The organism is Caballeronia sp. dw_19 (genome assembly GCF_018449515.1).
Classification (GTDB): domain Bacteria; phylum Pseudomonadota; class Gammaproteobacteria; order Burkholderiales; family Burkholderiaceae; genus Caballeronia.
The window spans coordinates 115344-230686 of the sequence record NZ_JAAVUQ010000004.1 but is presented as its reverse complement, the minus strand read 5'-3'; the positions used below and the strand labels follow the sequence as shown (position 1 = coordinate 230686).

General features: G+C 59.0%; 91 protein-coding genes and 6 pseudogenes (2 of these 97 cut by a window edge). 54 read left to right on the top strand and 43 right to left on the bottom strand.

Translation table 11 applies throughout. From position 1 onward, the window contains the following. The 3 genes from HB376_RS07775 to HB376_RS07765 all read left to right on the top strand — a co-directional run. A protein-coding gene (locus HB376_RS07775) for a hypothetical protein (protein WP_213763052.1) crosses the window boundary here: on the top strand, nt 1-372 show its 3' portion. 30 nt of this gene lie to the left of the window's left edge; the window shows 372 of its 402 coding nt (coding positions 31-402); its start codon lies off the left edge, out of view; it ends in the stop codon at nt 370-372. Between the two features lie 195 nt (nt 373-567). Next, complete coding sequence (locus tag HB376_RS07770) at nt 568-1059, top strand: hypothetical protein (protein ID WP_213762838.1); 492 nt, start codon at nt 568-570, stop codon at nt 1057-1059. After that, nucleotides 1046-1624, top strand: a complete 579-nt coding sequence (locus HB376_RS07765) for a hypothetical protein (RefSeq protein WP_213762837.1) — start codon at nt 1046-1048, stop codon at nt 1622-1624. The genes HB376_RS07770 and HB376_RS07765 overlap by 14 nt, the downstream gene beginning before the upstream one ends. 127 nt (nt 1625-1751) lie before the next feature. Here the strand turns inward: HB376_RS07765 and HB376_RS07760 are convergent, their stop codons facing one another. Further along, a complete protein-coding gene (locus HB376_RS07760; protein ID WP_213762836.1) occupies nt 1752-3653 on the bottom strand; it encodes an EAL domain-containing protein in 1902 nt (633 codons plus the stop codon). 439 nt (nt 3654-4092) lie between these two features. Here HB376_RS07760 and HB376_RS07755 point away from each other — a divergent pair, with 439 nt between their 5' ends. Beyond that, complete coding sequence (locus HB376_RS07755) at nt 4093-4392, top strand: VF_A0006 family four-cysteine protein (protein WP_213762835.1); 300 nt, start codon at nt 4093-4095, stop codon at nt 4390-4392. A gap of 202 nt (nt 4393-4594) precedes the next feature. Here HB376_RS07755 and HB376_RS07750 read toward each other — a convergent pair whose 3' ends face one another. From HB376_RS07750 to HB376_RS07720, 7 genes are all read right to left on the bottom strand, one after another. Beyond that, nucleotides 4595-5386 carry a phytanoyl-CoA dioxygenase family protein gene (locus tag HB376_RS07750; RefSeq protein ID WP_213762834.1) on the bottom strand — a complete coding sequence of 264 codons (792 nt, stop codon included), beginning with the start codon at nt 5384-5386 and terminating at the stop codon, nt 4595-4597. A 116-nt stretch (nt 5387-5502) separates the two neighbouring features. Next, nucleotides 5503-6330 (bottom strand): ABC transporter permease, encoded by an 828-nt coding sequence (locus HB376_RS07745; RefSeq protein ID WP_213762833.1) that lies wholly within the window; start codon nt 6328-6330, stop codon nt 5503-5505. A gap of 12 nt (nt 6331-6342) precedes the next feature. Next, nucleotides 6343-7494, bottom strand: a complete 1152-nt coding sequence (locus tag HB376_RS07740; protein ID WP_255631237.1) for an ABC transporter permease — start codon at nt 7492-7494, stop codon at nt 6343-6345. 125 nt (nt 7495-7619) lie between these two features. After that, nucleotides 7620-8684: an ABC transporter substrate-binding protein gene (locus HB376_RS07735; RefSeq protein WP_213762832.1), complete on the bottom strand. Its 1065-nt coding sequence runs from the start codon at nt 8682-8684 to the stop codon at nt 7620-7622. A 1-nt stretch (nt 8685) separates the two neighbouring features. Next, the gene (locus HB376_RS07730; protein WP_213762831.1) at nt 8686-9843 is read right to left on the bottom strand and encodes an ABC transporter ATP-binding protein; all 1158 of its coding nucleotides are present in this window, start codon (nt 9841-9843) and stop codon (nt 8686-8688) included. A gap of 71 nt (nt 9844-9914) precedes the next feature. After that, the gene (locus HB376_RS07725; protein ID WP_213762830.1) at nt 9915-11057 is read right to left on the bottom strand and encodes an SRPBCC family protein; all 1143 of its coding nucleotides are present in this window, start codon (nt 11055-11057) and stop codon (nt 9915-9917) included. A gap of 222 nt (nt 11058-11279) precedes the next feature. After that, nucleotides 11280-12203: a LysR family transcriptional regulator gene (locus tag HB376_RS07720; protein ID WP_213762829.1), complete on the bottom strand. Its 924-nt coding sequence runs from the start codon at nt 12201-12203 to the stop codon at nt 11280-11282. A gap of 157 nt (nt 12204-12360) precedes the next feature. Here HB376_RS07720 and HB376_RS07715 point away from each other — a divergent pair, with 157 nt between their 5' ends. From HB376_RS07715 to HB376_RS07690, 6 genes are all read left to right on the top strand, one after another. After that, nucleotides 12361-12903 carry a flavin reductase family protein gene (locus HB376_RS07715; RefSeq protein ID WP_213762828.1) on the top strand — a complete coding sequence of 181 codons (543 nt, stop codon included), beginning with the start codon at nt 12361-12363 and terminating at the stop codon, nt 12901-12903. Between the two features lie 81 nt (nt 12904-12984). Beyond that, nucleotides 12985-14469: a 4-hydroxyphenylacetate 3-hydroxylase family protein gene (locus HB376_RS07710; RefSeq protein ID WP_213762827.1), complete on the top strand. Its 1485-nt coding sequence runs from the start codon at nt 12985-12987 to the stop codon at nt 14467-14469. Nucleotides 14470-14476: 7 nt separating this feature from the next. After that, nucleotides 14477-14890 (top strand): RidA family protein, encoded by a 414-nt coding sequence (locus HB376_RS07705; protein WP_213762826.1) that lies wholly within the window; start codon nt 14477-14479, stop codon nt 14888-14890. Between the two features lie 13 nt (nt 14891-14903). Continuing rightward, nucleotides 14904-15575: a DUF1028 domain-containing protein gene (locus HB376_RS07700; protein ID WP_213762825.1), complete on the top strand. Its 672-nt coding sequence runs from the start codon at nt 14904-14906 to the stop codon at nt 15573-15575. 3 nt (nt 15576-15578) lie between these two features. Beyond that, nucleotides 15579-16769 (top strand): acetylornithine deacetylase, encoded by a 1191-nt coding sequence (gene argE / locus HB376_RS07695; RefSeq protein WP_213762824.1) that lies wholly within the window; start codon nt 15579-15581, stop codon nt 16767-16769. Between the two features lie 1135 nt (nt 16770-17904). Beyond that, nucleotides 17905-19032, top strand: coding sequence for a VIT1/CCC1 transporter family protein (locus HB376_RS07690; protein ID WP_213762823.1), 1128 nt, complete (start codon nt 17905-17907; stop codon nt 19030-19032). A gap of 131 nt (nt 19033-19163) precedes the next feature. Here the strand turns inward: HB376_RS07690 and HB376_RS07685 are convergent, their stop codons facing one another. The 6 genes and pseudogenes from HB376_RS07685 to HB376_RS07665 all read right to left on the bottom strand — a co-directional run bounded on the left by HB376_RS07685 (nt 19164) and on the right by HB376_RS07665 (nt 23060). Further along, nucleotides 19164-19361, bottom strand: a complete 198-nt coding sequence (locus tag HB376_RS07685; protein WP_213762822.1) for a hypothetical protein — start codon at nt 19359-19361, stop codon at nt 19164-19166. 600 nt (nt 19362-19961) lie between these two features. Beyond that, entirely contained in the window at nt 19962-20189 is a 228-nt protein-coding gene (locus HB376_RS07680) for a DUF2934 domain-containing protein (protein WP_213762821.1), read from the bottom strand. A 262-nt stretch (nt 20190-20451) separates the two neighbouring features. Beyond that, a pseudogene (locus HB376_RS41685) lies at nt 20452-20696 on the bottom strand (hypothetical protein); the annotation flags it as partial. Between the two features lie 15 nt (nt 20697-20711). Beyond that, nucleotides 20712-21701 carry a succinylglutamate desuccinylase/aspartoacylase family protein gene (locus tag HB376_RS07675; RefSeq protein ID WP_213762820.1) on the bottom strand — a complete coding sequence of 330 codons (990 nt, stop codon included), beginning with the start codon at nt 21699-21701 and terminating at the stop codon, nt 20712-20714. Further along, a pseudogene (locus HB376_RS07670) lies at nt 21698-21823 on the bottom strand (aldehyde dehydrogenase family protein); the annotation flags it as partial. The gene HB376_RS07675 and the pseudogene HB376_RS07670, both read right to left, overlap by 4 nt. Nucleotides 21824-21971: 148 nt before the next feature. Next, nucleotides 21972-23060: a tartrate dehydrogenase gene (locus HB376_RS07665; RefSeq protein ID WP_213762819.1), complete on the bottom strand. Its 1089-nt coding sequence runs from the start codon at nt 23058-23060 to the stop codon at nt 21972-21974. 550 nt (nt 23061-23610) lie between these two features. Between HB376_RS07665 and HB376_RS07660 the strand changes: the two genes are divergently transcribed. Continuing rightward, the gene (locus tag HB376_RS07660) at nt 23611-24522 is read left to right on the top strand and encodes a LysR substrate-binding domain-containing protein (RefSeq protein ID WP_213763049.1); all 912 of its coding nucleotides are present in this window, start codon (nt 23611-23613) and stop codon (nt 24520-24522) included. Between the two features lie 146 nt (nt 24523-24668). Here the strand turns inward: HB376_RS07660 and HB376_RS07655 are convergent, their stop codons facing one another. From HB376_RS07655 to HB376_RS07625, 7 genes are all read right to left on the bottom strand, one after another. Further along, nucleotides 24669-25556, bottom strand: coding sequence for a class I SAM-dependent methyltransferase (locus tag HB376_RS07655; protein ID WP_255631214.1), 888 nt, complete (start codon nt 25554-25556; stop codon nt 24669-24671). After that, on the bottom strand, nt 25553-26044 hold the full coding sequence (locus HB376_RS07650; protein ID WP_255631213.1) for a polyhydroxyalkanoate granule-associated phasin: 492 nt from the start codon (nt 26042-26044) through the stop codon (nt 25553-25555). Before HB376_RS07650 ends, HB376_RS07655 begins: the two co-directional genes overlap by 4 nt. A gap of 768 nt (nt 26045-26812) precedes the next feature. Further along, on the bottom strand, nt 26813-27856 hold the full coding sequence (locus tag HB376_RS07645; RefSeq protein WP_089164788.1) for a rod shape-determining protein: 1044 nt from the start codon (nt 27854-27856) through the stop codon (nt 26813-26815). 332 nt (nt 27857-28188) lie between these two features. Continuing rightward, nucleotides 28189-28992 (bottom strand): hypothetical protein, encoded by an 804-nt coding sequence (locus HB376_RS07640; RefSeq protein WP_213762818.1) that lies wholly within the window; start codon nt 28990-28992, stop codon nt 28189-28191. A 316-nt stretch (nt 28993-29308) separates the two neighbouring features. Beyond that, nucleotides 29309-29818 (bottom strand): DUF1697 domain-containing protein, encoded by a 510-nt coding sequence (locus HB376_RS07635; RefSeq protein ID WP_213762817.1) that lies wholly within the window; start codon nt 29816-29818, stop codon nt 29309-29311. Nucleotides 29819-29911: 93 nt separating this feature from the next. Beyond that, nucleotides 29912-31108, bottom strand: a complete 1197-nt coding sequence (locus tag HB376_RS07630; RefSeq protein ID WP_213762816.1) for a YbfB/YjiJ family MFS transporter — start codon at nt 31106-31108, stop codon at nt 29912-29914. After that, entirely contained in the window at nt 31105-32013 is a 909-nt protein-coding gene (locus tag HB376_RS07625; RefSeq protein ID WP_213762815.1) for a LysR family transcriptional regulator, read from the bottom strand. The genes HB376_RS07630 and HB376_RS07625 overlap by 4 nt, the downstream gene beginning before the upstream one ends. Before the next feature lie 147 nt (nt 32014-32160). Here HB376_RS07625 and HB376_RS07620 point away from each other — a divergent pair, with 147 nt between their 5' ends. The 3 genes from HB376_RS07620 to HB376_RS07610 all read left to right on the top strand — a co-directional run bounded on the left by HB376_RS07620 (nt 32161) and on the right by HB376_RS07610 (nt 37144). Beyond that, nucleotides 32161-33426, top strand: a complete 1266-nt coding sequence (locus HB376_RS07620) for an MFS transporter (RefSeq protein WP_213762814.1) — start codon at nt 32161-32163, stop codon at nt 33424-33426. 440 nt (nt 33427-33866) lie between these two features. Continuing rightward, nucleotides 33867-36014, top strand: a complete 2148-nt coding sequence (locus HB376_RS07615; protein ID WP_213762813.1) for a TonB-dependent siderophore receptor — start codon at nt 33867-33869, stop codon at nt 36012-36014. Between the two features lie 11 nt (nt 36015-36025). Then, a complete protein-coding gene (locus HB376_RS07610) occupies nt 36026-37144 on the top strand; it encodes a PepSY-associated TM helix domain-containing protein (protein WP_346730456.1) in 1119 nt (372 codons plus the stop codon). 121 nt (nt 37145-37265) lie between these two features. Here HB376_RS07610 and HB376_RS40825 read toward each other — a convergent pair. After that, nucleotides 37266-37568 (bottom strand): annotated as a pseudogene (locus HB376_RS40825) (LysE family transporter); the annotation flags it as partial. A 344-nt stretch (nt 37569-37912) separates the two neighbouring features. Between HB376_RS40825 and HB376_RS07600 the strand changes: the two are divergent. Then, the gene (locus HB376_RS07600) at nt 37913-38506 is read left to right on the top strand and encodes a hypothetical protein (protein ID WP_213762811.1); all 594 of its coding nucleotides are present in this window, start codon (nt 37913-37915) and stop codon (nt 38504-38506) included. Between the two features lie 245 nt (nt 38507-38751). Here HB376_RS07600 and HB376_RS07595 read toward each other — a convergent pair. Continuing rightward, a pseudogene (locus HB376_RS07595) lies at nt 38752-39009 on the bottom strand (transposase); the annotation flags it as partial. A 695-nt stretch (nt 39010-39704) separates the two neighbouring features. On the opposite strand from HB376_RS07595, the gene HB376_RS07590 reads away from it, so the two are divergent. From HB376_RS07590 to HB376_RS07540, 10 genes are all read left to right on the top strand, one after another. Continuing rightward, complete coding sequence (locus HB376_RS07590; RefSeq protein WP_213762810.1) at nt 39705-40475, top strand: hypothetical protein; 771 nt, start codon at nt 39705-39707, stop codon at nt 40473-40475. A gap of 130 nt (nt 40476-40605) precedes the next feature. Further along, nucleotides 40606-40947, top strand: a complete 342-nt coding sequence (locus HB376_RS07585) for an SUMF1/EgtB/PvdO family nonheme iron enzyme (RefSeq protein WP_213762809.1) — start codon at nt 40606-40608, stop codon at nt 40945-40947. Between the two features lie 604 nt (nt 40948-41551). Further along, nucleotides 41552-46351, top strand: a complete 4800-nt coding sequence (locus tag HB376_RS07575; protein ID WP_346730461.1) for a matrixin family metalloprotease — start codon at nt 41552-41554, stop codon at nt 46349-46351. A gap of 129 nt (nt 46352-46480) precedes the next feature. Next, on the top strand, nt 46481-47296 hold the full coding sequence (locus tag HB376_RS07570) for a sulfotransferase (protein WP_213762807.1): 816 nt from the start codon (nt 46481-46483) through the stop codon (nt 47294-47296). Between the two features lie 3 nt (nt 47297-47299). Next, nucleotides 47300-47854: an adenylyl-sulfate kinase gene (gene cysC / locus HB376_RS07565; RefSeq protein ID WP_213762806.1), complete on the top strand. Its 555-nt coding sequence runs from the start codon at nt 47300-47302 to the stop codon at nt 47852-47854. Then, on the top strand, nt 47844-49970 hold the full coding sequence (locus HB376_RS07560) for a type I secretion system permease/ATPase (protein WP_213762805.1): 2127 nt from the start codon (nt 47844-47846) through the stop codon (nt 49968-49970). Before cysC ends, HB376_RS07560 begins: the two co-directional genes overlap by 11 nt. 2 nt (nt 49971-49972) lie before the next feature. Beyond that, entirely contained in the window at nt 49973-51394 is a 1422-nt protein-coding gene (locus HB376_RS07555; protein ID WP_213762804.1) for an HlyD family type I secretion periplasmic adaptor subunit, read from the top strand. After that, complete coding sequence (locus tag HB376_RS07550; protein WP_346730455.1) at nt 51384-52817, top strand: TolC family protein; 1434 nt, start codon at nt 51384-51386, stop codon at nt 52815-52817. Before HB376_RS07555 ends, HB376_RS07550 begins: the two co-directional genes overlap by 11 nt. Before the next feature lie 198 nt (nt 52818-53015). Further along, nucleotides 53016-53285: a BrnT family toxin gene (locus HB376_RS07545; RefSeq protein ID WP_213762803.1), complete on the top strand. Its 270-nt coding sequence runs from the start codon at nt 53016-53018 to the stop codon at nt 53283-53285. Next, nucleotides 53272-53538, top strand: a complete 267-nt coding sequence (locus tag HB376_RS07540) for a BrnA antitoxin family protein (protein WP_213762802.1) — start codon at nt 53272-53274, stop codon at nt 53536-53538. Before HB376_RS07545 ends, HB376_RS07540 begins: the two co-directional genes overlap by 14 nt. Nucleotides 53539-53799: 261 nt before the next feature. On the opposite strand, the gene HB376_RS07535 is transcribed toward HB376_RS07540, so the two are convergent. After that, nucleotides 53800-54648: an IclR family transcriptional regulator gene (locus HB376_RS07535; RefSeq protein WP_255631212.1), complete on the bottom strand. Its 849-nt coding sequence runs from the start codon at nt 54646-54648 to the stop codon at nt 53800-53802. Between the two features lie 139 nt (nt 54649-54787). On the opposite strand from HB376_RS07535, the gene HB376_RS07530 reads away from it, so the two are divergent. The 3 genes from HB376_RS07530 (at nt 54788) to HB376_RS07520 (ending at nt 59705) form a co-directional block, all read left to right on the top strand. After that, entirely contained in the window at nt 54788-56023 is a 1236-nt protein-coding gene (locus HB376_RS07530) for an acyl-CoA dehydrogenase family protein (protein ID WP_213762801.1), read from the top strand. 8 nt (nt 56024-56031) lie between these two features. Then, the gene (locus HB376_RS07525) at nt 56032-58224 is read left to right on the top strand and encodes an acetate--CoA ligase family protein (RefSeq protein WP_255631211.1); all 2193 of its coding nucleotides are present in this window, start codon (nt 56032-56034) and stop codon (nt 58222-58224) included. Nucleotides 58225-58313: 89 nt separating this feature from the next. Next, complete coding sequence (locus HB376_RS07520) at nt 58314-59705, top strand: MFS transporter (protein ID WP_213762799.1); 1392 nt, start codon at nt 58314-58316, stop codon at nt 59703-59705. 41 nt (nt 59706-59746) lie between these two features. On the opposite strand, the gene HB376_RS07515 is transcribed toward HB376_RS07520, so the two are convergent. The 5 genes from HB376_RS07515 to HB376_RS07495 all read right to left on the bottom strand — a co-directional run bounded on the left by HB376_RS07515 (nt 59747) and on the right by HB376_RS07495 (nt 70732). Next, nucleotides 59747-61249 carry an efflux transporter outer membrane subunit gene (locus HB376_RS07515; protein ID WP_213763037.1) on the bottom strand — a complete coding sequence of 501 codons (1503 nt, stop codon included), beginning with the start codon at nt 61247-61249 and terminating at the stop codon, nt 59747-59749. A 2-nt stretch (nt 61250-61251) separates the two neighbouring features. Continuing rightward, a complete protein-coding gene (locus tag HB376_RS07510; protein WP_213762798.1) occupies nt 61252-64599 on the bottom strand; it encodes an efflux RND transporter permease subunit in 3348 nt (1115 codons plus the stop codon). Beyond that, nucleotides 64596-67733, bottom strand: a complete 3138-nt coding sequence (locus HB376_RS07505; RefSeq protein ID WP_213762797.1) for an efflux RND transporter permease subunit — start codon at nt 67731-67733, stop codon at nt 64596-64598. Before HB376_RS07505 ends, HB376_RS07510 begins: the two co-directional genes overlap by 4 nt. 19 nt (nt 67734-67752) lie before the next feature. Continuing rightward, nucleotides 67753-69024, bottom strand: a complete 1272-nt coding sequence (locus HB376_RS07500; protein ID WP_213763036.1) for an efflux RND transporter periplasmic adaptor subunit — start codon at nt 69022-69024, stop codon at nt 67753-67755. A 685-nt stretch (nt 69025-69709) separates the two neighbouring features. Further along, the gene (locus HB376_RS07495; protein ID WP_213762796.1) at nt 69710-70732 is read right to left on the bottom strand and encodes a LacI family DNA-binding transcriptional regulator; all 1023 of its coding nucleotides are present in this window, start codon (nt 70730-70732) and stop codon (nt 69710-69712) included. Nucleotides 70733-70942: 210 nt separating this feature from the next. Between HB376_RS07495 and ugpC the strand changes: the two genes are divergently transcribed. From ugpC to HB376_RS07470, 5 genes are all read left to right on the top strand, one after another. Next, a complete protein-coding gene (gene ugpC, locus HB376_RS07490; RefSeq protein ID WP_213762795.1) occupies nt 70943-72088 on the top strand; it encodes a sn-glycerol-3-phosphate ABC transporter ATP-binding protein UgpC in 1146 nt (381 codons plus the stop codon). 116 nt (nt 72089-72204) lie between these two features. Beyond that, nucleotides 72205-73458, top strand: coding sequence for an ABC transporter substrate-binding protein (locus HB376_RS07485; RefSeq protein ID WP_213762794.1), 1254 nt, complete (start codon nt 72205-72207; stop codon nt 73456-73458). A gap of 73 nt (nt 73459-73531) precedes the next feature. Next, nucleotides 73532-74437 carry a sugar ABC transporter permease gene (locus HB376_RS07480; RefSeq protein WP_213762793.1) on the top strand — a complete coding sequence of 302 codons (906 nt, stop codon included), beginning with the start codon at nt 73532-73534 and terminating at the stop codon, nt 74435-74437. Nucleotides 74438-74455: 18 nt separating this feature from the next. Then, entirely contained in the window at nt 74456-75307 is an 852-nt protein-coding gene (locus HB376_RS07475; protein WP_213762792.1) for a carbohydrate ABC transporter permease, read from the top strand. Between the two features lie 1208 nt (nt 75308-76515). Further along, nucleotides 76516-78489, top strand: coding sequence for a beta-galactosidase (locus HB376_RS07470; protein WP_213762791.1), 1974 nt, complete (start codon nt 76516-76518; stop codon nt 78487-78489). Between the two features lie 169 nt (nt 78490-78658). Here HB376_RS07470 and HB376_RS40820 read toward each other — a convergent pair. From HB376_RS40820 to HB376_RS07460, 3 genes and pseudogenes are all read right to left on the bottom strand, one after another. After that, nucleotides 78659-78814, bottom strand: a pseudogene (locus HB376_RS40820) (aldo/keto reductase); the annotation flags it as partial. A gap of 74 nt (nt 78815-78888) precedes the next feature. Continuing rightward, the gene (locus tag HB376_RS07465; RefSeq protein WP_255631210.1) at nt 78889-79179 is read right to left on the bottom strand and encodes a hypothetical protein; all 291 of its coding nucleotides are present in this window, start codon (nt 79177-79179) and stop codon (nt 78889-78891) included. Between the two features lie 58 nt (nt 79180-79237). After that, nucleotides 79238-79489, bottom strand: a complete 252-nt coding sequence (locus HB376_RS07460) for a hypothetical protein (protein ID WP_213762790.1) — start codon at nt 79487-79489, stop codon at nt 79238-79240. A gap of 337 nt (nt 79490-79826) precedes the next feature. Between HB376_RS07460 and HB376_RS07455 the strand changes: the two genes are divergently transcribed. Further along, nucleotides 79827-80252 carry a GFA family protein gene (locus tag HB376_RS07455; RefSeq protein WP_213762789.1) on the top strand — a complete coding sequence of 142 codons (426 nt, stop codon included), beginning with the start codon at nt 79827-79829 and terminating at the stop codon, nt 80250-80252. A 177-nt stretch (nt 80253-80429) separates the two neighbouring features. Here HB376_RS07455 and HB376_RS07450 read toward each other — a convergent pair whose 3' ends face one another. Then, nucleotides 80430-81329 (bottom strand): sulfonate ABC transporter substrate-binding protein, encoded by a 900-nt coding sequence (locus HB376_RS07450; RefSeq protein WP_255631234.1) that lies wholly within the window; start codon nt 81327-81329, stop codon nt 80430-80432. Nucleotides 81330-81874: 545 nt separating this feature from the next. Here HB376_RS07450 and HB376_RS07445 point away from each other — a divergent pair. The 4 genes from HB376_RS07445 (at nt 81875) to HB376_RS07430 (ending at nt 86093) form a co-directional block, all read left to right on the top strand. Beyond that, a complete protein-coding gene (locus HB376_RS07445) occupies nt 81875-82255 on the top strand; it encodes a hypothetical protein (protein WP_213762787.1) in 381 nt (126 codons plus the stop codon). Nucleotides 82256-82396: 141 nt separating this feature from the next. Continuing rightward, nucleotides 82397-83470 (top strand): sulfate ABC transporter substrate-binding protein, encoded by a 1074-nt coding sequence (locus tag HB376_RS07440; RefSeq protein ID WP_213762786.1) that lies wholly within the window; start codon nt 82397-82399, stop codon nt 83468-83470. An 8-nt stretch (nt 83471-83478) separates the two neighbouring features. Then, entirely contained in the window at nt 83479-85272 is a 1794-nt protein-coding gene (locus HB376_RS07435; protein ID WP_213762785.1) for a SulP family inorganic anion transporter, read from the top strand. A gap of 251 nt (nt 85273-85523) precedes the next feature. Further along, a complete protein-coding gene (locus HB376_RS07430) occupies nt 85524-86093 on the top strand; it encodes a phasin family protein (protein WP_213762784.1) in 570 nt (189 codons plus the stop codon). Between the two features lie 665 nt (nt 86094-86758). Here the strand turns inward: HB376_RS07430 and HB376_RS07425 are convergent. From HB376_RS07425 to HB376_RS07400, 6 genes are all read right to left on the bottom strand, one after another. Then, nucleotides 86759-87508, bottom strand: a complete 750-nt coding sequence (locus HB376_RS07425) for an amino acid ABC transporter ATP-binding protein (protein ID WP_213763032.1) — start codon at nt 87506-87508, stop codon at nt 86759-86761. Continuing rightward, a complete protein-coding gene (locus HB376_RS07420; protein WP_213762783.1) occupies nt 87508-88185 on the bottom strand; it encodes an amino acid ABC transporter permease in 678 nt (225 codons plus the stop codon). Before HB376_RS07420 ends, HB376_RS07425 begins: the two co-directional genes overlap by 1 nt. Nucleotides 88186-88230: 45 nt before the next feature. Continuing rightward, a complete protein-coding gene (locus HB376_RS07415) occupies nt 88231-89010 on the bottom strand; it encodes an amino acid ABC transporter substrate-binding protein (protein WP_213762782.1) in 780 nt (259 codons plus the stop codon). Nucleotides 89011-89170: 160 nt separating this feature from the next. After that, nucleotides 89171-90118, bottom strand: coding sequence for a D-isomer specific 2-hydroxyacid dehydrogenase family protein (locus tag HB376_RS07410; RefSeq protein WP_213762781.1), 948 nt, complete (start codon nt 90116-90118; stop codon nt 89171-89173). A 203-nt stretch (nt 90119-90321) separates the two neighbouring features. Further along, nucleotides 90322-91962, bottom strand: coding sequence for a chaperonin GroEL (groL, locus tag HB376_RS07405; RefSeq protein WP_213762780.1), 1641 nt, complete (start codon nt 91960-91962; stop codon nt 90322-90324). A 13-nt stretch (nt 91963-91975) separates the two neighbouring features. After that, nucleotides 91976-92269 (bottom strand): co-chaperone GroES, encoded by a 294-nt coding sequence (locus tag HB376_RS07400; protein WP_213762779.1) that lies wholly within the window; start codon nt 92267-92269, stop codon nt 91976-91978. A 351-nt stretch (nt 92270-92620) separates the two neighbouring features. On the opposite strand from HB376_RS07400, the gene HB376_RS07395 reads away from it, so the two are divergent. From HB376_RS07395 to HB376_RS40815, 9 genes and pseudogenes are all read left to right on the top strand, one after another. Continuing rightward, complete coding sequence (locus HB376_RS07395; protein WP_213762778.1) at nt 92621-93439, top strand: ABC transporter substrate-binding protein; 819 nt, start codon at nt 92621-92623, stop codon at nt 93437-93439. Between the two features lie 94 nt (nt 93440-93533). Next, on the top strand, nt 93534-94259 hold the full coding sequence (locus tag HB376_RS07390) for an amino acid ABC transporter permease (protein ID WP_213762777.1): 726 nt from the start codon (nt 93534-93536) through the stop codon (nt 94257-94259). Further along, nucleotides 94256-94993: an amino acid ABC transporter permease gene (locus HB376_RS07385; protein WP_213762776.1), complete on the top strand. Its 738-nt coding sequence runs from the start codon at nt 94256-94258 to the stop codon at nt 94991-94993. The genes HB376_RS07390 and HB376_RS07385 overlap by 4 nt, the downstream gene beginning before the upstream one ends. 251 nt (nt 94994-95244) lie before the next feature. Then, the gene (locus HB376_RS07380; protein ID WP_213762775.1) at nt 95245-95721 is read left to right on the top strand and encodes a rhodanese-like domain-containing protein; all 477 of its coding nucleotides are present in this window, start codon (nt 95245-95247) and stop codon (nt 95719-95721) included. A 38-nt stretch (nt 95722-95759) separates the two neighbouring features. After that, complete coding sequence (gene epsC / locus HB376_RS07375) at nt 95760-96689, top strand: serine O-acetyltransferase EpsC (RefSeq protein ID WP_213762774.1); 930 nt, start codon at nt 95760-95762, stop codon at nt 96687-96689. After that, complete coding sequence (locus HB376_RS07370) at nt 96686-96916, top strand: helix-turn-helix transcriptional regulator (protein WP_213762773.1); 231 nt, start codon at nt 96686-96688, stop codon at nt 96914-96916. The genes epsC and HB376_RS07370 overlap by 4 nt, the downstream gene beginning before the upstream one ends. A gap of 114 nt (nt 96917-97030) precedes the next feature. Next, complete coding sequence (locus tag HB376_RS07365; protein WP_089165150.1) at nt 97031-97963, top strand: family 2A encapsulin nanocompartment shell protein; 933 nt, start codon at nt 97031-97033, stop codon at nt 97961-97963. After that, nucleotides 97938-99944: a family 2A encapsulin nanocompartment cargo protein cysteine desulfurase gene (locus HB376_RS07360; RefSeq protein ID WP_213762772.1), complete on the top strand. Its 2007-nt coding sequence runs from the start codon at nt 97938-97940 to the stop codon at nt 99942-99944. Before HB376_RS07365 ends, HB376_RS07360 begins: the two co-directional genes overlap by 26 nt. Nucleotides 99945-100675: 731 nt before the next feature. Further along, nucleotides 100676-100891, top strand: a pseudogene (locus tag HB376_RS40815) (3-hydroxyacyl-CoA dehydrogenase); the annotation flags it as partial. A gap of 25 nt (nt 100892-100916) precedes the next feature. Here the strand turns inward: HB376_RS40815 and HB376_RS07355 are convergent. Further along, a complete protein-coding gene (locus HB376_RS07355; protein WP_213762771.1) occupies nt 100917-101177 on the bottom strand; it encodes a hypothetical protein in 261 nt (86 codons plus the stop codon). Between the two features lie 1379 nt (nt 101178-102556). On the opposite strand from HB376_RS07355, the gene HB376_RS07350 reads away from it, so the two are divergent. Next, entirely contained in the window at nt 102557-103387 is an 831-nt protein-coding gene (locus HB376_RS07350) for a hypothetical protein (protein WP_213762770.1), read from the top strand. Between the two features lie 318 nt (nt 103388-103705). On the opposite strand, the gene HB376_RS07345 is transcribed toward HB376_RS07350, so the two are convergent. Next, the gene (locus HB376_RS07345; protein ID WP_213762769.1) at nt 103706-104734 is read right to left on the bottom strand and encodes a LacI family DNA-binding transcriptional regulator; all 1029 of its coding nucleotides are present in this window, start codon (nt 104732-104734) and stop codon (nt 103706-103708) included. Between the two features lie 159 nt (nt 104735-104893). Here HB376_RS07345 and HB376_RS07340 point away from each other — a divergent pair, with 159 nt between their 5' ends. The 4 genes from HB376_RS07340 to HB376_RS07325 all read left to right on the top strand — a co-directional run bounded on the left by HB376_RS07340 (nt 104894) and on the right by HB376_RS07325 (nt 110500). Further along, the gene (locus HB376_RS07340; RefSeq protein WP_213762768.1) at nt 104894-105454 is read left to right on the top strand and encodes a gluconokinase; all 561 of its coding nucleotides are present in this window, start codon (nt 104894-104896) and stop codon (nt 105452-105454) included. 166 nt (nt 105455-105620) lie between these two features. Beyond that, nucleotides 105621-106703, top strand: coding sequence for a Gfo/Idh/MocA family oxidoreductase (locus HB376_RS07335; RefSeq protein ID WP_213762767.1), 1083 nt, complete (start codon nt 105621-105623; stop codon nt 106701-106703). A gap of 60 nt (nt 106704-106763) precedes the next feature. Then, nucleotides 106764-108110, top strand: a complete 1347-nt coding sequence (locus HB376_RS07330; RefSeq protein WP_213762766.1) for an MFS transporter — start codon at nt 106764-106766, stop codon at nt 108108-108110. A 398-nt stretch (nt 108111-108508) separates the two neighbouring features. Next, nucleotides 108509-110500, top strand: coding sequence for a gamma-glutamyltransferase family protein (locus tag HB376_RS07325; RefSeq protein ID WP_213762765.1), 1992 nt, complete (start codon nt 108509-108511; stop codon nt 110498-110500). Nucleotides 110501-111235: 735 nt separating this feature from the next. Here the strand turns inward: HB376_RS07325 and HB376_RS07320 are convergent. Continuing rightward, nucleotides 111236-112789 (bottom strand): methyl-accepting chemotaxis protein, encoded by a 1554-nt coding sequence (locus HB376_RS07320; RefSeq protein ID WP_213762764.1) that lies wholly within the window; start codon nt 112787-112789, stop codon nt 111236-111238. Between the two features lie 144 nt (nt 112790-112933). After that, nucleotides 112934-114238, bottom strand: a complete 1305-nt coding sequence (locus tag HB376_RS07315; RefSeq protein ID WP_213762763.1) for an MFS family transporter — start codon at nt 114236-114238, stop codon at nt 112934-112936. Nucleotides 114239-114518: 280 nt separating this feature from the next. On the opposite strand from HB376_RS07315, the gene HB376_RS07310 reads away from it, so the two are divergent. Both HB376_RS07310 and fliF read left to right on the top strand, forming a co-directional pair. Continuing rightward, complete coding sequence (locus tag HB376_RS07310) at nt 114519-114824, top strand: flagellar hook-basal body complex protein FliE (RefSeq protein ID WP_213762762.1); 306 nt, start codon at nt 114519-114521, stop codon at nt 114822-114824. A gap of 13 nt (nt 114825-114837) precedes the next feature. After that, nucleotides 114838-115343: the 5' portion of a flagellar basal-body MS-ring/collar protein FliF gene (gene fliF, locus HB376_RS07305; protein ID WP_346730454.1), read on the top strand. The gene runs 1135 nt beyond the window's last position; only the first 506 of its 1641 coding nucleotides appear in the window; the start codon lies at nt 114838-114840; the stop codon falls past the right edge of the window.

The window sequence follows — 115343 nt, the reverse complement described above, 5'->3', positions numbered from 1 at the left end:
GCGGTCGTCGCGACCGCAAGCATGGCCGCGAACGCCCAAACATCCGAGGGCAGCGACACACCCAAACAGCAATGCGCCATTGGGTATGTCACCGGCGTGGGGGGATCGGCACAGAGCATTCACGAATATCTTGCGATGCCCGACAGAGACAGATATCGCTTCCTTGCAGACAACCCGATCCAATGCCAGGTTTCCGACGAGGGTCGCGCGTCCGGGTGTACGGGCATCACAAGCCTTCAGCATGAAAAAGTCAGCGTGTACGACGACATCGACAGCGCGACAATGGCCGTGGTCGCGCGCGTGGAACTCGACCACGGGACGTACCCGGTGATTATCGTGGTGCCAAGGGAGGATGTGCAATGCGAGGAGTGAATGCCCTCACTCTGGAACCGGCCGGCGCCGTGCCTGATTGGCGAATTTTGCGACAGGTTGAGTGGTACGCTGATGCCTGGAATGCGAGCGTGAAGAACGCGCGTCCCTATCTCGCCGTAGGGGCAATATAGGAATCACAGTGGCGTGTGCAGGCGTGCCACCGTGCGCGGATTGTGACGATACAAAGGACACGCAGTGACTGAACCAAAATCTGAGCACGTGCTTCTTTCTTCGGAAGAGTATGTGCAACGCGTTGCAACCTTCTTGAGGGAAGCGAGTGGCTGGTGCAAAGACCGTGGTCTGTCTGTCGAATACGACGTTGTGACGCTCCGAGAAGAGCGAATGGCCGAATATGAGGCGCCGAGCCTTTACATATCAAAGGAAGGTGTTTCACTGGCCAAGATCGTGCCTGTCGGGTCGAGAATCATCGGCGCGCAAGGGAGAGTTGACCTGATCGGTCGAGTGACAAGACATGCGTTCCTGTTCTACGTTGGGAAGGGCCCGCAGTTTTCGACGCAAACCGTCGTCGGGGGCAAATCCACAAGCTCGTCGTCAACACCCATGCTCTCCAGAGTCGACAGAGAGGGTTGGTACTGGATTGAGGCCCGCGTTCGTCGCGCAAAGCGCGTTGAAGAAAACTTGTTCATTGACCTGTTCACGGACGTTTCCGATTATGAATTCGAATAATCCGCTCGATCCAGTCTACAAGGCCTTCTCTGTGGCGAGCGATTGCTTCAAGGTTGCCACGCTTACCATTCAAATCCAGCACGAGGAACTCATCCGTCGCACCCAGTTCATTGGGGCAACTCCAGAGGAAGCCAATACGGCCCTTGAAGACGCAGCAAAACAAGCTGCTGATCTCGCCATTTTGGCGCTGTTTGCCACATTCGAGCGATTCGTCATCGAGCATCTCCAGACGGCGAACCGACTGCTCGCCGCAGGATATCCGCAGCAGTACTCGACCAAGCTGGCAGAGAAGTTTGAAAGCGAGGTCGAGTACTGGAGGTTCGTTGAGATTCTCAACCTCTTCAAAGGCGAAGTTGACTCCGAGCTCATCGGACAGGTAAAGCAAATCAAGCAATACCGTGATTGGATCGCTCATCAAAACCCGAACAAACCAACCCCGCCGCAGGCCACGCCCGAGACGGCCTTCGACGTCTTAACCAGGATGATCGAGCAAATCCGCCTGACCCATACGCATCCCATGGAAGAGGACGTGGTCGAGGCCGCTGCCCCGGTGCCAATTCAATAGAAGCAGCGGTCCGTTACCAAGCAGCTCGAACATAAGCATCCACGAGAGCTGTGGAAGCAAACCTTAGGGGCAAACCGCCGGCGGCAATCAACCGACAACCAACCCTCCACCCCCATCCAGCCGACTTTCAGAGTTGCGAAATACTCTCGATTCGCTCCGAGCGGCCAAGAAAAAATCCCTGCGCGCTGGTACATCCACAAGCCCGCACAAAGCTCAGTTGCTCATACGTTTCGATACCTTCCGCCGTGGTGGGAATCCCCAGTTCGTGGGCGAGCGCCACGATCCCGCGAACCACCGCCGCCGACTCCGGTCGATGCACGGATTCGCGCACAAACGAGCTGTCGATCTTCAGTGTATCGAACGAAAAGCGGCATAGATTCGAGAGCGTGGAAAAGCCTGTTCCAAAGTCATCGAGCGCGAGTCCGATACCCATGGCGCGAAGTTTTTGCACGTTGCGCCGGGTCGGGACATCGTCGCTCATGAGCACGGTTTCGGTGACCTCGATGTTCAGGCGCGACGGCGGCAACCCCGACTCCTCCATGACGGACGCAACCAGATCCGCGAACGAATCTTCCCGCAGCTGCACAGGCGATACGTTCACCGCCACGACCACCGGCTCGCGCCAGCGCGCCGCTTCCGCGCAGGAGCGCCGGAGCACCCATTCCCCCAGCGGCAGGATCAGGCCCGTTCGCTCTGCAATGGGAACGAAGGTCGTGGGCGGCAACTCGCCTCTAGTGGGATGCGTCCAGCGAACCAGTGCTTCCCGTCCCGTGACCACTCCGCTTGCCAGATTGACGATCGGTTGATACTCCATCCGCAAGCCGCTGCCAAATGATTGAAGCGCGCCTTCCAGGTCGCTTCGCAGGAGGCTCAAGCTGTCGTCGGAGGCGTGCGCCTTGGCATCGAATACGGCAAAGGCACTTTTACCGCTGCGCTTGACCGCGTACAACGCACGGTCGGCGCATATGAGGAGTTGCGGTCCCGTTTCCCCGTGCTCGGGATATTGCGAGATCCCGACGCTAGCGCCAATTCGCACCAGCACCTCGTTAAGTAAGAATGGACGTCCAAGGGTTTTCACAATCTGATCCGCCAGCAGCCGGACCTCTTCGCTGACGGAGGCGTTACCGGAAATGGCGACGAATTCATCGCCCGCCAGACGGCCGACGACGTCCCCCTGGCGCAAGACCGCTCGCAAGCGCTTGGCGGATTCTTGAAGCACCAGATCGCCGGCCGCGTGCCCGAGGCTGTCGTTGATGGCCTTGAAACCGTCAAGATCGATCAGCAGCACTGCGAATGATCCGGGCCTGAGCGCCGGCTCCGCATCGGTACGGTTCAGCAAGAGTTCGCTGATGCGGGCGCGGTTCGGCAGGCCCGTGAGGCTATCGTGCCGGGCGAGGCGGTTACTGGTTTCCTGCGCGAGCAGCAGCGCGACGGTGTCCTTGTTGCTGCGGATAGCAACGGTAAAAAAGCCGGCAGCGCAAAACGGCGCCTGGAACAACAAGACGATTTTTCCAGAAGCCGGAGACAGTGCAGCACCGATTCCGAGCAGCGTAAAGATGACGGAGATCTGGATCAGGACAAGCCGGGGTATGCCTGCGTTACGGCCGGCCAGCCCGCCTACCACGCCCACTGCGCAAACGTTGCCCAACAGGAAAAGTGTCTGATCTCCGCTGATATTGCATAAGAGGGCGCCGAGTCCGAGAAGCGCACTCCACAAGACGCTGGCAAGCAGGAACAGCGATGTCGGCGTGGGCTCGTTGCGGGCGCTGCGCTTGCAACAGATGGCGATCAGGTACAAGCGCACGATCAGGAGCGCGATTACGGCGAGCGTCCATAACGCGTAGCCGACGCCCGGATGAAGATAATAGGCGGTGACGCAAACGCTGATCTCGCAAACTGACGCCATTGCGATCGACGTCGTCCTGGTGAACAGGTTTGACAGCAATATCTGTCTATTATCAGCGCTCAGGTCTTGAGCGGATCCTGCTAGCCATTTGAAAAACGGCAACCTCGGTTCACTGAACGCCATGGCATGCGCAATATAGTTAGGTACTTGGTTATCGGCGCGATTGGCTTTTTTCTGCCCCTAATTATCCCGGTAAATGTGTCCGTTGTTCGAATAATATGATGTTACGCCCGCGTGACTTGCTGGTACCAGGAGTATCAGAGGGCGGAACAATGGCGTTTTTTTGACCAAGGCTCTTGCCAGGCCGATGCCGGGGAGTGGAGGATGACCCGTTTCGCGGGCTTACGGAAAATGATACGGGTTAACGTCTGGTTTGCGCTGCAGCATGGCTAGCCGGGACGTCATGAGTAGAGCCCCTGACGTTAAGCCGTGAGGTCCGCTTTGCGACCGAAGGTAAAATGCAGGGAATGACGCGGCGGATTCATTCTTGTCTCGAAGCGAGTGCATTAGCGAACTCAGATCGAGCATCATGCCGTGCGGTCTTTTACTTGGAGGACAAAAAATGAAGCGCGGTATTTGCTCATTCGTTGCGTTGATGGTTGCGGCTCCGGGTATCGCGATGGCATTTAACGAAGACGCGTCATACAACCAGTGCGTGATGCAATCGCTGAAAGGGGTAAGGAGCAGACAGGCGACCGATCTGATTACAACGTCGTGTCGAAAACTCTATAAGGAAAGCGCGTTCCTGAATAATAACGAGAAAAACTATCGCGTTTGTCTGGTGCAGAATCTGCAAGGAATAGAGAACGACTACGCTGCGCAACAAGTGGCAACAGCCTGTCGCCGGGCGAATAGCGGCTGAGTTGAGATCGGCCTTGGCACTTGCTGCCCTTGGCCATTTATTGCGCTTCACCGCCTTCTGCCGCATCGTCAAACTTCAGCATCCGGGCTGAGCCAGGGCCTAAATGCAGCAGGCAAATCCCGCGCCAATGACAGGACGTCAACGGGTCTCCCGAAAAGTTAACAGCGAGACCAACGCCGGATATGCCTACCGTCAACACGCCTTAGACGATGAACGGAAACTCCGCTTCGGGCAATGGATCGCCGGAAGCAAGCCGGCCAGCCAGTTCGGGATAGGGCGGTGAGGTCTCGCCACCGCGGTCCACGTAGTGCGCGCCATCGCCGAGCCATCGGAACGAAACGACACGCCGCGATTGCTGGCCCCCTACGTTACCCGGCGCTCCGTGTACCGTATGAAAGTTAAACGCTATGGCATCGCCCGGCTCCAGATCCCAACCGAGGATTTGATACGCATCCCGGTTCGCATCGATGTCCGGCAACTCTTCCAGCCGGTCCGACTTGTGGTCATACGCCACGCCGCTGAACTTGCGCGGACGGAACAGCTTTCCCCACTTGTGGGACCCGGCCACGAACTCGACGCACGTCTCGCGAGGCACCGGATCGAGTGGAATCCATAGGCTGACGGCCTGCTCGGCGCTGACGCAGTAGTAGGGCTCATCGTGATGCCATGGCGTGAGCTTCGCCGCACCCGCTTCTTTCACCAGCACATGTTCGTGAAAGATGCGTGCACGCTGCGAGCCCATCAAAGCCTGAGCCACCGATGCAGCCGGACTGTGCTCGACAAAATCCCTGAACGGTTCAATGCGCTGCCAGTTGCAGTAGTCGCCGAAAAAGCGCCCAGTTGTTTTTTCGGGCGTGTAGTTCCTGAACGAAGGTCCCGGATGAGTGGCGTTGTATTCCACGCCTTCGCGCAAGGGCTCGACCCAGTCTTTGAACACCCCACGCAAGACGGCGGCGCCGTCACGATCGAACGCTTCCCGTTCTGTTGCCAGCATGCTGTTCTCCTTTAACGATTGATCAATCGGCACCGCGCGTCCGGTCTCGTATAAACGCGATTGCCGCTAGCGAAGGAACCGAGCCGGCAAAGCGAACACCGGCTCCCTTAAAGCCTTTAGCTTCCCGGTAACGCCGCTGCCGCGCTGCGTCCGCGTAGCCAGTTGATGCTGGTGAACAGCGCCACCGCGAACAGGATCAGCATGGTGGCCACCGCGAGTATCGATGGATCGATCGAATCGCGAATGCCGCTCCACATCTGGCGCGGTACGGTCCGCTGATCCGGACCGCCGATAAAAAGAATCACGATGACTTCATCGAACGAGGTGGCGAACGCAAACACGCTGCCCGTCGCCACGGCCGGTGCGATCAACGGCAACGTGACGCGGCGAAAGGCGATCCATGGCGTTGCCCCGAGTCCCGACGCCGCGCGAATGAGGCTCTGGTCAAACGAGAGCAGGGACGCCGTCACGGTGATCACCACGAACGGCGTGCCGAGCGCCGCATGCGCGAGCACGACGCCAACGTAGGAATTGACGAGACCGAGCGGCGCGAAGACCAGATAGACCCCGGCAGCAACGACCACGATGGGGATGATCATCGGCGAGATGAGCAGCGGCATGATGACCGCGCGAAATGGAAAGTTCGCGCGGCTCAGGCCCAGCGCCGCGAGCGTGCCGAGGCAGGTGGCAAGCACCGTGGATGCTGTGCCAATGCCGATGCTGTTGAGGAACGCACGTTGCCAGTCGCTGCTGCCGAGCGCCTTTGCATACCAATGCAGCGAGAAGCCTTGCATCGGATAAGAAAAGTACGAGCCGGTGTTGAACGACAGCGGCACGATGGCCAGGATGGGCGCGATCAGGAAGAACAGGATGAGCGCCGAATGCACGCGCAACCACTTCGACGCAATGCGTTCGGAGAGTACGAGATGGCGCTGGCTTTGCATGAGTCCCGCCCCTTAGCCGAAGCGCAGCCGGTCGATGCCGACGAGCCGGTTGAACACGAAATAGAACACGGCGGTGAAGATCACGAGATACGCCGACAATGCACCGGCCAGCCCCCAGTTGAGTTGTTCGTTAGTCTGCGCCGCAATCAACTGGCTGATCATTTCGTCACCGGCGCCGCCCAGCAATGCAGGCGTGATGTAGTAACCGAGCGCAAGCACGAATACGAGGAAGCAGCCTGCGCCGACACCCGGCAAAGTCTGCGGCACATAGATGCGGATGAACGCGGTGACCGGATGCGCGCCGAGCGATTGCGCCGCGCGCATATACACCGGCGACACGCTTTTCATGACCGAATAGATCGCGAGGATCATGTAGGGCAGGAGGATATGCGTCATGCCGATCAACACGCCGGTCCGATTGAACAAGAGCGGTAGTGGATGGCTGACGAGACCCATCCCCATGAGCAAGCTGTTGATGACCCCGCCCGGTTGCAGGAGCACGTACCACGCGGTCGTGCGCACGAGCAGCGACGTCCAGAACGGCACGATCACCAGCAGCATCAGGCGGTTGCTTTTGGCCGCCGGCAGGGTGGCGAGCAAATACGCAACCGGATAACCCAGCACGAGGCACAGCAGCGTGACCGACGCACTGATCCATACGGTGCGCGCAAACGCATTGACGAACACGGAACTGTCAGCGGGCAGGGAGGCGATCGAACCGTCAGGCGTGACGGTGGCGTCGACGGCGGCTAACAGATAGTCGGGCGTAGGCGACACAGCGGAGCGCTTCAGGATGCGCCAGATGTCATGCGTGCCCCAGCGCGGATCGAGTTCGATCAACGCAGGTTTCCAGGCGGGTGGCGCAGTCTCGGGCAACTGGCGCGCGGTGCGCATCAGCAAGCTGCGAAACTCCGGCAGGTAGAAATTCAGCCGCCGCGCGACGGTTCCCAATTGCCCTTCGTCGGACGCACGGCGCATATCGGCTGCGAGGATGGCAAACGTGTGCTCGTCGGGCACACCTTCGCCGTTCCATGCCTTGAGCGCTTGCGACAATGCCGGCAGGTTCACCGGCACCTCGCGATTTTCGACACTCCGTGACAGCAGGATCGCGATGGGCGCAATGAAGGTGGCGAGCAGGAACAACAGCAGCGGCAACGCAAGCAGGAGCGCCTGGGCCGACGCCCGGCGACGGGTTTTCGCATACGCCGTCCGTCCGTCGGCCCCCGAGCTAGCGGATACGTCAGCCGGCTCCTGCAGATTGCTGGTCACTGTCACGGTCACGGGTCGCCTTACTGTGTCAGCCAGACCTGGAAGCGCTTGTTGATCTGGTCGGCGTTATCCGCCCAGAAGCTCGCGTTGATCTGCAGTGCATGCTTGAAGTTGGCGGGAGCCGTCGGCAAGTCGTTCAGGCGATCCTTCGCAATCAGAGGAATGGCGTCCTTGCGCGGCGGCGCGTAAGCAATGTACTTCGTCAGGTCTGCGTAGCTTTGTGCGGTCGAGGCGGAAACAATGAACTTGGCTGCGGCGTCGCCGTTCTTCGCGCCCATCGGAATGCCCCACCATTCGAAGTCGTAGACCTGGCCATCCCACACTGATACGAATGGCTTGTGGTCTTTGTGCACCGCGTCGTCAATACGCCCGTTGTAGACCTGTGTCATGACCACCGCGCCGTCGGAGAGCAACTGCGGCGGCTGCGCGCCGGCTTCCCACCAGACTATGCTCGGCTTGATCGTGTCGAGTTTCTTGAACGCGCGGTCGACGCCGGCGGGCGTGCCGAGCACCTTGTACACATCGGCGGTTTTCACGCCGTCGGCGAGCAACGCCCATTCGAGCGTCACCTTCGGGGACTTGCGCAAGCCGCGTTTTCCAGGGTATTTCTTCAGGTCGAAGAAGTCGTTGATGGTGGTCGGCGGGGTCTTGAGTTTGGTGGTGTCATAGGCGTACACGGTCGACCAGACCATGGCGGCGACCGCGCAATCCATGATCGAACCGGGGATGAAGGCGCTGGTGTTGCCGAGTGACTTCCGGTCGATCTTGCGCAACAGGCCTTCGTCGCAACCGGTGATGGCGTCGTTGGATTCAAGGTCGATCAAGTCCCATGTCGGGTTCTTGGCCTGTTCCATGGCCGACAGCTTGGCGAGGCCGCCATCGTACGATTCAGTCGAGAAGCCGATGCCGGTGGCTGCCGTGAACGGCTCGAAGAACGCTTTCTTCGCCGCGGTCTCGTAAGCGCCGCCGAAGGTTACGACCGAGATGGTATCCGCTGCATGTGCGGTGGCGGCGAACAAGCTTGCCGCTGTAAGTGCGAGTCCGGCGATGCCCGTCAGACCGGTTCGAATGAGTGTTGCTTTCATGTCAGTGGACTCCTGCGGTGAAGGACGGAGCAGGGCCGCGGGTAATAGTAGCGGCCGTTGCGAGGATCTTGCAGTCGTCGTGGCGCCATGCCACGGCGGTTGCACTGCCGAGTGACGGAAGATCGTGGTGCTGCGTATTCGGGACTTTGACGATGATGCTGTCGCCATGACCAAGCTCCCCGAGTTTCAAGTGAACGCGGTGGTGATCGCCGCAATACACGAGTTCTTCCACGCGCGCGCTCACCAGGTTGGTGTCCGCGGCGTTCTGCGCAGCGTCAGCAGACGCTATGTGCGCGCGCTCCGGGCGCAGCGCCAGCATCGCTTCCTCGCCGTTCCGTAGACCCCGCCCGCAGCGGCCGCGAATGACCGTGCCACCCGGCAGTTCCAGCGTCGCCCAGCTTGTGTCCTGTTCGAGCACCCGGCCCGTCAAGCCGTTGTTCTCGCCAACAAAATTCGCCACGAACGCGTTGTGCGCGTTTTCATAGAGTTCCGTAGGGGTCGCTGCCTGCTGGATGCGGCCATCGGAGAACACGGCTACCCGGTCTGACATGGTCAACGCTTCCGCCTGGTCATGCGTCACATACACCACCGTCAATCCCAACTCGCGATGCAGCCGCATGATTTCGTATTGCATGGTTTCGCGCAGCCGCTTGTCCAGTGCGCCCAGGGGTTCGTCCATGAGCACCACGCTCGGCTCGAACACGAGCGCGCGGGCGAGGGCGACACGCTGCTGCTGTCCGCCGGACAACTGCGACGGCCGGCGGGAAGCCAGTTGCGGCAACTCGACCATCTCCAGCGCCCGTTTCACGCGCGCCTTTTGTTCTGCCTTGCCAATGCCTCGTACCGATAACGGAAACGCAATGTTCTGCTCGATCGTGAGGTGCGGGAAGAGCGCGTAGTTCTGAAACACCATGCCGATGTCGCGCTGATGTGGCGGTTTATCGTCGAGGCGTTTTCCATTCAGGCGGATCTCTCCCTGAGTTGCCGATTCGAAACCGGCAAGCATCATTAACGTGGTCGTCTTTCCAGAACCGGACGGTCCGAGCAGCGAGACGAATTCGCCTTTCGCTACGTCGAGATCGAGTCCCTCCACGACGTAATGAACGCCGTCATACGTCTTGCTCACGCCCGCGAAGGAGATGAAGGAGTGGGTTGACATCGTGTCCTGGGCTCCGGGTTTCAGATCGGTGTTGCGTTGCATGTCTTGCAGCGTGCTTCGTGCTTCGTGCGTCAGGCAAGCTGCTGCGCGAGATAACGCGCGAAGTCGTAGTTCGGCCGTTCGAGGTGACTGAGATGGCCGGGTTTTGCAAGCGGCGCCTGCACGCCACGGAACACGGCTTGCACGCCTCGCCGGTCTTCCTCGTTGACTGCGTCCAGCAACTCTTTCAGCGATGCCATGTATTGCCCAGCCAACGGATCCGCGATGAACTCAGGCGCCAGCCCGCCGCCGAAGCGAATATGAACGCGGCCCGTTCCCAGCGGCTGCAGCACGAGGTACCAGAAATAACCCGGCGTCAGCGTGACAAGATGAGTCGGGTAGATCGCGAGCAGCGCGGTCGTTTTGCGCCAATGGCCTTGAAGGCGCTGGTTATCCGGATGCGCCTGGCCGATGGGCAGCGACGCTTCCTTGGTGATCCAGTGGTAATTGAACGCATCACTGCCGGGTGGGCATTCCATCTCGTCCAGACGCGAATGCGGCCCGACCGTTGCCCGATGCAGCATGGGCAGGTGATAACTCTCCATGAAGTTTTCGGCCAGGATTTTCCAGTTCGTATGCCAGACGTGCTCTTCGTAGAATGTTTCCTTGTAATCGGCCATACCGTAGTCGGCGATCAGATCCGTGAGGCCGGCAAGTTTCTCTGCGACCGGCTGTGCATTCGCGTCGAGCGTGACGTAGATCCAGCCTTGCCAGGCTTCGCACCGCACTGCGGGCAATAGGTAGTTTTCCTTACAAAATCCGCTTTGGCGCTCCATCATGGGGGCGCCGTGGAGCTTGCCATCGAGCGTGTAGTTCCACGCGTGGTACGGACATACGATGCGCCGGGTGTTGCCGCGCCCTTCGAGCAGCACTGACATCCTATGCAGGCACACGTTGGAAAACGCCTTCAACTCCAGGTGCTCGTCGCGCAGGACGACGATCGGCTGACCGTCGATATCGGCCGTGAGATAGTCGCCCGCTCCGCCAAGCGCACTCGCCCGGCCGACACACAGCCATTCACGACGAAAAATACGTTCTTGTTCCAGCGCCAGGAAATCAGGCGAGGTGTAGACCGCGGGCGGCATTGAGCGTGCATCGCTGAACGGGCGTTCGCAGTTGGCCTGCAACTGGCGGACGATGTCCAGGCCAGCGCCGGATGTGTTCGACGTTGTCATCGAGGATGCCGTTGCAGAACCCATCGCGCCTCCTTTCCCATTCAGTGACCATTCAGTGAATGTGGCAACCCGTTCAATCGTGGCTACGGGTTGCTCGCTGCATGGACATCAATCTATCAAGTCAAATTACCAGCCAAAATATTGTTTTTGCATGTAGAACCAAGCTTTTTCCTATCTAGCCGGGTTTCTTCAATCCGTGCCTACCCGTGCATTTCCGTCCATTCAGCTGCCATGCTGGCGCTTGATTTCCGCTTCGCAGAACGCAGCGAAATGCTGGACGACTTGCCGGAGTTTCATGCTTCTGGATTGGGCGATACCCAGCGTGGTCGCGTTCACTTCGTCCTTGAACTGCTTGATCACGAAGTCTTCGCCATCCACGGTGCGGCTTGATTTGAGCGGGAAGTTGAGGATGCTGTAGCCCAGGCCGTTCGCCACCATGCCGCGGACAACTTCAGGCTGTGACGACTTGAACGCCGCAATCGGCCGGTCACCGACGGCGTCGAAGAGTCCGGCGAAGTATTCGCGGCTGTGCGGCAGGTCGAGCATGACGTAAGGCTCGTCGCGCAGGTCGGCCAGCGCGACGCTGCGCGCGCGTGCCAGCCTATGTGTCCGGGGCAGGATCACATAGGGCGGCAATGACAGCAGCGGCGTGAACGCGATGTCGTCGGTCAGGTCGAGGTTGTAAGTAAGCGCTATATCCAGGGAACCATCGTGCAGGCCCCGCAGCAAATCCTCCTGATGTGCTTCGAGCGTACGGAACGCAATGCCCGCGTGATCGGCGAGGAAGCGGCTCATCATCGCGGGCATGAGCGGCGGTGCGAGCGAGACGAGGCAGCCGAGCGTGATGGCGCCGGACATGCCGCCGTCCATTTCCTTGGCGGCCGTCTGCAGCTCCTCCGCGTTCTTGAGCAGGTCGCGTGCGCGCCCGAGCATGTCCCGGCCCGCCTGCGTCAGGGATAACCCGCTCGCGTGATGACGAATAAAAAGCTGGACCCCGAACGACACCTCCAGGTCCGCCAGCGCGGTGGAGATGGACGGCTGCGAGATATGCAGCAGCTTGGCCGCGGCCGTGAACGACAAGACTTCCGCCGTGACGACGAAGTACCTCAGTTGACGCAGCGAATAGCGTAATTGCGCAGGTTCCATGATCCGCCCCGTGGTCTTTTCTAGCGCTTATTGTGCGTGGACATAAATGGGCTTGCATAGGCAAAAGCGATGATTTGCATTTTTGAAATATGTTTTTCGGATGCGTCGCCCGAGCGTAGATTTTGCGAAAGGCTAGCGGACACGCGAGGGGGACGACATGCAACGAGACAACAGTTCAACGGAAGGTGAAGGCAAGGTCAGGGACGTAGACGCCTTGCGCGCTGCGTTCCTGGATTCCATGGCGTCGAACTCCACCTCGGTTCACGTGGTGACGACCGGCAGCGGCGACCAGCGCTTCGGCGTCACGGTCAGCGCCTGCAGTTCAGTGTGCGCAGATCCGCCCACGCTGCTGGTCTGCATCAACACGCGCAGCCCGGCGAATGCGGCGGTAGCGGCCAACGGCGTGTTCGCGGTGAACCTGCTGAACGTAGCGCAACGCGGTATAGCGGATACGTTCGCCGGGCGCTCGTCGACGGCCAAGCCCTTCGACTTTTCCTGTTGCACGAATACGGCCGGCACGCTGGGTGTGCCGCTTATCGACGGCGCGGTGGCCGCGCTTGAATGCCGCGTGGTGGCGCAGCAGGTGATTGGCACGCACACGGTGTTTTTCGGCGAAGTGGCGGCTGTCACCCGCGCGCCGGTGACGCACATGCCCTTGCTCTACTGCAAGCGCGACTACGGCCAGTTCCTGGCGTTTTAAACGATTCCGTTCTAGACGATCCAGACAGGCCGGCATGCACCCATTTCCGAACGACATTCCCAACGGACCGAGGCACAGTAAATGATCAGAACCGGCGAGCAGTATCGCGATTCCATTCGTGACGGACGGCAAGTCTGGATCAACGGCGAACGCGTGAACGACGTGACCACGCACCCCATGTTCAAGCCTATCGTCGATATCCGTGCGCGTATCTATGACATGGCGAACGAGAAAGCGACGCAGGGCGTCATGAGCTATGTCGAAGAAACCACCGGTGAGCGCAACGCCATCGGCCTGAAGCTGCCGTACACGCAGCAGGACTGGCACGACAAGCGGCTGGCGGTGGATACCGTGCTCGACGACGTGGGAGGTATTGCAACGCGGGTGGGCGATGAAACCATCGGCGAGATGTGGTCGCTGTATGACGGCAAGGATGTGCTCAACGAAGTGGACCCGCGTTTTGCGGAAAATATTGAGCGCCACATTCATCGGACGCTGCACGAGGACCCGTTCCATGTGTCCGCGAACACGGACCCGAAGGGCGATCGTTCGAAGCCGCCTCAGGAGCAGGACCCCGACATGCTGTTGCATGTGGTGAAAGAAACCGATGCCGGCATCGTGGTGCGCGGCGCCAAGTATGAAACGGCCGCCGCGTATGCGAACCAGGCCTTCGTCAAGCCGACCATCGCCAACTGGGGTGATGCGAAACTGTCCGACTATGCGGTTGGTTTCATCGTCAACATGTCTGCGCCGGGGCTCAAGTTCATCTGCCGTACGGGCTTCGCGGGCCGCGCGAATCCGGAGGACTATCCGCTCTCCAACCGCTGCGATGAAATCGATACATTGCTGATCTTCGACAACGTCCTGATCCCGTGGGAGGACGTGCTGTTTTATCAGCACACGAAGGCGGCCACGTTCATTCGCGCCACGCTGCATCGCTATAGCGCGTTTGCGTTCGTCCAGCGCAACCTGCGTCTGGCCGACCTGATGATCGGCACGGCGCTGTTCAATGCGCGTCAGACCGGGCTCGAAAAGCAGCAGGCCGTGCAGGAAAAACTGTCGACCCTCGCGGTGTACAGAGAGACTATCAATGCGCATTTGACTGCGTCTATTGCATGCGGCGAGCGTAGTCCTGCGGGGCTGATGATGCCCAACCAGTCGCTGCTTTATACAGGGCGCGTGCAAGCATGTTCGCGGCTTCACGAGATGATGCATCTTGCCCGCGAGTTGTGCGGCGGCCAGATTTGCGTGACGCCGGACGCGGCCTCATTTGCGAATCCCGAGATCAGCGACTGGCTCGACAAGTATTACACCGTCAATGAAAACTGGGTCTCCGACGACCGCCGCAAGCTGCTTGCATTCGCCCGCGACTTGCTGAATTCCGACTACGCCGGACATCGGCTGACGTTCCAGTTGTTTGCCCAGTCGCCGCCGTTCGCGCATCTGGGCGCCGTGTTCCGCAATTTCGATTTCGACAGTACGCTCGGCTACGTGAAGAAGGCTGCGAATCTGTCGGACCGTGTTGTTCAATCCAGCGCAGAGCCTCGGCTCAAGCGCGTAGTGTGAGGTGTCCATGAGCCATACCCGTATCCGCAAATTCAATACGCGCGAGACCTACCCCGAGCAGAAACTGGACAATGACCTGTGCCAGGCGGTGGTCGCGAACGGCACGGTTTACCTGCGCGGCCAGATTGGCCAGGACCTGGATACGCGCGAATCGGTGGGTGTAGGCGACATCGCCGCGCAGGCCGAAAAAGCCATGGCGAACATTGCGATGCTGCTGGACGAAGCTGGCAGCAAGCTCGAGGATATCTGCAAGATCACGATCTATCTCGTCGATATCCGTTATCGCGAGGCAGTCTATACGGTGGTGGGAAAGTGGTTGAAGGGCGTGTATCCGGTCTCTACCGGGCTCGTGATTTCAGCGCTCGCGCGGCCCGAGTGGCTGGTGGAGATCGACGTGATCGCCGTCATTCCGAATAGTTGAACGGAGTCTTCTCATGACCTTTTCACTGGCTGGTCGATGCGAACGTACAGGCATGGTCGGCGGCATTGTGTGCAGTTCGAGCATTGCGGTCCCCAGCCGTTGCTTGTGGGCCAGCCCGCACGGCGTGGTGCTGAGCCAGAACGTGACCGATCCGCGTCTTGGCGTGCTTGGCCTGAATTTGCTGGCGCAGGGATTCGGTGCGCAGAGCACCTTGCGGCAGTTGCAGGACGCACGGCCCTACGCCGAGTGGCGACAGCTCGCGGTACTGGATGCAGACGGTTCGCGAGACGCGGTGACCGGGGCAAAAGGGCTCGGCATTATCGCGACGAAGGCGGGGCGCGACTGCATCGCGGCGGGGAATCTGCTTGCACACGATGGTATCCCGGCCGCCATGGTCGAAGCCTTCGAAGCGTCTCATGCAAGCTCGCTTGCCGAGCGGTTGATCTTCTCGCTGGAAGCGGGCGCGGCGGCGGGCGGTGAGGCGGGACCCGTGCATTCAGCGGGATTTTGCGTATACGGGCGGGACGTCTGGCCGCTTGCGGAGTTGCGGGTGGACTGGTCCGATGAACCCATCGCCGACTTGCGCGCGCTCTGGCAGCGCTACGAACCGCAAATGAACGACTATGCGACGCGCGCGAAACGCCCCGAGCAAGCGCCGTCGTATGGCGTACCCGGAGACCTTTAGCTCATGACGCACGCCTTGCTGGATAGCACGCTTGATCTGCTGGATTCCCTGATCGCATTCGATACCCGCAGTTCGGAATCGAATCTCGCGTTGATCGATTTCATCCAGCAGTACCTAAAGCGGCACGATGTGGAGTCGTCCCTTGTATTCGATGAAACCGGGCGCAAGGCGAATCTCTACGCGACCATTGGTCCCAAGGACCGGGCGGGACTCTGCTTGTCCGGTCATACCGATGTAGTTCCCGCCGATGGCCAGCCGTGGACCGTTCCGCCGTTCGAAATGAAGCGTGGCAGCGATCGTGTGTTTGGCCGTGGCACGGCGGACATGAAGGGGTTTATTGCGGCTGTGCTCGCGAGCGTGCCGCATTTTGTGCGAGCGTGTCGGGAGGTGCCAATCCATCTCGCATTCAGTTACGACGAAGAGGTTGGATGCCGGGGCGTACGCGGCCTCTTGCGTGAACTGGCGGCTGCGCCGGTGAAGCCACTGGCATGCATTATTGGAGAACCGACCAGCATGCAGGTCGCGGTCGCGCACAAGGGCAAGAAGGCGTACCGATGCTGCGTGAAAGGGCTGGCCGGGCATTCGGCATTGACGCACCTTGGTGTCAACGCGGTGGATTTTGCGGCGGAGCTGGTGACGTTCCTGCGCCGCACGCAACGGGACCTACGCACCCACGCGGCGCTTGATCACGACTTTGACCCTCCCTACACGACGGTTCATACGGGACGCCTGAACGGCGGCATCGCGTTGAACGTAATACCGGATCACGCCGAGGTGGAGTTCGAGATTCGCAATCTGCCCGGTGACAGCGCGGACGTTATCGTGGAATCGATCACCCGTTATGCGGATAACGAAATCGTGGGCGCCATGCGCGAGACGTTTGCGGGCAGTGGTATCGACTGGCAGCAACTGGTCGACTATCCGGCGCTTTCCGACCAGGCCGCTGCTAGCTGGTTGCGGGAATTGGCGTGTGCCGCGGCTGAACGGGAAGACGTGCGAACGCTCGCGTTTGGTACCGAAGGCGGGCTGTTTCAATCGATCGGCATTCCAACCGTGGTGTGTGGCCCAGGTTCGATCGAACAAGGACACAAAGCCGATGAGTATGTTGAACTCGACCAGTTATCGAAATGCCTGAGTTTTCTCGGCAAGCTTTCCATGAACCTGCCCGCTGCTTTGCCGGCCGATCGCTCTTAGGTGCTTGCCTGCGCGGCTTAGGGCGGTGCTTTGGTCGTTGGAGGGGGCGGTGCCAAGTTTGGGGTTTGGGGTTTGCGGTCGGGGTCTATGCCGGGTTGGTGCTTTCGGCCGTGGTGGTCTGCGAGAGTCGGATTTTCTCTTTATCACTGTTAGCCACTGTGCGTGGCGGCACGTCATTTCTTTGTCCAAAGCGACAAAGAAACGAAGCAAAGAAAACGCTTTCAACCACGCTACCCTAAGTGTCCACAGCGTGCAGTTTCTATTCATAGGTGCCCCAAAAGCACGGTGCTCGCCAGAGCGAAGGATGTGTGAACCCCTCCTTCTCGCGAATCCTGACATGAACACGCTTCGCCCCGTACGCTCTCGGGCAAGCACCATTGCCAAGGAACCCGCGCGGCCTCACGCGTACCGCCGACCGTGGTTTGTGATGGGTTAGCAGCCTGGTTCGTACGGCCATATTCGTGGATCACAGCTTGGTGCCTAGCAGCTCGATGCGTGTTCAGTGCTTCAGTTTTTGGTGAGCTGACCGCGTGCTTACGCGGTTATTTTCGTCGGTTACGGCCTTACGCATTGTTGGGGCCTTGTTACTTGGCGGGTTGGCTACGAGGTTCGGCATGCATACAAATTTGGCGGGAGGTCGTCCGCGGATAGCGCGGGGTGCTCCTTGGGCAGGTTCAATCACTGGTGGCGAAGCGTGTGGGTATCCGTGTTCGGAGAAGGAGGGTTTCACACATCCTCCGCTCTGGCGAGCACCGTGCTTTTGGGGCACCTATGAATGAAAACTGCACGCTGTGGACACTTAGGGTAGCGTGGTTGAAAGCGTTTTCTTTGCTTCGTTTCTTTGTCGCTTTGGACAAAGAAATGACGTGCCGCCACGCACAGTGGCTAATAGTGATAAAGAGAAAATTCGACTCTCGCAGACCACTAACGCTGAAAGCACCACCCCTGACCCCTGGTCGCCAGCAGGCCTCATCCACCCCCGGTGCGAACGAAAACCAATGGGCTCGTTGAACGTTGTACAAACCATTGCTATTCTCAATTACGCAGACGCTAAGGGTCTTTAACCAGTTAGTACGCTTGATCCGTTAGGATTTGCTGAGAAATTTCCAGTGACCCGGGCGAGGAGAGCAATCCTTTGGCGTCAAAAACGGAGCTAAAAAGGTTCAGGTCGAACCTGGCCGACGAACTCGACAGTGCGGCGCTTTACGAAACGCTGGCGAACGTCGAGCAAGATGGTTCGAAGAAGGCCATTTATGCGGAACTCGCTGCGTCGGAGTTCACGCACGCGCAAGTGTGGCGCGAGAAACTTCGGGCGAACGGCGTCAAGGTCCGATCGCATCAGTACAGCGCCAAGACCCGGGTCATGCGGGCGCTCGTGCGAGTCTTCGGCCCGGATTTCGTGTTGCGCACGGTTGCCGCAGCCGAATACGCAGACAGAGATAAATACGCGGGGCAGCCGGACGCCGCGCAGATGGCCGAGGAAGAACATCGGCACGCGGACATGGTGCAAAGCGTGGCGAATCACAAGCGCCCGCAGAGGTCGAAAGGCGCGGAGATTGCCGAGGCGGAGTCGTGGCACAAGGGCGTCTCGTCCGGCAATGATCTGAGGGCGGCCGTCCTTGGTGCGAACGACGGGTTGGTATCGAATTTTTGTCTGATCATGGGGGTAGCAGGCGCGGGGATCAACAACAAGACCATCTTGCTGACAGCTTTCGCCGGCCTGATTGCGGGCGCGTGCTCCATGGCGCTGGGCGAGTGGTTATCCGTGACCAATGCGCGGGAACTCGCACGCACCCAGATTGCGAAAGAAGCGGATGAGCTTGAACACACGCCTGACGCCGAGCGGCACGAACTCGCACTGATTTACCAAGCGAAGGGCCTCGATGGTAACGAGGCCAAACGTGTTGCCGCCCAGATCATGCGAGACAAGGACAAGGCGCTCGACACGCTGACACGTGAAGAGCTCGGCCTTGATCCCGCCGAGTTGGGCGGGAATCCCTGGTCTGCTGCAGGCGTTTCGTTTTGCTTGTTTTCGATCGGCGCAATTTTTCCGGCGATGCCTTTCCTGTGGACCAGCGGCCTCGCGGCAATCATGCAGTGCGTTGCATTAAGTGCGCTTGCACTTGCTGCGATCGGCGTGTTCACATCGCTTTTCAATGGACGTGGTGCGGCGTTTTCGGCGATGAGACAAATCGTAATTGGATGTATTGCCGCAAGCTTTACATTTTGCGTAGGCCATTTGCTTGGCGTGTCGATATCCTGACACGGGTGGTTTCGCCTGGGCCCCATGTCACTTCAACCAACGCGGCCTTCGCGTGCGTTTCGCTTTCCCGCTGTTTTCAGCCAAGCCGGGAAAGCCGCTCAAGCGGTGACTTCACCCGCGCAACGACCCGCCTAGTTATACCCAAGTATCGCAATGGCTGTAATGTCGGCACGATCGGACACGTTGCAGGCGAGTACGGTCATGGGTGCCTGAAGCATCGACACATACGAGGAGCATTGCTTTTCGGTTTTGGCTGCGGCCTTGGATACCTTGCTACGGCTTCCTGCAAGCGACGAGGTCAAGGCACTGAGATGATTGAACGTCTTCATGTTGAACACCACTTCGTTTAGTTATCGGCGAAAACAACGGCGTGACCCGGTAGACGTATGCGCCTCCTGATAGCGCAATCCCGAGACTAAACACCGGTCAGCCGCAGTTTGTGTTCTTCCAGTAGGCGCCAACCGCCAGGTTCAGGACATTGGTAGTGTTACCAATACAGCCGCACAGGCCCTTGCCGGGTGGGCCTGCGTCGCGTTAAGCGTATGTTTAGGGCAACAGTATCGCGGCCTCGCAAGCGCTAGCGCGATTGGTCGACGTTCGATAGTTCGATAGGGACGACGAACGCCAGGGGCTCAGCATCCCGGGTTTAGCCGGAATCGGATTTTCATGGCCGGGGCTAAGGTTGCACGGGTCACCGCCCGAGGTTCGGCTGGTGGTATCGGCGGATATTGCCTTGTGCCCCGTAAAGGCGGATACGTTACAGGAATGACCACGTGAACAGCGATGCGGTATCACGCGCGATGCATACGTGGTGTGTTGCTTGTCCGAAGATGTTGCCGCCCCGCTAAGCGCGGCGTGGAAGCGAAACCCGCGTTGCGTCGAATGGCTCCGCGTGATCTCACGGCGGAATCGCCGTGGCGCACCGGCTTTTATTCCGCCAGCGGACGGCCCGACGTCGCCTCAGGTTCTTCGCCAAATCCTGCTGTCTCGGTCTCGCCCTCATCCACTGCCTTACCGTCCTGCGTCGCACCTTCAAGACCGAGCTGCTGCCGTGCTTTCTCCCAATACTCGTCTGCGCGTCCATCGGGACTACCGTCTTGTTCCCAAAGATAGAACGCAAGCGTGCGAATCTGCTCTTCCGACATTTGGACGTCCATAGTCTGCCCCGTAAAAAAGAGTACCCGATCCGAAAAACGTCGGTCAACGCAACGCGTGACCGTGCCAAGCTCGGTTGAGCTTAATGACGTTTGCAGCAATTTTCGTGACACCCGAAAACTTGGGTCGAGCGCGGGTGATGGCCAGCGGCGACACTCGGCGGGTAGTATTGAAATACTTGGCGAACCGTACGCGGCGGTAAAAACCGCAATGAACGTATGAGAGGCGAATTGCAGAAGTGAATTGCTAAAGGAGGAAGTGAACTGGCGTAAAGCGTCCGCGCCCCGCCAGAAAATGCATCACTTCCGCCCGCTTCACCAAGCGCCGATACGTTCCTGTCGTACATTCGAAAATACCGGTATCAATCGCTTCGCTACCTTGGATCACGCGTTGCACGCCGAGACTTAAATCGGCGTTGTGCCGGCCAAGCCGGCGGTGCCCCAATCCTCGAGATTTTTCAGGCTGACGCTCTGCTCGATTTGCCGAACCTTTACGTGGACCTTATTGATTCGTTATTCGTGATGTCAGACCGCAGTATCCCGCTTTACTGTTCGCTCGATCTTCCCCAGTCGCACGACGGTCACGCCGGGGCGCAATTGCCGCAGCGACGGCATCACCAGCATGCAGTCGTCGTAAGGCGTGTGGATCGGCTTGCCATTCGACCAGCCGATCAAGCTGCCCGCTTCGGGGAAAATTTCCAGGCCCGTATAAGGCTCGGCGAAGCGAAAATCCATGCTCTCCGCCACAACCGGTTGCGTCACGCGTACAACGTGCATGGTCGGCGGCAGGGGGCTCAGCCAGTCGCCGGGTAAGTCTTCACTATCGACCACGCCGGAGAGCAGCAGGAAGCGCGCGGTGGTATCGCGCGCGACCGTGACGGCGCTGCGTTCCCAGTGCTGTCCGCATTCGATCAACAACGCGTTCTTCGGGCTGCCGGCATCGCCGAAACCCTCGTAATCGCGCATCCGGCGGCCTTCGGGATGACCTTCATCGCAGATCACCGTGGCCGGCGTGCCCAGTCGCAACGACAATTCGATGCCCTTGTCCAGCGGACCCGCGACAATCAGCGGCTTGCTGCGTTCATGCATTGAATGGAGGTCGAGCAGGGCATCCACGGTATCGATGACCGGACGCATCTCGCGAGCCCGTGCAAGCTCGCTGGACGTACGCGATGTGTCGTCGAGCACCTTGCTGGTCCATACGCGATTGAAGTCCTGATCGACGAAACGGGCGGCATCGGGCTTCGAAGGATCGAAGCTTGCATACGCCTCGACGTTCGCGAACGAGAGCGTCAGGCGGCCGCGCCGTGGCCGCAATTTCAAGCGCAGCAATGCATCGACCACAATCGCGCCGCACACCTCGTTACCGTGCGTCAGCGCGTTGATCATCACGTGCGGTCCGGGCAAGCCGGAGTCGAACGTGTGCACATACGGAATGCCCGATTCGGACTCTGCATGCACCGAGATATCGGGGAACGTGACCTCGATCGGATAATGTTCAGTTGGCGTGCTCATGCGAGATTCCCCTGGCAGAGGTACTTGATGGAAAGGTAGTCGTCGAGGCCGTACTTCGACCCTTCGCGGCCATAGCCCGATTCTTTCACGCCGCCAAAGGGCGCTGCTTCGCTGGACAATGCGCGAGCGGCGGCGTTGGTGGCTGCGCGCCATTGGCCATCGATGAAATTGTCCGGGCGGATCAACTCCTTCAGTTCGAACTGGCGTGTCATAAGTCCATGCTCCTGATTTAAGCCAACTCATTTAAGCGCGATGCCCAGGCTCGTTGATTCAAGCCAGCCGCGCGGCAATCGCCTGACCGACTTCTGTTGTGCTCGCCTTGCCGCCGAGGTCGCCGGTATGCGGACCTTCCTTGAGCGTTGCTTCGATCGCAGCAAGGATAGCGTCGTGCGCGTCGCGTTCCGGGCCTTTGAAGTCACCGAGGAACTCGAGCATCATGGCTGCCGACCAGATCATGGCGACGGGGTTCGCGATGTTCTTACCCGCGATGTCCGGCGCCGATCCATGCACGGGTTCAAACAGCGACGGGAATTTGCGTTCGGGGTTCAGGTTGCCTGAAGGCGCGAGGCCGATGGTGCCGGTGCATGCAGGACCGAGATCGGAGAGGATGTCGCCGAAAAGGTTGGTCGCTACGACCACGTCGAAGCGGTCCGGATTCAGGACGAAGCGGGCGCACAGGATGTCGATGTGCTGCTTGTCCCACTTCACGTCCGGAAAGAGCGCGGCCACTTCGGCGGCGCGCTGGTCCCACCACGGCATGCTGATGGCAATGCCATTGCTTTTCGTGGCGACGGTGATCTTTTTCTTCTCGCGGCGCTGCGCGAGATCGAATGCGAATTTCAGCACGCGTTCGCTGCCGTGGCGTGTGAACACGGATTCCTGCAGCACGAACTCGCGGTCCGTGCCTTCGAACATCACGCCGCCCACCGATGAATATTCGCCTTCGGTGTTTTCGCGCACGATCCAGAAATCGATGTCGCCGGCTTTGCGGTTCGCGAGCGGCGACGGCACGCCTTCGAACAAACGAGCAGGGCGCAGGTTGATGTACTGGTCGAATTCGCGGCGGAATTTAATGAGCGAGCCCCACAGCGAGATGTGATCGGGGACAGTGTCGGGCCAGCCGACCGCGCCGAAGAGGATGGCGTTGCAGTCCTGCAGTTGCGCCTTCCAGTCGTCGGGCATCATTTGGCCGTGTTGTAGGTAATACCCGCAGCTTGCCCATTCAATGTGCTTGTATTCGATGGAAATGCCGAAGCGCTTCGTGGCGGCGTCGAGGACGCGGATGGCTTCGGGCATCACTTCTGTGCCGATACCATCGCCGGGAATGACGGCGATTTTGTAGGTCTTGGTCTTGGTCATGGTTGGGGTCCTGTTAAGGGTTTCGTTCGCACTTGGAGGTGTTGGGTTGGGGTCTTGCTTTAGCAGTCTGGGTTAATGCCGGGTTGGTGCTTTTGGCGTTAGTGGTCTGCTTGAGTCGGATTTTCTCTTTATCACTATTAGCCACTGTGCGTGGCGGCACGTCATTTCTTTGTCCAAAGCGACAAAGAAACGAAGCAAAGAAAACGCTTTCAACCACGCTACCCTAAGTGTCCACAGCGTGCAGTTTCTATTCATAGGTGCCCCAAAAGCACGGCGCTCGCCAGCGCGGAGGATGTGTGAACCCCTCCTTCTCCGAACACCGATACCCACACGCTTCGCCACCAGTGACTGAACCTGCCCAAGGGGCACCCCGCGCTATCCGCGGACAACCACCCTTCGAATTTGTACTCTCGTCGAACCACGGCGCTGATCCACCAAGGTGCAAAGCCGTAAGCATGGTTGGGGCTGTGGCTACTATTTTATTCCCCCCTACAAGGCTTAAAATTGGCGTTTTGGTTAAGCCACTGTGCACGAAGCGTGAATAATGAATATCCCGTCTTCCCCCAACCTCGATGATCTCCGCGTCTTCTGCACGGTCGCCCGCAAGTCCAGCTTCAGCGCGGCGGCGGAGGTCCTGTCGGTCTCGGCGGCGTACGTCAGCAAGCGCGTGAGTGTGCTCGAAACCGATCTCGGCACTCGCCTGCTGCATCGCTCCACACGCCGTGTCGCCATTACCGAGGCAGGCGAACGTGTCTACGCGTGGGCTGAAAAAATCCTCGACGACGTCGATCATCTCGTGGAAGACGTGTCCACTACGCGCCGCATTCCGCGCGGCACGCTGCGTATTTCCAGCAGCTTTGGTTTTGGGCGGCATATTGTGGCCCCGGCGCTGGCGCGGCTCTCCGACCAACATCCGCAACTGAGCATACGCCTGGATCTGTTCGACCGGCTGGTGGACGTGGCGGGGGAAGGTTTCGACCTGGATATACGGATTGGCGATGAGATCGCGGCGCATTTGATTGCGAAGCGGCTGGCGTCGAATCATCGCGTGCTGTGCGCGTCGCCAGACTATGTCGAACGTCATGGTGCGCCGAAGCAACTGGCCGATCTAGCGAGCCATGCGTGCCTGGCGATCAAGGAACGCGACCACCCGTTCGGTTTGTGGCGCTTGCATGTGCGTGGCGAACCGGTTTCGATCAAGGTGACCGGGCCATTGTCGACGAATCACGGCGAGGTCGCGGTGCAATGGGCGCTGGCCGGACGCGGGATTGTGCTGCGCTCGCTGTGGGACGTGCGCCCGTTGCTTGAGAGCGGCCAGTTACTGCAAGTGCTGCCTGATGTCACGCAACCCGCTAACGTCTGGGCGGTGTACCCGGCGCGGCTGGCTGCTTCGGCGAAAGTGAGGGTGTGCGTGGACTTTCTCGCCGACGAGTTCGCGCAATGGAACCTGCCGGCGCTTTGAGATGCTGTTGCACAATGAGTCGATGAAGGCGCTCGCGCCAGGGGGATGGGTTTAAGCGTTAGCGGTCGGAGTCAATGCCGGATTGCTGCTTTCGCGGTTAGTGGTCTGCCTGTGTTGGCTATTTTCTTTATCACGAGTCCAGGCGGTCATTGATTCCGAACCCTGGCATGTACCAGGCAAGGTAAATGGCCTTTTGTTAGCGGATTCATACGGAAAAGGTCTTCCATTATCTTCGGCCAACCACGGGGGGCCCGGTACTCAAGCACGCTCAATGCCGTAATGGCTGACGACCAGCTGTGCAGGCGCGCTGCTATCTCATCGCTATTGATACCCCAGGGCATGGGAGGCAGGCGATAGTGCGGCGTTTGCATGACACCCCACTGGGTTAACTGGGAAAACCACCGCGGAATGACGTCGAAGGCGATCTCGGCGCCTGGAAAATGCTCGATGATCCTGATGAACAAACGTCTCACCGCGTCGGGCTCAAGGTACATGAAGAGGCCCTGGACCACGATAAATACATCGGGGCCCGGTTCGATCCCTTCAATCCAACCCGGCTCGAACACGCTCGCAGCAACGTGGCGCAAGCGCGTGGACGAAGGAAGAAAGTGCTGGCGTAGTTCGATCGCAGCCGGCAGATCGACCGTGAGCCATCGCATCCGGCCGTTGTCCACGCGGTGAGCTTGCGTTTCGAGGCCTTCACCCAGGGATACAACCAGGCCATCCGGATGGCGTTGGAGCCATCGCTTCAACAATTCGTCGATTTTTGCCGCCCGTGCGGCAAACGAACCGACGGGCTCTCCAAAACGACGCACGAAATCGTAGTCGATAGCATTGCAGATACGCACGCTGTCGGGGTCAGCGAGAATGCCGTCAGGCCGACATGCCTCGCACGCACGGTCGTAAAGCGTCCACAGCATGGTTTCTGACACACCATCCAATTTGCATGGGACCTTCGAGAAACTGCCGGCGCGGTGATTGCGAGCCCGCGGATCCTCTTCAAGAAGCGGTGCGCCTAACACGGCGGCTGTCAAAGCACACCTAGACGTTTGGCGTTTGCGGTCGCACGGCCGTGAATAGGGGCGAGGCTCTCCTGGACCACGCGGGCGGTTGAATTGGCCAACTGCAACGGATTGGCCGGAGAGGCTGCTGCGATCTTCAACAGCGCCGCCTGGCATTCAATCCATTGCGTTGCAGATTGACTCGACGCCAAGGCTGAGGCCGCCGCGGACGTAGCCCAGATATGTTTGCTGGTATCCATCGCCAATGCCATGCCCAGATTTACGAATCCTGAACCCATCGCCTGGATAGATTCGGACGCTGCCTCGCTCTTTTCCCGGCTCATTAGAGTGAATTCAACCCGGTCCCGCTCATTGGGGAGCGGGCCGGCCATCGCCATGCGAGTGGTGCGAACTTTAACGACCTGGGTGGTCGCGTTGAGCATTTCGCACGTCTCCGTAAAAAGGCGCAACCAGTTCGAGGAAAGTTCACCGAGAGATGGCAAGAAAGTCGAGGAAGTCATGAAGTACTCCAGGGATGCGTTTGTGCCTCTGATTCGAACAACTCATCCTTGAACGCAGCGACTTTTTTGTCGAACGCCGAAAGGGCTCGGTTGTAGTCCGCAGTTCCATCCGCTGTCGAGTTCGAAGACATGCAGGTTTGACGCACCAAGTTCATACGACGCGTCCGTGGCTCTTTCGCAAGGTTTCTACGATCGGCATAGCTCGCCTAAGTCGCCGTCGGCACACTGCAGCATAGGCCGATAAATGCTGCGTCGCAACAAGTCATTTGAGCGCGTTTTGGCGCACGTGAATGGCGTTGATACTGAATTCCAAGGCGCTGGACAGACGATCACGGAAGCGGCGATAGAGCTCGGCCTGAGCGGGAGAACGAGATCATAAAAACAGCGGCATACTTCACGCGGGATGCTCTATGAAGTATGCCGCACAGGAAATCCCCTTGAGGGACGCCTGGATTGGCGCGCATATCCAGGCGTTTACGCCGCTTGAAATGGGCGTAGTGCTCGACGTTAGCATCAGCGGCTATCGAGCGTGGAAGCAGCTTCAATGTCCGACGCAACTCGGACACGGTGGTTGTTCCCCGGGTACGTTCGAGCAAAGGTTCAACGGCATGAGAGCTTGCATCCTTCCGGCCCACCTGTTCACGTCGATATCAATCCGAGCCGGCATCGCATTGCCTCTCCGAGACCATTGCAAAGTACAGAAATACTCTTCCCCTTTGACCACGGCGATCATGGTGGTCTCACTGTGCCTAGCACTCGCCGCCGCCTTCAGTCGTAGGAGAAGACGCTGCCGAATTTGTCCATGCGTTCGAGCGCCATGCCCGAGCCGCGCACGACGCACGTCAAGGGGGCTTCAGCGACGAGCACCGGCAGGCCGGTCTCCTCGGCAAGCAAACGGTCGAGGTCGCGAAGCAGTGCACCGCCGCCCGCGAGCATGATGCCGCGCTCGGCGATGTCGGCGCCCAGTTCAGGCGGCGTGTTTTCGAGCGCAATTTTGACCGCGGAAATTATCTGGTTCAGCGGATCGGAGAGCGCTTCGAGGATCTCATTGCTGGATACCGTGAAGCTACGCGGGATCCCTTCGGACATGTTGCGGCCCCTCACGTCCATTTCCCTGACTTCCGAGCCAGGGAACGCGGAGCCTATCTCCTTCTTGATGGCTTCAGCGGTCTGCTCACCGATCAACATGCCGTAGTTGCGACGGATATAGTTGACGATCGCGTCGTCGAATTTATCGCCGCCGACGCGCACGGACCCCTTGTACACGATGCCGCCGAGTGAAATGACGCCGACCTCGGTGGTGCCGCCGCCGATGTCGACGACCATTGAGCCGGTCGCCTCGGACACGGGCAGACCGGCACCGGTGGCGGCCGCCATGGGTTCTTCGATCAGGTACACCTGCGACGCTCCGGCGCTATGGGCGGCTTCCTTGATCGCACGCCGTTCGACCTGAGTGGATCCGCAGGGCACGCAGACAACGATCCGCGGCGATGGCGCCAACATGCGGGGCTCGTGCGCCATCCGGATAAAGTGTTTGATCATCTGCTCGGTAATGCTGAAGTCGGCGATCACACCGTCCTTCATCGGGCGGATGGCTTCAATGTTGCCTGGCACCTTGCCGAGCATCTGCTTGGCTTCCTTGCCCACGGCCAGAATGGTTTTTTTGCCATTCGGGCCGCCTTCCTGACGAATCGACACGACCGACGGTTCGTCGAGCACGATACCCTTGCCACGCATGTAGATCAGCGTATTCGAGGTGCCGAGATCAATCGCCAGGTCGTTGGAAAAATAACTGCGCAGAAAACCGAACATTCAAAATCCTGTGTTGCTTGACGGCAAGCGCTTGGCCCCATCGCGTGCGACCAACCTGCGGTCGAGAATGGGGAAGAGTAACAGCTTCGGGGGAACGGAGCCGCAGCGCCGCCCGCATGTTGTTATCAGCGAGGACCTGCATGCCTGGAGATGGAGGGCCGGCCGTCGATGAATTCTGGCAAACCAGCGTAGCCGGCCGCAACGGCTCTGTCGTATGTCGGCTAGTGGATGGTTCCGGCATTGTGAGCCGCAAGAAGCCAAACTTTGCGACAGGCCTCGGCCATAAGCGCCGTTAATCGGGAGAAGGAGTTGTCCTCCGCCGCCGGCTTCGGTCAGGGCTTCGCATCCTCCTGCCTGGAGCCTGTGGCCGCGGCAAAGCGGCTTTGGGCCGCGATGAGCTGGTCATCCGTAGTCGCCACCAGCCACAGACGTGCATGCTCCGCAATCCAGCGGTTGTGGTCCTTCAACGGCCCCATGGCAGTAGCGGCCTTCCAGACCACCGGGCCGATCCGGCTTTTCCTGCCCGACACCGCGCCTACCAGCAGGCAGTAAGGTCCCAGCGGAAGCGATACAAACGGAAGTCCCGGACTGGCCCGCACACGCCAGTCGATGAAGGGCGTCTCGCTGATCAGCAGCGGCGCGGGCAAGCCGTAAAGCACACTGAAATCGTATAGCGCCAGTTGCTCCCGCATGCCGGTGTAAATACGCCGGATGTCTTCGACAACCGCCGCGCGGATCTCGTCCTCGAACATGGGCTCCTGCGTATAGCGGGCCAATGCCTCTCGAGCCTCCAGTTGATATGCGCTGAATAGGCCGAGTTCCACGCAATCCTGCACTGCGCGCTGAACCTCCGCGACAGAACCGGCTTCCTCTGGCGTGCCTAATTGCGCCGCCCGCAAGAAGCGCGCAAGTCCCGCGTCCTGGATCGCAGGACCCTCCGCGGATACATCGTCTTGAGCGTCCTTATCGAGGGGCACGTAGATATATTTCTCGGCTGCGAAATGCGATTTCTTGCCTTCATCAAACTTGATTTCGCCATCGGCGCAGTCGAGATAGCGAGTCCCAATTCGGCCATGCTCCCAAACCCAATTCTTCAGGAGCGGACGTAGTGGATGTAGTCGGTCGTGATCGGCCATTGAAACCTCCAAGTGCCCCAGTATAGTTCCAAGTTGTCGATTGTCCGGTGGAGGGCATGGCGATCGCTGAAACCAATGGGCTGGCCGTTTCCAATCACGCGGGCTTGTGGTGTTTGTGTGCGTGACATCAATAGAGGCACTGACACATACAGCGGTCGTGCACCATTCTGAAAGCCTCTCGGACAAAGGGTTTGGAGCGCTCGTCGACGAGGCCACACGGCTCATAGTCCGGTATCTGCCGTAGCCGCCGTGGTTGGCGAGTGAGCGGCGAGCACTGGCGGGGGGGACGGTCACGCGTGCGGTCACGTCGATCGACCTACGCCGCGGTCCACTCGGCGAGCGTGGCCACGGTATTCATGTTGCGAGCGGTGCCCATCCCAACGGCCGGGATTTTCAGTTTTGAATGGGCGATTCCGTCTTTGTAGTGCACATAAATCTCACGCGTCCCGAGTGCGATTTCTTCTGTTTGCTGGCCACTCACACTATCCAGCACATTTGCGGGAGGCGGTGCGTCGAGAAAGATTGCGACGGTTCGATTCGGCGCCGCTGAACTAAAGGGATTATTGGCAAGGACCGCCGCCAGCTCCGCGCCCGTCCGGATCAAAATCCCTACCGGCTTTCCGGCATAAGTCTCAAGACAACGCTCCAGTTTCGCTTTCACGGATACTTCCGAAAGCTTGCTTTCGAACACAACGTTGCCGCTGGCGATATACGTGCGCACATTGGAAAAACCAACGGAGGCGCACATTGCGCGAAGTTCGGACATGGGAAGTTTGCCGGTGCCGCCAACATTCACGGCCCGCAAAAGAGCGGCGTATGTGGTCATGCAGGCATTCTATTGCCATTTCTATCAGCATGGCTCTGTGCCGTAAGCCGACTAAACCGGGTCTCGTGGTTTTGTGGATATCGGGCGAGCACACTAATGCTGGTGCTGAACAATGACCGATTCCTGACCAGACCTGCTGAGACGGATGCAGAGCAGCGCCGCCACGGCCAGCGCCGCCGCCGCCGTCTCCAACGACCCCGAGAACGAATGATGCGGTGCGTACATCGCATTGGCGACAAGCGGTCCCACGATCTGCCCGACGCCGAAGCATGCCGTCATCACGGCGAGAATGCTCACACGCAGGGTGTGGGCAACCCGACGCGCCGCGAGCATCGCAATAGTCGTGGTGCCCATGAACGTTCCGCCTACGATCAATGCGCTGCCAAGGTATCCGGCCGGGTTCGGCGCCACGACCGGCAAGATGACACCAACAGCTTGCAGCGTGAGATTCAGGAACAGCGCGCGTCGTGTGCCAACGCGCATATGGATTGCGTGCCAGATGAAACACGACGGAGCCGCGCCCAGGCCAAATAATGCCCAGACCTGGATGGGATCGATTGAACCAATTGCGTTCCTGACGAAGAAGGGCAGATAGGTCGCGGTGATGATGTAGCCGAAGCCCGCCAGTCCGTAGAGCGCGATCAGCCGTCCTGCACCGAGCGCAGGGAAGGACTCGTGTCCGTGTAAGGTTGCACGCGTGCCTCCGGTCTCAACAGGGCGTGCATCGAGACCCGGCAGCGCAATTGCGGCTAGGATCAATGCGCCTGCTGCCAGCACCCACCAAAGCCCGGCGCTATGCAGGTCGAACGCACGTCCCGCGATCAACATTTCCGATGACAGCACAATGCCCATGCCGACACCCGCATAAAGCAAGGGCGCACCGCTCGTGTGGCCGCGATGCTGCAGCAGCCAGAGAGACGCCGCGACCATGGTGACAGCGCTGACGGCGCCCGTGATGCCGCGCATCGCGATGATCAGCCACGGCGCATTCAGCAGCGCCGTCACCCCGAGACATACCACGATGCCCGCGAGCGCAAGCATGCACAGCCTGCGCGAGTGTCGCGGATGCACGGCGGCAGTCAGCAGGGCACCGGCCAGATAACCTGCATAGTTGGCCGATGCGGCGAGCGTGCCTTGATGCACGGTGAGCACGGCATCGCTGACCATGACCGGATAGATGCCCGTGAACGCAAAGCGTCCGAACCCCATTCCGACCGCCATGACAAGAGCGGCGATCAGCGCCGCGGTGCCTTGGCCTGCAGCCGACGAAGCCTGGCGAATCGTGCTCATGATGATTTCCTTTTTGCTGCGAGTTGCTTCGACACGAAAGGCGTGAGCGCTTCTCGCAGCGCGTTGAATGCTGCCGTTTCGTATCCGTTTCGATGGACGAGCCACGTATCCACCTTCGCCACAACGTGAGTGCGGAGCGCCGGTGGTTCGCGCAGCAGATCAAGCACGCTGCGCGGCACCAAAGATACGCAGCCGCCGGCCGCAACGCACGCAAGCATGCTGTGATAGGACCCGACCTCCTGGATGTCGAGCGGTGATCTGTCCTGGCCGAGCCATTCTTCGGCGAGCACGCGATAGCTGCATCCTTGTGCAAACGCGGCAAGCGAACGCACGGTGATATCTGCGCCCTGACGGACGGCGGCATGCCCGGGCGGCAGCACGAGCAGGATTTCCTCGCGAAAGACCGGTTCTCCATGAAGCCCGGCTGCTTCGAGATCCAACGCCGATGTCATCTCGCCGCATGGCGGCAGCGCAGCGAACGCGCAATCGAGCAGACCGTCGCGAACCTGTTCGATCAATTGCCGCGAGGGCGCCGTCGAAATCCTGAGCTGGACGTCGGGGTACTGGGCGTGAAGGGCGGCAAGCGGTCCCGGAAGACGAGCCGCGGCCGTGCTTTCCATGCTGCCAATTCTCAGCGTGCCGGAGGGCGCTTGCGGGCTTAGCACTTGTCGCGCTTCATCGGCCAGAGCGAGCATGCGGTTGGCGTAGCCCAGAAAACGTTCGCCTTCCGCGCTCAGCGTAAGCCGGTTGCCGTCGCGCCGGAATAACGCCACCCCGAGTTCCTCCTCGAGCTGCTGGATGCGCGTGGTCACGTTCGATTGCACGCGGCCGAGCCGCTTGGCCGCGCGGGTCACGCTGAGTTCAGCGGCGACGACGCGAAAAATTTCGAGGCTGGTGTGGTCCATGAAAATCTCAATTAGAGAACGATGTAAACATCATATTCCTAAATTGAGATAATATGCAAGCAGTCTACTTCTTTTGCGATGGTGATCCGGATCGACGCATATGCGCCCGGCCATCGCTCAATGCCTGACAGGACGATCGAGGCCCCCATGACTCCGCAAGCAACCAGTTCCCTCATGCCGCCGGACAGCCTTGTCCAGAAGCCGAGCTATGCCGAACGCAACGCGCCGTATTGGCGGCGCAATCTTTTTGTCTGCGTATTCGGGTCATTTACAACGCTGCTGAGTCTCAGCATGTTGCTGCCGTTCCTGCCGCTGTACGTGCAACAGTTGGGCGTGAGTTCGCCGGCGGCGGTCGTGCAGTGGTCCGGCGTCGCATTCGGCGCAACGTTCTTCGGCACCGCGATTACCGCGCCCCTTTGGGGACGCCTGGCGGACCGTTATGGCCGCAAGCCCATGCTGATCCGTGCGGCGGTCGGCATGGCCATCGTGATGTCGTTGATCGGCCTCGCGCATAACCTGACCGAGCTTGTCGTGCTGCGACTGATCGCGGGGTTGATCGGCGGTTATGCCTCCGCCTCGATCGTCATGGTCGGCACGCAGGCGCCACGCGAGCGCGCTGGATGGGCATTGGGCGTGCTGTCGACGGGTGCGCTCGCGGGCAATCTCGTGGGACCGCTGGTCGGCGGATTCCTGCCGACATACGTCGGTATCCGCGGTACCTTCTTCGTTGGCGGCGCGATCATCGCCGTGGCTGCGCTGCTGACCGTCGTGTTCGTGCGCGAAGATTTCGATCGTGCGAACGACGCGAAAAAGCGTGTCGATGTTGGCGCTGCTTTGCCTCCGGCAATGAACCGACGGGTGATCCTCGCGCTGCTGGTAACGGCAATGATGGTGTTGCTCGCCAACATGTCGATCGAGCCGATCATCACTGTTTATATCGGGCAACTGGGTGTGCCGGGTGACCATGTCGCGCGCATGGCGGGGATCGTCATGGCGGCATCGGCGTTCGGCAGCATGTTGACTGCCGCGCGTTTTGGCGCGCTGGCTGATCGCATCGGCAGCTCGAAGGTCATCATCGGGTGTCTGGTGGCGACCAGCGTGGTACTGGTGCCGCAGGCGTTTGTTCACCAATGGTGGCAGTTGGCCATTCTTCGCGGCTTAATGGGCATGACGCTCGCGGGGCTGCTTCCATCGATAGCGAAAGAGATCCGGCACGCGGTTGCCGATCACAATTCCGGCAAGACGCTTGGCTATCTGCAGTCCGCCCAGTTCAGCGGCCAAGTGATAGGCCCGTTGATCGGCGGGTTGATTGGCGCGCACATCGGTTTGCGGGCGGTGTTTTTTGTGACGGCTTCGTTATTGCTGGTGTGTGCCGGGTTGAATCGATGGGCGAGGGCCAGGCCTGTGAGCTGAGTTGCCGACGCTGTCCCTTTTGCCTGGGAACTTTGTTCACGGGTGGAAGAGGGCCTCATAGGCTCCGTCAGGCAGGGGCGTTCATCGACGGGTTCCGGCAATCAGGAGCCCCCGGACGCTTCGTTTGCTGCAAGACCACGAAGCAAAAGGACGTCCCCCGATCGAAGGCGTAATTATTTAGAAAGCTTACTCCTTGCTTCACACGCAATATCTGACTGCATTCGCACGTCACGCCTCGCATCCCACCGCAAGTTCTCCAAATTTTGAAACGAAATCCCAAATTTACCTTTCAATTGATATTGATTCGTATTTATACTTGCGCCCGCATTCTTCAAAACATTTCGTAACAATTCCTGTGGGGATTGTGCTGCGCTCGCGTCTCGCGTGGAAACGCCGCTCAAAACCGCATCTGCCGAACACAATGAAGGACATCTGGAATCATGGTTTTTGCCGAACGCCGTAGTGTCGATACGGTCAGCACGCTTACCCGTTTTGCGGCAGTTGCCGCGCTAGCCTTTCTCAGCCAGCCCGATCGGGCATCCGCGCAGGAAGCCCCCGCAGCCGCAGCTCCAGGTCCCGCCGCGACCACGACCGATAGCAACCCGACCGTGCTTGACTCGATCGTCGTCTCGGGAGACTGGCTCGGAACCGGCCTGCAAAACAGCGTGAAGACCTTCGCCGGCGCGCGAACGGTTGTCGATAAGGAAGAGATCAACCAGAGCGGCGCGACGAGTATTGGCGACGTGATGCGGCGCATTCCCGGCGTGCAGTCCACGGACAATTCCGGCACAGCCGGCAGCGCCGTTTCGCTGAACGTCGGCGTCCGGGGTTTGACCGGCCGCTACACGCCGCGCTCGACCGTGCTGCTCGATGGCATCCCGCTCGCGGTCGCACCGTACGGCCAGCCGCAGTTGTCGTTTGCGCCCATCAGCCTCGGCAATATCGAATCGATAGACGTGGTCCGCAGCGGCGGCGCGGTGCGCTACGGCCCGCAGAACGTGGGCGGCGTGATCAACTTCAAGACCCGCGAGATTCCCGACAAGTCCGGCCTGACCGCCGACGCGTCGGTGCGCGAAAACATCTACACCAGCGGCGGCGGCAGCAACACGACGTACAGCACGTTCCTTGGCACGCAGCTCGACAACGGTCTCGGCCTCGCGCTGCTGTACTCGGGCATGACCGGGCGCGACTGGCGCGAGGGCAGTGACGAGCGTGTCAACGACCTCGCACTCAAGTTCCGCTACGAGCTAACGCCGACCTCCGAGTTCTACGGCAAGTTCTCGTATTACGACGTGAAGTCACGCACGCCGGGCGGCCTGACGGTCGCGCAATACAACGCCGACCCGTTCCAGAATACCCGTCCGACCGACTACTGGAATGGCGAGCGCAAAGCGGTTGATATCGGCTATGTGAATACGCTGTCGGCCACGCAGGAATTCGAGGTGCGTGCGTACTACAACGAGAGCTACCGCAGCAGTACGCTGATCAATACGACGGGCACGCAGCTTCAATATCAGCCGCGCAACTACGATACGCTCGGCATTGAACCGCGCTTCACGCAGCGCTTCTCGCTCGGGCCACTTCAAAACGATGTGACCGTTGGGTATCGCTACATTCGCGAACGCGGTGACGACAACAGCTACAACCAGACGCTGGCAACGGGCGTGATCGGCCCGACGAGCAGCTTCGACAACGCCACCAACGCGCACGCGGTTTATATCGACGACCGTATTGCCTATGGACGCTGGCGCCTCACGCCGGGTGTGCGCTTCGAACACATTGAATCGACACGCCGCGACGACACGCTCAACCAGACCTACGAGACAAACAACAACAAGCCACTGCCGTCGGTGAACCTGTCGTACCTGTGGAATTCGGCGCTGACGCTGTTCACCGACTACAGCACGTCGTTTGGTCCGGTGCAGAATCTGCAGTTGAACTCGCAGTCAGCGACCAATCCGCTGCAACCGGAACTGGCGAAGACTTATGAAGTAGGGGCCCGCTGGTCGAGCAGGCAGATTCATGCCGAATTGACCGCGTTCAACATGCGCTTCGACAACCAGATTATCCAGGTCGCGGGCATAACGCCGGCCACGTTCCAGAACATTGGCGCGACGCATCACCAGGGCGTGGAAACCGCAATCGAATACGCATTCGCCGAGGACAGCGTGTTGCGCGGTCTCGACGCGTACGCGAATTTCACGTACACGAAAGCGATCCAGGAATCGGGCGCTACAGCAGGTCTCGACGTGCCGTTCTACTCGCGCTTTACCGATACGCTGGGTCTGCGCTATGCGACGCACGGGTGGACATTCAATGTGTCGAGCACGCACCAGAGTGCTCAGTACTCCGATACAGCGAACACCGTCGCGGAAACGCCTGACGGACGCGTCGGCCGTATACCGGGTTTCCGGGTGTGGGACATGCAGGCCGACTGGAAGATCCCCGGCTGGAAGGGCAGCAACCTCACGGTGGGTGTCAACAATATCGCGGGCAAGCGCTACTACACACGCAATGTCGACGGTAACGCTGGACGGATGGTCGGCGCGCCGCGCATGGTCTACGTGCAGGGCCATTTCGTTTATTGAGGTCTGTTCTGGTGCTTGACGTTCTACCGGGACGGATGCCTCCTCTTCGCAGGCTCTGGCTAACGGCGCACCGGTGGTTTGCGCTCTCGCTTGGCTGGGTGCTTGCGATCATGGGTATCACGGGCGCGCTGCTGATGATCGGTGCGCCTGTTGACGAACGGCTGCACGCTGACCTGTTCAAGGTGGGTGCGCATGAGCACGCGTCCGCCGTGCCGCTCGAACAGGTCCGGCAACGTTTCGCTACCCGGTTTGGCGACGGCGCAACGTTCTCGTTTCGCCCGCCGCGTACAACGGACGAAAGTCTGCGGGTGATGGTGAAGGGCAAGTGGAGCGGTACGGTGTACATCGATCCCTTCACCGGCGATGAACTCGGACGCCGTGCACAGACGCAAGGCTTCTTCAACGTGCTGTTCAAGCTGCACAGTTCGCTCTGGCTGGGGGACATCGGCAAGGCGTTACTTGCGTTCGTCGCGCTGTGCTACCTGCTGCTGCTCGTGTCGGGTCTCGTGTTGTGGTGGCCGCGTTCGGGACGTCCGAACTTACGGGTTGAGTTGCGAAAAGGGACGTCCCGGGCGCTGTACGATCTGCATCGGGTGGGTGGTGCGACGATCGGCCTGGTCATCGCGCTGTCGGTGGCGACCGGCGCCTACATGGCGTGGCGTCCGCTTGGCGGTTTTGTCAGCACGCTAAGCGGAGTCCGGCCGATGCACGCGCCGGTATTGCCGCTTGCGTCGCGATCACCGCGCCCGATGTTGCCACTGGATACACTTGTTGCGCAGGCACAAGCGCAGTTCCCCGATGCAATGATCGGTCTCGTTCAATTGCCGGCGAAACCGGGTGTCCCTCTGCGCGTGCGCCTGAAACTGCCGGACGACCCCCATCCAAATGGCTTGTCGTCGGTCTGGCTGGATCCATTCACCGGCAAGGTGTTAGAGGTCCGGCGCTGGAATGCGCTTGATCCGGGGGCGCGCGCGGTTGCCGTGATTTATCCGTTGCATACCGGCGAGCTTGGTGGCCCGCTGCTTGAGGGTGTTCTTGCGATTGGCGGTATGTCGCTGGGCGTTATTGCGGTGACAGGTATCTGGCAATGGTGGCGGCGACGAAAAATCCGGGTTGCGCGCACGCGTTGACGGGTGATGGTGGTGGGTTGCTGCTTTCGGTGTTAGTGGTTCGCGTGCTTTATCGCTACGGCGGTTTACCGCTCCCATAGCGGCTGGCCGGCCAACTGTACCTGCCGCTCACACCAGATCGTCAGGCCTGCCTTGCCGTTAAAAGCTTGATACCCAGACCGAAGAAGACCAAGCCGCTGCAACGCTTCAGGACCTCAATCCACCGGCTTGTGCCAAGCCCGTTATGAATCCGGCGCACCCCGAACGAGTAGACGGTGTGAACCAGCGCCACGGTGCAAGCCACGGTCAGATACATCACGATGAACTGTGCCGGCAGCGGCTGGTCATGCGTGATGAACTGCGGCATGAACGCAGAAAGGAAGATCAGCGTCTTGGGGTTGCTTCCCGAAACCAATAACGCTTCCCGAAAAATCTTGCGCTTGTCGAGAGAGTTTTTCCGCAGCCTGCTAAGTCCACATAAACAGAAGTGGACAGAACCAATAATTGGGACGAGTCCTGAAAAATTAAGAACAATCCTAATTAGTGCGTCGAAATTTAAATGGCGTAGGGTATTTGTTATTAAAAACAACAGATTTTGACACTCAACTAGCGGTATTAAGAGCATATTTAATACATTGTTGAGCTGGTGATTAGATCAAAAAATTATGCTTTAGTAAGGCATTATATTTTTCAAAACGAAAGTTCAATTGTTGCCCGGTTTGTATGTTCGGTAGGACAAGCCCACACTATGAGAGTAAAGATGTTATTAAGAACGGGAGAAATTTAATCTTGAAATTTCAACGTGAAAACTGCAAAAAATGGAAAATAGCATTTTGGCTTGTTCTTCATGGACCCGCGAGTTCAGTCGGTACGGGATTCAAGTGGAAGCAATCACTTTTGTCTCTTTCGATAGGCTGGATGATTTATTCTCCATTGCTTACTTTTTATCATTCATTGCCGTATAGAGGGGCCATTCCTCCAGAAGCACCATTGGTGAAATCAACTGGAAGGATAATTTTCGGATTTGAACCTGGGCTTAAATCGACCCCCTTAGCGCGTTTTGTCGTTGATACAGGAAAAGGATTAAAGCTACAAGATCCATCGGGGCTTGAGACAATTAGTGAGTGGCAGAACCAAAATCCATCGAGTGAAATTTACGTGGAAGGATTTTTACTTCGTGATGGCAGTGGACTTTTATGGATGACGTATGTGGCTGGCGCAGACGGGAAGATATTGTTGAATCGAACGGAGCAGGTTAGAGAATTGAAGCTGGCCCGTGATCCGTTTAATTCGGTTTTGTTGTGGATGTACATCACATCTGTGCCAATGTGGCTTATCTCAATCAATAACGTACGGAAAGTTAAAAACTTAATTGGAGCTTAAAATAGGTCACTATCACGATCGCGTAGGCGGCGCTCACTAATTTTTTGATCGGAGGTACGACCGGCGCTGGAGATGCGGTGAATTCTGCAAATCGAGTACTAGCAGGCTGCGGAAATACAGATCGACTTTACTGAGCCATGAGCGTGATCAGAATTTTCAGCGGGGGATGTCTCATAGTTTGGAATATGGACCGGTTAATTTCGGTTTTCGGACCTGTTTATGACGTTCTCTTGCGCATTTTTGGTTCACTGCGGCTGCAACGCACGGAGTTGTCCCAAGGTGCGCATGCGCACGAGGTTGTACGCGGCCATCGTCAGCACGAACATCTGATCGACCTTCTTCAAGCCGCTCACCATCACCTGGCGCATACCGCCGATGCTCTTGGCCCAGCCGAAACCCTGTTCGATCAGCTTGCGCTTTTGCTGTGACACCGCATAGCCCGCACTCCCGGCGATTGACTCGGGCACTGCCGACTGGCGGCCTGACTTGCTTTGCGCCACGTGAGAAAGGCTTCGTTCATCGCTGTAGCTAGCCGCGCCCAATCAACTCGGTTTAGCGCACTAGAGGGTGTTTCAAATTGATCTGTCAAGCAGTGGCTAGCGGAAGAAATCTCGCTCTGTCACACCTGGTTTCGGACTCATCCGGACCTCGTCGAAATTTCCAGGTTTCACGCATTGCTATGCCTGTATCCGTGCAATTCCGGCAATGTGGTTTCGCCCTTCAATACTCGCCAATAAAGGTGCTGTCGATTGTTCAGGGTCGACTAACTAGGATTAGTCTTCTGTAAATAAGAATAATCCTAGCAATTGAGTCAGTAAGGAACGGCTGTAAGCTATTCGTTATTAAATACAACAACTTTTGACACTCATAAATCATTATTAAGTGCATATTTAACAGATTGATGATCAGCGTCTGTAGAGAACATAGGGTTTGTAAGGCTGGAATTTAGAAGATGGTTGAATGGGCATCGATGTATAGGATCAGAGGTCGTGGCATCTGCGGACTATTCGCAATATTCTGCCGCGTGAAGATCCTCAGGTCATCGAGTTTTTATTTTTATAAATATATTTTTTAATCGAGATATTGCATTGATGGATGTCACTTCGACTCTGCTCAGGTAAGAAAAAATAAAAACGATGATATGGAACATATAATTTTTGGTGACTGTTTCAAGGGTGCATAGAAAGACGTTTGGCTGATGTTGGTCAATAAGCCCGCGACGATCCTTATCGCTTCCACTCTCCTCTCATTTTTGAGTTACGTTCAAATTAATTTACAACAGGCGATAGCGCTCGCTACCGTGACGGGTCATCCGAATTCAGAACAGGCGGGGCTCTCATTGGCCTTGTCGTTATGCGTAGTTATTATCAGTGTAATCTTGAGTATCATTTCAGTGCAGGCGATGCGACATTCTCTGTCAGGGGTAGGCCTCGTTCGTTCGCTGGGATTATTCGATGAAGGTTTTTTCGGTTATATGGGTCTGTGCTTCTCGATCGCCTTGGTTGTCGTCGTATTTCTTGTTGGCGTGGTGCCGACTGCCGTTATTGGTTGGGGGGTAATTCAGGTTAAACTCGGATACGGCGCTCATATACTTCTGTTTGCGAGCGTCTTCGGTATAGTCGCTATTTCCGCTGTGATTTTTGTTGGTGTCCGGCTAACCCTCCTTTTTTATAATGTCGCGGTCGGAAGAGGGCTACCTTGGCGCGCGGCGTGGCGGGACACACGTGGACATGTCTGGTCCATTGGGGGGGCGCGTTTCATCACCTGCTTACCTATATTGGCTATTGCCGTCGGGGGCTATTTCGCCGGTCACAATGCAATAGTGCACCCGAGTTCGGCAATGCAGAGATCTTTCTGGGCGGTCTTTCGGGCTATCAGCGCTATCGTCGCAGCATCGGTGAGCGCGTCAAGCTCAGCTTGGCAATATCGCCGTTATGCCGATCACATACTTAGATCGATTCGGCGTTAAAATTTTCCTCGACTTGCTTTGGCCGATATAAACGGTGGTAGAAATGTTTTCAAGAATTAGAACCAATTGGTTGGCAGGATTTTTTCTAGTAATTACAAATTTCGCGTTTGCTTCGTCGGATTCAAGGTCCGTGAGTAGTGAATTTCCGCATTTCCGTGATTGTGATGCCTGCTCGGAGATGGTTGTTATTCCGACTGGCGAGTATCTAATGGGGGCGACTGAGGAAGAGTTTAAGGGGGAATACAGTGGCTACAAGACTTTCTATTTGGTTGAGACGCCACGGCATCGCGTTGATGTGAAGTCTTTTGCAATAGCAAAATTCTCCGTAACACGAAAGCAATTCGAAATATTTGCCAACGAGACTAATTTTGACGGTAAGGGTTGCACCGTTTTTGATGGAAAAAATGGATATTCGATAACGAAGCAAGTTGGAGGAATCCAGGGTTTAGGCAATCAAACCAAGACCCTGTAGTTTGCGTTTCTTGGGACGATGTTCAGAAATTTAATGTTTGGCTTAACTCAAAAGTACCAAAGAAAAATAACGCTCGTTATCGTCTGCCAACTGGCGAGGAGTGGGAGTACGCGGCGAGAGCTGGAACACTTGCCTCATCGTATTGGGGTGGAAATCTGAAGGAGCAATGTAAATATGAAAATGCCAGGGATTTGACTTCAAGGGTGATTGATCCGAATGCACCTTTCGCAAATTGCAACGACGGATATATGACAACGGCTCCGGTGGGGTCGTTCAGACCCAATCCTTGGGGGCTATTCGATATGCTCGGAAATGTTTCTCAGTGGATTTCAGATTGTTCATCCTTAGGGTATTCACCTAGTTCGATTGCTCTCGCTCGTGAAGCAATGAATATGTTCGGTTGTTCTTCGCGGGATTTGCGGGGAGGAAGTTGGGCATCGATACCGGTTGCAGTTCGTTCTGCCAGTCGCATAGGAGGAAACCCAAGTAAACGGAATAGTAGTTTTGGGTTTCGTCTAGCCATCGATTTACCAAATTAACGCGCGGGGTGTTAAATATGTCTGGGTTAAATGTATTTCAGTCGGTCGGAAATCTCGGGTCGTTGGTGACCGCGTGGAGTAGTTACGTCGCCGCGCTTCGTAATCAACAGAATGGAAGTGGTAGCCAAGCAGACGTTGCAGTTGCGGCCAACGGCTTGGTGTCGGCTGTGTCGGCCTTATCTAAGGTTGCAGGGTTTTCAACTATTTCGCAACTTACAGGTTTCGTATCTGGGCAGGCGAGTCTTTCTGCAGATATAGCGACGTTTAACCAGTTGGCTGCAAACGGACCCAGTGACGCTCTAAATCAATCTTACGCCGCTATAGTAGCCGACGGTTCTGCCATTGGTGGGGCGGTGGGATCAGGACTCGTCGCACTTGGCGGCGGGGTTGGGCTTGCAGGTCTTGCGGCCGTTGGGGGGGTGATTGCAAGTGCCGCAGCAGACATTACAGCTGGGGCAGTAATCTACCAAGTTGGCAGCGGTGCTTTGAATTGGTTTAACACCTTCAATGCAGGAGTTCAGAAAGCACTGAACGGCGGAAACGTCCAGCAAAGCGACGAGATGCAGCTTTCGAACGACCCCAACGGCAGCGTTGACATCATTATGCCGGGACAGGCTGGAGACAGCTTAGTCGAGACACCTCTTAGCGGAAATTCTTTTCAGTACGCCGAAGTTAATAGTCAAGGAGTTCAGACTGGAAGTGTCGTGCTCGCGATGAACGGCGCGGTGGAGTCGGAATATATCAATGGTCAAGGGATAGTCTCCGATGTGACCGGCTGTCAGATTAATCTGTCGGCAGGTGCAAACGCGGCAATTTGCGGAGGTGGTAACACAGTCACCGAAAACGCCGGTTCCACGGTCACACTCAACTCCACCGACAGCAACACCCTAGAAAACGCCGTTACCGGCCAGACTTTCACTATTTCGGCCGGTACGATCCGCGCATCCGGCAACGCCGGTCCTTTTAGCGGCGGTGCGACTGATAGCTTCACCGCCAACAACGACGGCTCAATGAGTCTCGCTATAAGCACAGCGAGCGGCGTGCTAACAGACACCGATACGTTTAGTTCGACCGGGGAGCTCACGCAGGACCAGCAGTTCAGCGACGGCAATCTGGCCGATGAGATCAACTATACGAGCGGCGTCGAGACAAGCCAGGTTTTCTACAGTGCGCTCACCGGAGCCGAAACCGCCGAGGACATCTTCAACAGTGACGGTTCGCAATCCGACAGCACCTTTAGAGGCGGGATCGAGAATATATCCGTCTATAACGCCGATGATCAACTCATCGAGCAGGCGCTGATTATCCCGAACGCCACAACGACCGAAGACTTCTACGACCCGTCGAGCGGTGTCATGACGGGTGAGGTCATGGTCAATAGCGATGGGTCCGAGCGAGACATTACCATTAACCAAGATGGTTCGTACAGCAGAGCGATTTTCGATGCCTCCGGCCAGCAAACCGAGCACGACCAATGCAATGCGGATGGTTCGGCTACCGAGGATTTTTACGATCCGTCGAGCGGGGTGCAGACTGGCGAGAACCAGATCAACAGCGATGGCTCGCAGACCAACTATCAATTCAACAGCGATGGATCGCAGAGCGCGTCGGTGTACAACGCGTACGGTCAACAGACCGAGCAGGCGCAATTCAACGCGGACGGTTCGGCAACGAAGGATTTTTACAACGCTGCGGGCCAGGAGACCGAAGCCCTCGACGATTTCACGAACGGTACTTCGCAGGAGACCTTTTTCACCGGGTTGCCGAGTGGCGAATCGTCGGAAACGGATGCATTTACCGGTGCGGAGGGAACCGGAACCCAGACTGCGGCTCTATTCGACCTTACCAACGGGACATCGCAGGAGCTCTTCTACACTGGCCTGTCCAACGGGGAAGCGTCGGAAGACGAATTCTTCAGTGGCACGAACGCTACCGGAACGCAGACGGAGGATCTCTACGATTTCACCAATGGCACTTCGCAGGCACAGTATTTCACGGGCCTGGGCAGTGGAGTTTCGGAATTGATCGATGACTATATGTCGGCCAACGGCACCGGTACCGAGACGTCGCAGGTCACTGATTTCACTGCGGGTAACTCACAGGTGACCACTTTCACCGGGTTGCCAAGTGGCGAATCGTCGGAAACGGATGCCTTTACTGGCGAGAATGGAGCCGGCACCCAGACTGCTGCTCTCTTCAACCTCACCAATGGGACATCGCAGGACTTCTTCTACAACTCATCTACGGGTGCAGAAACGGGCGAAACCGATATCAACGCCGACGGCTCGCAGGATCAGTACACGTTTAACGCCAACGGCTCGCAGAACATGACGGCGTTTAACGCAGCCGGGCAAGAGACGGAGCAGGCACAATTCAACGCCGACGGTTCAGCAACTGAGAACTTCTACGATCCGTCCACACGCGCAGAAACGGGCGAAACCGATATCAACGCTGATGGTTCGCAGGATCAGTACACGTTTAACGCCAACGGTTCGCAGAACATGACGGCGTTCAACGCAGCCGGGCAAGAGACCGAGCAGGCGCAGTTCAACGCCAACGGTTCGGCAACTGAGAACTTCTACGATCCGTCCACACGCGCAGAAACGGGCGAAACCGATATCAACGCCGACGGCTCACAGGATCAGTACACGTTTAACGCCAACGGCTCGCAGAACATGACGGCGTTTAACGCAGCCGGGCAAGAGACGGAGCAAGCACAATTCAACACCAACGGTTCAGCGACAGAGTACTTCTACAATCCGTCCACGCGTGCGGAAAGCGGCGAGACCGATATCAACGCCGACGGCTCACAGGACCAATATACGTTTAACGCCAACGGCTCGCAGAGCATGACGGCGTTCAACGCAGCCGGGCAAGAAACCGAGCAGGCGCAGTTCAACGCCAACGGTTCGGCAACTGAGAACTTCTACGATCCGTCCACACGCGCTGAAACGGGCGAAACCGATATCAACGCCGACGGCTCACAGGACCAATACACGTTTAACGCCAACGGCTCGCAGAACATGACGGCGTTTAACGCAGCCGGGCAAGAGACGGAGCAGGCACAATTCAACGCCAACGGCTCAGCGACAGAGTACTTCTACAATCCGTCCACGCGTGCGGAAAGCGGCGAGACCGATATCAACGCCGATGGCTCACAGGACCAATACACGTTTAACGCCAACGGTTCGCAGAGCATGACGGCGTTCAACGCAGCCGGGCAAGAGACCGAGCAGGCGCAATTCAACGCCAACGGTTCGGCAACTGAGAACTTCTACGATCCGTCCACACGGGTACAAACCGGCGAGAACGACATCAACGCCGATGGCTCGCAGACCGACTATTCGTTCCTGAGCAACGGTTCACAAACCGCATCGGTCTACAACGCAGCCGGCCAGCAAACCGAGCAGGCACAGTTCAATACCGACGGGTCGGCCACCGAAATCTTCTACGATCCATCAACTCGGGACGCTACCAGTGCAAATCTCATTAATGCCGATGGTTCGCAAACGGATTACACAATCAATGCGGATGGCTCGCAAACCGCGCTGTCTTATAACGCCGCTGGCCGGTTAACAAGCGAGACGTGGTTCAACCCGGCCGCGCAGGAAACGCAGTCCGACGTCATTTCTGGTAACACGACCTATGTGGACCTCTTCAGCCCAGGTTCGTCGTACGCATACGAGGAGGATGTGTACAACGGCAATAGCCTGAGTCAGGAGAGCATGTACAACCAAGCTACAGGCCAGCTCAATGAAGTTGCACTGTTTGACGGATCAGCCTTCGCTAACGAGGTTGAGATTGCCGACGGTGGCCCATATTTCTCCGAGGTCGTGACCTACAACTCGCAGACCGGTCAGGTATTGAGCGCGATCACCTACAACCCGAACACCGGCATCATGACCGGATTCAGCGGCAGTGGGTCAGGCAGCGGCTCATCCGACAATTCTGATGACGATTACGATGATGATGTCGCATACAGTGGCTTGTTCAGCGGCGGCTACGGCTATTACGGCGGCTACGGCTTCGCTGGCAGCGCGAGCACGGTCCAGGCATCGGTAGGCAGCAACATCGGTTCGATCGCCCAAGCGGATCTGGCGAAGGGCGATCAGGCCGGCGCAACTGCGGCAGAAGCCGGACTCCATCAAGCCTACAACACGGCGATGGCGACTCCCACCGCCGGAACCGGATCGTCAGTACTGGAAGGCTCAAAGTGGGACAGCAATGTCATTACCTGGAGTCTTGCGGGCGCACCGGGTGCGGGCGACTCCCAAGCGAACAGCGCATACGAGACCGATCTCCAGCAGGCATTCGCCACATGGTCGGCCGCCTCGGGCATCACCTTCGAGGAGGTTTCCGGTTCGGCCCAATCGGATATCAGCGTCGGCTTCGGCGATCTCAGCACCGCGAGCACGGGCGTGGTGGGCTACACCTCGTACCAGGCGAAGAACGGACAGATGGCTGGCGCGAACATCGAACTGGAAGATCCGAACCAGGATGCGTTGGTGGCAGGCGCAGGCGGTCAACTGACGTACTCGGGAACCGATGCAACGCTCGAGCAGGTCATGCTGCACGAGATTGGGCATGCATTCGGGTTGGCCGACAACGCCGACCAGAATTCGATCATGTACTACGACCTGGGTTCGAATAACCGGACGCTGGATAGTACGGACATAGCAGGCATCCAGTCGCTGTACAGTCCGGGATCGAACTCGAGTTCATCGGCGTCCAACGCGTCGGGCAGTCAGATCGACCAGTTGATCCAGGCGATGGCGTCCTACGCTCCCATGCCGGCCGGTATCACGAGCCTTGCGGCCATCCAGCAATTGAACGCGCAACCGATGCTCGCTGCGTCCGTGCACTAGGCCTGACCTCGCAACACTGAATGACCCTGATGTCCTCGTGAGCGAAAGCGTGCGGCGACATCAGGATAACTAATTGTATTCATTGACTATTGCTCGTGATGAACGCCACGGGCATTATCGGATCCTCCTGTGGTAAACAAGCTTCATCTCATCTCGGGTCTGCCCCGTTCAGGCTCGACCCTGCTGTGCGCGTTGCTGCGCCAAAATCCACGCTTTACCGCAGCAATGACCAGTCCGGTTGCCTCTCTATGCGGCACCATGCACAAAAAAATGTGCGGCGGCGAGTTTGCCGTGTTTTTCGACGACTCAAAGCGCGCCGCCATGCTGCGTGGTGTTTTCGACAGCTACTACGCAGGCATTCAGCCGAGCGAAGTAGTGTTCGATACCAATCGAATCTGGACGGGAAGGGCGGCGCTGCTGAAAGCGCTATACCCCGAATCCCGCATTATTTGCTGCGTGCGCGACATCGGCTGGATTATCGACAGCGTCGAGCGAATGCTGGCGAAGAACCCCCTTCAACTGTCCCGCATGTTCAATTTTGAGCCGGGTTCTTCTGTTTATGCCCGCGTAGAAACGCTAATGAATTCGGAGAAGGGCCTGATAGGCCTGCCGTGGAGCAACCTGCGAGAGGCGTGGTTCGGTGACGAAGCCAAACGACTGATCCTCGTGCCATACGATCGTCTGGTGCGCGCGCCGGAGCAGACGCTCCGTAGCCTCTACGAGGAGCTGGGCGAACCCTGGTTCAGTCATGACCTTGACCACGTGGCGTACGACGAGCCTGACTACGATGCTCTCTTGGGCATGCCCGGACTGCACAAGGTCAGGGCGAAGGTCGAGCATCAGGCGCGCAAGCCATCTATCCCGCCTGACCTTTTCGCGAAGTTCGCGCATACCCAGTTCTGGGAAAAGCCGGAACTCAATGTGCATCGCGTCCGGATTCTCTAGAACGTGAGAACGGATACGCACAACGCACAAACAGGCTGCTGCTACTGGCTCACGGGACTATCAGGCGCAGGAAAATCGACGATCGCGATTCACGCTGCACAAAACTTGCGAGCGCACGGATACCGAGTGTCCGTGCTGGACGGAGATGAACTGCGCACGGGACTAAATTGTGATCTCGGTTTTTCCAGGGAGGACCGCGCCGAAAACGTGAGGCGCATCGGCGAAGTGGCGCGGTTGATGGTCGACGCGGGTCTCATCGTTCTTGTCAGCGCGATTTCTCCCTACCAGGTGGACCGGGAAGTTGCGCGATGCCGGATTGGCGACCACCGTTGCTTCACAGTCCTCATCGATACACCTCTGCAAACCTGCATCGAACGCGACCCCAAGGGACTGTACGCGCGAGCGAGGGCCGGCGAGATCAAGGGAATGACCGGATGGGACGACCCCTATGAATCGCCTTGTGCACCAGACATCTCGATCGCGACCAAAAGCGTGTCCGCCGAGGCGGCAGCACAGCAAATTGAACAACACTACCGGCAATTGATCCATGGGCATTGAAGAGCAACCGGCGCAGATGGAAGACGCCGGCCTGTCGGCACTGGTGCTCATCGCACGCTTTCACGGCATAGCCACCGATCCGGCGCAACTCAAGCATGCGGCGGCAGTCAGAAGCGACGCGTTTTCCGAAGCGCAACTTGTACTGTCCGCGCGCAGTATCGGACTCAAGGCGCGTGCCGTCGTGTTAATACCAGAACGACTTGGGAAAACACCATTCCCTGCACTGGCACTCGATCGCACGGGCCGACACTTTATCCTGGCCGGTTCGGACGGCAAGACTGCTCTGGTGTTGGAACCCGGCATGCAGGCGCCTGCTGTGAGACCGATCGAAGAGGTCATGGAGCGTTCCAATGGACGGATGCTGCTGTTCACATCGCGTGCATCGCTGGCTGGCGAACTAGCGCGTTTTGACTTCTCGTGGTTCATTCCTGCCGTTGTGAAATATCGGCGGCTGCTTCTCGAAGTCCTCGGCGTTTCACTCGTCCTGCAGCTTTTCGGCCTGGTTTCGCCGCTGATGTTTCAGGTGGTGATGGACAAGGTCCTCGTCAACCGGACGTACAGTACGCTCAACGTGGTGTGTGTGGCGCTGCTGGTCAGTTCAGTATTCGAAGTGCTGCTCACGGGCCTGCGCAACTACGTGTTCGCGCACACCACAAACCGCATCGACGTCGAACTGGGCGCGCGGCTTTTCCGACACCTCGTGGCGCTGCCGCTTGCGTACTTCGGCGCGCGTCGAGTGGGCGATACGGTCGCCCGCGTCCGCGAGCTCGAAAGCATCCGGAACTTCCTGACCGGACAGGCGCTGACCGCGCTCATCGACCTGACGTTCTCGTTCGTATTCCTCGGCGTGATGTGCCTATACAGCGTCTGGCTGACGCTGGTTGTCGCTATCTCGCTGCCTGTGTACGGTGCAATTTCGGCGGGCCTGACGCCGGTATTGCGCAGCCGCCTGAACGAGAAATTCTCGCGCGGGGCCGACAATCAGTCCTTCCTCGTCGAGGCGGTATCGGGCATCGAGACAGTCAAGGCGATGGCCGTGGAGCCGCAGTTCATCAAACGCTGGGAGACACAGTTGGCCGCGTATGTAAGCGCGGGTTTTCGTGTGAGTTCGCTGGGCAATGTGGGGCAGCAGCTCATTCAGCTGGTCGGCAAGCTGGTAACGCTAAGCACCTTGTTTCTCGGTGCGAAGCTGGTTATCGATGGCAAGCTTACCGTAGGAGAACTGATCGCCTTCAACATGATGTCGCAACGGGTGAGTGCGCCGGTGCTCAGGCTGGCGCAGCTCTGGCAGGATTTCCAGCAGGTCGGCATTTCGATGAGCCGCCTAGGCGACATTCTGAATTCGCGCACGGAACTGCCGCAAAGCCGTCAGGCGCTTCCTGCGCTCAAGGGCCATATCAGCTTCGACAATATCCGCTTCCGTTATCGCCCGGACGGTCCGCCGATTCTTGACAACGTCGGGCTGGATATAGCTGCCGGGCAGGTAATCGGTATCGTGGGACGCTCCGGGTCGGGTAAAAGTACGCTGACGAAGCTGTTGCAACGGCTGTACATCCCTGAACAGGGCACGGTTCGTATCGACGGCATCGATCTGGCGCTGGCCGATCCCGCGTGGCTGCGTCGCCAGATCGGCGTGGTGCTGCAGGAGAACCTGCTCTTCAACCGTTCGATCCGGGACAACATCGCGTTGACCGATCCCGGTGCACCGCTGGCCGCGGTGATTGCGGCCGCGAAATTTGCCGGCGCACACGAGTTTATCTGTGAGTTGCCGGAAGCCTACGACACGATGGTCGGAGAGCACGGGTCGAACCTGTCGGGCGGCCAGCGACAGCGCCTGGCGATCGCGCGGGCCCTCCTGACCAACCCGCGCATCCTGGTCTTCGACGAAGCCACCAGTGCGCTGGACTTCGAGACTGAACGGGTGATCCAGAACAACATGAAGGCGATGTGCGCAGGACGTACGGTGATCATCATTGCCCATCGGCTAACGGCTGTACGGCATGCCGATCAGATCGTGGCGATGGACAAAGGCCAGATTGTCGAGCAAGGGAACCACGAAACATTGCTTCGGTTAGGTGGCTATTACGCGCACCTCGTATCCCTCCAGGACGGCTGACCATGAAATTCTTGCGATTGCAGGCCATGGGTGACCTGTTCACCCGCTATGCGGCAGTGTTCCGCAGTGCGTGGACCATCCGCCATCAGTTTGACTCTGCCGCCCGTGCAGAACATGAGCTTGCGTTCCTGCCTGCGCAGCTTGAACTGGTTGAAACACCCGTGCATCCCGCGCCGCGCTGGGCAATGCGCAGTATCGTGATCTTCACGGTGCTGGTTCTGCTGATCGGTATTGTTGGCAGGCTGGATATCGTCGTGTCGGCATCGGGAAAATTTGTACCCGATGCCCGCATCAAGGTGATCCAGCCAGCCATGACGGGAGTGGTCCGGGAGATTCTGGTTCAGGACGGCGAACGGGTGAGCGCAGGCCAGTTGCTCATGAAGCTCGACACTACACAGGCGGCAGCCGACGCCGATAAAGCGCAGTCATCGAAGCTCGATGCCCAACTGGGAGCCGCCCGGGCGAATGCATTGCTCGCCGCGCTACGTGACAATCGGCCGCCGATGGTCGCGCACGTCGAAGGCGCTCCGGAGGACCGGATGCTGGAAGCGCAGCGCCTGGCTGAAGGTGCATTCCTCGAATACCACGACAAGGTCGATAGCGCCCGGGCTGAACTGCTCAAGCGGGAGGCCGAACTCGACAGCACCCGGCAAGAGGTCGCGAAACTCCAGGCAACCGCGCCTCTTGCCCGTCAACAGGCGAACGAATACAAATCCCTAGCGGGCGATAAATACGTGGCACAGACCGACTATCTCGACAAGGAGCAGACGGCACTCGGTCAGGAGCACGAACTACCTGCGCAACAAAGCCATGCGCGCGAGCTCGCGGCGGGCATTGCCGAGCAGCGCGCGGACATTGAGTCCGCCTCGTCGAAGTTCCGTAAAGACCAGCTTGATGAGCTGGAAAAGGACACACAGCAGGCCACTCAAAACCGCGATGACGAGACCAAGGCGCAAACCCGCCAGGCGTTGTTGAGCCTGAGCGCGCCGGTGTCCGGGACCGTCCAGCAACTGGCCGCGCATACGCTCGGTGGCGTGGTGACGACGGCGCAGACCCTGATGGAGATCGTGCCTGACGACACGCTCGAAGTAGAGGCGCAACTGCAGAACAAGGATATTGGCTTCGTAGATGCCGGGCAGCCGGTTGCCGTCAAGGTTGAAGCGTTTCCCTATACGCGTTACGGATTTATCACGGGAACGGTCGTGTCGGTGTCGAACGATGCGGTCCAGGACAAGAAACTTGGCCTGACTTTCCCGGTTCGAATCCGGCTGTCGACCAACCGGATTCGCGTGGAGAAAAAGTGGATCACACTCACCCCCGGCATGGAAGTCACTGCCGATATCAAGACCGGCAAACGCAGCGTCGCAGGGTACTTCCTTGGTCCGTTGATGGAAAGCGCCCAGGAGAGCATGCGTGAGCGCTAAGCAACTGCTGGTGACTATGATGGCGGCGGGATTGTTTGCGGCGACATCGAGTGCATGGGCTTTCGATGTGCTTCGTACCGAAGTGGGGATATCGCCAACGCCCGCCGGTGCGATGGCGCCGGACGCGGGCGGATGCCAATTCGGCTTGCTGTCCAGGCCGCTTCTATTGATGGAAGCGATCGAGCGCGCGCTGTGTGGCAATCCTAAAACGCGGGAAGCGTGGGCCGACGTCAAGATTCAGGCAGCGGGCCTCGGTGTCGCACGCTCGGCCTATCTACCCACGATCTCCGGCAACGGTCAGCTCATGCGCGACAATTCCGTCACTGATGTCACAGGCCATCCGACTCTGAGTTCGGCGACTCTTGCGACCATCAATACAGAAAGCGTGTCGCTGAACTGGACGCTGTATGACTTTGGCGCCCGCGCAGCGGCGGTTCGCAATGCGTCGGCTCTGCTTGCCGCAGCCCGGTCGACCGAGAATGCGACGCTCCAGAGCCTCTTTGTTGCGGTCGCGAAGGATTATTACGCTGCACAGGCGGCCGCTGGCGCGCTTGCCGTCGCGTCGGACATTGAGCAAATGGCGGGTGACAGCGCGAAGGCAGCGTCCGCCCGGGTCGATAGAGGTATCGCGCCCATCTCTGACGCGCTGCAGGCGCAGACGGCCTATACACAGGCCGTCCTGAGCCGGAACAAGGCTCAAGGGGCATGGCAAACGGCGGCAGGGACGCTCGCCTCCGACATGGATCTTTCGCCAGACGTACCCGTCGCTCTACCGGTCGTCACGGATGGCGTGCAGCCCGACGCGGCTTTCACGCAATCGGTGGGTGAACTGATCGAGGACGCCCGCCGCGATCACCCCACGGTCCTGGCTGCGCTGGCCCAAACGGATGCGGCGGCTGCAAAAGTAGACCAGACTCGCGCACAAGGCCTGCCGAACTTCAGTCTTGTGTCGAAATACAGCCGGGACAATCAGCCGGCCAGTCTGGGACTGGGGATTCAGGAGTACCCGGCAAGCGGACACGAGTGGTATGTCGGCGTGCAGGTGACAATTCCGTTCTTCGAGGGCTTCAACCGGACGTATCAGATCCGGCAGACGCAGGCGCAACTCGAACAGCAGCAAGATGCGCTCGATGACGCGCGCCAGCAGGTCGGGCTGGAGGTCTGGAACAGCTACCAGGCCGTGCAGACTTCGACAAACAGCGTAAAGGACAGCGCAACGCTGCTCGATATTGCGCAACGATCGTTTGTTGCGGCCCAGCATCGATATCAGGCTGGCGTGGGCAATATTCTCGAACTGCTGAATGCGCAGACCGCGCTGGCGAACGCACAGCAGCAGCGTGTGCAGGCGCTTGCTGATTGGCGCGCGGCGCGGTTGAGGCTTGCTGGGAGTCTTGGGCGACTCGACACGGACGATATGCGATGACCCGAGAATCAAGTCACATAAACCACGCCGGTGCCAAAGCTTGAGCCGAACCAGTGATTGTAAAAATCACCCATTTTGACGCGTGAAAACGAGGTTGTGACGCAACGTTTATATGCAATACGGCGCAACTCGGCAGTGAGTTTTCTGCTATTACAAAAAGTCGTTGAAATCGAGACTTTCTGTTACTACAATATCTAAATGGAAATCACATTCGACCCGGCAAAAGATGCCATCAACAAGGAAGGGCACGACGGAATTTCGCTCGCCGACGCATGCCGCTTCGATTGGGATAACCTGCGGTACGAAGTCGATACTCGGTTTAACTACGGTGAGGAACGCTATCGCGGCTTTGGTTACATTGGTGGCCGGCTCCATATGGTCGCGTTCACGTTCCGAGATGAAACCATGCGCGTCATTAGCCTGCGCAAAGCAAACGCCAGAGAGGTGAGAGACTATGAGCAAGCGTGAAAAGACCCCTGCAGAAATCGAACATGAGTTTGATTCCGCCGAAGTGCCGAGCGCCAACATCAAGGCGATGCGGCCATTTTCGGAACTGGTGGAAAAGAAGCGCATGGGCCGTCCACCCAAAGACAGCCCGAAGGTGCTTGTAACCAGCCGGTACGACGCCGACATTATCGAGCGGTTCAGGGCCAAGGGCGACGGGTGGCAAACACGCATGAACGATGCGCTGCGCACGTACCTGATGGAGCACGAGCTCTAACGTGACTTATATTCGCCGGTTCTGCTTCAGCACTCTGGCGCGAGAAGATGTCGATGTTTTTCACGCAGCCGCGCTCGGCGCTGGCGGGCGCGACACCGGCAAGCCAGGATTGCGCACCAGTTACGGTGCCAACTATTGCGCTGCATACGTCGTCGACCCTGATGGGCTACCGGATCGAGGTTTATTGCGCACAAGCCATTTCGCGGCGTCATGGACGACCAACGGACCGGCCGCGCCCAATCTTCTCGCTGGCCCGTCGCCCTAATAAATCCCCATCGCGCCTTCGACGCTACGCACCATAGACAACAACCGCGGCCCGACGTCTCGTTCCAGCTGTCCGTCCTTGAGCAGATACGAAGGCACGCCGCAGTTGAACACGAGGATCTCGCCATCGGCCGCCGGCCTCATCGGCACCGCGACGGCATGTACTTCACGTCGCAGATCGCCGTACGACACGCAAAAGCCGCGCTCATGAAAATAATCGATGCTCTGCAGCACGCGTTTCCCGAACGTGTTCCATTCATCGGGTGTCTTGACCGAGATCTCATTCAATAGCGCCTCGCGCCGTTCGCTCGGCAGCGCCGCGAGAAGCGCACGGCCCATGGCGGTACGAACGATCGGATAGCTCAAACCGATGTCCGCGGGCAAGCCAAGCGGCGTGTTGCTGCGGCTGCTTTCCAGATACACCACGTTCAGCCGGTCGCGCATGCCAAGCGACACCGAACCGCGGATATGGTCCGCCAGCTCCTTCATCGAGGGTCGCGCGATCTGCCGCACGGCGAGACTCGCGAGCAGCGGATAGCCAAGCGATAGCACGGCCGACCCGAGTTGAAACTTGTTGTTCATCCGGTTCACGCGCAGGTAGCCGAGCCTCGTCAACGTGTACGTGAACCGTGAAATCGTGGCCTTGCTCATGCCGGTGCGCGCGGCGAGCTCAGCGTTGCCGAGCTGGGAATCGCGCGGCGTAAAGGTATGCAGTATGTCTAGGCCGCGTGCGAGCGTAGTGGCGAATTGCCGGTCGCCATCGAATTCATCGGGCACGTAGCGCGCCTTCGACTCCAGATAATCGCTCGCGATCGTGGCCGTGTCCGGCATGTTAGTGCGTCCCATGGCGTCTCCTCCAATTCCCCCATTTTGCTCCCCGTGTTCCGCATATCCAAACTCTGTTCAGCATAGTCGAACACCAAGCGCCTTTTAGTTCGGAAAGTTCGATAGTGAAGCCATAAGCGAATACATGACGGAGACAGCAATGAGCAGACAAATACTTGAATTCGACGGCGAATTCGATGCATTACTCGCCGACGTAGCGCGCTTCGTGCGGGAAGAGGCGATTCCACGCGAGAACGAGATAGAGCAGGCGGATCAGGTCCCCGCGGATCTCGTCGAGCGGATGCGCGGCCTCGGCTACTTTGGCTGGAGCATCCCACGTGATTTCGGCGGCGCGGGCTTGTCGACAGAACAACTTGTTCGCGGTGCGTTCGCGCTTTCACAAGCGTCGGTGGCGTTTCGCGCGCGCGTCGGAACGAACACGGGCATTGGCTCCGAGGCGCTTGTCGCGGACGGTACCGACGAGCAAAAGCAGCGTTACCTGCCGCTCCTCGCATCGGGTCTGATGACCGGCGCGTTCGCGCTGACCGAACCGGATGCCGGGTCCGACGCGACCGCGCTAAAGACAACCGCTCGGCGCGACGGCGACCACTATGTACTCGACGGAGCCAAGTGTTTCATCACGAATGCGCCCATTGCCGACCTCTTCACGGTCATGGCCCGTACCGATCCGTCAATCCCGGGCGCAGGCGGCATCTCCGCGTTCCTGGTCGAGCGCGGCACGCCCGGCCTCTCGACAAGCGAGCCGTATCAGAAGATGGGGCAGGCCGGTTCTCCCGTCGGCGACGTGCATTTCAAAGCGTGCCGCGTCCCAGCAGCGAACCTGATCGGCGCAAAGGAAGGGCAGGGATTTCGCACGACAATGAAAGTGCTGAACAAGCAGCGCATCCATCTCGCCGCGCTGTGCACGGGGCCCGCTATCCGCATGCTCGACGAAGCGGTCGCTTATACGTCCACTCGCGAGCAGTTCGGCCTGCCGGTCTCGGACTTCCAACTCGTGCAGGCATTGATCGCCGAGTGCCAGACGGAGATCTACGCCGCCCGTTCGATGATTCTCGATACTGCGCGCAAACGCGATGCCGGCGAGGACGTCGCGCTGGAAGCATCAATGTGCAAGATGTTCGCCTCCGAAATGTGCGGGCGGGTCGCGGACCGGGCCGTGCAGATGCTCGGCGGACGCGGTTATCTCGCGGGCAATACAGTGGAACGGTTCTATCGCGATGTCCGCGCATTTCGTATCTACGAAGGCACCACGCAGATCCATCAGTTGAACATCGCGAAGATTACGTTGCGGCGCGCGGCACAGGCGAAAGAAGCGCTGGCTGAAGAAACACGGGCGAAGGACAGCGTCGGCACGACCGCTGCGCGTGCCGCATGAGCGCCGCCATGAAGTCACCATGCGCGCTCGATATCGAACGGCTGGTCAGTCCGCGGTCGATCGCGATCATCGGTGCATCGAACGATCCTAAGTCGATCAGCGGCCAGCCGATGCGCTTTCTCATGCAGCACGGCTATCAAGGCGCGCTGTATCCGGTGAACCCCAAATACGCTGAAGTCGCAGGGGTCGCGTGTTACGCGAGCATTGAAAGTCTGCCCGCCGCTCCCGATCTCGCGCTGATCCTCGTCGCCGCGCGGCGCGTGCCGGACATGTTGCGCCAGTGCGGCGAGAAAGGCATCCGCTACGCGATCGTCTATAGCTCGGGCTTCGCGGAGGCGGGAGAAGCGGGCGCTGCATTGCAACGTGAATGCACGGCGATTGCGAAGGCTTTTTGCCTTCGAATCATTGGACCGAATTGTCAGGGTCTCGTCAGCACGGACACGGGTGTTTACGCGGGTTTCGGTGCGCCGTTTGGCGTCGATTACCGGCCCGGCGGCCTCTCATTGATCTCGCAGAGCGGCGGGTTCGGCTGCGCGCTGTTGCTCATGGCGGACGAACTCGGCATCGGCTTGCGGCATTTCATTACGACCGGCAACGAAGCCGACGTGAGCTTGCTCGACCTCGTCGACGCCTGCATCGACGATACGAAAACGTCGCTGATTGCTACGTATATCGAAGGGTTGAAGGATGCGCGGCGGCTTGTCGAAGTCGCGACCCGCGCGCTCGATGCCGGCAAGCCACTGCTCGCGTGGAAGGTCGGCAATACCACCGATGGCGCCAAGGCGGCCGCTTCGCACACGGCGAATCTCGGCGGCGCCTCGACGCTGTATCGCACCGCGTTCCGTCAGACGGGCGTGATCGAAGTCACCGACGTGGCCGATCTCGGCGACTACGCGAAGGCGTTCGAGGCGAAACGCCTTCCGGGCGGTAACCGGATCGCCGTCGTCACGCTCTCGGGCGGCGCCGGCATCCTGATCACCGATGCGTGCAGCGAACGGGGCATGACGCTTCCGCCGCTGTCTGCGCAGACGCTTGCCGCGCTCGAGCCTATCGTACCATCATTCGCATCACTGAATAATCCCGTTGACCTGACCGCGGGCATCCTTGCCGAACCAAAGATATTTGCCGATGCCTTGCAGATCATCGCCGACGATCCCGGCATCGACTCGATCGCGATCATGGCGGCGGCTGCGAGCGGCGAGGTCGCGCTCGCGATGGCTGAAGCGATTCAGCGTGTCTACCGCGCGACCGACAAGCCGATGATGCTCGCCTGGAATGCGCGCCGCGATATGGCGAGCGAAGCGTACGACGTGATCGAGCAGAGCGGCGTGCCGCTCTATGCAACGCCCGTGCGCTGCGGGCGCGCGTTCGCGGTGCTCTCAAACTATGCACAAGCACGCCGCGCCCGGGAGGCAGCACGACTCGCACCGGCGCCTTTGCGTCGTCATGTCAGGCAAGCGCACGCGTTGCTCGCCGAGAGCTCGGGTAATCTGACGGAGCACACAGCGCAGGCGCTCCTCGCGCACTATGGCATCGATACCCCCAAGGGCGCGCTGGCGATCAACCGCGATGAAGCGCGGTCGATCGCGCGCTCGATCGGCTTTCCGCTTGTCATCAAGGTCCAGTCGCCCGACATCCCGCACAAGACCGAAGCGGGCGCGGTGCGCGTCGGCATTCGCGATGAGGCAATGCTGATGGCCGCGTTCGACGAAATCGTTGCAAACGCGCGGCGCCATGTTCCCGGCGCGAGGATCGACGGCGTGCTCGTGCAGGAAGAGATCCGCGATGCGGTGGAGATGATCGTCGGCATTGAGAACGATCCATCGTTCGGACCGGCCGTGATGTGCGGACTCGGCGGGATCTACGCCGAGGTGCTGAAGGACGTGGCGTGGCGCCTCGCGCCGGTCTCGCACGCCGACGCGCATGCGATGATCCGCGAACTGCGTGTATACACAATACTCAACGGCGCGCGCGGCAAACCGCCGGGCGATATCGATGCGCTGGCGGACGCAATTGTTGCAATGTCCGCAATGGCGCTCGACCTCGAACCGGGCCTGAAGGAGTTCGACATCAATCCGCTTTTCGTCCTGCCTGCGGGCAAGGGCGTGCGCGCGGGCGATGCCCTTGCGCGCTGCCTACTGAAGCGCGAGGCGGTTGTGGACGAGGTTCAGAAAAACGCTCACGCTGTCGTCGACGGATAGTGTCGCGGGGCTTGCCTGACCGCTTTGAAACCGGACGTCGCCGGTACACCGCGACGTCCAAGTCAGTTCGCATTCTTCGCGAGACCATCATGAATAACCAACCGCAACCCGGCGCAGCGACCTCGGGCGACACTACGCCCGACGAAGTCGAGCGCACTTATCGCAAGGTGTTTTTCCGGCTGATTCCGCTGCTTTTTCTCTGCTACGTGATCAGCTATATCGACCGTGTGAACATCAGCTTCGCCAAGCTGCAGTTCATGCATGACCTCGGGTTTTCAGAGTCGACGTACGGCCTGGGCGCCGGCCTTTTCTTTATCGGCTACGTGCTTTTCGAGGTGCCGAGCAATCTCTGGATGCAACGCGTCGGCGCGCGACGCACGCTCTTGCGCATCATGTTCGCGTGGGGCCTCGCGTCAAGCCTGATGATGTTCGTTCGTACACCGACGCAGTTCTACGCCATGCGGTTTCTGCTGGGCGTCACCGAAGCGGGCTTCTTTCCGGGGATCATATTCTATCTGGGCTGCTGGTTTCCCGGCGCCCGACGCGCGCGCGTGATCGCATTCCTGATGATGGCCACCGCCGTGGCCGGGATCGTTGGTGGCCCGATGTCGGGGTTCATCATGACGCGGCTGGCAGGGGTGGGCGGCTTGCCCGGCTGGCAGTGGCTCTTCCTTCTGGAAGGCGTGCCCGCTGTCACGCTCGGCATCTTCGCGTTCTTCTTTCTCGGCGATTCGCCTGCGGACGTCCGCTGGCTCAGCGACCGCGAGAAGGCGTTGATCTCGCGCGAACTCCTCGCCGACGAAACGTCGAAACACTCGGGTCATCTCGACGGCCTGCGTGGCGCGCTCGCCAATCCGCGCGTCTATCTCGCGGCGCTCGTCTACTTCGCGGTGATGATGCCGTTCAATGCGATCGGCTTCTGGGCGCCGACCATTATTCGTGATCTGGGCGTCGCCAACGTGCTCGATGTCGGATTGCTGTCGGCGCTCGTGTTCATCGCGGCGGCGATCGGGACATACGTTGTTGGGGCGAGTTCCGACCGGATGATGGAGCGCCGCTGGCATGTGGCGGGCAGCGCCGCGGTGACGGCGCTCGCCTTCGCGTTACTGCCTGCCGCCGGCCATAACGTCACGATGGGCGTGTGCCTGCTTGCGCTGGCGGCAGCGGCATCGTATGGCTGCTTTGTCGTGTTCTGGACGATCCCGCATACGTTCCTGCCACGCTCGTCGGCGGCAGGCGGGATTGCGATGATTACGAGTCTCGGTGGCACGGGCGGCTTCGTGAGCCCGGCATTCGTGGGCTGGACCAAGATGCAGACGGGAAGCGCGGAGTTCGGGCTGATCGGCCTTGCAGTCGTATTGATGGCGGGAGTCGTATTGATGTTGATTGTCTTTCCCGCCTCGGGGAACACGCTCGCAACGGGACAGGCCCCCGGCAGCAATGCGCCGGCGCAACCGGACCTTGGACATACGCATCGGTAGGAAGCGTCGCCAATGAACCCCGCATGGCCTGTCCCTACGCGCTATTGAGTTGCCTGAGTCGCCTCGCTTGCCGGGCTCGCCGCACTTGCCGCTTCCACCGGATGCCGCGGATCGTGCAGTGCGCTGTCCGACCAGCCGCCGCCCAGGTCGCCGATCAGCGAGGCGGCATCGAGCAGCCGCGACTCCTGCACGTTCAACGCGGTTTGCTGATTGCTCAACTGGGTCGCCAGGCTGGTCGCCACGGTGGTGTAGTCCACCGTGCCGGCCTGATACTCGTTGAAGGCAATCTCGGAGCCGTGCGTTGCATCGCGCACGGCAGCATCCAGCGCGTCGGACTGCTCGGCCAGAATACGCAAGCCGGACAGGTCATTCTCGACATCTTCGAACGCGGTCAGCACGGTGCCACGGTAATTGGCGACGGCTGACTGGTAGGCCGCCTTGGCCGCCGCGACTTCGCCGCTGCGCTCGCCGCCGTCGAAGATCGTTTCAGTGGCGCTGCCGCCCAGCGACCAGACGTAATTGGCCACGTGCAGCAAGCCGCCCAACGGCGACTGCGTGAAGCCGTCCAGCGCGGACAGCGACACCGTCGGGTAGTACGCCGCGACCGTGACTCCGATGGCGGCATTCTCGGACGCCATCTGGCGTTCGGCCGTCGCTATATCTGGCCGGCGCAGCAGCAAGGTTGAGGGAACGCCAACCGGAATCGCCGGCAAGGTGGGCATTGCCGTGCTGTGCGGGATGACCAGGTCCTCGGGGTTCTTGCCGACCAGTACCGCAATGGCATGCTCGGATTGGGCGCGCGACACGCCGAGCGCGATCAGGCTCGACTGCGCGGTTTCGAGCTGGGTGCGCGCGGTCACTACGTCGGAAGGCGCAATGGTGCCGAACTTGTCCTGGTCGGACACCACGTCCAGGAAGTGCTGGAACGCTTTGACCGTTTGCTGCAGCAGGTCGATATTGGCGTCGCTGGTACGCAATTCGATCACGGCGGTCGCGAGCGCAATCTGCTCGGAGAGCGTCGCATTCGCGAGCGTCGCTTCACTGGCCTGCGCGGTCGCGGCATTCTGTTCAATCGTACGGCGCACCGAGCCCCACAGGTCGGGCGCCCAACTGACATTGCCCTCGAGCGAGGCCGAGTTGTTCACCGGCTGTATGCCGCCGAAACTGCGGCTCGCGCTTGAGCCGGCCGTACCGGTGCCGCTGCGCTGCCGGGTGCCCGAGCCGGTCACGCCAATCGTCGGGAACAGGCCGGAGCGTGCAACCTTCACTTCGGCGAGCGCCTCCTGATAGTTGGCATAGTCCTGGGCCACGGTCTGGTTGGACACCACCACCAGCGGTTCGAGCTGGTCAAGCAGCGGATCGTTGAAGCCGGTCCACCACGCACCCTTGGGCCCGTCGGCGTTTGGCTCGGCCTGGGTCCAGCCAGGCAGTTCGCGGAAGGTCGCAGGGACGCTGACTTGCGGCCGGTGATAGTCCGGGCCGACCATGCAGCCGCCGAGCAGGAGGGCCGCCGCAGCGGCCAGTGGTTTGCAGGGAATCTTCATCTTCATGCCTTCGTATCCGTTTGCCCCGATTGCTCCGGCGGCCCCATTTGTTCCTCTTGCCGGTTCCACGGCAGTCCGGAAGACCACTTGACGAGCTTGAAGCGCAACCGGTCCAGGTACAGGTAGATCACCGGTGTGGTGTACAGCGTAAAGACCTGGCTCAGGATCAGGCCGCCCATCACGGTGATACCCAGCGGCTGGCGCAGCGACGCGCCCTGGCCAATCCCGATCGCGAGCGGCACCGCGCCGAGCACGGCGGCGAACGTGGTCATCATGATCGGCCGCAGACGCACGACGGCGGCGGCATGAATCGCCTCCTTGGCCGGCATGCCTTCGTTGCGTTGCATCTGGATCGCCACGTCCACCATCATGATGCCGTTCTTCTTGACGATACCGATCAGAAGAATCATGCCGATCAACGCGATCACCGAGAACGGCGTGCCGAAAATCAGCAGGGCGAGGGTGGCGCCGATACCGGCCGAGGGCAGCGTCGACAAGATCGTGAGCGGGTGAATCGAACTCTCATAGAGTATTCCCAGGACGATGTAGACCACACCTAGCGCAGCGAGAATCAGCAACGGGATGGTGCCCATTGACTGCGCGTAGGCTTGCGCCGCGCCAGCGAACGCACCGTGGACGCTGGCCGGCATGCCGATTTCGCGTTCTGCGTTCTCAAGCGCCTCTTGAGCCTTGCTGAGCGACCCGCCGGCGGGGAGGTTGAAGGAGATCGTTGCGGCGACCAGCCCGCTCTGATGGTTCACCTGGGTCGATGTATGGTTGTTGACGTAGCTGGCGAGCGCCGGCAGCGGCACCATCGTCTCGGCCGAGGTGCTGTCCGCGCTGCCGCTCGAACTGCCGCCCTTGCTGTTGGAGATGCTGTTGTTGGTCGCATTGGCTTGCGCGTTCGAGTTCAGCGAGTTGGTGCTCGACGACGCGCTCGAAGCCGTGCTGACTGCGCTCGCGGCCGTCACGCCAGTGACCGTGCCGCCCGGCATTTGCGTCTGCTCCGAGCCGGTCGGATTGCCGGCCGCCGTGCTCATGAAAATCTGCTTGAGCGTCTGCGGATATTGCCAGTATTGCGGCGCCACCTCCATCACCACGAAGTACTGGTTAAGCGCGTTGTAGATCGTCGATACCGTCCGCTGGCCGAACGCGTCATACAGCACGTTGTCGATCTGGTTCGGCGCGAAGCCGTAGCGGGCCGCCGTGGCGCGGTTGAAATTGATGTAGGTCTGCAGACCATTTTGCTGCAGGTCCGAGTTGACGTCGATCAGCTGGCTGCGATCCTTGTTGAGCGCAGTCACGAGCTTGGGCGTCCACTCGAACAGCGCGGCGGAATCATCGCTCGTCAGCGTGTACTGGTATTCGGCAGCTGACTGCCGCCCGCCGATTCGCAGATCCTGCTGCGCCTGCAGGAAAAGCCGCGCGCCGGAGACCCCGTTGAGCTTGGGCCGCAGGCGGTTGACCACTTCGGTCGCGGTCACATGGCGCTGGGCCAGTGGCTTGAGTTCAATAAACACGTTCGCCGTGTTCAGCGCGCGGCCGCCGGTAAAGCCGGCCACCGAGGCGACCGCCGGGTCCTTCTGCACGATCGCTTGCAACTGGGCGAGCTTCTTTTCCATCGCCGGGAAGGAGATGCTCTGGTCGGCGATGATCTGCCCGATCAGGATGCCCGTGTCCTGCTCCGGGAAGAAGGTAGCGGGTAGCAGCTTGAACAGGAAGACGTTCGCCACCAGCAGGCCGATCAGCAACAGGATCACCAGCAGCGAATGGTCCAGCACGGCGGTGAGCGAACGCGAGTAGGCGTTCTTGAAACGATCGAATAGCGCCTCGACCCAGGTCGCCCAGCGGGCCTTTGAATGGCCGGCGTGCTCGCGGCTCAGCACGTACGCGCACATGGCCGGCGTGACCGTGAGCGAGATCACAAGCGAGATCAGGATCGCGATGGACAACGTCACCGCGAGCTCATGGAACAGCAGACCGACGATGCCAGGCATCAGCAGGATAGGCAGGAACACTGCGATCAGCGAGAGGCTCATCGAGATCACCGTGAAGCCTACTTCGCCACTGCCTTTCAGCGCAGCCTCTTCCGGACTCAGGCCCAGTTCGAGGTGGCGCGTGATGTTTTCCAGCACCACGACCGCATCGTCCACCACGAAGCCGGTGCCGATCGTGAGCGCCATCAGCGAGAGGTTGTCGATGCTGTAGCCGAGCAGGTACATCGGCCCGAAGGTGCCGACGATAGACAGCGGCAACGCCACCGCCGGCACCAGCGTGGCGCGCGGCGACTGCAGGAAGATAAACACCACGCCGACCACCAGCAGCACGGCGATGAACAGCGTGCGCTCGGTATCTCCCACCGACGCCCGGACCGATTCCGAGCGGTCCACTGCAACGTTGACGTGGACGCTGCTCGGCAGTGTCGCCTCGATTGCCGGCAGGACGCTCCTGATCTGCCTGACCGTATTGACGATATTACTGCCGGGCATTGGATAGACGATCACCAGCACTGCCGACTTGCCGTTATAGAGCCCGGCGTTGCGGATATTTTCGTTGGAGTCCCTGACCTGGGCGACATCGCGCAGCAGCACTGGCGCTCCATTGCGGTAGGCGACCACCAGGTCGCGGTAGGGCGCCGCCTTGTTGATCTGGTCGTTGGACAAGATCACATAGCGCTGGTCGCCTTCGTCGAGGTGGCCCTTCGCGCTGTTGGCGTTGGCCGCGCTGATGGCCGCGCGCACATCTTCGAGGCCGAGGCCGTAGCTGTTCAGTTTGCCCGGCTGCAACTCGACACGCACCGACGGCAACGCGCCGCCGCCCAGCGTGATCTGGCCGACACCGTTCACCTGCGAGAGTTGCTGCTGGATCACGGAATCCGCGGAGTCATAGAGCTGCGCCTTGGTGAGCGTGTCCGAGGTCAGCGCGAGCACCATGATGGGCGAATCCGCCGGGTTGTACTGGCGATAGGTCGGATTGCTGCGCAGGGTGGTCGGCAAGTCTGCACGCGCTGCCTGGATAGCCGCCTCGACGTCTCGGGCGGCGCCGTTGATATCGCGGTTCAGCCCGAACTCGACCACGATCATGGACGAGCCGACATAGCTGATCGAGGTCAGCTCTTCCACGTCGGCAATCGTGCCGAGCCGCCGCTCGAGCGGTTCGGCCACGGTGGAGGCCATGATGTTCGGGCTCGCGCCCGCCATCTGGGCCTGCACCACGATCACCGGGAAAGCGATATTCGGCAGCGGCGCGACAGGCAACTGGAAATAGGCGAGGGCCCCGGAGATCAGGATCGCAATGGCCAGAAGCGTGGTCGCGACCGGGCGCCGGATAAATAACGCCGATATGTTCACGGCGTACCCTCCTCCGGAACCGGCGGCATGTCAGGCGCTTGAGGTTTGTTGCGATTACGCCAGCGCCTCGTGCGCTCCGCCATCCGGTCGAAGAACAGATAGATGACCGGCGTGGTGAAGAGCGTGAGCACCTGACTCACGGTCAGGCCGCCGATGATCGCCAGACCCAGCGGGCGGCGCAGCTCCGAACCCGTGCCGCTGCCGAGCAGCATGGGCAGGGCGCCGAGCATGGCCGCGAGCGTCGTCATCAGGATCGGCCTGAAGCGCAGCAGCGACGCCTCGAAGATCGCCTCGCGCGGGGGCTTGCCATGGTTGCGCTCGGCGTCGAGCGCGAAGTCCACCATCATGATGGCGTTCTTCTTGACGATACCGATCAGCAGCACGATGCCGATGATGCCGATCACGTCGAGGTCGCTGCCGGCGATCATCAACGCGAGCAGCGCGCCGATCCCCGCGGAGGGCAGCGTGGAAAGGATCGTGACCGGGTGGATGAAGCTCTCATAGAGCACGCCCAGCACGATATACACCGCCACCAGCGCGGCGATCAGCAGGTACACCTCGCTCGATAGCGAATCCTCGAACGCCTGCGCCGCGCCCTGCAGCGAGGAGGTGATCGACGGCGGCAGATTGACCGCCCGTTCCGCTGCGTGGACGTCCCTGACCGCCGTGCTCAACGACGCATCCTTCGCGAGGTTGAACGAGATGGTGACCGACGGGAACTGCGCCAGATGGCTGATCACCAGCGGCGACTTGACGATCTGGATCTTGGCGATCCCGGAGAGCGGCACCTGGCCGGTACTGCTCGTCTGGCTCGGCAAATAGATATTGCCGATCGACTCCACGTTGGGCAGCGACTCGGGCTTGGCGACGAGGATCACCCGGTACTGGTCCGACTGCTGGAAGATGGTCGAGACAATGCGCTGGCCCAGCGCGTCGTAGAGCGCGTTGTCGACGGTGGCCGGGGTGATGCCGAAACGCGCGGCCAGTTGCCGGTTGACTTCAACATTCACGCTCAAGCCGTCGGAGTTCATATCGCTTTGCACATCGGCGAGCGATGGAATCTGCTTCATGCGCGCAATCAGTTCCGGCACATACTTCTGGAACGCCTGCTGGTTCGGTCCGCGCAGCACGAAGCTGTACTGGTTCGGCGAGACCGTGGTGTCAAGCGTCAGGTCCTGCTCCGGCTGCACATAGAGCTTGATCCCGGACACATTGGCAACTTCGTCCTGCAGGCGCCGCGCGATCTCCTGCGCCGTGTCTGAACGCTTGTCATGGTCGCGCAGGTTGATCAGGAAACGGCCGTTGTTAAGCGTGGAGTTGGTGCCGTCGATTCCCACGTAGGAGGTGAGCGAGACCACGTCCGGATCTTTCAGGATCGCATCGGCGAGCGCCCGCTGGCGCGCCACCATCGCCTTGTAGGACACCGAGTTGTCGGCCACGCTGATCCCTTCGATCACGCCGACGTCCTGCACCGGGAACAGGCCCTTCGGGATCACGATGTACATGACGGCGGTCAGCACGACGGTGCCGATCGCGACCATCAGGGTCAGCACCTGATGATCCAGCACCCAGCGCAGGCCCCGTTCGTAGCCGGCGAGCGTCTTGTCGAAGATGCCTTCGCTGATACGCTCGAAGCGGCTCGGATGGCGTTCGGCCTGGGCTTTCAAGAGGCGCGCGCAGAGCATGGGTACCACGGTCAGAGAGACCACGGCAGACAGCACGATGGTGACCGCGAGCGTCACCGCGAATTCGCTGAAAAGGCGCCCGATCACGCCACCCATAAAGAGCAGCGGGATCAGCACGGCAATCAGCGAGATGGTCAGCGAGAGAATCGTGAAGCCGATCTGCCCGGCGCCTTCGAGCGCAGCCTCAAGCGGCGTCTTGCCTTCCTCCAGATAACGCACGATGTTCTCGATCATCACGATCGAGTCGTCCACCACGAAGCCGGTGGCAATGATGAGCGCCATCAGCGAGAGGTTGTCGATGGAGTAGTTCAACTGGTACATCACGGCCAGCGTGCCGATCAGCGACACCGGCACCGAGATGCTCGGGATGATGGTGGCCGGCACATTACGCAGGAACACGAAGATCACCGCTACCACCAGCACGATCGACAGCCCGAGTTCGAGCGCGGCGTCGGATACCGACGAGCGGATCACGCCCGTGCTGTCCGAGACGACCGTGACCTTCATGCCGGCCGGCAGCGTTGATTCAAGCTGCGGCAACTGCTTCATGATCTGGTTGACGGTGGCAATCACGTTTGCCCCCGGCTGGCGCTGGACGTTCAGCACGATGGCCGGCGTGCCGTTGTACCAGGCGCCGCGCTCGACGTCCTGGGGCGCCGAGGTCACGCTGGCGACGTCGCGCATGAACACGGGCGCGCCATTCTGATAAGCGATCACCGTGTTCAGGTAGTCCTTCGGATCGCTGATCTGGTCGTTGCCGTTGATGGTGTAGTCGAGGTCCGGGCCGTCGAAGTTGCCCTTCGGCTGGCTGACGTTGACGTAGCTGAGCAGCGTGCGCAGGTCGTCGATATTCAGGCCATAGGCCGCTAGCTTGTGCGGGTCCGCTTCCACGCGGACGGCGGGTACATTGCCGCCGCTGGTGGTGACGACACCCACGCCCGACACTTCCGAAATCTTCGTCCCGAGGCGGTTATTGGCGGCGTCTTCCAACTGCGTGAGCGACATCGACGTCGAGGTGACCGCCAGCGTCAGGATCGGCTGGTCCGCCGGATTCACCTTCGCATAGGTCGGCGGTCCGGGCAGGCCAGTCGGCAGGAAGCTGTTGGCCGCATTGATGGCCTGCTGGACATTCTGCTGGGCGACGTCGAGGTTCAGGGACAGGTCGAACTGCAACGTGATGACCGAGGCGCCGTCCGAACTGTACGAGGTCATCTGTTGCAAGCCGGGAATCTCGCCCAGTTGCACTTCGAGCGGCGCGGTCACCGTAGTGGCCATCACGTCCGGGCTTGCGCCCGGATAGAAGGTCTGCACCTGGATGGTCGGATAGTCGACGTTGGGCAGCGAGGAGACCGGCAGCACGCGCACGGCGACAAGGCCCACTAATACGAGGGCAATCATCAGCAGCAGCGTGGCTACCGGTCTAAGAATAAACAGGCGGGAGATATTCATCGGGGGACGAGTTCGGCTTCTACGAGGCTGCGTCGGCCGCAGCCGCGCTCGAGGCGCTACCGTGGGCGTGCTTATGCTGACCCTGAGCGCCGCTCGCCGCGCCCGCTCCGGACGCCGGCGCTTCGGCAGCAGCGCCGCCCGATGCAGGCCGCGCTGCTGCCGCCTTGATACTCGCGCCGTCGCTCAAGCGGTCGGTGCCGTCGGTCACCACGATGTTGCCCGCAGCAAGCCCGGACGTAATGACCGTGTTCTTGCCGTCGCTTGGGCCGAGGGTGACCTTATGCACGGACACGGTATTGTTGGTGTTCACGAGGTAGACATAGTCGCCCGGCGCGCCGGTTTGCACCGCCGGGGTGGGTACCAGCACGGCATTTTGCAAGGTATCGACGAGCAGCTTGACGTTGACGAACTCGCTCGGGAACAGCGCCTCGTCGTCGTTGGGGAACGTTGCCCGCAGGGTTATCGTGCCCGTGCTCGTCGCCATCTGGTTGCTGACCGCGTAGAGCGTGCCGGTGGCGATCTCCTTCGAGTTGTCGCTGCTGTAGGCGGTGACCGGCAGGCTCGCGCCTCCGTTCATGCGCTGCAGCACACTTGCGAGCGAGTCTTGCGGCACCGTGAATTGCACGGTGGTGGGTTTCATTGTGGTGATGACCACGATACCCGGCGACGACGAAGCCGTCACGTAGTTGCCCGGATCGACGAGACGCAAACCGACGCGCCCGGAAACCGGTGCGACGATATGGCAATAAGCCAGGTCGAGGTCGAACTGCGCAATGTTAGCCAGGTCGGCCTTCACCGCGGCCTCGTCCTGCTGCACGAGGAATTGCTGGTCGGCAAAGGTCTGCTCGGCAATGGACTTGCGCTCGTTCAACTGCGTGAAGCGGACGAGGTCGGCGCGTGCCTGCGCGAGCGAAGCCCGGTCCTTGGCGAGTGTTGCCTCGGCCTGCTGCTTGTCGATCTCATACTGGCGCGGATCGATCTGGGCGAGGAATTGCCCTTTCTGCACGTCCTGGCCTTCGCGATAGCCGACCGACGTCAGGTATCCGCTCAGTTGAGGCAGCACGGTCACGGTAGCGGTGGGCGTCACCGTACCCAGTTCGTTCAGGACTTCCGGCATCGACCCGAGCGTCGCGGTGGAGACCGTCACCACTTGCGGTGCGGCCGCGCGCGGCGGTTTCTTGGCCCGCAGCAAATGCACGACCACGACGCCTATCAGCACCAGCACTGCCAACAACAGCACGAAACGCCAGCGCCTCGGGCGCTTTACCTGCGTGGAACCGGTGTCGCTCATACCACTCATACCTACGCCCTCCGAAAACAAACTCTGCCCTGGATAACCGGGTGGTCCGATAAAGAACCCAGCCCGGCGAGTGCCACATGTCTTTCATTTCCGGCTCAGCCGGAGTTGACGGAAGCTCCGTCATGGTCCGCAAAAAAGCTCGCTGAGTCAGCCGGGCATTCCTGCGGTCTTATTCTCTTGTTCGTCAGCGAAACTCTTGGGCCGAGATCCGGCGACGACGGGGGCGTACTTTTGAATTCGCGTTGTGCCTGCTCTTCAGGTTCCATTCGCCTGTAAGCGGACACGGCGTGGTATCGAAAAGATGGAGCCCCTTGTGATCAAACGAGTGCATACAAGTTCAACGGGTTGGATGCAACGATGCCCAATGAACGAATCAAACCGTACCGCAGTGTAACGAACCGGAGGCAGGTTTTTGAACGATCGTGTGGGGCGAAGCATTCCGAATCGTTACGATAGGAGCGTGAGTAACATCGTGTAATACGACGGCGTACTTTCTCAGGAAAGTACCGCAAATATCATCGATATGGGGTGCTATCGACTATTGTTAGTTTTGTGAAAGTAAATAGAAAGATACAGCGCTACTATTACAAATAGCTTGTGTATTCCTAACTGAATGGTCGCATGAAGAATATCAACGCCGCCCGTTAATGCGTTAATGCGTTAATGCGTTAATGCTTCAGGTTGATCCCGCTCGCCGTGGACCCGTCGATGCACGTATAACCAGTTTCGGCGGCGGAGCGAGGACCATCGACGGTTGCACTTCGGGCACTTGAATGAGCTGGATAAGCCGATTAATAGACAACTCCGCAATGGCCGCGGTCTGGATCGCGACGGTCGTCAAAGCGGGATGTACCTGATGCGCGAGCTGGATGTCCGTAATGCCGATCACCGACACGTCATCCGGCACCTTGCGGCCAAGCGTGATCAACGCCTGCGCCGCGCCTATCGCTAACAGATCGTTGGTCGCGAAAATGGCGGTGAGGTGCGGCCGGTTCGCCATCAACTGCATGCAGGCGGCATAACCCGCGTCTATGGAATCGCGGATCTGCAGCACGGCCGCGGCGTCTGCTTCAATCCCGGCCTCGCGCATGGCGGCGCGAAACCCGTTGGAACGAGCATCCTGCAAGCCGCCGCAACCATCGCCGATCAGCAGGCCGATCTCACGGTGGCCGAGTTCGAGCAGATGCCCGGCGGCCAGCGCGCCCGCCTGGGCAAAATTCACTGCTATGCAGGGCAGGGCGGGCGGCGTCTCGGGATGCTCCCACATGGCCAGCAGGATAGGCGCGCTGTGCATGGCCGACGCGCACAGGTCGTTGATGGCAATGTCCGTGTTCATCACGAGTACGCCGTCCGCCAGCGTTCCCGCGATCTGATTCAGATAAGCGCGGCCAATCTCGGCGTCGTCGTCGGTATTGCACACCATCAGGAAGTGGCCTGCCTTGCGGGCCGCGCGCTCGGCCGCCAGCACGAACTCGGGATAGAACGGGTTCGAGATATTGGAGAGCATCAAGGCCAAGGTCGACGAACGGCCTTCGGCCAACGCGCGCGCGTTCAGGTTCGGCCGATAGCCAAGATCAGCAATCGCCTTCAGCACGCGGTCGGCCGTTTCAGGGCGGACTTTTTCGCGATTGCGCAGCACGTTGGACACGGTTGCCGCAGTGACATGCGCGCGCTTCGCAACTTCGGACAGAGTGACCATTTATCTAGTTATCCCACATTCAGGGAATGCGATTCAAATGTTGCAAGCGGTTGGCGACGTTGATAACTTTCTGGAAAACGGAAAACACAACCGAGACACGCATCATGACTTTTTCCATCGTACCTGAATTTAAGCGGTTAAATAACCGCTGCACAAGGCCCTGTCGTCTATTTTTCTCAAAAATTTAAGCGGTTAAATTGGAGAGATGACATGGCAACGATCCGTCTTGAGAACGTCGAGAAGTCGTACGGTGATCATCCGCCGGTGATCCGGCGTGTGAACCTGGACATCGCGCAGCACGAATTTTGCGTTTTCCTGGGGCCATCGGGTTGCGGCAAGTCCACCTTGCTGAGAATGATCGCGGGTCTGGAAGACCTGAGCGAAGGCGAGCTGCATATTGGCGGGCGTCTCGTGAACGATGTTCCTGCTGCGGCGCGCGGCGTCGCGATGGTGTTCCAGAGCTACGCGCTGTTTCCGCACATGACCGTGTTCGACAACATGGCGTTCGGCCTGAAACTCGCGAAGCAGCCCAAGGACGTGATCGAGCGGAAGGTGCGTGAAGCCGCGCGCATCCTGCAACTGGACAGCTACCTCGACCGGTTTCCCAAAGCACTTTCCGGCGGTCAGCGGCAGCGTGTAGCGATTGGCCGGGCCATCGTGCGTGAACCCGGCGTGTTCCTGTTCGATGAACCGCTGTCGAACCTGGACGCCGCACTGCGCGGCCAGACCCGCGTGGAAATCGCCCGGCTGCACCAGCGCTTTGCAGACGCGAGCGTGGTCTACGTCACCCACGATCAGGTCGAGGCGATGACGCTCGCCGACAGGATCGTGCTGTTGCACGCAGGCGCGGACGCGCAGAGGTTCGGCAGCATCGCGCAGACCGGTGCGCCGCTTGATCTGTATCACCATCCGAAGTCGCGCTTCGTGGCGGGTTTCATCGGCTCACCGAGAATGAATTTCATCGATGCCGTGGTCGACTCGATCGGTGCGGGCATGGTGACGGTCACGCTCGCGCAAAGTGGCGAATGCTTAGTTGTCCATGTCGATGTCGATCAAAAGCAACTGCAGCGCGGCCAGCCGGTCACGCTCGGCGTGCGCCCCGAACATCTGCGGCTCGATGGCAGTGAGCAATCCATTCAGTGCGTTGCGGTGCTCTCGGAGGAGCTAGGCGAGCACAGCTACATTCACGCGGATCACGCGGGCGGCACGCTTGTCGCGAAGGCGCCTGGCGATACGTCGATCGGTCCGGGAGAGCGTATTCGCATTCATGTTCCGGCTTCGGCGTGCCATCTGTTCGACGCGGATGGACTTGCGTTTCGGCGCAGCATGGTCGAGCCTGAACGAGCCGCGGCATAGAGCACGGGTGCGCGAGTGCACAGAAGCATGGATTCAAGCCCCAATTCCGCCACAGAGCGGGTACATCGTCTGGCAGTTAATCGCTGTCAGCCAACAAGGTAGTCAAGGAGACAAAGATGATTGCTCATCGCCTTCGCAGTCTGGCTCATGCATCAGTGGCGGCCGCGCTGGTGGCAGGCTTACTCGGCTGCGCCGTGGCCGACGCCGCCACACTGACTGTCAACGTATCGGCGCGCGGTAACCAGCGTTCGACCTGGCAGGACGCGTTCGACAAGTTCAAACAAGCTAACCCCGACGTCGACCTCAAGGTGACCTATGTTACCGAAGAGGCGTACAAGGTCCAGATGGGTGGCTGGCTCGCCACCGATCCGCCCGACGTAGTCTCGTGGCATGACGGTGAGCGCATGGCGTATTACGCAGAACGCGGCCTGCTGGAAGACCTGTCGCCCGACTGGAGCAAGAACGGCTGGTCGCAGCAATACGCGTCGGTGAAGGAAGCGTCCACGTACAAGGGCAAGCAATACGCCGCGCCGCTCGGCTACGACGCTTACGGGTTCTTCTATCGGAAAGATCTGTTCGAGAAGGCGGGCATCAAGGGCGAGCCGAAAACCTGGGATGAATTCCTCGATGCCTGCAAGAAGCTGAAGGCAAGCGGTGTTGCGCCGATCGCCGTTGCCGCGCGCGATAGCTGGACGCTTGCCGCATGGTTCGACTATCTCGACCTGCGTATCAACGGCAACGCGTTTCATCAGCAATTGATGGCAGGCGAAATTCCGTACACCGATCCGCGCGTCAAGAAAGTCTATGCTGCGTGGAAAACGCTGATCGACGACCATTACTTCATCGACAATGCGTTGTCCTACGATCTCGATTCCATCGCGCCTTTTCTCGCGAACGGCAAGGCTTCAATGATGCTGATGGGCACGTTCTTCTCGGCGAGCATTCCGGCTTCCATTCGTCCGCAAACGGGCTTCTTCCGTTTCCCGGTCATCGACGCGAACGTCCCGACGGCCGAAGACGGGCCAGTCAATGTCCTGCTGATTCCGGCGAAGGCAAAAAACAAGGCTGATGCCCACCGGCTGCTGGCCTTCATGGAGCAGCCACAGATCAACGCTGATCTCGCCAAGGGCTGGGGGCAACTGCCGTCGAACAGTCAGGCTGCTGAACCCGAAGACGAAATTTCGAAGGTCGGTTTCCAGACGCTCGCGAATACGAAGGGCGGCATTGCGCAGTTCTACGATCGCGACATGACGAAGGAAATGGCCGACGAAGGGATGAAGGCGATGCAGCAGTTCTATAGCGATCCGTCGCAACTCGACGCCGTGCTCGCTCGCCTTGAAGCGACCCGCAAGCGCATCTACAAGAAATAAGCCCGGCGGCGCCAGCGGTTGCAGGTTGTATCAACCGCCGGCGCTCGCCAACGCTCCCTGACGAGGCCCGATCATGTCTGATTCCGTAGCGCGTCGCATACCTGCGGCTCGGCGCCGGCACGTCTCTACTACACGCCGTCATCAGCACCGCGCCGCGTTTTTCTTCCTGCTGCCGGGCTGTGCGTTGTTTTGCCTGTGCGTGGTGTATCCGATCATCAGCAGCATTTCCCTCAGTTTTTATAACTGGGACGGGATGACGCCGAAGACATTCGCCGGCTTCGATAACTACATCGAACTGTTCCACTCGGACACGTTCTATACGGCGCTCAAGAACAACCTGATCTGGCTCGCGTTGTTCCTGCTTGCGCCGCCGTTCGGTCTGCTGTTCGCGTTGTATCTGAACCAGCATGTTCGTGGCATGCGCATTGTGAAGTCGCTGTTCTTCGCGCCGTTCGTGCTGTCAGGCGTGGTGGTGGGTCTCGTGTTCAGCTGGTTTTATGACCCGGGCTTTGGCTTGTTGCGTTTGATTGTCGGCCACGGCATTCCTGTACTTGGCAATCCGCACACGGTGACGCTCGGTATCATCTTCGCCGCGCTGTGGCCGCAGACGCCGTTCTGCATGGTGCTGTACTTGACGGGTCTGACGGCCATCAATCCGGAAGTGGTCGAGGCGGCGCGCATGGAAGGCGCGAAGGGCGTAGCGCTGCTATGGCATGTGATCCTTCCGCAATTGCGGCCCGCTACCTTCATGGCCGTGGTGCTCACTGTGATCGGTGCGCTGCGCAGCTTCGACCTGATTGCCGTGATGAGCGGCGGAGGGCCGTTCGACAGTTCCACCGTGCTCGCCTATTACATGTACGACCAGGCGATCAAGTATTACCGCGAAGGGTATTCCGCGGCGATTGCAGTCGTGCTGTTCGCCATCATGCTCGTCTATATCGTGTTCCATCTGCGCCGCATGCTGCGCGAAGAACGCTGATTCCAGGAGTCACGTGTCATGTATCCGCTTCCTGTTGAACGCTGGAAACCGCTTAACCGCAGGCTGTACAAAGCCTCGTTGCCAATCGCGCTTCTGATATGGCTGCTGCCTATGCTCGCCGTGCTCGTCACGTCCATACGTTCTTCGGAGGAGTTGTCGCAAGGCGATTATTGGGGCTGGCCGAAGCATTTCGCGCTGATTGAAAACTACGGCACGGCGCTTACGCAAACGCCGATGCTGCATTACTTCGCCAATAGCGTGCTGATCACGGTGCCGTCGGTGATCGGTGCGATCGTGCTGGCTTCGATGGCGGGTTTCGCTTTGGCTGTCTACAAGTTCCCGGGTAATACCGCCGTGTTGTTCGCGTTCGTCGCCGGCAATTTCGTACCTATCCAGATCCTGATGATTCCGGTACGCGACATGGCGTTGAAAGTAGGGCTGTTCAATACCGTGTGGGCGCTGGTGATTTTTCATGTGTCGTTTCAGACCGGTTTTTGCACGCTGTTCCTGCGTAATTTCATCAAGCAGTTGCCGTTCGAGTTGATCGAGGCGGCGCGCGTGGAAGGGGCGAGCGAATGGACCATCTACCTGCGCATTGTGCTGCCGCTGATCCGGCCTGCGCTCGCCGCGCTCGGCATTCTTGTGTTCACGTTTGTCTGGAACGACTATTTCTGGGCGCTATGCCTTACGCAAGGCGATGAGGCCGCGCCAATTACAGTGGGCGTCGCTGCGCTCAAGGGGCAGTGGACGACTGCGTGGAACCTGGTTGCCGCTGGGTCGGTGCTGGCCGCATTGCCGTCGGTGCTGATGTTTTTTGCGATGCAAAAGCATTTCGTTGCTGGGCTGACTTTTGGGGCTAGTAAGGGGTGAGTTGAGCTTGTGATCGCTGACGCTTAGGGGGTTACGGAATTGGTTCGGCGGCGCTTGGTGGTCGATTGTTGGTTAGTGGTTGGGGTCTATGCCGGGGTGGTCGGTTCTGGGGTTCGCGGTCGGGGTCAGTGCTGGGTTGGTGCTTTCGGCGTTAGTGGTCTGCAAGAGTTGGATTTTCTCTTTATCACTATTAGCCACTGTGCGTGGCGGCACGTCATTTCTTTGTCCAAAGCGACAAAGAAACGAAGCAAAGAAAGCGCTTTCAACCACGCTACCCTAAGTGTCCACAGCGTGCAGTTCCCATTCATAGGTGCCCCAAAAGCACGGTGCTCGCCAGAGCGAAGGATGATTGAACCCCTCCTTCTCGCGAATCCTGACACGAACACGCTTCGCCCCGTACGCTCTCGGGCAAGCACAATTGCCGAGGGACCGGTACGGCCTCACGCGTTCTGCATGCTTCGTTTTTTTGTGGGTTGGCTGTTTGATCGATTCCCTTATTTCGTAGGTCACAGCTTGATCCGTAACAGCTCGACGTGACGCGTATTTATTGCCTCAGTCTTTGGTGAGTTGGCTACGCGGCCTGCACCGCTATTTTCGTCGGTTACGGCCTTACGCATTGTTGGGGCCTTGTTACTTGGCGGGTTGGCTACGAGGTTCGGTGTGCATACAAATTTGGAGGGCGGTTGTCCGCGGATAGCGCGGGGTGCTCCTTGGGCAGGTTCAATCACTGGTGGCGAAGCGTGTGGGTATCGGTGTTCGGAGAAGGAGGGGTTCACACATCGGTGGCTCTGGCGAGCACCGTGCTTTTGGGGCACCTATGAATAGAAACTGCACGCTGTGGACACTTAGGGTAGCGTGGTTGAAAGCGTTTTCTTTGCTTCGTTTCTTTGTCGCTTTGGACAAAGAAATGACGTGCCGCCACGCACAGTGGCTAATAGTGATAAAGAGAAAATCCGACTCTCGCAGACCACTAACACTGAAAGCAGCAACCCGGCATAGACCCCGACCACTAACCCCAGAACCTAGCAACCCGGCATAGACCCCAACCACTAACCCCAGAACCGACCACCCCGGCATCAACCCCGACCACTAACCCCAGAACCGCCCACCCCGCCCACCCCAACATAACCCCCAACCACCAACACCGCCCCTCCAACTCAAGTGCGAACGAAAACCAATTTCTCATCAACCTCTTAACGAGACCTTCCATGCAGCTTGGTGTGTGTTATTACCCGGAACAATGGCCCCGTTCAATGTGGCCCGACGATGCAACACGTATGGCCAAACTCGGCATCACGCATGTGCGGATTGCGGAATTCGCATGGAGCCGGATGGAGCCGCGCGCCGGAGAATTCGCGTGGGCGTGGCTCGACGAAGCCATCGGGACTCTAGCGGCCGCAGGGCTGAAACTCGTGCTGGGTACACCGACCGCATCACCGCCCAAGTGGCTGATCGACGCGCATCCAGAGGTGTTGCCGGTGCGTGCGGATGGCGTGCGCTGGAACTTCGGCTCGCGTCGTCACTACGATATTTCCAGCGAGATCTATCGGCGTGAGTGCGTGCGTTTTGTCACCGCAATGGCCGAGCGCTATGGGCGGCATCCCTCCATTATTGCCTGGCAGACCGATAACGAACTCGGATGCCACGACACGGTACCCAGCTATTCCCCCTCGGCACTGAAGCGCTTTCAGGCGTGGTTGAAGCTTCGCTACGAGACCGTGAATGCACTTAACGAAGCGTGGGGCAATGTGTTCTGGAGCATGGAGTATCCGTCATTCGATGCAATCGGTTTGCCGAACCTGACGCCGACCGATGCCAATCCAATCCATCTGCTCGACTTCCGTCGCTTCATGTCCGACGAGGTAGCGAGTTTTCATCGCGAGCAGATCGAGGTGCTGCGGCAGCACGCGCCCAATGCCGATTTGCTGCATAACTTCATGGGCTTTTTCACGACCTTCGATCATTACCGTTTCGCTGAAGACAACGCGATCGACGTGGCCGCCTGGGACAGCTATCCGATCGCACGCACTGAGTCGATCGCACTGCCCGAAGAGCAGAAAGCGCGTTACGCACGGACCGCGCATCCCGATGTCTCCGCGTTCGACCACGACCGTTATCGGGCGATAGGCGGTGGACGATTCTGGGTGATGGAGCAGCAGGCGGGACCGGTGAACTGGGCGTCGTGGAATCCGGTGCCGGCCAAAGGTATGGTCAGGCTGTGGGCTTATGAGGCGTTCGCGCACGGCGCGGAACTGGTCTCGTATTTCCGCTGGCGCCAGTGTCCGTTTGCGCAGGAACAGATGCATTCGGGACTCAACCTGCCGAATAACGAACTGTCGCCGGGCGGTCTCGAAGTGCAGCAGGCGGCCCGCGAAATTGCGGCATCGGCGGCACTGTCGGAACTCGGCGCACCGACGCGTGCGAGCACCGCGATTGTGTTCGACTATGAGACGCAATGGATGTTCGAGATTCAGCGTCACGGCAAAACTTTCGACTACCAGATGTTAGTGTTCGACTACTACGAGGCACTGCGTGAACTCGGCCTGGACGTCGATATTGTTTCAAGTAAGGCCGATCTATCGCCGTACCAGTTGGTGGTCGTTCCAAGCATTGCCGTAATCGACGAAACGCTCGTCCGACAGATAGAAAAGAGTTCTGCGCAATGGGTATTCGGTCCGAGGAGCGGTTCGAAGACAGCCGAATTCGCGATTCCTTCCGGCTTGCCGCCCGGCGCGCTGCAAAAAGTATTGCCGATGCAGGTGCTGGAAGTCGAGACGCTGCGCCCGACGCTCACGCCCGCGCTTTCTTTCGGTGACTCACAAGGTGTTGCAACGTATTGGCGGGAGCATGTCCGCGCCAATGGCGACACGCGTGTCGATGCGCAGTTCGACGATGCATGGCCGGCCGTGCTGAGTCACGGAAGGGTCCGATATGTGGCGGCGTGGCTGTCGCATGAATTGCATCGCGCGGTGCTGGAGCGGGTGGCGAAAGAGGCCGGCATTAAGACTCAACTGCTGGCCGACGGCTTGCGCGTTCGTCGCCGAGGCGATCTGACTTTCGCGTTCAACTTCGGCGAACAGCAAGTGCAAGCTCCCGCATCGCTCAATGCGACGTTTGTGCTCGGGCAGCGGCAGCTCGCAACCGGCGATGTCTGCGCGTGGAAGGATGCGCAGACCAACTAAGCTGGCGATCGACATGACGTCGCTGAACGCGTTCCGAAAGGGTCAGCGCAACGACGTCCGCAGGCCGTCGCGGACGCAACAAATACGCGTCGCGAATCGCGAACTCGTTGAGCAGGTCCTGGCGGGTTGGCCGGCCGCTCCGAGCGTGACGCGGATCGGTGCATAGACTTCAAGCGGCTCGTCGCCCTTCGACCGGGTATCCGGGATCGGTGTAGCCCGGTGTCGACGCGTGCCCCGGTGCGACGAGACTATCGACAAGCTTTTCGTCCTCGGGGCCGCGCTGCAACTCCGGTGCTTCGCCGTAGCTGTCCCATTGCGCTTCGGTAAGCGCATGCGCCCGATTCCGCGTCGGATGGAGATGGACGAACCGGCCTGAGCGAGGGGACTTGCCGACTCGGGTTACTCCGCATCCAGCCAGGAATCGAGACCCACGCGGAACGCGACGGCCGCAATCACCGGAACGGTCAGCATCATGACTATCCCGAAGTTCTCGATCATGTCGCCGTACATGATCGGTTTGTATAGAACAATGCCCGAGACAATAACGAAGGAGACAAAACCGACGAGCACCATCAGGCTGCTGCGGAGCGCATTGGACGGCTGCCAGCGCCGCCGCTTTCGCGGGGCGGCGCTGATCCGCTCCGGGTTCGACGGAGTATCGGGTTCAGATTTCTGTTTATTTTCTGGCATGGCGCAGCGAGGTGAGGGGCGGCCGAATGCGCAAAAAGACGCGTTGCATTCGGGATTTTCAATTGAAACGTGTCATGGCGGCGGATAATACCAATCGTAAGAAAGCGATGAGCTTGCCGACACGGAATGATTGTGTCACAGGCAGCGTGCCATGAGCAGAACGCCTCGGGCTCGTGCGCGCAGAACGCGACTGTTTGCTATCGACCGGCCCTTTCATTCTCCATTGAAACACCGGCTTCTCTCCGATCCCGATTACTCGCAGCGCCAGCTCAACGTTCTTCATGTCGCGCGCCTTGAGCGGATCTTTCACACCTGCACGGCCGTGCGCCGCTCGGCGACGGCGAACAGTTGCCGGTGGGGCCCTCCGTAAGCCGGATCGGCCTGCAGGCGTGGATGCTCTCTTGTTGACCCCTTTCGTCGGCCTTCCAGTCGTTGTTGGAACGTAAGCCAAACGCGGTGACCACTGCGTAGCATGTCCAACGCGGAGGCCATGACAAGAGGCGTGCGCTGCAGCGGGCCGAATGAGCGAGCTCTCGATAAACATCGCGGAAAAGGCACTAAAATGACTGCTGGCGCTAACATTTTTCAGTGTGAGCGAAAGTTGATGCGATCCAGCCAATCAGAACTTTGATATCCAGTTCGTCAGCATGAATTCTTTCATAGAGACAAACGTGAATTCGTTGCTTGCAGGCAGATGCCTTTGCGGCGCAGTCCATTATGCAGTGAAGGACGAGTTCGTCTATGCGTTGAACTGCCACTGTTCGAACTGCAGGCGCGCGACCGGTTCAGCGTTCAAGTCATTCGCGGGGATCGAGCGTAACAAGTTAGGCATAACGCAAGGGCAAGCCGACCTGTTGATTTTCGGTGACGAGAACGCGGCTCATGATGTCCATTGCAAGATCTGCGGAAGCCTTATGTTTTCGGTGGTTCGTGAGGGCGAGTTCGTTCACGTCACTTTAGGAACGCTCAGCGACACTCCGGCGATTCGCCCAAGCGCACACATTTTTGTGGGGTCCAAGGCGCCGTGGTATTCCATAACCGACCAATTACCGCAGTACGATGAATTCGGCTAATACGGCGTACGGTGCGGGTTCATGCGGCGCGAGTGCACGCTGCGAACGCGTGCACGCTCTTCATGTCGATGATTGAAGCCGCTTCATGGCCGTGATCGATTGCGCGATGGATTGGAGGCACCGGGCTTAGAGTTACGTTGAAGGCTTTGGCGTGCGTCCTATATGCCGCGCGCCAGCCTAAGCCAGAACCGCTTCCTTCGTAACAATCTTGCGGGGAATCAGCTTCAGTTCGTAGAAGGTATCGGCGATCCGTTGCTGTTCGGCAAGCACATTGTCATCTATCGGTTTGTACACGTGAGCATAGTGGCGCAAGCCTGACTCTATGATCGCGGCGTCGAGGCCCTGAATGGGCGCAAGCTGAGACGCAGCGGCGGGGAAATTCTGCTTCACCCATTGTCCTTCCTTGCCCAGTTCTTCCAGAGCGATTGCAATCACATCCTTGCGCTTTTGTGCGAACTCGCGCTGACTTAAAAAGAACTGGTGATGGCTGGCTACGCCTTGTGCGTCTGCAACGAGACGCGCGTTGCTTTGTCCTTCCACGGCGGCCAGAAACGGATCCCAGATGGCCCAGGCATCAACCGCGTGCTGTTCCAGCGCAGCGCGGGCGTCGGCCGGCGCCAGATAGACAGGCTGGATATCCGGAAAGTCGAGACCGTTCTTGCGCAGCAGCGCAACGATGAACCAGTGGACGTCCGATCCCTTGTTGAACGCGATCTTTTTGCCCTTGAGATCGGCGACGCTTTTGATCGGAGAGTCTTGCACGACGACTACTCCTTCGGCGTGCGGCGTGGGAAGCTCGTACGCGGTATAGACAAAATCCGCGCCCGCAGCCTGGGCAAATACCGGCGGCGCCTCTCCAACATAGCCGAAGTCGATCGCCCCTACATTCAACCCTTCAAGCAATTGCGGACCCGCGGGAAACTCGTTCCAGGACACCTTGACACCAAGCGGCGCGAGTCGTTTCTCGAGCGCGCCATGCGCTTTCAGGAGCACCAGCGTACTGGCCGCCTTTTGGTAACCGATTCTGAACTGGTCTGGCTGGTATGTGGCCCACGAAGGCAGTGCAACGCCTGCCATGGTTGCGCCAAGCGCAGCGATAAAAGTCCTGCGTCCTCGTTGTTTCGAGTTATTCATTGCCAAGCGTCCCGTAGTGGTCGCTCATCGAGGCGGCGCACGGCTAAGGCGAGGAGCGATGTGCGATACGCACGTTGTGTCGTATCGCATGCTTCACACAGACGCAGCAGCGGGATTCGCCGAAATGAGCCAAGTCAGATTTCGCGCAACGATAGAACGCAGCGCCGGCAACCACAACGATGCAATTGAAATATGCATATGGCCCTTTTGATCGCGCTAGTTCCTCGGCCATTCCCGGGCAGCGGCGCTACCGGTTATCGATCCGCGCCACTTTGTGAATTTCAAATGAAATTAAATTATTTCTGCTTTTTGCGCCTTGCTCTCATAGTCTTGGCAGGCAGTGTGTTTTGCCACAATCATCATGAGAATGCCCTGCGCTACCGACCCGGGGTTAATCCGCCAGTGCCCCGCGGCTTTCCGTCTTGCAAGGCGGCATCCCAGGCTGCCGGGCGTTGCTTTGAAGCAAACTTGGTCTGGAGCGCTGTCCGATGTCCCACGTATCGCCGTCTCCCGAGAGCCTGTCGCGGACATCACTTTGGGTGGTTGGCATTGCCATTTTTCTGGTTTGCGTCGAGGCAAGCTGGAAGACTCAATCGACAAGAGAGACCAGTTTTGCCGCTGCACGCCACGTCGTTATTTCGAATGACGCCAGAGCACCTGACTACGCGGTTTATCGGGCTGCCGATGACCGCACTGTTTCCTTCAGTCTCAAGGCCGGGGACGATTGCACCTATATAGACGACGCCGACAGCGTAAGCCAGGATGGCAACACCGGCAGTGTGCTCGTGCCGGTATTTTGTCCGGCTCGCGGGGCTGGATGGACATCGCTGAGCCTCTTGACGCATAGCGAACCCGGACCGGCGCGCTGATGGGGCGCTTGCGTATATCTGCCCAAAATGCCGGTCGATATCCACCATAGCAGTCGTTCTTTGCCTTTGCCGAATGTGCCCTGGTGCCTACGATTTTCCGTTTTGCGTGGCGACGTACTTTCACCGCTTTGAGAGCCACCCATGAAGCGCATCCCCTGGTTGAGCGTTGGCGCGGTAGTGGCCGTCGCGGTTGCGGTCACGCTGATCGGTGTCAAAAATGTCCAGGGCGACGTCGATCGCCAGATACTGAATGTTTCGTACGATCCGACCCGCGAGCTATACGTTCGACTCGATCAGCAGTTCGTCGCCAACTATCAGCGTGAAAATGGCGTTCGCCTGCAGGTGAAACAATCGCATGGAGGCTCTTCGCGGCAAGCGCGTTCTGTCATTGACGGTCAACAAGACGCGGACGTGGTGACGCTAGGTCTGTTTACCGATATAGACGCTCTTCGCAAGCGCGGCCTGATTGCCGATGGTTGGCAAGACCGCCTGCCGCATCATTCCCAGCCCTACTACTCGACCATTGTTTTCGTGGTTCGTCGCGGCAATCCGAGAGGCATTCATGATTGGCCCGATCTGGTGAAACCCGGCGTCGAGGTAATTACACCGGACCCGCGAACGTCAGGCAACGGGAAGCTCAGTGCGCTGGCTGCGTGGGGCGCCACGACGACGCGGGGCGGTTCCGATGCTGCCGCCCAAGCCTATCTCGCGGCCCTGTACCGCCACACCACGCGCCTCGATAGCGGTGCTCGCGGCGCGGCGACGACCTTCGTTGTCGAGAAGGTGGGGGACGTTCAACTGACCTGGGAAAACGAAGCAATACGCGAGCTTGCCGACACGCCGGGCGAACTCGAGATTGTCTATCCGCCGGTCAGCATTCTTGCCGAGCCCTACGTTGCGTGGGTCGACCGGAACGTCGCCCGGCACCACAGCGAGCGCTACGCACGAGCCTATCTCGACTACCTCTTCACTGATTCTGCGCAGGAGATCGTGGCGCAAGCGGGGTATCGGCCCTTCAACGCGGCGATTGCCGGCAAATACGCTAACCGGTTAAGGCCTATCAAGCTTTTCAATGTGACCGACATAGCTAAAAGTTGGGACGATGCCAATCACAAGTTCTTCGATGAGAACGGGATCCTCGATACGGTTATCGGTCCTGCCGGCGCAGCGGCTGACGAAAACGCCGCCGTCGCAATCCAGAAGGGTGGGGCATGAAACTCAGCATGAAACTGATAAGTCAATTCAACTACACAACGCAAAAGGGTCGCCGTGATCTGGTGGCAGGCCTGACAGTTGCCGCCATATCCTTGCCGCAAGGCATGGCGTATGCGCTGATTGCCGGCGTCGATCCGCGTTTTGGCTTGTACTCTGCCGTGGTAGTGACGCTTGTTGCGTCAATCTTCGGATCGTCGTCGCACCTGATCAATGGACCGACCAGCGCCATTTCCCTCGTGGTATTCAGCGCGCTCGCGTTCCTGGATCCGAATGCAAGCGCTGACATCTACGAAGCCATGTTCCTGCTCGGCGTGATGGTCGGCATTATTCAAATAGCGATAGCGGTGTTCCGTCTAGGCGACCTCACGCGGTACATTTCCGAATCCGTGATCCTGGGTTTCATGGCGGGCGCGGCCGTGCTTCTGGCAGTCGGGCAGATCGGCAATGCGCTTGGCGTGCGTGAGAAAGGGTCTGGCCATCAGCACGTGCTTTACCGCTTGTGGCTGACCGTTGTTCACGGCGATCCAGTGAACCTTAAAGCCCTCGCGATCAGTGCTGTCACGGTCGCTCTTGCACTCTCGCTGCGCCAAGCCGTGCGTCGCTACAAGCTGCCCCAATTCGATATGTTCGTGGTGCTGCTTGTGATGAGCCTTTCTGCTTATGCCCTGGGATGGTCGACGCCAGGGGCAGGAGGCAAGACGGCGATTTCGGTGATCGGCGCGTTGAAGGCCAGCCTGCCCGAGCCGCATATCCCTGAGATCAAGTGGTCCTGGCTTGGGCAGCTCTCGTCGTCGGCGGTTGCAATCGCGTTCCTTGGCTTACTCGAGGCGCTCTCGATTGCCAAATCGATTGCGCATCGGAGCGGTCAGCCGCTGGACTATAACCGTCAGTGCATGGCTGAAGGACTCGCCAACCTGGTGGGCGGCTTTTTCCGGTGTTTGCCGGGCTCGGGTTCCCTTTCGCGTTCTGCCATCAATTACCAGGCGGGTGCAGCCACACGGTTCTCTGGCGTGATCACCGCGGTGATCGTCGCTGCGGCAGTGCTGCTTCTGGCTCCGTTGACACGCTACATTCCCAAGGCGTCGCTTGCGGGTCTTTTGCTTGTTACGGCATTCCGGCTGATTGACTTCGAACGGATCCGCTATGCACTTCGAGCGTCTCGTTACGACGCGGGGCTTGTGTTGATTACGGCATTGTCGGCGCTTGTGATTGGCGTCGAGTTCGCCATCCTCGTCGGCGTAGCCGTGTCCATTGTGCTGTTCGTGCCGCGCGCGGCCAAATTGAAAGCGACTGAATTGTTCGTTAGTCCGGAGCGGGTGGTGCGAGAACGATTGCCGGGCGACCCGGAATGTACGTCTGTCGCGGTGTATGACCTGGAAGGCGAGTTGTTCTTCGGCGCTGCACTGGAGCTGGATCGTCACTTCGAAACGATCAATGCGCAAGTCGAGGCTCGCGGGATCCATCACGTCGTCCTGCGGCTCAAGCGGGTGCGTAATCCAGACGTGGTGTGTATAGAAAAGCTAGAGCATTTTCTGCGTGAAAGTCAAAACAACGGCCGGATTATTTTGCTTGCGGGACTGCGCCCTGAACTGTTGGCAGCGCTCGTCAACCTGAAGTTCTCCGAATGGTATCCGCCGGAACGTTTCTTCCCTGAAGAGGACGAGCGCTATTCGGCGACGCTGCGTGCGGTACGTTACGCATACAGCCTGATTGCCGATGCGAATACGTGTGCCCACTGCGCGCAGCATGGCGTAGAGCAGACTCCCGTGCAAGAGGATGACCGCCTGTATTACCTGGTCTGAATCGTATCGGAGATGAGATATCTCTCCCACCTAAAGGCGGCACTACTTGCCGCCGTACGGTCGTCATGGGTCTCAGCCGTCGCACTGCTTGAGTCACGGTCGCTCGCCATATTTGCTATCACGAATATGTCATTTGACATCCTTACTCGTGGCACGAAGAATGGGCTTCATGTTGCGACGCACCACGCTCGCATCATGTTTCGAATTAGCCGCCAGTGCCCGTCAGTGTCTGTCTACCCAGGAGCATAGAGATGACCCAGTTTTCTCCGGAACAGTTCGCCGTAGTGCAAAAAAGCCATGTCGATACATTCTTCAGCCTGACAAACAAGGTGTTCGAAGGCGTCGAAAAGCTGACCCTCCTGAACTTGCAGGCCGCGAAGTCAATATTTGCGGAAACGCAGGAAACCGCGCAGAAGACGCTGTCCGGGAAAGACCCGCAGGATCTGCTCAAGCTTCAAAACGGCCTGACCCAGCCGGCCACCGAAAAGGCCCAGGCATATAGCCGTCACGTGTATGAGATTCTGACGGGCACTCAGGCTGAATTCCTCAAGGTCGCCGAAGCGCAGCTTGCCGAATATAGCCAGAGCGCGCAGACCTTTATCGACGATCTTACAAAGAACGCGCCGGCCGGCTCGGAAACTGCCGTGGCCTTGCTGAAGTCGACGATCACCGCTGCCAATACCACGTACGACACGGTCCACAAGGCAACGAAGCAGGCCGTCGAAATTGCCGAAAGCAGTTTCGACGCAGCGACGACAGCCGCGTCGAAGGCCGCGAAGGATACCGCCGCGCCCGCGTCGCGAGCCGCCAAGGCCGCCTGACGCAGCAACCCACGGCGTACCGCGCTGTGCCGTACCGACCGGACGTTCGTGCCGGTCGGTTGCGAAGGGCTGACTGATTGCCATGCTCGTCCCTGTCGGCTGTTTCCGATGAAGCCAGGACGGCCCAAATCCATAAGAATCCCTGCACGTTCTCAGTTGCAACCGGGCGACCGCAATATGCGGCATACGTCGCGCTATTGATTGGCCACAAGGTCCGAGGCGCGTCCAAATTTGGAGGGAGGTTGTCCGCGGATAGCGCGGGGTGGTCCTTGGGCAGGTTCAATCACTGGTGGCGAAGCGTGTGGGTATCCGTGTTCGGAGAAGGAGGGGTTCAAACATCCTTCGCTCTGGCGAGCACCGTGCTTTTGGGGCACCTATGAATAGAAACTGCACGCTGTGGACACTTAGGGTAGAGCGGTTAAAGCGTTTTCTTTGCTTCGTTTCTTTGTCGCTTTGGACAAAGAAATGACGTGCCGCCACGCACAGTGGCTAATAGTGATAAAGAGAAAATCCGACTCTCGCAGACGCTAAGGCCGAAAGCACCACCCCGGCATTGACCCCGACCGCTAACCCCAGAACCGACCCCCCCAGCCCCCCCAGATAGACCCCCAACCACGACGCAACCAAAGAACCTCCACCACGACTCACAGCGGGCGTCCCCGCAATCACATTTGCCGGTTGAGAACCGAAACGAAACTCGCAGTTTCCGGCTTCTTCGGCCGATTGAAGATGTCATCTGCCAAGCCCGATTCGATCACGCTGCCAGCGCTGAGAAAAACAACCTCGCGAGCAATCGACGCGGCCAGACGTAAATCATGCGTAGCAAACAGCATCGTCATTCCTTCTTTCGCGAGTTGGCTCAACACGTCGATCACTTCGGCCGCGAGTCCTGGATCGAGCGCAGAGGTCGGTTCATCGCATAGAAGAATATCCGGCGAGGGCGCCAGCGCTCGTGCAATTGCTACCCGCTGCTGTTGCCCACCGGAGAGCGTGGCAGGCCAGGCATCGGCCTTCTGCGAGATACCTACCTTCTCCAGCAGCGCGCCTGCTCGTGCCCGCGCGCGCTCCTTGTCCCATCGCTGCACGGTGACCAGACCCTCCATCACGTTCTGTATCACCGTCCGGTGCGGGAACAATTGAAAGCTCTGGAACACCATTCCGGTCTTGCGACGTATTCTGAGGACCGAATCGCGAGACGGTTTCGCCGAGCTGCTGAATTCGATTCGTTCGTCACCCAGCGTGAGCGATCCGGCTTCGGGAACCTCAAGCAGGTTCACGCAACGCAGGAGCGTGCTCTTGCCGCTGCCCGATTGCCCGATCAGTGCCGTGACCGTACCCTGCGCGAGCGTTAGATCGACCGACTTGAGCACTTGATGCGTACCGAAGGATTTCTGGATTTTATCGAGGGCAATCATCATTGACCTCTCTTGAAGAGTGCATGTTGGCCAAGTCTTCTTTCGAGTTGAACCTGGGCCGAGGACAACACGGAACTAAACACCAGATAGATCAGTGCCGCTTCCGTATACAAGATAAGCGGTTCATAGGTAACCGAAGCAATCCGCTGAGCTGCTTGAAAGATCTCGGGCACCGTCAGCACCGCAGCAAGCGACGTATCCTTGATAAGCGCAATGAACGAGTTCGCCAATGCGGGCAGGGCGACGCGTGCAGCCTGCGGCAAGATTGTCCGCCGCAGTGCCTGCGAGCGCGTCATGCCCATGGAATACGCGGCTTCCCATTGTCCGTTGGGAATCGATTCGACTACGCCCCGGATCACTTCCGAGTTGTAGGCGCCCACGTTTAACGAGAAGCCGATAATTGCCGCGGTGAGCGGGTCCAGCACGATGCCGACGTTGGGCAGGCCGTAGAAAATCACGAAGAGTTGCACCAGCAGCGGTGAGCCCCGGATCAGCCATACGTAAAACTGTGCAATCTTGACAGCCCAACGCGGTCCGAACAGTCGCACGAGTGCGACCGCAAATGCCAGTGTCAAGCCGAGTGCAAACGACGCGATGGTGAGCGGCACCGTGAACACGAGTCCTGCATACAGGAGTGGCCAGAGCGACTCAACCATCAAGTGGAGCCAGGCTGGCATATTTCGGACCTCTAAAAATGGGTATGGGAAATGCTGACCGCAATGCTACTTCGATACGTCCTTACCGAAGTATTTCTCCGAGATTTGCTTGTAGGTACCGTCTGCTTTAATCTCGGAAAGTGCTTTGTCAATGGCGGCCAGAAGCTGCGGATTACCCTTCTGGATGATGACCCCCGAATACTCGCTGTCAGCCGAATTATCGATTGCTGCGATCTTCACTTTCGCGTCCGGCTTATGCTTCTTGAAGTCGAGGAAGGAGAGACTGTCGTTCACAGTCGCATCAACGCGGCCGGACGTCAGCAGATCAATTGATTCGTTGAAGCCCTGCACACCGACCACGTCCGCGCCGTGATCCTTGGCGATCTTGCCGAAGTTGCTGGTCAGGGTATTGGCTGACTTCTTGCCTTTCAGATCATCGAAGTTTTTGATTGTCGTGTTATCCGAGCGCACGATCAGCGCTGCATGGGATGCAATATAGGGCTGCGAGAAATCGTACTTGGCCTTGCGGGCGTCGGTGATTGCAACCTCGTTGATGACGGCGTCGTAGCGGTTTGCATCGAGCCCGGCAATCAGACCGTCCCACTTGCCTTCAACAAATTCCGGTTTAACGCCTATGCGCTTTGCAATGGCCTGGCCGATTTCTACATCGAAGCCTGTCAACTGGCCCGATGCATCATGGTAGGTGAAGGGGGCGTAAGTGCCTTCGGTGCCGATCTTGATGACACCGGCGCTCTTGATGCTTGCCAGATCGTCGGCTGCGAAGGCAGTTGATATAGCAGTCAACTGAACGATGCCGGCAAGCAGCAAGATTTGGAAAATTTTCATGATGGGTGACTCCTCAGGGGTTTATTAATTGCTATTTCGGGTTCAATGAGCGAAGCCGAAAGCCTTCGGCGGGACTGTAACAAGGGGTGTTTGGTTCCACAAAGCATATTGAGGTCGAAGGTTATGCCTGGATCGAATAAAGGCGGCACGGATCGTTTGTCTAATAGCCCCGATGGATATCGACAAGATCTTCCAGCGACGCACCGTGAGTAAAGGCGCTGAAATTGCGCGCGAACTTGCGGGCCAGCTCGGCAGCATTGTGTGGGCCGATCGCTGACGTGTGTGGCGACAGGTGAATGCGCGGATGTGTATAGAACGGATGCCCAGCCGGCAGCGGCTCCGGCTCGGTCACGTCGAGCGATGCCGCATCGATACGACCGTCGGCAAGGGCCTCAAGCAACGCCTCGTTGTCGATCAGCGAACCGCGCGCGACATTGATCACGTGCAGTCCCGGCTTCGCCCGTGCAAGTAACTCCCGATTGACGATATGGCGGGTTGCTGCCGTAGCCGGCGCCGCGAGTACGAGATGGTCGGCTTCTTGCACGAGTGCGCCGATATCGGGAACAAGCGTGACGCCCGGCAGGTCCGGCGCGGTAGAACTTTGACGCCGCACTGCAATGACCCGAGCGCCGAGCGCGAGCGCTTTCTGCGCAAGTGCCTGGCCGATCGAACCAAAGCCGAATATGCCAACCGTGCTGCCTTGCACGGTTGCGAGTGGGGTCAATGCCCATTGCCGGGCGTCGTGAATCCAGATGTCCGGCAGGTGTTTCGCATGGGCAAAGATCGCCGCCAACGCGAATTCGGCAATCGCTGTTGAAGAGGTGCCGCGTGCGGTGGTAACTGACAGCCCCTCGAAGAACCAGCGCGGATAAAAGTCGATTCCTGATGAACCGAGTTGCACCCAGCGCAGCCCGAATGGCCACCCCGCGGGGGCATGCTCCGGTGCCCGCGCGCCCCGTATGATGATCGGCGCGGCGATCAGGATCGACGCCTCATCGGGCAGTTCGGCCGGCACTCCTCGCGGTATACCTACTACGCGAACATCAGGCAGTAGTGCTCGCACTGCATCGTTGAACGGTTCGGCGAGCTGGCTGGCTATTGTGACCATGGGTTTTCAGAACGGGAAGTGACGGCACACTCGCGCATGGAGAGCGGAAGGATTGATAAGGACTACATGAAGAGAAGATTGCGAAAGCGGAGAACCGGGGAAAGCGCTGTGTAGTGAATCTGGAAGGCACGTCGGAGCGTCTGAACCTGTAAGCGCCGACGTGCTTATCAATGGAAAAGCAATGGAAAAGCGATGGGAAAGCCTCAGAAATCGAAGCCCGGTCCGCCCGCGCCCGGTCCGCCCCCAGGCACAGCAGGGGCCGCGTTTTTCGGCGCTTCGGTTACCGTTGCATCGGTCGTGAGCAGCAAGCCCGCAATCGATGCCGCGTTTTGCAGCGCAGTGCGCGTGACCTTGGTCGGATCGAGCACGCCCGATTCGACCAGATCGCCGTATTCACCGGTCTGCGCGTTGTAGCCAAAGTTGCCCGTACCCTCGGCGACCCTTGCGACGACCACGCTTGCTTCTTCGCCCGCATTCGTGACGATCTGGCGCAATGGTTCTTCCAATGCGCGCAGCACGATCTTCACGCCGGCATCCTGGTCTGCGTTGGCGCCCTTCAGGCCGCTGATTGCCTGCTTGACGCGGATCAACGCGACGCCGCCACCCGGCACAATGCCTTCCTCGACTGCCGCACGCGTCGCGTGCAGTGCATCGTCAACACGGTCCTTCTTCTCCTTGACCTCGATCTCGGTTGCCCCGCCCACCTTGATCACCGCCACGCCGCCGGCCAGTTTCGCGACACGCTCCTGCAGCTTTTCGCGATCGTAGTCGGAACTCGCCTCTTCGATCTGCACGCGGATCTGCTTGACGCGCGCCTGGATATTCTTCGTGTCTCCGGCGCCGTCGATCACGATAGTGTTTTCCTTGCCTACTTCAATGCGCTTGGCCTGGCCCAGTTCTGCCAACGTCGCCTTTTCCAGCGTGAGGCCGGTTTCCTCAGCGATCACCTGGCCGCCGGTCAGGATGGCGATGTCTTCAAGCAGTGCCTTGCGGCGATCGCCAAAGCCCGGCGCCTTAACCGCCACCGTTTTAAGAATGCCACGGATGTTGTTGACCACGAGCGTCGCAAGAGCCTCGCCCTCGACATCTTCAGCGATGATCAGCAACGGCCGTCCCGCCTTCGCGACCAGTTCCAGCACCGGCAGAAGATCGCGGATATTCGATACCTTCTTGTCGTGCAGCAGAACAAATGGATCGTCGAGAACGGCGACCTGTTTATCCTGATCGTTGATGAAATAGGGCGACAGGTAGCCGCGATCGAATTGCAGTCCTTCAACCACATCGAGTTCATCGTCGAGCGACTTGCCGTCCTCGACCGTGATCACGCCTTCCTTGCCGACACGGTCGATCGCTTCTGCGATCCGCTGGCCGATCGATTCCTCGCCGTTCGCCGAGATGGTCGCGACCTGGGCGATTTCCTTGCTGGTCGTGGTGGGCTTGCTGATCTTTTTCAGTTCTTCGACAGCGGCAATCACGGCCTTGTCGATGCCGCGCTTCAGGTCCAGCGGATTGAGACCCGCCGCCACGTATTTCAGCCCTTCGCGTACGATCGCCTGTGCCAGCACGGTGGCAGTAGTAGTGCCGTCGCCGGCGTCGTCGCTGGTGCGCGAGGCGACTTCCTTCACCAGTTGCGCGCCGATATTTTGCAGCTTGTCGGCCAGCTCGATTTCCTTCGCGACCGACACGCCGTCTTTCGTCACGACCGGTGAGCCGAAGCTGCGTTCCAGCACTACATTACGGCCTTTGGGCCCAAGCGTTACCTTCACTGCATTGGCGAGGATGTTGACGCCTTCGACCAGTTTCGATCGTGCGTTGTCGCTAAAGACAATTTCTTTGGCTGCCATTTCTGAAGCTCCGTTATTGTTGGGTGACCACGGCGACAATGTCTTCTTCGCGCAGCACGAGCAGTTCGTTGCCGTCGACCTTGACCTGCTGGCCCGAGTATTTGCCGAAGAGCACGCGCTCGCCGACTTTCAGGTCAGGCTCGATGCGCTTGCCATCGCTATCACGCTTACCGGGTCCGACGGCAATGACTTCGCCCTGGTCGGGTTTTTCGGCGGCGCTTTCGGGAATCACGATACCCGATGCGGTTTTTGTTTCCTGGTCAAGGCGCTTGATGATCACGCGGTCGTGGAGCGGACGTAGGCTCATGGTTGGATTTCCGTTATGGTGAATGAGTAGCACTCTTCACAGGCGGGTGCTAACGGGAATCGAGTATAGGAATCTGTCGTGGCGCGATCCAATAACGAATACATGAAACGTTATCGGCGTTTAGCATTTGGCCGCAGCGCTTCGCGAGCACACATCACGCCTGTCACGCGACACGTCTTGACCATCGGCGCGGCTTGTGATGGCGTCAAGCTGTCCCTGTATTGATTATTCCGTCTGACGCTTAGCACAACACGAATCGATGGTTCGTTACAGCCCGGTTCGCTGCTACATTCCGGCTGTGATGCACGCGTGCGTGCTCGCTCTATCTATAACTGCGCAGACCAACACATAATGAAAATCAAACTTTTCACCGCAGCTTTCATGGGGTCGCTGCTGATCATGTCGAGCCTGGCGCATGCTGATCGCCTCGACGATATCAAGAAGGCCGGCGTACTTCGCGTGGCGACTTTTGACAGCAATCCGCCCTTCGGCTTCGTCGATCCGAAGACCAACAAGATAGTCGGACTTGACGTGGACTACGCGAAAGCGGTTGCTGACAAACTCGGCGTCAAGCTTGAAATCCAGCCGACCAATCCGGCTAACCGCATTGCATTTCTGACATCGAAGAAAGTGGATCTGGTTTTCGCGAACTTCACTATCACCGACGAACGCAAGAAGGAAGTCGACTTCAGCACGCCGTACTTCGCGTCGGGTACGCAGTTCATCGCGAAGAAGGGCACGCTGAAGTCGCCGGATCAACTGAACGACCTGCGCATTGGCGCGGATAAAGGCACGACCAACGAGCAACAGGTTCGTGCGCAGTTTCCGCGGGCAACGATCGTAGCTTATGACGACACACCTTTTGCATTCGCTGCGCTGCGAACGGGTAATGTCCAGGCAATCACGCAGGATGGCCCGAAACTCGTCGGCTTGCTCGCCAACGTGCCGGACCGCGACAAGTACGAGATCCCGGCTTTCACCATATCGAACGACTATGAGGGCGTGGGTGTCCCGAAGGGCGAGCCGCGGCTGCTGAGTTTCGTCAATGACACGCTGACGGGTCTCGAAGCAAACGGCACCGCGAGCCACATCTACGACCAGTGGTTCGGGCCGAAAAGCCGTGCGCCGTTGCCGCGTTTGTTCAAGATCGGCGACCCGCAGAAGAGCTGATCGCTGCGTGTTCGGCCAAGCCCGGTTCGACCGTTCACGGTCGAACCGGGCTTGGCATTTCAATTTTCCAATCGTGTTTAGCTGAATGATTCCAATGAACGGATGGCTTGCCCCGAAGTACCTGATCTGGCTGCTCCAGGGCTTCGGTATGACGCTGGGATTGTCGGTCTCGGTGATGGTCACGGCGACGTTATGTGGCTGCTTGCTTGCCCTTGCGCGCACTTCGCGCGCGGCGCCCATGCGTCGTGCCGCCGCGCTCTATGTATTGGTATTTCGCAACTCACCGCTGATCGTGCAATTGCTGTTCTGGTATTTCGGCGTGGCGACGCTTTTGCCCGAAACGACAATGACCTGGTTGAACACGCAACATGCGGTGGATTTCGGCGTGTTCAAGTTGCATTGGCCATCGTTTGAATTCGTGGCCGGCTGGATCGGGTTGACCTGTTATTCGACCACCTTCATTGGCGAGGAATTCCGCTCGGGATTATCGGGTGTTCCAGTGGGGCAGCACAACGCGGCAGCCGCCCTTGGACTCACGCCGTTAGCCGCATTTGTTCACGTGATCTTGCCGCAAGCGGTGCGCATCGCGACGCCGCCCTTGTTCGGTCAGTACATGAATATCGTCAAGAACTCGTCGTTGACCATGGCGATCGGGCTGGCGGAACTCTCGTATTCGTCGCGTCAGGTGGATACCGAAACCTTCAAGACGTTTCAGGCATTTGGCATGGCAACCTTGCTGTACATACTGACCATCGCGATGCTGGAAGTTGCACTCGTGGTAGTCCAGCGCAGCGGTTCGCGAGCGGCGGTGCGCCGATGAACGACGCCTTTTCCGCCATCCTGTCCAATCTGCCGTACTTGCTCGTCGGCACGTTTCCCGATGGTCCGTTGGGCGGCGCTGCGTTGACGCTGGTGATGGCCTCTATCTCCGCCGTGTCGTCCGCCATCCTCGGGCTGGCAGGAGGCATCGGGCTTGCCATGACGCGTGGGGTGATCCACCTGATCCTGCTCGCGGGAATCGGGTTCTTTCGCGCCATACCCGTACTGATGCTGATTTTCTGGACCTTCTTCCTGCTGCCGGTTGTGCTGCATATCAACGTGCCGGGTTTGGCGACGGTCGTGGCTGCGCTATCGCTGATCGGCGGCGCCTACCTGTCGCATTCGGTTCATGCGGGTATCGAAGCAGTGGGGCGCGGACAGCGCCAAGCGGCGCTGTCGCTGGGGCTGACGCGCTGGCAAGCGATGCGTCACGTACAGCTGCCGCAAGCCATCCGCATCATGGCGCCGTCGTTCATTAACCAATGGGTGTCCCTCGTCAAGGATACGTCGCTGGCTTACATCGTCGGCGTGCCGGAACTCGCGTTTCTCGCCAACCAGGTCAATAGCCGGCTCATGATTTATCCGGTGCAGATCTTCCTGTTCGTGGGACTTGTCTATCTGATTCTGTGCACATCGCTCGATGCGTTGGCGACTCGCCTGCTGCTGGGACGCGCGCCGAGTGCTGAGCTGCGCGTGACGGCGCCCCCGGCGGCTGTCGTCCCGTCTCCGGATTGAGGCAAACCCTCGGCCTTCGCTCCGGCCTCGTTTTCTTTCAATAATTACGCGGAAGTCGCAGGTACCTGGAACGATCATTTTTCCTCCAATGATTACCGATGTGGCGAAGCCTTCTTTAGAAATACGTTTTTATTGGTTCTGCTTCTGAGCGGCCTCTTTCATAGTGTCAATTGATGGCTATAGACGGTTGCATTTCCTATGACAACCCTTTGGCCTCGATGAGTTTTCAAGTGACAGTACAAGGAGACGTCATGGCAGTTGAATTGGAAGAAGGTGTAATTCACGAATCTCATGCGGCATTGGATGCGGCGCGGGCCGCAGCGGCAGCAAACCAGTTGCCTTACGCGGGAGGCGTTTCACCTCGCGACGCGTTTGCGCTGCTCGAGTCGGGCTCAGCGGTGCTTGTGGATGTCAGAACGGCCGAAGAGCGCAAGTTCGTGGGTTACGTGCCTGGCAGCATCCATGTGGCCTGGGCGACAGGCACATCGCTTACGCGCAACCCGCGCTTTGTCCGGGAGCTGGAAGCCAAGACCGGCAAGGACGCAGTCGTGTTGCTGCTCTGCCGCAGCGGCAATCGTTCAGCGCTTGCAGCGGAAGCTGCGGCGAAAGCAGGCTTTACGCAAGTGTTCAATGTCCTTGAAGGTTTCGAAGGGGGACTGGATTCGCAGCAGCGGCGAGGCGTGCAGGATGGCTGGCGCTTTCAGGGTTTGCCGTGGATTCAGGATTGATCAACCTCTAATGGCTTGACGCCGAAGGATCTCCGACTGTGGCCGCATTTGACATCGACGACATCGTCCAATCGCTTCAGACGGTGCGCCAGCAATGGCGTGAAGTGCAGAAGCGTTCGCTCGAACCGGGCGGGCGCGAACTACCGGCGCGCGAGGCGCTGGCGGATATTGTGGACACGTTGAAGGGCGTGCTTTTTCCGATGCGGCTTGGACCGCACGACCTTCGTCAGGAAAGCGAGAATTTCTACGTGGGTCATGCACTCGATTCAGCCCTGCATGGCCTATTCGCCCAGGCGCAACTGGAGTTGCAATACCGCGATCGTCATCTGTCGCGTGACGATGAAAACATCGCTACACGTGCCGGCATTGCGGTTCGTGCGTTCGCGGCCAGGCTTCCCGAGATCCGCACGCTCCTTGATAGCGACGTGCTCGCCGCCTATCACGGCGATCCGGCCGCCGGCAGTGTGGACGAGGTGCTGCTTTGCTACCCCGGCATTCTCGCCATGATTCATCACCGGCTGGCGCACGAGTTATACAAGCTCGACCTTCGCCTGCTTGCGCGCATTGTGGCTGAACTGGCGCATGGCGCAACCGGCATCGACATCCATCCGGGCGCTCAGATAGGCAAAGGATTTTTCATCGATCATGGGACGGGCGTGGTGATTGGCGAGACCACGGTCATTGGCGATCGCGTGCGCGTGTATCAGGCTGTCACGCTCGGCGCGAAACGTTTCCCCCGCGATGCAGAAGGGCATCTGGAGAAAGGACTGGCGCGGCATCCGATAGTGGAAGATGAAGTCGTGATCTATGCGGGCGCCACGATTCTCGGCCGCGTCACGCTCGGCCGGGGAGCGGTGATCGGCGGCAACGTATGGCTTACGCACGACGTTGCACCGGGCGCGAACGTCACGCAGGCCATCTCGCGCAATGACGGCGTGCAACAGCGCGTTGCAGCGACCGTGTCATGACCGAAGTCGTCCGCAACTTCGGCGCAGCCGTCAGGCTTTTACGTGAGGCGCAGGCCTGGTCGCAGGAGCAGCTTGCCGAACACGCCGGCCTGAACCGCTCTTATATTGGCGAGATCGAACGCGGCCGCGTGACGGCATCCATCATCACGGTGCACAAGCTCGCCCGCGCGCTGGACGTTCCCATGGCGAAGTTATTACAACCCGAGCCGGTGACCGGGCCAGGGTGATCATTTTTTCCGAAATGCCGTCTATAGCATGTTGAATGACTGGGTCCGTCGTCTTGATAATGACGTCTCCTGATAAGCATTCCCGTTTTTCTTCTATAGACTTCGGAGCTACACATGACGGCAACTGTGGGCGGCCAGACGGCGCTCGGCGATAACGCAGCACGGCAACTAGCCAATGCCACCAAGACCGTTCCCCAGCTATCGACCATCACGCCGCGATGGCTCACGCACTTGTTGCAATGGGTGCCGGTCGAAGCCGGTATCTACCGCTTGAACCAGGTCAAGAATCCCGAGGAAGTGAAAGCGGCCTGCACGCAACGTGAAGACGAAAGCGAACTGCCCCGGACCTTCGTTCCCTACGATGAAAACCCGCGCGAGTATTTTCTCAACGCGGTCAGCACGGTCCTCGACGTGCAGACTCGTGTGTCGGATCTATATAGTAGTCCGCATGATCAGATCAAGGAACAGCTGCGCCTGACGATCGAAACGATCAAGGAATTGCAGGAAAGCCAGCTCATCAATAACCCGGATTACGGTCTGCTGGCGAATGTTGCTGAAGAACAGCGCGTGTTTCCGCTGACCGGCGCGCCGACCCCTGATGATCTCGATGAACTGCTGACGCGCGTCTGGAAAGAGCCCGCGTTTTTCCTGACGCATCCGCTCGCCATCGCAGCGTTCGGGCGCGAGTGCACGCGTCGCGGTGTGCCGCCGCCCACCGTGAGCCTGTTCGGTTCCCAGTTCCTCACGTGGCGTGGCATTCCGTTGATCCCGTCGGACAAGGTTCCTGTCGCCGACGGCAAGACCAAGATCCTTTTGCTGCGCGTAGGCGACAAGCGGCAAGGCGTGGTTGGCCTGTTCCAGCCGGGTGTGGCAGGCGAGCAAGGGCCAGGGCTTTCGGTGCGCTTCATGGGGATCAACAACCATGCGATTGCCTCGTACCTGATTTCGCTGTATTGCTCGCTCGCAGTGCACTCGCCGGACGCACTGGCGGTTCTGGATGACGTGGAGATCGCCAAGTACCATGACTATCCTGACACCTACAAGTAAGCCAGTGAGCGGCGCTTCGCTGTCCGATGTTCCACAGGGCGCGGCACCTGCGGGCTTGCCGGACGTGGCCACGTTGTCGCGTCTTGCAACGGCGTTCTTTACGGCGTTACCGGGCAGTGCTGGTAGTGCTACGCCCGCGCTGGCGAGCCTTGGCAGTGGCAGTGGTGAGTCGCTCTCGGCAGGGTTGCCGGTGGCTGCGCCTGTGCTCGCTTCCGCGAGCAATCCGGCGCCTCCGGGGTCGCCGTTGGCGGGGCCGGGCGGTGCAGGGACGGGCGTGCCGGGCCTGAGCCTTCCACAGGGCAAGGCGCCGGGCGCCAACCTGCTTCCGTCGGCGCCTACGCACGTCTTGTCATTGGGCAATCGCGTGCCGGCGCTGGCGCCACATGCCGTTTCGCAAAACAACGTACCTGACTCTGTGACGAGCGCCGCGCCGGCGCTGGAACCGCGCTTCGGCAGCGCTGCGCTTGGCGTCGGCGTGCCCGATGGTGCGCAACGAGATCAACCGGCGGCGTCGCCGTTCTATTTCCTGCGGGACGCGGGCGCGTCATCCGGCGCGAACCGCGAACTGCCGTTGCCTGGTCATGATGTACCGACGGCTGAATCGTTCGGTCTGCCATCTATCGATGACTTGCTTCCGTTCAACAGCCGTGAGCGGGCTGGGGCGGCCGGTGGCGAGCCTGATCGTGCCGGCGCGTTCTATTTTCTCGACAACGCGCGTGCGCCGCATTCGAATGAGCATTTACCGCAGACCGGTTCGGCGCATCCGCCATTTGATGTCAACGCTATTCGTCGCGACTTCCCGATTCTGCAAGAGCGCGTGAACGGACGTCAGCTCGTCTGGTTCGACAACGCCGCGACCACGCACAAACCTCAATCGGTTATCGACCGCCTGTCGTATTTCTACGCGCACGAGAACTCGAACATTCACCGTGCCGCGCATGCCTTGGCAGGACGTGCAACCGATGCATACGAAGGGGCGCGCGATACGGTGAGGCGCTTCATTGGCGCCGCTTCGGCGGAAGAAATCATCTTCGTGCGGGGCACGACGGAAGGCATCAACCTGATTGCGAAGACCTGGGGCGTGCAAAATGTTGGCGAGGGCGACGAGATCATCGTCTCGCATCTGGAGCATCACGCCAACATCGTGCCGTGGCAGCAACTCGCCGCACAAAAGGGCGCGACGCTGCGCGTGATTCCTGTCGACGACTCCGGTCAGGTCCGTCTCGACGAGTATCAGAAGCTGCTCAACAGCCGCACGAAGATCGTCTCGGTGACGCAGGTGTCGAACGCATTGGGTACCGTTGTGCCGGTGCAGGAGATTGTTGCAATGGCGCATCGTGCAGGCGCCCGGGCGCTGGTTGACGGCGCGCAATCGGTCTCGCACATGCGGGTGAACGTGCAGGAAATCGATGCTGATTTCTTCGTGTTTTCGGGTCACAAGCTGTTCGGCCCGACCGGTATCGGCGTGGTCTATGGCAAACGCGATCTGCTTGAGGACATGCCGCCATGGCAGGGCGGCGGCAACATGATCGCGGACGTGACGTTCGAGCGGACTGTGTTCCAGGCGCCGCCAAATCGCTTCGAGGCGGGCACGGGCAACATTGCCGATGCGGTAGGCCTTGGGGCTGCGATCGATTACGTGACGCGTGTGGGTATCGAGAATATCGGGCGCTACGAACACGATCTGTTGGCCTACGCGACGAGCGTATTGCAGCCGGTCCCAGGCGTGCGTTTGATCGGTACAGCGAAGAATAAAGCCAGCGTATTGTCGTTCGTGCTGAAAGGCTATGAGACGGAAGAGGTCGGGCAGGCGTTGAACGAAGAAGGGATTGCCGTGCGTTCAGGTCATCATTGCGCCCAGCCGATTCTCAGGCGTTTTGGCGTGGAGGCGACCGTGCGGCCGTCGCTAGCTTTTTACAACACCTGCGATGAGGTCGACAGGCTTGTGTCCGTCGTGCGCCGGCTTTCGTCGCGACGGTAGGCTGGAAACGAGTAAGGCAGCGTGCGGTCACCGTGACCGCACGCTGACAAGATGGCATCACCCGGTCACGATGTGACTGCAGGGGATTATCTCTTGAGGGCCGCTTATCCTCCGCTTATCCGCCACGCTCCCTGGGCCACTTTGGAAACGGCCAGACGTCCGCGCCCGGTTGTTCCACGCGAACGACCTTGGCAGCCCGCCCGCGGCATCCACACGACGTTCGGAGGCCGCTTCGTACGTAACTGGACGCAAAGATCTTCCCGGACCCGCAGTCGCACTGGAAAAACCAGCGTGCACCGTTCTTGCCGTGATTCACGTAGTGAGAGGCAGTGAGTTGGCCAAAGCGATGGCCGGCTGCTATTTCAATCTGACGCAAGCAGCCGCACGATAAAGTCTTGCGGTACTTGACGCTTTGAGCGTTGAGTACCTTTTCGACGCCGCACGCACATTTGAAAAGCCAGCGAGAACCATCCTCGCGTGCTACAGCGGTAAGCCTGCCAAACGTCCGGCCGGTGATATCGATTGCCATCTTGAGTTTGAGTCAGCTCACAGCAAAACTGCTTGTCGTAAAAATTCCAGGGCTTTCATTTCGTTCGCGTGACCAGGACGTGCGTTGCCGGCGAGTGTCCTGGATCGGCCTCCGCTATTGGTTCAAAACCTTGCAGACCACATCGATTGGTCGGGGAATCATACCAACATCATCTTGCGGGGCCAGGCCGTCGTGATATGAAAGCCCACGATCGCGGTCGAATCCTCATATTATCCGGCGCTATATGGCTGCCATGATTAACGAAGGCGCGCAGGTCGTGCGTCAGCGCATAGCTTTGCACCCCCTCGTTTATTGCACGGGTGATGGTTTTCCGCGCCATCGCGGCGGTCCGATGATGTATGCCGACACGGTTGGACTCGCCAGCGTGCTCGCGGGCATTCGCGAGTTCGCCAAGCAACACCGTTGGTCAGGTCGCCTGCCGGTTATCGTTGGGCTACCGCGAGCAGTCCCGCATCCGCTGTTCCGGTGCGGGCGTCCGCAAGATGTCCTTCGATATCTGCGAGCTCCCTGAGCAACCCCATGACGGTGCATCGTTGCATCTCAAGCAACCCTGGCTCTTCCAGCAACAACGACAGCCGGGCATGCCAGTAATCAGGCCGCATCACATGGGGTGCACATTGAAAAATGGACGCACGCATGATGCGGCTCACGTGAAGAATGTCGTTCTCGATGACTGGATTCATGGCTCACCTCGGGACGTTGCTTTTTCACGAAGTTTGATTACATGGCAAGGACGTTCACGGTGAACGTAGGCACTTGCGCGCGGGCCATGTTCGGCCGCGCACGTAATCTCGAGTACATGAGCTCATGAGGGAACTCGCCACGCGCAGCATTGAACTGCTGGAGCGCGGCGAGTGTGCGACGCCAGGGGTCCGGGTCGATCGGCGTCGCTTCATGGCGTGCCGGCCTGTACCGGCCAATTCTCCCCATACCCGCAGAGGCGGCGAGAGGGCGCCAGGACCTTGCGGGAACCGCGCTCTTGAGCGCAGGGGAAGAATACGAAATATTTGTCTCGGATGAAAGTTCGATGGGTGCATGGCGGGGGTTATCGTTCAACATCGTCTTGCTCTTCCTCTTGTCAGTAAGAGTCGAGGCTGTGATTGCGCAACCGCAGGGCGACAGCACGCGGGCCTACTGGAGGCAAACCACGGAGTAGTCGACCGTACGCCGGTAGACGCTCCTGTTCAGCCATGAGACAAATGTGAATTCAACGTAGGCGTTGGCGCCGATAAAGAGCCAGGTGTGCAGAACAGGCGACACGGTTAATTCCTTTGAAAGGGTGCGGCGATTAAAGGAAACACGGTTAGGCGCAGTAATTTGCGGGCACGAGAAGGGCCTGCTACTGGGTCGCGGTTCTGCACAGGAGATGAGGACGAAGGTATCGGGGGAACTTTCCCGAAGTCATCGGAGGTGTGCTGATCGCGATGACTGTAGGTTAGTTAGCGCAGAAGGGAGAATCTATTCTACGGTGGGGTCGCGCGATGCCTCGATGGAGTAATCCCGTTATACGGCCGTATAGCGCGCGACGCATCCGGCAAGGGGCCGGCGCTGCTTCGCTAAGGGGAAACGACTAGGCGATGCTCCTCCCCAGTCATACGGGCGTATATGAGCCCGATTGAAAATGCATCGAATGATTGGCTACGAACTATCAGATGCGTAGAGACGACCACTACACGCCGACGTCGCATGCGGTTGCGGAAAAGGTCTCGACGCGAAGGCCGACCTCCTTACTTACCTGGAGGCGGCCAACGGAAATATCTTGTAATCACCTTCGAATCACGATGCCTTCTCCCGGAATCGCAAAACCCCATCCGCACTATCCTGCTCAAACAGGAATCGCATCGCTGAATGCAGGCCGCCGGAGCGTCGAACTGGACAAAGGCAAGTCTGTTGTGAATGTGATGGCCGTGAACCCGCAGCAGGTAAGCGGCTCACGCGCATACCCCTTTTCACTATATGCACGTAAATCTGCATTGTTTGCAGACGATCCCTAGGCGGCCCCGATTGGGGAAGCCGTATCGGCGAATACTATTCGGCGATTCATTATTATAAGAGCACTAATATGATCAAACGGTTGGCCCTACCGGTGCTGCTCACGTCCATTCTGACCGCGTGTGGCGGAGGGGGAAATAGTTCCAGCTCGACTCCGCCACCGCCTGACAGCTTTGTCGGTATTTACAACGGCACTACCAGCGATTCGCGGGTGATCGAGTCGATGGTGCTGACCAACGGCACCTACTACTATTTTTATAGTGGTCTGCCTACAACTACGGTGGTCCCGGCGAGCGGCACGACAGCAGCAACCACGACTACTACAACTAATCCGGTTGGTGGCGTAATCATTGGTACCGGCAGCGGGAAGGGAGGAAGCTTCAGCTCGTCGACAGCGTTGGATTACCAGGTGCAAACCACAGGTTTGAGCACAGGCGTTGCAGCCAGCACGTTGTCTGCCAGTTATGTCACGGCAGCATCGATGAGCGGAACCATTACGCATAATGGCGACGGTATCGCGACCACGTTCAGTTCGACGTATGACAGTGCACTGTCTTCTGCTACGCCCGCTTTAACGACCGTGGCCGGCATTTATACCGGCACGGTGGGGACTACGGCTGGCGGTACTGAGGACCTTACTATGAGTGTTCTTCCAACGGGTGCGGTAACTGGCGCCAGTGCCAGCGGTTGCTTTTTTTCCGGAACGATCGCGCCTCATCTGACGAACAATGCATACGATCTAAACATCACGTTTGCCGCGACCACCTGTACATATAATTCGCTGAATATGCTCGGCATGGGGCTGTACGACTCGACCACCACCACGCTTTATGGAGCGACGGTGAAAGCCGACAATACCGGCGGTATCGTCTTCGTGGTCTCGAAAGTCAAGACGTCTTAGGATTTGGGTCGTCGCGCCTGAAGAACGTTGTTGGTAGTTTAGAGGGTAAGGCGCGGCGCCATGACGTCGGCTGCTTCTTTGAGTGTTGAAGGTGACTGCGCGGTAATCGTTCTCGCGGCTGAGAGGTGCTCGAACGTGAGCGTCAAAAATATTTTGATAACGGCGCTTCGTTTGTAGTGCAAATTAAAATCGTCAACTCAAAGACGCCGTGCCTTACGCGACCGCGATTGCGAAGTGACGGAATCAATGCGGTCATCGGTGAGGGCGTCGGCAACGCGCTGCATAAGCAAATGCATGCGGTTTGTGCAGCGTATCGACTCAGGAACTCTCGCGCACTACAAGTTCGAAGCCGAGATCGATCACTGGCTCGCGCACCGGCTCTCCGCGAATCATGGCGAGCAGCATTTGCGCCGCGCGCCGGCCGACTTCAGCGCGAGGCGTACGGATCGTGGTCAGGCGGGGGAACGAATGCGCCGATCCGGGCAAGTCGTTGAACCCGACCATTGCAATGTCGCTGGGCACCGATACCCCCCGGCGCAACGCTTCCAGCAGCGCGCCGTGGGCAAGGTCGTCATTGCCGAAAAAGATGCCATCGACATCCGGACGCCGCTCCAGAATCTGCGCGAACAGATCGCAGCCTAATCCTACGGAAGAAGGCGCTGGCGATAAAAATTCGAGCGCCGGGTCATACAGTCCTGCTTCCTGCAAGGCGCGGCGAAAACCGTCGCCACGTTGCATGATCCGGGGGTCGAGTTGCGCTGCGACAAACGCGTTGCGCCTGCGGCCGCGCGCAAGCAGGTGCTCGGCTGCCGCCTGCCCGGCACCGGTCTGTGCAAAGCCGACGCAATGTACGCCGGGGCCGCGCGACATTTCCATGATATGGACACAGGGCACGCCGCTCGCGTCGATCATGCGCCGGGCCGCTTCCGTGCGATCGGATCCGGCCACGATCATCCCGCTCGGCGGCGAGGCAAGGTAATGGCGCACGAGATCCTCCTCGGCGTCACGTGCGTAATGCGAGTTGCCGATCAGGATTTCAAAGCCCTGCGGTCTCAGCACGCTGTGGATCGAATCGAGGACATCGACGAAAACCAGATTCGACAGCGACGGCACCAGCACCGCGACGGCGTCGCTACGCGACGACGCGAGCGCTCGCGCTGCCGCGTTGGTTACGTATCCCAATTCTTGCGCCGCGTCCTTGACTCGCTGCACAAGGTCAGGCGCGACGGTATTCACACCGCGCAATGCGCGCGATGCCGTAATCGTGCTGACGCCGGCACGCTGCGCCACTTGTTCTAGCGTCGGCCGACCCGTACTTCGGGTTTTCCTGTGTGTCGTATTTGTCATAATTTGTCTAGGATAGCGCTACCTGTAACGTTGCACAAACCTGAAAGTGCAGTGAGCGTCCCTGCTGTAAAGGTTATAAACACTGGGTAGATCGGCCGTGAGCGGCCGTTTTTTGCGAATAGTTGAGATAGCGCTATCTTTGAGTGGTATGAGGCTGGAATGAACGAATCAATGTCGGCAGTGGTGGTAATGGGTGTGGCCGGTTGCGGTAAAAGCAGCGTGGCGGCGGGGCTTGCGGCGGAAATCGACGGTTTCCTTATTGAGGGCGATGCGTTCCATCCGGAGGCCAATGTTACCAAGATGCGCGCCGGCATACCGCTTGGCGATGACGACCGCGCAGGCTGGCTCGACCAGCTCGCAGCGGAGCTGGTTCGCGCGCTCGCGACGAATCAACGCCCCGTCCTGGCTTGCTCCGCGCTCAAACGCAAGTATCGCGAGCGCCTGCGCCGGGCCGTCCCCGGACTCGGCTTTGTCTTCCTCAGCCTGCCGCGCGATGTCGCCGCCGAACGGGTAGCTGCGCGCGGCGGTCATTACATGCCAGCTACGCTGGTTGACAGTCAGTTTGCCGATCTGGAGTCGCCGGTTGGTGAGCCGCAAACTTTTAGCGCCGATGCGACTTTGCCGGTTATGGACGTTTGCCGGGCGGCGGCGGAATGGTTTCGGACTGAAAATCTCAAGGAAACAACCGAGATAGCGCTACCTGAAACATTGAGTCCATGACGAATCAAGTTCAGTTTTAGTGCATTGATTAACGCGCCCGATCCGATTCGCGTCTCGGGAGAAGTAAGCCGATTTGATATATAAGTCGACGACTTGGAAGCAACATCTAATTAACGATTGCGAAGCGCTGGCTCGTTTCTTGGCGGCGTTTCAGATCCAGAACTCTATGAAAAAACTCAGAACTGCGGTTATTGGTTGCGGGAAAGTCGGTCACTTCCATGCCAAAGCGTTGGCGAATCTTGAAGGGTCTGAATTCGTTGCCGTATGCAGCACCAATCTGGGCAAGGCCAAGGCTTTCGCCGACCAATACGGTGTATTGGCCTTTGACAACATAGAAGCGATGATCGATTCGGCTTCGGTGGACGTGGTCTGCATTTGCACCCCCCATCCGCAGCACGCTTCAGTGGCGATCACCGCATTGAAGAAGGGTTGCCATGTGCTGATCGAAAAACCATTGGCTTCGTCGCTTGAAGACTGCGACGCGATCCTGTCATGTGCGGAAGAAAACAAGCGCACGGTCGGCGTAGTCTGCCAGCGTCGTTTTTATGAGCCGTGCATGCGCATTAAATCCGCCATCGATGCAGGCAAGCTCGGCCTGCCCGCCATCGCCAGCGTCACCATGCTCGGCTGGCGTGACCAGAAATATTATGAAAGCGATCCGTGGCGCGGAACGTGGGAAGGAGAAGGCGGCGGCGTGCTGGTTAATCAGGCCCCGCATCAACTGGATTTGCTGCTTTGGTATATGGGCGAAGTGGATGAGGTGTACGGCGTCTGGAAAAACGTCAATCACCCGTATATTGAAGTTGAAGATACGGCGGCAGCGTTGGTGAAATTCAAGAGCGGCGCAATCGCCAATATTCTGGTCAGCAATGCGCAAAATCCTGCCTTGTACGGGAAAGTCCATGTCCATGGAAATAATGGGGCTTCGGCCGGCGTGCAAACAGACGGCGGGGCCATGTTCATTGCCGGCGTCTCGTCCATCACCGAACCGCCTTATAACGATATCTGGACGATAAGCGGCGAGGAAGGGAATCTTGACACATGGAAAAAGCAGGACGCGGAGCGCTTCGCGTCGGTGGATTCCATGAATTTTTATCATGAACTACAAATAGCCGACTTCCTGAACGCCGTGAGTAACGGTATCCAACCTTTAGTCAGTGGACTCGACGGTCGCCGTGCCGTGGAATTGTTCACGGCAATCTATCGCAGCGCCGAAGAAAATAAGGTCATTAAATTTCCGCTCCAATAAAAACAGATCCTGCGGCGTTTATAGAAACAGAAATAATTACCATACCTTCAAGGTCCAAGCATGAAAGCAACGAGGTCAAGATTTTTCATAGTATTTCTGCTGTTCGTGGTGACAGCAATTAACTATATGGACCGGGCGAACCTGTCTATTGCGGGGAGCAAGATTCAAGGGGAGTTCGGTCTTTCGCCCTCGCAACTGGGCCTGCTGTTCTCGGCATTTACGTGGACGTATGCCGCCAGCCAGATTCCAGTCGGATACTTGCTCGATAGAATCGGTTCAAGAATTCTTTACGGTACCGCGATTGTGGTGTGGAGCGCCTGTACCTTCGCAATGGGCTTTTCTTCGCATGTGATCTTCACGAGTCTTGGCGCGTCGTTTGCCATGCTGATTATCTGCCGGGCATTGATCGGCTTGGCAGAAGCGCCTTCGTTCCTTTCCAATACCAAGATCATTGCAAGCTGGTTCCCGAAGAACGAGCGTGCGCGCGCTACTTCGATCTACATCAGTTCGCAATATATTGGTCTTGCGGTATTCACCCCGGTTCTCACATTCCTGACCGACAAATATGGCTGGGAAGTGGTGTTTTATTCGACAGGGGGAGTCGGGGTTATTTTCGGCATTTACTGGCTAATCGTTTATCGTGATCCGAAAGACAGCAAAACGGCCAACGCGGCTGAACTTGACCTGATTAAGGCCGGCGGCGGTTATGGCTCGAAAGACCAGTCTTCGATCAGCACCAAAGTCAAGGCCAGCGACATTCTTTACTTCCTCAAGAAGAAAACCATTTGGGGCTTGTTTATTACCCAGTTTGCGTATAACTCCACGCTGATGTTTTTCATGACGTGGTTTATCGTCTACCTTGAAAAGGCGTTGAATCTAAGTCTGGCTAAAGCCGGTATTGGCGCATCTATTCCGTTCATGATGGCCATGGTCGGCATGCTGACCGGCGGTTTCCTGAGCGACATGCTGTTGAAGAAAGGAAAGTCTGTCACGTTTGCGCGCAAGACCCCGGTTATTCTCGGCCTGGCGCTGACCTCGCTAATCTTCCTCGTCAACTTCTTCGAAAGCGATCCAGTTATTGCCATTGCGATTCTCTCGCTGGCTTTCTTCGGTAACAACGTGGCCAATATCGGCTGGGTGGTATTTACGGACGTCATTCCGCGTAACTTCATTGGAACGATGGGTGGTTTCCTGAACCTGTGCGGCAATCTGTCGGGGATTACCACGCCGATCATATTCGGCTTGATCTTGCAGCGCACGAACAATTTCCACTATGCAATGTGGTATGTATCCGTTGTCGCTATCCTCGGGATTCTTTCGTACATCTTCCTGGTCGGCAAGATTGAAGTTATCGTGCCACCGCCGGAAACGAAGTCTGAGAACGAAGGACTTCAACCCGCTCGATAAACCTTTGTCAGCTTAACTTTGCGGCAGGTTTGATCGCTGCAAAAGCACAGTAGTCGTAAGAGGCCCCGTTCTGAACGGGGCCTCTGTCGTTTCAGGTACCAGCTTGTCTCAAGTCATGCGTAGCGGACTGGCCGGCTATACAAAAACTGGCTAACAAGCAGTCGGATAATATTTTTCCGTAACATTTTAGTAATGTTTCAGATAGTATTTCGTCGGCTTGTTGAAGGCCGGTCTTCTACCGCATCCGGACGGCCCCTTGTGATGCAATGTCGGACCGCACGACAGCAACGCTCCGCCGCTGTTTAAATACTGCGACGACGCGCTCATGCCGACGGACCGCTTTAGCCTCTGCTCCTGATCATTAAAAGTTCGACGATAAAAGGACTTGTAAAAGCACGATGAAAAGCAACCCTTACCTCACACTCGTGGCAGCAATATCCGCTGCCACGCTTCTACTGGTTTCCTGCGGCGGTGATTCAGAAACCGGCCAATCGGCCTCGACCCCAACGCCCACTCAGAACGCGAGTTGTCTCGCGGTGGACAGTAACGGGTCGAGCGTTGTCATTGGCTCCAATCTCCCGGGTGACCCGTCGCTCCCGGAAGCAGCGTCGGGTTATCGCACGGGCCTGAAGCCTGTTTATGCGAAGACCTATATGGTCACCACATCGAATGCGTATGCGAGCGCGGCGGGCTGCACCGTGCTCAAGAATGGGGGAACCGCGGCCGACGCGGCGGTTGCTGTGCAGGCGGTGCTGGGGCTGACCGTTCCCGAAGCAACGGGGCTTGGATCAGGCGGGGTGCTGCTGTATTACGATGCATCGAACAGGACCGTGCAGGCGTACGACGGACGCGAGTCAGCACCGGGCGCGGCGACAGAAAACTATCTTCGCTACGTTGATGACGCCAGCGACCATTCCGCGCCGCAGCCAAGCGCGCGCGCAAGCGGCCGCTCAATTGGAACGATCGGCGTGCCCCGTCTCATCGAGGCGCTGCAGCGGGATCACGGCAAGCTTGCGTGGAAGGACCTGTTCGGCGACGCGATCTCGCTCGCGTCCAATGGGTTTCCGATTGGTGGACGGCTTGCCGGCGCAATTGCTTCGAATGCAAGCAGCCTGAGCCGCGACCCCGAGGCCGCTGCTTACTTTCTTAACGCGGACGGGTCACCGAAAGCACTCGGCACGGTGCTGAAAAATCCGGCTTACGCCAGTACGCTGAAGGCCATGGCGAGCAACGGCGCGAACGCGCTGTATTCCGGCCAGATCGCACAGGACATAGTGGCGAAGATCGCGACAACGACCGGCGCCGACGGTTCGAAGATCACGCCCGGAAAAACGACGCTCGCCGATCTCGCGAACTATCAGGCGAAACAGCGCGATCCTATTTGCACGACCTATCGGAGCTACTGGATTTGCGGCATGCCGCCGCCGTCGTCCGGTGGCATCGCGGTGGCGTCCGCATTGGGCATCCTCGAGAACTTCAATCTGCAGCAGCAAAAACCCACGGCAATCGATCTCGAAGGTGGCAAGCCCACCGTTCAAGGCGTCCATCTGATTACCGAAGCCGAGCGGCTGGCGTATGCCGACCGCGACAAGTACGTGGCCGATACCGATTTCGTCCCGCCGCCGGGCGGCACGTGGAACACGTTGCTTAACAAACCGTATCTGCAGAGCCGGGCGACGTTGATCAACCTCAACAAGAGCATGGGCACCGCTACGGCAGGCAATTTCGGTCCGGTCTCTCTCGGCGTGGACAAGACGCTTATCGAGCACGGCACGAACCAGTTCACCATCGTGGATGCCAGCGGCAACGTGGTGACTGCCACCACCACGGTTGAGTCGAGCATGGGATCGTTTCACATGACAAACGGCTTCCTGCTGAACAACCAGCTCACGGATTTTTCCGCGAACCCGACCGACACCGCCGGCGCTCCCGTCGCAAACCGCGTGGAGCCTGGCAAGAGACCGCGCAGTTCGATGGCGCCTACGCTCGTGTTCAAGATCGCTGCCGATGGCTCGAAAGGCGACTTCGTGATGGCGACCGGCTCGCCCGGCGGCGGCACGATTCCGCAGTATGTCGTCAAGACGGTCGTCGGCGTGCTTGACTGGGGACTGGACGCTCAGCAATCAGCGAATCTGGTCGACTTTGGCGCGAGCAACAGCCCGGTCACGACAGTCGGTGGCGAGCATCCCAACATCAACAGTTCGAACGGCGGTGCGAACGATCCGTTGCTCACCGGTCTTGCCGCATTGGGCCACACCGTCTCTACAGCGGCTCAGGCGAGCGGCGTCAATACGATCCTTCGAACAGGGGCCAATCAGTCGAGCGTCCTGCAGGGCGGCACAGATCCACGCCGCGAGGGCGTCGTGCTGGGAGATACTTTCGCCCGTTGATGAGCGTACCCGCGCAGCGGCGCTGGCGGTCGAGATCGGCTAGCTTCCTGTCTGCGGATGGGGTTCGCGCGTACGCTATCTGTACGCGTGAACGACGACCCGTTCAAACGATCGTTAAGAGGGAAGGGGGGCTGAATTCGCCCGGAAAAATAAAAGCCGGAAGCTTGCGCTAACCGGCTTTTCTAAACCAAGCGGCGTGGCCGTTTCGCTTGGAACTGCGCTCAATACCTTCTTTGACGGTTGCTCGTTCGCTGTGAAATATCAGGTAGCCTTGGGAAACTGACGCTTACGTTAGGCGGCGCCTGGTAGCCCGTCCATTGAAGGTCGAAGTCATACCTGTGCGACAACGGCCACGCGCTAATTTTTTGACTAACCAGAGGATAACGAAATAATTATAAAATTATCGTTCTTCACCACAATTGGCCCGAAGTCGACTCCTGCGCCTCGACTTCGCTGCCTTCCGCTGACTGGAAACCGCATCCCTCTGCCGAATTTTCCACTTTGAATCAAGCTACGACAAACACCATCGCGCCCGGCGACGCGAAGTGACAGCGTTATTTCGTTGGGAGTGGAAATAATACTGTCACTGCAAAAAGACGATTTCCTATCCTGACAGGGATTCTGGATTGACGAAATTATTGCGCCCTACGCCGCGGCTTGGAGACGACATCGTCCCCGTAATGGCGGACGCAGGATCGCAACCCACCTCCGCGCGTCCAGAGCGGAGTTCTACGCTCACCGGGCCAGTTGGAACGCAGCAACCGACTCCGCCAGTTCCTGAGCCCGTCCCTCGAGCGAGTGTGTGGCGGCAGCGGCCTGCTCGACCAGCGCCGCGTTTTGTTGCGTGACCTGATCCATCTGCGATATTGCCGTGCTGACCTGCTCGATGCCCACTGTCTGCTCGGCGGAGGCGGAAGCAATCTCGCCCATGATGTCGGTGACCCGCTTGACCGACTTGACGACATCTTCCATTGTCTTGCCGGTGCGGTCGACCTGCGCGCTGCCGGTCGAGATGCGCTCGGATGCGCCTTCAATCAGTTGCTTGATTTCCTTCGCGGCGGAAGCGCTGCGTTGCGCAAGGCTGCGGACCTCGCTCGCAACAACAGCAAAACCCCGGCCCTCTTCGCCGGCACGCGCGGCTTCAACAGCGGCGTTGAGCGCGAGGATGTTCGTCTGGAAGGCAATGCCCTCGATGACGCTGATGATATTCACAATCTCGGAAGAACTATCCGCGATGGTCTGCATCGTCTCGATGACCTGCCTGACAGCAACGCCGCCCTCGTGTGCCGTGTTCGATGCCTGAGCTGCGAGCGTGCTTGCCTGCAGTGCGCTCTCGGTGTTTTGTCGAACGGTCGCGGTCAATTGCTCCATGCTGGCGGCTGTTTCTTCAAGCGATGCAGCCTGCTCCTCTGTTCGTGACGAAAGGTCGCTATTGCCGGCGGAAAGCTCACGCACGCCGGTCACGATTGAGTCTGTCCCACCGCGAACGCCCTTGACGATACCGGTCAGGCTTTTCTGCATATTGCCCAGCGCCAGGAATAGCGCGCCGATCTCGTTGCGCGACGGCGCAGGCAAGGGCGCAGCCAGATCTCCTCCTGCGACACGGCCAACGGCCGACACTGCATCCTGAAGGGGGCGAACGACGACGCGGACAAGTGCCCAATAGACCAGCCCAATCAAGATTCCCGCGAGGGCGACAAGGCTGCCCGTGATCATGAGCATTTGCCGTTCGCTGCGTTTTCGTTCCTCCTTCAATTCGGACAGAGCCTCGTCCTGCACCTTGAAGAACTCGTCGGCTGCCTTGCCAAACGCGACGCTTGTGGAGGTCATGGGTCCCTCGTTCAACGTCACGTAACGCTCAACTTCACCGGCCTTGACGGCCACAAAAACGTCATCAAAAACACTGGTATGCGCCTTGAACGTCTGCTCGAGAACCTGGGCGGCTGCGCGTTCGGCGTCGGTCTCTTTCGGAATAGCGGAAAAGGAGTCGAAGGATTTTCGGGCTGTGGCGTAGAAGCCGGTGGCAGCGGTAGTGGCGCCTTCTCTGCCTTCCGAGCCGGCGGTAATGGCGATATACGCTCGCGCAAGTGCGCTGCGCGCCTTCAGGTTATTGAGGTAGGTGTCCTTGAGATAGATGGTTGCCTGATCGACCGTGATCATCCTGTCAGAGATGTCGACGTGTCGTTGCAGTGACTTTACCGCCACGAGACCAATGCAGAGAATGAGGGCGCCGAAGAGTACGAGGATGGCGACCAGGCCGCGGCGGATGGGGATGTCTTTGAAAGTCATGGCGAAGCCTGAGAGTTAAGAGGACGTCGTATCGACAATCTGTTAACGACAGGTTTTTGTAAGACTTAAGGACACTTTACGAACACTGCGCGGCAGCGGGTTTCGCCGCCGCGCAGCACTCCATTCACAGGTCTGGCAATTGCCTCAAGGCTCGTGACGCAAATAGCCTTCTTTCGAGGAATCGCGCATGCTGAACGACACCAGCAGAGAGATCGCGCAAAGGGCTGTGACGTACCAGTAGAACAGCGACTCATTGCCGGCCTGCTTCATCCACAGCGCGACGTATTCCGCTGTGCCGCCGAAAGCCGCATTGCCGACTGCATAGGACAGCCCCACGCCGAGCGCGCGCACTTCAGGCGGGAACATTTCGGCCTTGATGAGCCCGCTGATAGACGTATAAAAGCTGACGATCGCCAGCGCGATCGTCACCAGTACGAACGCCATGAAGGGACTCGTGACATCCTTGAGCGTGTGCAGCAGGGGCACGGTCCCAATGGTCGCAAAGAACCCGAACAGCAGCATCGACTTGCGTCGGCCAATCTTGTCGGAGAGCGCGCCGAACAGCGGTTGCATGCACATGTACACGAACAGGGCGCCGGTCATGACACTGCTCGCGGTCTTCGCATGCATGCCCGCAGTGTTCACCAGGTACTTCTGCATGTAGGTGGTGAACGTGTAGAAAATCAGCGAGCCGCCCGCGGTAAAACCCACCACGGTCAGAAACGCTTTCCGGTGTTTCCACAGTCCGCGCAGCGTGCCTGCCTCCTTCTGCCGGCGGCTTTCGGCCGTTGTCGTTTCGTCGAGCGACTTGCGCAAATACAGCGCGATGAGTGCCGCGGCGGCGCCGACAACAAACGGAATGCGCCAACCCCACGCCTTCAGTTCTTCAACCGACAGTGTCTGCTGCAGGATGATGAGCACGAGCAGCGCGCAGAGTTGTCCGCCGATGAGCGTGACGTACTGGAACGACGCGTAAAACCCGCGCCTGCCCTTGACGGCGACTTCACTCATGTAGGTCGCACTGGTTCCGTATTCACCGCCAACCGACAGCCCCTGGAAGAGCCGTGCGACGAGCAGCAATGCCGGCGCAGCGGCGCCAATCTGCGCGTACGTGGGGAGTACGGCAATCACAAGCGAGCCGCCGCACATCATGAGGACGGAGACCAGCATCGAGGTTTTACGCCCGTGCTTGTCAGCGAGCCGGCCGAAGAACCATCCGCCGATGGGCCTCATCAGAAACCCGGCCGCGAAGACGCCGGCGGTGTTCAGCAACTGGGTGGTCGAGTCGCCGCTGGGGAAGAACGCGGGTGCGAAATACAGCGCACAAAACGAGTACACGTAGAAGTCGAACCACTCGACGAGGTTGCCCGAAGAGGCTCCCACGATGGCGAATATGCGTCTGCGCGTGTCTTGCTTGGACACCGCTTGGGCGTCAGTTAGGTCCGTCATTTTCTATCTGTCCTTTCAGGCCTTTGTTCATTGATATCGAATAGTCGAATCGCTGCGTTGCTTGCGCGCCGAACAATGCAGAACCCGGCTGACGCCGGTGTGCCGATCGGGCGGCGACATCATAGCGTCCCGGCATGAAATATGTAATCTTCGTAATATTTACTCGGACATGTGTTTGTCACAAAGGGCCCGCTTTTAAGCTTCCTTTGAGGTTTATCGCGGGTGGGCGCGGTGACCTACAGAATTCGCTGGTGCATCAGATTCAACTTCGGGAGCCCACATGAAGATTGACCTTTCCATCCCGAGCATTGACGCCGTCGACACGAAGCCGAGCGACGCTGCAGGGGACGACCTGACGGGAACAGAGGCGGGGTTCGCCCACACGATGAAGAGCGCGTTCGAACACGCGGATGGCCAGCAACACGCGGCTCAACAAAAAGCGGCTGCCGTCGACAGCGGGCAGAGCGATGACCTGATCGGCGCCATGCTGGCCAGTCAGCAGGCCAGCCTGTCGTTCTCGATGTTGATCCAGGTTCGCAACAAGCTGATGGGAGCGTTCGACGATGTCATCAAGATGCCAATCTGACGAGACCTGATCTGTGCTCGACACCATCAAGTCCCGTGCTACCGGGCTTTTCTCGAAGGGAAGACTCGCACTGCCTGCTTCCACGTCTGTCACGAAGCTGCTGCCCCTCGTCCTGCTGACGATCGGGTTGACTGCGCTCGCGATGATGTTCCTGCAGTACCAGGACTCCCGCTACAAGCCGTTGTTCGGTGCGCGGGAAACCGTCCCGGCTGCTGACATGATGTCGGTCCTCGACGAGGAGAAGATTGCGTATCGCATCCATCCGGACAGCGGCCAGGTGCTGGTGCCCGAAGACATGCTGGGGCGAGTGCGCATGCTGCTCGCGGCCAAAGGCGTGATAGCGAGGTTGCCCGCCGGGCTTGAGCAGGCCGACAAAAGCGATCCTCTCGGCGTGAACCAGTTCGTGCAGGACATTCGGTTCCGGCGGGGGCTTGAGGGCGAGCTTACGCAAAGCATCGTGACGCTGGAGCCCGTGGAGTCGGCTCGCGTCCATCTGTCCATCGCGAAATCGTCATCGTT

Bases quoted from the DNA above. Each gene is read 5' to 3' on its own strand.
- HB376_RS07470 (WP_213762791.1), top strand. From the start codon at position 76,516: ATGCAGCTTGGTGTGTGTTATTACCCGGAACAATGGCCCCGTTCAATG.
- HB376_RS07745 (WP_213762833.1), bottom strand. From the start codon at position 6,330: ATGCAAAGCCAGCGCCATCTCGTACTCTCCGAACGCATTGCGTCGAAG.
- HB376_RS07635 (WP_213762817.1), bottom strand. From the start codon at position 29,818: ATGACCACATACGCCGCTCTTTTGCGGGCCGTGAATGTTGGCGGCACC.
- HB376_RS07385 (WP_213762776.1), top strand. From the start codon at position 94,256: ATGAACGACGCCTTTTCCGCCATCCTGTCCAATCTGCCGTACTTGCTC.
- HB376_RS07590 (WP_213762810.1), top strand. From the start codon at position 39,705: ATGTTGGTCAATAAGCCCGCGACGATCCTTATCGCTTCCACTCTCCTC.
- HB376_RS07485 (WP_213762794.1), top strand. From the start codon at position 72,205: ATGATTGCTCATCGCCTTCGCAGTCTGGCTCATGCATCAGTGGCGGCC.
- HB376_RS07445 (WP_213762787.1), top strand. From the start codon at position 81,875: ATGTCCCACGTATCGCCGTCTCCCGAGAGCCTGTCGCGGACATCACTT.
- HB376_RS07350 (WP_213762770.1), top strand. From the start codon at position 102,557: ATGATCAAACGGTTGGCCCTACCGGTGCTGCTCACGTCCATTCTGACC.
- HB376_RS07425 (WP_213763032.1), bottom strand. From the start codon at position 87,508: ATGATTGCCCTCGATAAAATCCAGAAATCCTTCGGTACGCATCAAGTG.
- HB376_RS07665 (WP_213762819.1), bottom strand. From the start codon at position 23,060: ATGACCAAGACCAAGACCTACAAAATCGCCGTCATTCCCGGCGATGGT.
- HB376_RS07515 (WP_213763037.1), bottom strand. From the start codon at position 61,249: ATGAAGATTCCCTGCAAACCACTGGCCGCTGCGGCGGCCCTCCTGCTC.
- HB376_RS07750 (WP_213762834.1), bottom strand. From the start codon at position 5,386: ATGCTGGCAACAGAACGGGAAGCGTTCGATCGTGACGGCGCCGCCGTC.
- HB376_RS07480 (WP_213762793.1), top strand. From the start codon at position 73,532: ATGTCTGATTCCGTAGCGCGTCGCATACCTGCGGCTCGGCGCCGGCAC.
- HB376_RS07555 (WP_213762804.1), top strand. From the start codon at position 49,973: ATGAAATTCTTGCGATTGCAGGCCATGGGTGACCTGTTCACCCGCTAT.
- HB376_RS07755 (WP_213762835.1), top strand. From the start codon at position 4,093: ATGAAGCGCGGTATTTGCTCATTCGTTGCGTTGATGGTTGCGGCTCCG.
- HB376_RS07410 (WP_213762781.1), bottom strand. From the start codon at position 90,118: ATGGTCACAATAGCCAGCCAGCTCGCCGAACCGTTCAACGATGCAGTG.
- HB376_RS07560 (WP_213762805.1), top strand. From the start codon at position 47,844: ATGGGCATTGAAGAGCAACCGGCGCAGATGGAAGACGCCGGCCTGTCG.
- HB376_RS07335 (WP_213762767.1), top strand. From the start codon at position 105,621: ATGAAAAAACTCAGAACTGCGGTTATTGGTTGCGGGAAAGTCGGTCAC.
- HB376_RS07455 (WP_213762789.1), top strand. From the start codon at position 79,827: ATGAATTCTTTCATAGAGACAAACGTGAATTCGTTGCTTGCAGGCAGA.
- HB376_RS07310 (WP_213762762.1), top strand. From the start codon at position 114,519: ATGAAGATTGACCTTTCCATCCCGAGCATTGACGCCGTCGACACGAAG.
- HB376_RS07400 (WP_213762779.1), bottom strand. From the start codon at position 92,269: ATGAGCCTACGTCCGCTCCACGACCGCGTGATCATCAAGCGCCTTGAC.
- HB376_RS07355 (WP_213762771.1), bottom strand. From the start codon at position 101,177: ATGAATCCAGTCATCGAGAACGACATTCTTCACGTGAGCCGCATCATG.
- HB376_RS07370 (WP_213762773.1), top strand. From the start codon at position 96,686: ATGACCGAAGTCGTCCGCAACTTCGGCGCAGCCGTCAGGCTTTTACGT.
- HB376_RS07675 (WP_213762820.1), bottom strand. From the start codon at position 21,701: ATGAGCACGCCAACTGAACATTATCCGATCGAGGTCACGTTCCCCGAT.
- HB376_RS07525 (WP_255631211.1), top strand. From the start codon at position 56,032: ATGAAGTCACCATGCGCGCTCGATATCGAACGGCTGGTCAGTCCGCGG.
- HB376_RS07760 (WP_213762836.1), bottom strand. From the start codon at position 3,653: ATGGCGTTCAGTGAACCGAGGTTGCCGTTTTTCAAATGGCTAGCAGGA.
- HB376_RS07645 (WP_089164788.1), bottom strand. From the start codon at position 27,856: ATGTTCGGTTTTCTGCGCAGTTATTTTTCCAACGACCTGGCGATTGAT.
- HB376_RS07420 (WP_213762783.1), bottom strand. From the start codon at position 88,185: ATGCCAGCCTGGCTCCACTTGATGGTTGAGTCGCTCTGGCCACTCCTG.
- HB376_RS07720 (WP_213762829.1), bottom strand. From the start codon at position 12,203: ATGGAACCTGCGCAATTACGCTATTCGCTGCGTCAACTGAGGTACTTC.
- HB376_RS07365 (WP_089165150.1), top strand. From the start codon at position 97,031: ATGACGGCAACTGTGGGCGGCCAGACGGCGCTCGGCGATAACGCAGCA.
- HB376_RS07765 (WP_213762837.1), top strand. From the start codon at position 1,046: ATGAATTCGAATAATCCGCTCGATCCAGTCTACAAGGCCTTCTCTGTG.
- HB376_RS07685 (WP_213762822.1), bottom strand. From the start codon at position 19,361: ATGAAGACGTTCAATCATCTCAGTGCCTTGACCTCGTCGCTTGCAGGA.
- HB376_RS07340 (WP_213762768.1), top strand. From the start codon at position 104,894: ATGAACGAATCAATGTCGGCAGTGGTGGTAATGGGTGTGGCCGGTTGC.
- HB376_RS07465 (WP_255631210.1), bottom strand. From the start codon at position 79,179: ATGCCAGAAAATAAACAGAAATCTGAACCCGATACTCCGTCGAACCCG.
- HB376_RS07390 (WP_213762777.1), top strand. From the start codon at position 93,534: ATGAACGGATGGCTTGCCCCGAAGTACCTGATCTGGCTGCTCCAGGGC.
- HB376_RS07615 (WP_213762813.1), top strand. From the start codon at position 33,867: ATGGTTTTTGCCGAACGCCGTAGTGTCGATACGGTCAGCACGCTTACC.
- argE (WP_213762824.1), top strand. From the start codon at position 15,579: ATGACGCACGCCTTGCTGGATAGCACGCTTGATCTGCTGGATTCCCTG.
- HB376_RS07430 (WP_213762784.1), top strand. From the start codon at position 85,524: ATGACCCAGTTTTCTCCGGAACAGTTCGCCGTAGTGCAAAAAAGCCAT.
- HB376_RS07505 (WP_213762797.1), bottom strand. From the start codon at position 67,733: ATGAATATCTCCCGCCTGTTTATTCTTAGACCGGTAGCCACGCTGCTG.
- HB376_RS07475 (WP_213762792.1), top strand. From the start codon at position 74,456: ATGTATCCGCTTCCTGTTGAACGCTGGAAACCGCTTAACCGCAGGCTG.
- HB376_RS07520 (WP_213762799.1), top strand. From the start codon at position 58,314: ATGAATAACCAACCGCAACCCGGCGCAGCGACCTCGGGCGACACTACG.
- HB376_RS07530 (WP_213762801.1), top strand. From the start codon at position 54,788: ATGAGCAGACAAATACTTGAATTCGACGGCGAATTCGATGCATTACTC.
- HB376_RS07325 (WP_213762765.1), top strand. From the start codon at position 108,509: ATGAAAAGCAACCCTTACCTCACACTCGTGGCAGCAATATCCGCTGCC.
- HB376_RS07450 (WP_255631234.1), bottom strand. From the start codon at position 81,329: ATGGCAGGCGTTGCACTGCCTTCGTGGGCCACATACCAGCCAGACCAG.
- HB376_RS07710 (WP_213762827.1), top strand. From the start codon at position 12,985: ATGATCAGAACCGGCGAGCAGTATCGCGATTCCATTCGTGACGGACGG.
- HB376_RS07380 (WP_213762775.1), top strand. From the start codon at position 95,245: ATGGCAGTTGAATTGGAAGAAGGTGTAATTCACGAATCTCATGCGGCA.
- HB376_RS07360 (WP_213762772.1), top strand. From the start codon at position 97,938: ATGACTATCCTGACACCTACAAGTAAGCCAGTGAGCGGCGCTTCGCTG.
- HB376_RS07680 (WP_213762821.1), bottom strand. From the start codon at position 20,189: ATGGACGTCCAAATGTCGGAAGAGCAGATTCGCACGCTTGCGTTCTAT.
- HB376_RS07395 (WP_213762778.1), top strand. From the start codon at position 92,621: ATGAAAATCAAACTTTTCACCGCAGCTTTCATGGGGTCGCTGCTGATC.
- HB376_RS07540 (WP_213762802.1), top strand. From the start codon at position 53,272: ATGAGCAAGCGTGAAAAGACCCCTGCAGAAATCGAACATGAGTTTGAT.
- HB376_RS07500 (WP_213763036.1), bottom strand. From the start codon at position 69,024: ATGAGCGACACCGGTTCCACGCAGGTAAAGCGCCCGAGGCGCTGGCGT.
- HB376_RS07330 (WP_213762766.1), top strand. From the start codon at position 106,764: ATGAAAGCAACGAGGTCAAGATTTTTCATAGTATTTCTGCTGTTCGTG.
- HB376_RS07535 (WP_255631212.1), bottom strand. From the start codon at position 54,648: ATGGGACGCACTAACATGCCGGACACGGCCACGATCGCGAGCGATTAT.
- HB376_RS07495 (WP_213762796.1), bottom strand. From the start codon at position 70,732: ATGGTCACTCTGTCCGAAGTTGCGAAGCGCGCGCATGTCACTGCGGCA.
- HB376_RS07700 (WP_213762825.1), top strand. From the start codon at position 14,904: ATGACCTTTTCACTGGCTGGTCGATGCGAACGTACAGGCATGGTCGGC.
- HB376_RS07735 (WP_213762832.1), bottom strand. From the start codon at position 8,684: ATGAAAGCAACACTCATTCGAACCGGTCTGACGGGCATCGCCGGACTC.
- groL (WP_213762780.1), bottom strand. From the start codon at position 91,962: ATGGCAGCCAAAGAAATTGTCTTTAGCGACAACGCACGATCGAAACTG.
- HB376_RS07630 (WP_213762816.1), bottom strand. From the start codon at position 31,108: ATGAGCACGATTCGCCAGGCTTCGTCGGCTGCAGGCCAAGGCACCGCG.
- HB376_RS07435 (WP_213762785.1), top strand. From the start codon at position 83,479: ATGAAACTGATAAGTCAATTCAACTACACAACGCAAAAGGGTCGCCGT.
- HB376_RS07315 (WP_213762763.1), bottom strand. From the start codon at position 114,238: ATGACGGACCTAACTGACGCCCAAGCGGTGTCCAAGCAAGACACGCGC.
- HB376_RS07640 (WP_213762818.1), bottom strand. From the start codon at position 28,992: ATGGCCGATCACGACCGACTACATCCACTACGTCCGCTCCTGAAGAAT.
- HB376_RS07625 (WP_213762815.1), bottom strand. From the start codon at position 32,013: ATGGACCACACCAGCCTCGAAATTTTTCGCGTCGTCGCCGCTGAACTC.
- HB376_RS07620 (WP_213762814.1), top strand. From the start codon at position 32,161: ATGACTCCGCAAGCAACCAGTTCCCTCATGCCGCCGGACAGCCTTGTC.
- HB376_RS07320 (WP_213762764.1), bottom strand. From the start codon at position 112,789: ATGACTTTCAAAGACATCCCCATCCGCCGCGGCCTGGTCGCCATCCTC.
- HB376_RS07715 (WP_213762828.1), top strand. From the start codon at position 12,361: ATGCAACGAGACAACAGTTCAACGGAAGGTGAAGGCAAGGTCAGGGAC.
- HB376_RS07730 (WP_213762831.1), bottom strand. From the start codon at position 9,843: ATGTCAACCCACTCCTTCATCTCCTTCGCGGGCGTGAGCAAGACGTAT.
- HB376_RS07545 (WP_213762803.1), top strand. From the start codon at position 53,016: ATGGAAATCACATTCGACCCGGCAAAAGATGCCATCAACAAGGAAGGG.
- HB376_RS07650 (WP_255631213.1), bottom strand. From the start codon at position 26,044: ATGACTTCCTCGACTTTCTTGCCATCTCTCGGTGAACTTTCCTCGAAC.
- HB376_RS07345 (WP_213762769.1), bottom strand. From the start codon at position 104,734: ATGACAAATACGACACACAGGAAAACCCGAAGTACGGGTCGGCCGACG.
- HB376_RS07440 (WP_213762786.1), top strand. From the start codon at position 82,397: ATGAAGCGCATCCCCTGGTTGAGCGTTGGCGCGGTAGTGGCCGTCGCG.
- HB376_RS07725 (WP_213762830.1), bottom strand. From the start codon at position 11,057: ATGACAACGTCGAACACATCCGGCGCTGGCCTGGACATCGTCCGCCAG.
- HB376_RS07705 (WP_213762826.1), top strand. From the start codon at position 14,477: ATGAGCCATACCCGTATCCGCAAATTCAATACGCGCGAGACCTACCCC.
- ugpC (WP_213762795.1), top strand. From the start codon at position 70,943: ATGGCAACGATCCGTCTTGAGAACGTCGAGAAGTCGTACGGTGATCAT.
- HB376_RS07415 (WP_213762782.1), bottom strand. From the start codon at position 89,010: ATGAAAATTTTCCAAATCTTGCTGCTTGCCGGCATCGTTCAGTTGACT.